The following is a 115,343-nucleotide window of genomic DNA, read 5'->3' on the forward strand; positions in this document are numbered from 1 at the left end:
ATATCCCAACTGTTGAAGCATCTAATTGCATGTACTCATCCCCTAACTATTCATAATCTGGCACAGCCAGTCTTTACCTGTGTTCACCATACAAAGCGCTTCAAAAAAGAAGAGCTTATGTAAACAAAGCTCTGTTTGCATTTTTTAACAAACAGAGCTTCCTTTTTTCTTTTAACTTAATTTACTGCGCACGATTTTATTGATCATGCTGCCATCCGCCCGGCCTTTGACTTTCGGCATGACTGCTTTCATCACTTTGCCGATATCTGCCTTGGAGGCAGCGCCGACTTCCGAAATTGTTTCATCTATAATGGCCGCAACTTTCTCTTCAGAAAGCTGTTCAGGCATATAAGATTGGACAATTGCAATTTCATTGGTGACTTCATCAACTAGATCCTGTCGCCCTGCATTCTTAAACTCTTGGAGGGAGTCTTTCCTCTGCTTAAGTTCTCGGGCCAGAACCGCCAGTGCCTCGTCATCGGACAATGGTTTACCAAGCTTGATCGATTCGTTCTGCAGCGATGTCTTGATCATGCGAATAACCGAGAGACGAGCTTTCTCCCTCGCTTTCATCGCTTGTTTCATATCTGTAGTCAAACGATCAACAAGGCTCATTTGTAGTGCTCCTTTTTCGATAGTGTCCAAATCGCAGGGAAAATCGCAATCATTTATAAGCAAATTCCCTTTGTTGAACAAATCTCTTAATATCTGCGGCGTTTTTTACGCGCAGCCTCAGATTTCTTCTTACGCTTAACACTTGGTTTCTCGTAATTTCTCCGTTTCTTAACTTCTGCTAATGTACCGGATTTAGAGACCGACCGTTTAAAGCGTCGCAGCGCATCTTCAATCGATTCATTCTTCCGAACTCTTGTCTCGACCATCTTTGTTTCCCTCCCTCCAAAAACGAAAACAACTCAACTGACATCTTTTATGTCAATTGCCATTATATACGATAAAAAACAAATTATCAAATTTAGGAAAGCGTTTTTTCCATACTTCTCTAAAATTATACATTGATCTAATCAATAATTGAGGCTGTTCATTTATTTTTGCCAGTCGGTCTAACCAGCGATTCTTTTTTCAGGTCAATTATTTTGCATAGAAATTTTTTTGTCATTCCTGATTACCCTTGTCCATACAATAGGACGAGGTGATCGACCGTGGATCAGCAGGTTATTCTTTTTATTTTATATATTTTACTTTTTTTATTCGGTATGGGTGTCATGACAGGCGGAATGCATGCATTGGTAGGAAACCGAATGCGTCGAACACTTGAGCGTGCCGCAAGTACGCCATTAAAGGGGCTTGTGATCGGCACATTTGCGTCTATGCTGCTGCAGAGCAGCTCTGCCGTGACAATCATTACTGTCGGCTTAATCGGCGCACAGGCGATGCGCTTTTCGCAAAGTGTCGGTATTATTCTTGGCGCCAATATCGGCACAACCTTGACCGGAGAAATTGCTGCTTTGCCTGTTGGTTCCATTCATTATGTTTTTTTAGGAGCAGGATTGCTCACCATGTGTCTGCCGTTTCGCCGCTTTTTTTCGATTGGATCCTTCCTATTCGGCATCGGCTGTCTGTTTGCATCAATGAACGGCTTCAGTTCTTTATCTGAAACTCTTGTTCAATCGCCGTTTATTCGCGATCTACTTGTCGATGCCAACGAGAGTATGATTTACGCAGTCATTGTCGGCACACTATTTTCGGCGATCATACAATCCAGTTCCGCAACCCTGCTTGTTTGCATGGGCTTTTTAGACCACAATATTTTGTCACTTCCTGCTGCAATTGCAATCATGCTCGGCTCGAATGTAGGCACATGTCTCACAACTTATATTGCAAGTCTCGGAACCGGAAGGGAAGGACGATGGACCGCATATACTCATATTCTTTTCAATGTCCTGAGCGTTATCGTCTTCTTTCCGTTCATTCACTTTATGTCCGACTATTCCATGATGATCGGCGGCACCGGACGAGCAGCCCTCGCTCACGCCTCCGTTCTTTTCAACCTAATCACTGGTTTTATTGCTGTGCCTCTGGCAGGTCCGTTCGGTCGCTGGGTGGAGCGCACCCGATTATAAGAAAAACCGGGCACAAAAACGCCCGGTCCTTAAATCATGCCGGATTTTGATTACGCTCCGGTTGCTCGCATCAACTGAGCGCGACCGCGGGCAGTCCGGGAGCCTCCTCAAGCAAACTAATACCTGCGGGGTCTCCCCTGGCCTGCGATCAACAGAGCCGCTCCGCAGGAGTCTCGCACCTGCGCGTTTGGCTCACAACCTTTGGCTTTGGCGAAAATCATATACTTTCTTTCCTTGTAAGAAAAACCGCGCAAAAGCGCCCGGTCCTTACTTTCACAGGACGTGATGGCTTTCGCGTTGCATACAGGACGCATGCGTATTTAGCGAAAGCTCCTTTATTGAAAGCTCCTTTGCAAATATTGTTTTTGATCATTAACCTTGTGCTTGAAAAGACCGTTCTATTTTCATAAATTATTTTGGTCCTTCATTAAGTTAACGAGTAAAATAAGCAGAATTTTTCCGTCTATTTCTCAGATTGGGTGCTTGCTTGCCTGATCGCCCACCCGTATCCTATGACGTTGATCATCGTACCAGCAAGGAAGAACGATATACTTTCTTTTCTTGTAAGAAAAAAACCTGCCGATTGGCAAGTTTTGATTACAGCAGGTAAATAGATGTGCTTAAAAGTCAGCTTAAACCCATTGCTTCTGAGGGTTCATTTTCCGCAATGCGCACATATACACCTTCATTTATTGGATAGCCTGTTTTTATGAGCTTAACACGGACCAATTTTCCAACAATATCCTTAGATGGATATTTAAATTTCACTTTTAGATAGTTATCAGTAAATCCTACAAAATAACCATCAGGTTCGCGGTGATTCAAGGGTTCCTCCGGAATGACTTCCAGCACTTGATTAAGATACTTTTCTGCATAGTCCGCTGAAAGTTTGGTTGACAATTCAATCAAGCGGTTAACACGATCATGCTTGACTTCATCAGGGACTTGATCCGGCATGCCTGCTGCCGGCGTACCCGTTCTCTGCGAATATGGAAAAACATGGAGTTCTGAGAAATGAAGATCCCGAATGAAATCATAGGTTTCCTGAAACTCTTCATCTGTCTCTCCCGGAAAACCGACAATGACATCCGACGTCAGAGCAAAATCAGGCAGTGCTTCACGCAAGCGCGCAATTTTCTCCGCAAAAAAACCTGTTTTGTATTTGCGGTGCATGCGCTCGAGCACACTGTCCGAACCTGCTTGAAGCGGAATATGAAGATGTCTGGCCAGAATCTTTGATTTGCCCACAACATCAATCACTTCATCAGTGATTTGGCTCGCTTCAATTGAAGAGATTCTCAAACGCTTCAACCCGCGCACATTCTTCTCTAAATCGCGCAGCAGCTGCGCGAAATTGTAATTGTCCATGTCTTCGCCATAGCCTGCCGTATGTATTCCGGTCAGAACAATTTCCTTATAGCCGGCGTCGACCAGCTGCTGTGCCTGCTTCAACACATTCTCAGGTTCGCGGGAGCGTAAAAGTCCACGTGCCCAAGGAATCACGCAAAATGTGCAAAAGTTATTGCATCCTTCTTGAATCTTCAGTGATGCCCGTGTTCGATCCGTAAACTCGGGAACATCCAATTCTTCGTAAATTTTCGCTTTCATAATATCACTTACACCGTTAATCGGTTCCCGATCTTTCCGGTACTGATCAACGAACCCAAGCAAGCGATTACGGTCTTGCGTACCGACAACAATATCTACCCCGGGTATAGACATGACTTCAGCAGGTGAGGTCTGAGCATAACAGCCCGTCACGCAAATAACAGCATCCGGATTGTTGCGAATGGCACGACGAATCGTCTGTCGGCTTTTTTGGTCGCCCGTATTTGTTACCGTGCATGTATTAATGACATAAACATCTGCATGTCTTTCAAATTCAGCACGATCATAGCCGCTCTTCTTAAAAAGCTGCCAGATCGCTTCGGTTTCGTAATGATTGACTTTGCATCCTAAAGTGTGAAAAGCAACAGAGGGCATTTTTAATCATCCACCTCACAATTTAGTAATTCAAAATGATAGGAAATTGCTGACAACAGATAGATTGCTGCCGTCTCGGTTCTCAATATTCTTGGACCAAGTCCGCAAAGTAAAAAGCCATGATCTTCAAGTTTCTTTGCCTCATCGACAGTAATACCGCCTTCCGGGCCGATAACTGCCAGCAGTCGGTCACCTTTACTCATCTTTTTCAATAGAGTGGGAAATCCAGCCTGTGCACCGGATTTAGCCGTCTCCTCAAAAGCAACCATTTTAAAGGGGTAGGAGGTCCCAAGGGCGATCAATTGATCAAGGCCCATTGGTTCGCTCAGCTTTGGAATATACAGGCGATGAGATTGTTCTGCGGCTTCCTTGCTGATTTTCTCCAGACGAAGCCGTTTTTTGTCCTTTTTATCTTTTTTCCAAAGCGCTATTGATCGCTGGGCTTGAAAAGGGATAAAAAGGGAGGCGCCGCATTCCGTCCCCTTTTGAATGATTGTATCAAATTTATCGGCCTTGGGTATGCCTTGAGCAACGGTCACCTGAATGGGAAGCTCAGGATTGTTCGTCATTTTTTGCTTAATGATTGCGCAGACCTGTCCTTCATCAGTGCTCTCAATAGAACAAAGATAAGCTTCCCCTTTGTTATTGGCACAAATAAGCGGATCAGAAGGCTTCATGCGCATCACCTTTTGAATATGACGAGCATCATCACCGGTAATGACAACTTTATTTTCAGTAAAATGATCCTCAGGAATAAAGTAACGCTGCATTTCAATTCGCCTTCTCAGCGACGAGGGCAACCCAGTCACCGGAGTCCAATTCTTCGATCACGCGCAATCCGGATTTAATAAGTGCTTCTTCCACTTGATCTTTTTTCGGTCTGATGATGCCTGAAGCAATAAGTTTGCCATCTTTTTGCAATAGATTTGCGACTCCGCCTTCTGCCAACCGGATCACAAGTTCGGCAAGAAGATTGGCAACAACAATGGTATACTTGCCTTCGACATTGTCAGAAAGGTTGTTGCGGCTGACCGAAACAACATCTTGAACTTTATTCAATTTGACATTAATTTTGGCAGATTGAACAGCTACTTGATCCAAATCCACTGCAGTGACCCTCGCTGCCCCCAACTTTGCCGCCGCAATGGACAATACACCGGTGCCGGTTCCGACATCAAGCACCTCAGCATGTTCAGACAAATATTTTTCAAGTGCCTCAATACAGAGCACGGTTGTCGGATGTGTCCCTGTACCGAATGCCATTCCGGGGTCAAGCTCAATCACCTTTCGATTCGGATCATCCGGTTGAAATTCTTCCCATGTAGGAGCGATATAAAAATGTTCACCTACACGCACCGGTTTATAATACTTTTTCCAAGCGGTTGCCCACTCTTCCTCATTATGCTCGCTGAACGTAAGACGCCCATCACCCATGTCGATATCATACAAAAGAAGGTTGTTCAGCGATTGCTTAATTTCTTCAACCGTTTCTCCAAGAAAGCTGTTGACAGGCAAATACGCTTTTACGTTTACGCCTTCAATCGGATAGTCAGCGGGATCAAGTGAATATTCCGCACCGTCATCGGATTGAAATGTTTTTTGCAGATCCTGAGAATCTTCAATAACGACACCGCCTGCGCCGGCTTCATAGAGAACATTAGTCACCGGCTCGATCGCTTCTTCAGTTGTATGAATACAAATTTCCGACCATCTCATCGCGTAAGTGGATTCGCTCCTTGTAGATGTTTCATTTTTTATTCATTGCTTAAAAAGAGTGATCAATCAGCCTTAAATACTTTTTTCATCTTGCCAAGGATGCCTTCATCATCTTCACTTAATTTATTTCCACTAAGTTCAGCAAGTTTCTTGAAAACTGCTTTTTCTTCAGTGGACAGATGCTTCGGTGTGACAACCTTAACGGTGACATGTTCATCGCCTTGACCATAGCCTCTGACATTCTTGATTCCCTTGCCTCTCAGGCGAAATTTGGTGCCGGTCTGAGTTCCTGCAGGAATACGCAGCTTCACGTTTCCATACAGAGTCGGTACTTCGATTTCATCGCCAAGTGCTGCTTGGGCAAAATTCAAAGGAACATCCAATAAGACATCATCACCGGCTCGTTGGTAATATTTATGCGGCTTGACACTGAATACAATGTACAGATCTCCTGACGGTCCTCCGTTCACTCCTGGTTCACCATGACCGGATAAACGAATCTGCTGGCCGTCGTCAATACCCGCAGGAATCTTGACTTCGATCTTTTTGTTCACTTTCATCTTGCCTGTGCCTGCACAAGTTCCGCATGGATTCTTAATAATCTTGCCGGTGCCGTGGCAGTACGGACAAACGCGTCGATTCACAATACGTCCAAACGGTGTATTCTGTTCCTGATTCAATTGCCCGGTACCGTGACAATGAGAACATTGTGCCGGCTTAGTACCCGGCTTCGCACCGGTTCCGTGACAAGTCGTACATGTTTCTTCCTTCGGTATCCGGATATCGGTAGTTTTGCCGAACGCGGCTTCTTCAAAGGTAATTGACATCTCGTATTGCAGATCCGATCCCTGACGCGGAGCATTAGGATCACGGCGTCTCGAACCGCCGCCATTAAAAATTTGATCAAAGATATCGCCGAACCCGCCAAAGTCGGCACCGCTGAACCCTTGAGCTCCGCCAAAGCCTCCTTGATTCGGGTCTGCCTCGCCAAATTGATCATACTGCGCTCTTTTTTGAGGGTCACTTAAAGTCTCGTAGGCCTTTGTGACCTCTTTAAATTTTTCCGGCGCATCCGCATCTTTATTTACATCGGGATGGTATTTTCGTGCCAGTTTTCGAAACGCTTTTTTAATTTCATCCTTCGAGGCGTCTTTATTTACGCCTAGGATTTCGTAATAATCCCGCTTACTCATCAAATCACTCCCGAAATGATTTCACATAGAGTTTATCATATCATTCGCTTGACTGCTTAAGCAAGAAAAAGCCAAAGCCAGAAACCATGTCCGACTTCGACTTTCTCACAAAAAATTGCTTTCAGGCTTAATCATGGAAGCTGCAAAGCGCTCCGTTGAACAGATCAATAACTAGCGTATGACTGATCAGTTCTTTTTGTTCTTGTCTTTGTCCTCATCATCGACTTCTTTGTAGTCAGCATCAACAACATTGTCGTCGTCCTTTTTACCGCTAGCTGAGCCTTGAGCACCTTGAGCTTGTTGTGCTTGCTGTGCCTGTTGGTACAACTTAACAGAGAGCTGTTGAACGATTTCATTCAGTTCATCTTTTGCAGCCTTGATTGCTTCATTATCTTTGCTGTCCAATGCTTTTTTCAGCTTATCCTTAGCTGCCTCTGCTTTTGATTTCTCAGAAGCATCAACCTTATCGCCAAGGTCTTTCAGTGTCTTTTCCGTCGCAAAAATTAATTGGTCTGCTTCATTACGGAGATCAACTTCCTCTTTACGCTGCTTATCTGCATCGGCATTTGCTTCAGCATCCTTAACCATCTTATCAATTTCTTCGTCGCTTAGACCTGAAGACGATTGAATCGTGATGGATTGTTCCTTATTCGTACCTTTGTCTTTTGCTTTAACATTTACAATACCGTTTGCATCAATTTCGAACGTTACTTCAATCTGCGGAATGCCGCGTGGAGCCGGCGGAATATCAGTCAATTGGAAACGTCCAAGCGTTTTATTATCCGCGGCCATCTGGCGTTCACCTTGAAGCACATGGATATCCACGGCCGTCTGGTTGTCCGCTGCCGTTGAGAACACTTGCGATTTGCTTGTCGGGATCGTTGTGTTGCGATCGATCAATTTCGTGAACACACCGCCCATTGTTTCAATACCAAGTGAAAGCGGAGTAACGTCAAGCAGTACGACATCCTTAACATCGCCGGTGAGAACGCCGCCTTGAATTGCCGCTCCGACGGCAACAACCTCGTCAGGGTTTACACCCTTGCTTGGTTCCTTGCCTGTCAGGTTCTTGATTGCTGCTTGAACAGCAGGAATACGAGTTGATCCACCGACGAGAACGATTTTGTGAATATCGTCCATCGTCATATCTGCGTCGGACAATGCCTGACGAACAGGACCCATCGTCGATTCAACGAGGTCTGCAGTCAATTCATCGAATTTCGCACGTGAGAGATTCATTTCCAAGTGTTTCGGACCGGTTGCGTCAGCAGAGATAAATGGCAGTGAGATTTGAGCCTGTGAAACACCGGAAAGCTCTTTCTTTGCTTTTTCAGACGCATCTTTCAAACGTTGCAGCGCCATTTTATCACCGGAGAGGTCAATACCGGTTTCCTTCTTAAATTCACTGACTAAATAATTGATAATGCGTTCGTCGAAATCGTCGCCGCCAAGTCTGTTGTTTCCGGCAGTTGCTTTAACTTCGAAAATGCCGTCGCCTAGTTCAAGAATAGATACGTCAAACGTACCACCGCCAAGGTCGAAAACAAGAATCGTCTGATCTTCGCCTTTGTCAAGACCATAAGCAAGCGATGCTGCCGTTGGTTCGTTGATAATTCTCAGAACTTCGAGTCCGGCAATCTTACCGGCATCTTTAGTTGCCTGACGTTGAGCGTCATTAAAGTAAGCCGGTACCGTGATAACTGCCTTTTCTACTTTTTCGCCAAGATATGCCTCAGCGTCTGATTTCAATTTTTGAAGAATAATTGCTGAGATTTCCTGCGGTGTATATTTTTTACCTTCCGCCTCAACCTTATAGTCCGTACCCATATGACGTTTGATCGAAAGAATCGTATTCGGGTTAGTTACTGCTTGGCGTTTTGCCACTTCACCGACCTGACGTTCGCCATTCTTAAAAGCAACAGCAGAAGGAGTAGTACGCGCACCTTCCGGGTTAGGAATAACGACCGGTTCGCCGCCTTCCATAACTGCCACACAAGAGTTTGTTGTTCCTAAGTCAATACCAATAATTTTACTCATGTTCATTTCCTCCTAATATTTAAAAAACATTAAGTTTGAACCGTCTAAATCAAGAGCTGACCTTCACCATTGCCGGACGTATCACTCGGCCATTAAGTGTGTAGCCTGCTTGAAGCACCTGTATAACTGTGCCTGATTCATGCTCGCCGCTTTCTTCCTGCATCACGGCTTGATGTACGTTGGGATCAAACGGTTGATGCAAAGAAGGAATTTCTTCAACGCCTTCTTTTTTAAGCGCGCTTTCCAATTTCGACAAAACCATTTCCATTCCCTTTTTTAAAGCCTGAGCATCTTCAGACACAGCTTCGACTGCAAGTGCACGTTGAAAATTATCAAGCGTCTCAAGCATATCAGAGACAAGATCCTGAGCCCTGAACTTGCGTGCATCTGCTTTTTCTTTGCTCGTGCGTTTACGAAAATTATCAAAGTCTGCTTGCGTTCTGAGCCGCTGATTCGTCGCTTCGTCTGCTTGCTTTTTCAGCTTGTCAATTTCCGCTGTCTGCTCAGCAATTTTCTTCAAGAGCACATCAGTATCCGGAGTAGCTTTGTCAGTACTCTCGGCGTCAGCGCTTTTCGGATCACCTGCGGAATTGGCCGCCGCAGCTTCGGCGGTTTCACCCTCAGTCTGCTTTTTTTTCATTTCTTCTGTTTCTTCGTTTGTTTTGTTTGTTTCTTTATTTGCCTGCTCTGTCATAGGCTCACCTCCTGAAAGTAATGAAAGAACTAGCGATCATGCCGCTCTTGTTTATTAAGATTCTCGGTCAGCAATTTGGAAACCATGTCAATCAGTGTGATAACACGCGGATATGCCATTCGTTTCGGGCCGATCACCGCGACCGTTCCTAGGTGCTCGCCTCCGACCGAATAGGTAGTCGTAATCAAGCTGCAGTCCTCAATGCCATTCAGTTTATTCTCGCGTCCTATGCGAATATGCAAGCCATTGGACGGCATACTCATTAATTCGCGAATGAGCTCTTTTCCTTCAAGCACGTCTAGAAGCGGTATGATTTTATCAACATCCTGAAATTCCGGCTGAGCCAGCATATTGTTTTTTCCGCTATAAAAAATCTGCTCCGGATCACTAATCGTAAGACTGTTATTCAACAAAGTCATGACGCGCTTGTAATCGCGAACATGCTCGCGAAGCACACCGGAAATCTCAGCATTCAAACGGCTTTGGAGTTGATATAGCGGCACCATGTTCAGCTTGTCATTCAAAATGTTGACTATTTTTTCAATATCATCCGCATTGATTGATTTGGGGATTGCAACGACTCGATTTTCCACATGGCCGGTATCGGTTACGATAATCAGAACAGCTTGATTCTGATTGAGCTTAACCATCTGAATGTGTTTCAGCTTCATTTCCAAAAGTTCGGGACCAAGCATGATCGCCGTGTAATTCGTGAATTCGGAAAGAATCTTAGCCGTCACACGAATCAGTTCCTCGGTCTCGGAAAGTCTCTCATGATAGGCATGACGTATATTTCCAAGCTCGTCATCGGAAAGCAAGACCGGCGACAACAAATGATCAACATAAAAACGATAACCCTTTTCCGACGGCACTCTCCCGGAGGAGAGATGTGTTTTCTCAAGATAACCCATCTCTTCCAGATCTGCCAGTTCGTTTCTGATCGTTGCCGGGCTGAATGTGACATCTTCCCTCTTAGCAATGGATCGCGAACCGACCGGCTCTGCAGAGACAACATAGTCATTAACCAGTAATTGCAGCAAAAACAATTGACGATCAGTTAACATCTCATGGATCACCTCTGTTAGCACTCGTTCTTCCTGAGTGCTAATTCTACATTAAAATTTACCAACTTCGTTCCTGTTTGTCAAATGTTTTAGGACATTCTTAAGAAATTAAAAAGGCTTCAAAAACATTGTTTCCTAAAAAAACACCTTTTTGAGTCAATGCGAGCCGGTCGTCCCGCTCATGAAGCAGGCCCTGTGCCTTTAATTGTTCTATTTCTTTGCCATATATTTGCTCAATCGGTCGACCGAATTTTTCATTGAAGTGTTCGATACTGACGCCTCTCATAAGACGAAGTCCGAGAAACATTTCTTCCTCCATTTTCTCAGTAACTGTTACTTCATGCTCGGAGACTCTCGCGTTCCCTTGTTCACGAACATGCTCAATATACTTTTTCACCGGGCCGGCATTGGCATAGCGAACACCCTTCCAATACCCATGTGCACCCGCTCCAATACCGTAATATTCTTCATTGTGCCAGTACATTGAATTATGAATGCCTTCATAACCCGGCTTTGCAAAATTACTGATCTCATAATGATGAAGTCCATGTTTCTCAAGCTCCAAGATAATTTGACCGTACATGTCGGCTTCAATATCTTCTCCGGGCAGCTTCAGACTTCCGCTTTTCATTCGATTATAAAAAATAGTTTTCGGCTCAAGCTGGAGCGAATAAATCGATATATGCGGTGTTCCAAGGCTTAAAGCGCGTTCCAGTGACTCATGCAGAACGGTTTCAGTCTGTCCCGGCAGTGCAAACATCAAGTCAAGCGTAATATTATCAAATCCATGTTCTTGTGCAAGCCGAATTGCATCCTCCGCATCTTTTGCTTCATGCGCCCTGCCGATTTTCTTCAGCAGGTGATTGTCAAAGGTTTGGACACCGACACTGAGCCGAGTGACACCAAATCGTTTCATAATCTCCAGTTTCGCTTCATTTAAGCTCTCCGGATTCGCTTCAACCGTAAATTCTTTAATCGACGGACTCATTAAATAGTGTTTAATATCAATAAAAAGCCGTTCAAATTGTTTTTCATTAAGTGCGGTCGGTGTGCCGCCGCCAATATAGATGGTCTCAGGCAGCCCGTCCGCTCCATAGCTCCGCATTTCCAAAGCGAGTGCGTCCAAGTAATCGTCAACCGGCTGATTTTTCATAAACACCTTATTAAAATCGCAGTAATAACAAATGTGGTCGCAAAAGGGGATATGGATATATGCCCCGCGTCGCACCTGGCGGTTAATCATCATGACTCATCCGGAACACGGACATGAACGCTTCCTGCGGTACTTCGACACTGCCGACCGCTTTCATCCGTTTCTTGCCTGCTTTTTGTTTCTCAAGCAGCTTGCGCTTACGTGACACATCGCCGCCGTAGCACTTAGCGAGCACATTTTTTCGAAGGGCTTTGATCGTTGATCGAGAAATGATCTTCTGACCAATCGCCGCCTGAATCGGCACTTCAAATTGCTGGCGCGGAATCAATTCTTTCAACTTTTCAACAATCGCTTTGCCGCGGTCATAAGCGAATTCTTGATGCACGACAACCGAGAGTGCGTCCACTTTTTCACCGTTGAGCAAAATATCCATTTTCAACAAATCACTCACGCGATAGCCGTCCATCTCGTAATCGAGAGAGGCGTAGCCTTTCGTGCTTGATTTAAGGATATCAAAAAAGTCGTACATAATCTCAGAAAGCGGCAGATCATAAATCACATTCGTTCGATTGGCATCGAGGTATTCCATTGTTTGGAATTCCCCACGTTTTCTTTGACAAAGCTCCATAATGGCACCAACGTAGTCATTCGGTGTCATTATTGTTGCCTTGACATAAGGTTCTTCAACCTCAGCGATGTATTTGCGCTCCGGCATTTCCGATGGATTACCCACGCGTACACTAGAGCCATCAGTTAATTTAACATTATAAATAACACTTGGTGCTGTCGCGATCAAATCAATGTTGAATTCGCGTTCCAATCGTTCCTGAACAATATCCATATGCAGCAATCCGAGAAATCCGCAACGGAAGCCAAAACCGAGTGCTTCTGATGTTTCCGGTTCGTACTGCAACGCGGAGTCGTTCAATTCAAGTCGACCGAGCGCCTCTCTCAGATCTTCATATCGAGCCGTATCAATCGGATACAGTCCGCAGTACACCATTGGGTTCATCTTACGATAGCCCGGCAACGGCTTGTCCGCGGGATGCTCAGCATGCGTCACCGTATCGCCCACTTGCGTATCATGAACGGATTTTATAGAAGCTGTAAGGAAGCCAACGTCTCCAACGGATAATTCTTCGCGATTTTCAATCTTTGGCGTCGAAACACCGACCTCCAGTACCTCGAATGTTTTTCCGTTCGCCATCATTTTAATTTGATCGCCGACACGAACGGTTCCTTCGACGACACGGATATACACGACAACACCGCGATACGCATCATAGAGCGAGTCAAAGATCAGCGCTTGAAGTGGCGCATCCGGATCACCGGCCGGTGCAGGAATTTTCTCAATAATTTGAGCGAGAATTTCATCTGTTCCAATTCCGGTTTTTGCTGACGCAAGGACCGCATCGGATGCATCGAGACCAATCACATCTTCTATTTCCTGTTTCACTCGGTCTGGGTCGGCATTCGGCAGATCAATTTTATTAATAACCGGGATAATCTCCAGGTTGTTTTCTAAAGCAAGATAGACATTCGCCAAGGTCTGCGCCTCAACGCCTTGCGCTGCATCCACAACAAGCAGCGCACCTTCGCATGCGGCAAGGCTCCGTGAGACTTCATAAGAAAAGTCGACATGCCCTGGCGTGTCGATTAAATGAAAGATGTACGTCTCGCCGTCTGGCGCTGTATAATTTAATTCAACCGCGTTCAGCTTGATTGTAATTCCGCGTTCACGTTCAAGATCCATCGCGTCTAGCGTCTGCGCCTTCATTTCTCTTTGCGTAAGCGCTTGTGTCGCTTCCAATATACGATCGGCCAATGTTGACTTGCCATGATCGATATGAGCGATGATTGAAAAATTACGGATCCGCGATTGACGCGTTCCTTGTTTCTCTGACATAATTGTTCCTCCTGCTTCCAAAAAACATCACTTAATCTCGATTATATCAATCCCGAAGGAACGTTTCAATGAAGAACCCAAAAGCTTACATCAGCTGAGTTTCTCTTGAGGCAAAGCTTCTGATAAAATGAAAAACCGGTCAGGATTCCCGACCGGTTCGGCATGCAGATGATTATCATGAAACAAAGATTTGGATCAAGCCGTCAACAAACGCTGCAAGCGCACTGACTCCCCACAAGAAAAACCGCTGCACTTTATCGGACAACGAATATCCTTTTTGTTCAGAGATACCATTGACCTCTTCACTTTTCGCAGGATTTGGTAAAGAATCCAATTTATTTTGAGGAATCACAATTTGTTGTTCATGGCTAGCCGTACTCGTTGTTTCAGCCGTCTGGGGCTGCTGCGCGTCGCGAACGGTTACCGCACCGTAAAGTCCGCATATGAGAAGCACCAACAATACGACAAAACATTCAATAACAAAGCGTTTCATTTGTTCGCCGCTCCCTTCGCCTTAGGGCTTGTCCTTTGTTCGTTACTTCATCTTATGCCGGATCGCAGCAAATCATGTATTAATGTGTAAAATGTCCGACATTCTTTTGATTCACCTGATGATGCAGGGCTGCGTTCAATCCTTCAGCGATCACATTGCCCATTTTTTCAATAAAAAAGTCAACTTCTTTTGGTGTCACCATCATCTGAGTTCCGCTCGCCCCAAGCGCTTCGCGAATCAATTGTGCTTTTTCTTCTTCGCTCAGCGTGCCGACCATGCCAAGGAATGCCGCACGCTTCTCCTTACTTGGCAAATTTAATTTTTTGTAATCTACTTTTTCTCCAAAAGACATCCAAGAAGGCGCAAGCGACTTAGATGGCTTTGTATCGCTCATTTCCCGTTCAAAGTGGCGAAGAAGCAGATCAAGTGAATCGCTCGTTATCGTTACCGCATCAACGACAGTCGGTACGCCAATTGCGATCACCGGAATTCCTAAAGTCTGCATACTCAATTCTTTACGATTGTTGCCGACTCCCGAACCAGGATGAATTCCGCTGTCAGCAACTTGAATCGTCGTATTTACCCGCTCAATCGCGCGTGCCGCCAACGCATCAACTGCGATCACAAAGTCGGGTTTTGTTTTCTCAATGACGCCAAGAATAATATCGCTTGTCTCGATACCGGTCACGCCCATTACCCCAGGAGTTAAGGCGCTGACAGGACGATAGCCGGGCTGGACATTTTCCGGCTGAAGATCAAACAGATGCTTGGTAACAAGGACATTCTGCACGACACTCGGCCCCAGTGCATCAGGGGTGACCTTCCCATTTCCTAAGCCGACAAGGAGGCAGCTTGCATCGTCCGCGATAGACAACTGCTTCAGAAATTGAGCAAAATACTTAGCGAACACTCGCTCCATCTTACCCTCAATTTCCGTATCCGCCGAGCGAAGCTCCTGGGCCTCAAAGGTCAAGTAAGTTCCCGGTTTTTTATTCATTGCCGCAGCAGCCTGCCGATCAATAGTCATCGAGGTGATTTTTATACCGGATTCCTTATTTTCTTCGCTGTGCAGACCTTGTAATGCCGGTCTCTTCTCGCTTTCTTCAATCGCAAGGTCAGTACGGACCGCAAACTGTTTGACGTCCAAATTACCCATAGGTTAAAGTCTCCTTTACTTTTGCTAAAATCAACGAGCAGATGATGAAGTCGCGTAGATCGACATTTAATATCTTTTAAAAGGATGTTCATTTGTGCTTTTTTCATTCATTCATTGCAAAAGGCTGTAGCCTTTGATACAATACAGTTTGTCAGAATGAATCTCTGCTCATAGGAATAGAGGCTTTATCAGCCTATCGTTTATTTATATAGGAACGTGATTATTTCGGCGGAGTTAGTATGATGACCGGGAATTCATGATTTGGAGGTGAATCGAATGCCAAATATTAAATCAGCAATTAAACGTGTAAAAACGAGCGAAGCGAACCGTCAGCACAATGTGCAGTACAGATCCGCAATGCGCACAGCGATTAAATCATTCAACACTAAGGTTGAAGAAAAAGATGTTGAAGGCGCAAAGGTCGCTTTTGTTGCTGCAACGAAGAAGGTCGACAAAGCAGCAACTAAAGGCTTGATCCATAAAAATAAAGCTGCTCATGAAAAATCAAGACTGTCCAAGAAATTGAACGGTTTAGACGCCTGATTATTAAAACTCTTGCTCAGCAAGACTTTAGTGCAGACAGAAGAATTGGCGCAGGTGCACCTGCGCCAATTCTTCTGTCTCTTTATTTATTAAAACGGCTTGCTTGAAAAAGCAGGCCGTTTTTGTTGTTTATTAAGCTGTTTTCGTAGAGATATCGACGATTAACAGCTCAAGCGCCAGCACTTTATCTGCTTGTCCTGTCTTGATCTTAAAGTCCGTTTCCGAGCATTTTTCGAGCGCATGCTGCAGCACTAGGGCATCAAAAAGCCGTGTCTGCTCCAATGCCAATTTTACTGCGTAGGGATGAACACCAATTTTACCAGCAATATTATTCTGAGTATAACCTGCTTTCTGATAATATCCTGCCTGATAGACAATACGAAACTGCCGCTCCAAAAGGGCAAGAAGCTTCAAGGGTTCCTCTTTCATTCGCACAAGCTCATGAAGCAATTGCAATGCTTCGGCCGTTTTTCTATGCATGACTTGATTTACAAGCAGAAAGACATTTGTTTCAAGAGATTTTGACCCAATCTCCTCAACCACCTGTGCATCAATCGGTCGATCTGCTCCGCAATAAAGCGCGCATTTGCCAACCTCATTAGCAAGCTGGCCAAGGTGCGGACCAATCGCAGCCATTAACTGTTCATGTCCTGCCTTCGTATACCTTGCACCATGTTGAGCGGCAACATTTTCAAGAATGGCGAAGAGCGTCGTATCCGTTAAGTGAGACAGTTCATAAACAACTGCTGTTTTTTCAAGCTTCTTTACAATTTTTTTTCGCCGGTCCAATTTTTCATAAGGGGCGATAACCATCAACACCGTACTTTCAGCGGGATGTTCCATGTATTGTTCCAAACGGTCAATTTTTTGTTCCATCTTCGTTTTTGTTCGTTCACCGGTCAAAAAGTAGGCATTATCCATGATTACGACTTTCTTTTCGCCGAAAAACGGAATCGTTTCCGCATCTTCTACTGCATGTTCAAGCGGGACCTCAGTCATATCATATCTTGAATAGTTGAAATCACGTTCCTCGTCGTTTAGTGCCTCTTTTGTAATGTTGCTCTTCATCAATTGGATGAGAAAATCCTGTGTCCCGAACAACAGATATACCGGTGCAAGGGGCTTGCTGATTGATAAGTTTGCTGATTTAGGCACTGCCATCTATGTAATCATCCTTTGTCTGCGAATTATCCGGAGCTTGAGAAGTGACGCTCGCATATCTTTACTTTACCGTCCGGTTGCCCTATTGACAAGCTTCTTCTTTTACACGGCCTTTGATTGAAAGACCGCGATACGCATTGTTTTCTTTCCGAACGTAAAAAGAAAGCGGCTGAAAGCCGCTTTCTAAATATATATGAACGCCGACAAACGAAACCTAGGACAACGCTTGTCAGGCGATATACATTACTCTCTCTAGGTTATCCTATGAGCGAAAAAAGTATGGGTGACAGCGGACAACTTTCAAATAAAAAAGGTGGTAATCAGGGTAAATTATGGTGAACCGGCATGTTCCCAAATGATCACTTGTTGTTGATTAAACCAGAACCGGATTGCCCCCAATTGATCTGTACGCAGTACACGGACACTGTGTTCACTCAGCTTCTCAATGACCTCTTGGTGAGGATGTCCATAACGATTCCCTTTTCCGCTTGAAATAATTCCGACCGTCGGACTAAGATGAGTGAGCCATTCCTCAGATGTCGACGTTCGGCTGCCATGATGACCGAGCTTGAGCACATCAGCATCTATATGCGGATAACGTTCAAGCAGCTCTTTTTCACCAGTTTGGCTTAGGTCACCGGTAAATATCCACTCCTTGCCTCCTAACGTTACATGAAAAACAACTGAATTATCATTGCTCTCCTTTGATTGTCTACTTGGCGAAAGCACATGAAACGCGGCATTCCCCATTTTCATTGTCATACCCGAATGAAGATCATTAATCGTCGTCCCATCATGTACCATCAATTCGAAAAGGGCACGATCCTTGGCGTTTGGATTATGATACGGACTGATCAGCAATTGATGAATCGCTATTTTCCCAGCGATTCCTTTCAATCCTTCGACATGGTCGGCATCGCGATGTGTTAATACGAGAGCCTCAAGGTGAGTGGCTCTCAAAGCGAGCAGTTCGCGCAAAACGACATCTCTTCCGACTTCGAACGGTCGGTTGCGCTCACGCCATTTTTCTTGTCCAAATTCAATCGTTCCTCCGGTATCAATCAGTACATTGCCTCTGTTATGAGGCAATCGAATCAAAATACTATCCCCTTGCCCGACATCAAGAAAGGTGACGGAACCGCGGGTATCCAGCTGATCGGTAGTCCATACCATTCCATAAATAAGAAAAAATGGAACAAGCAGTGCGAAAACCGATTGAATCGAGCGAAAATACTCCCAGACAATGAGGGATATGAAAATTAAAACCAAGGATATTCCGATTTGCCAGCCGGATAATGCGCCATAGGTTAATTGCATAGGCATATGACGTGACAAATAGAGTAAAAATTGGTGAGGAACAAAAAGAAGAGTATCTACAGTATATGAAAAAAATCCGGAAAGATCGGAGAACAATAATGTGATGAAATAACCAACGGCACAGAGAGGCAAAATAACAAAGGTAATGAATGGAACGAAAAAGATGCTAAGCAGAATGCCCGCAAGAGAAAGTTGATAGAAGTTCGGCACAATAATCGGAAAAGTCGCGAGTTCGCAAATCAACGAGAGAACAATCATGCGCAGCATAGGCGATTGATACGATCGGATAACCATTGGACCGGCAATTAAAACGACAAAGGTAACTGTGAAAGAAAGCTGAAAGCCTAAATCATACACGACCCTTGGATCATAGAAAACCATCAGCAAACATGCAATGGAGATCGAGTCGGAAACGGGCAGTTTCCGCTTCTTCATTAATGTGAAAAGCAGTACACAGCCAGCCGTTATTCCGGAACGCACGATTGACGGCTCAGCGCCTGTGATCACAACATACATGGGAAGCAGTATAAGAATCAGCAATGAAGCATGTTCGCGTACCATGCCTATTCGCCTGAGCAGATAGAATAAAGTGCCGAACACCACGGCGACATGCATACCTGAAACAACAAGCAGATGAACGAGGCCAAACATCCTATAAGCATCCGACAAATCGGCATCCATCTGATCATCTGTTCCCAGCAGCAAGGCATTCATCATCTCTGCAGTTGTTGATGTAAAGTGTGCAGAAATAAATGTGACCTGATTTTGGCGAATGCGTCGAAGCCAATCGAGAATCGACAGATCAGTATCACTGTAGCTGGGAATCTGAGCAGCCTTCATCCGCCAAAAAATGTGATGCCTCTCAAGGTACAAACGCTGATTAAAGGCATGAAAATTACTGGGCTGTTCAGGTCTTTCAAGTTTTCCCGTCACTCGGCACTTCATGCCGGTTTTCAATTCACGTATCAATAAACGCTTTTGTTCCTTCGTCGCAAGCCTTACATCAACCATAATAGACTCGCCTTGATTCGTCTTCATCTTGAAATGAAGGCGATCACCATCAAATTGAGGAAGGTCAGTAATCCTGCCATGCAAAACTTGCTGGCGATCCGACAAAACGGTATCATTCTTTTGAAAAAAGACGAGATCAATTTTTATGATCAAAAAGATGAGCAGAAGAATACCGAAAAGTTGATACTTTCTCAAAGCAATTAGGTAAAGTTCATATGCGATAAACAGAGCTGCTGGAACGATTGGATTCGCACTTAGAAATGTCCATGCTGCCAGACATCCCGACACCGCAAGTAAATGCCATTTACCGGAAACCGGCATCTCGACCCAGCTTTCTCAAGATTACGATATAAAGTTCAACACTGAACAAAGTCAGATCCCTCCGATCATCGGATTTCTTCTTTCTTTGCCACCTTCAGTTCAATAAAATTGTCAAAAGGCACTTTTTTAACCGTTACATGAGCTGCCTCAAACAGTTCCTTCGCATAAGGATGATTTTTGTAATCCTTTGCAAAGTAAACGCTTTTTATTCCTGCTTGAATAATCGCTTTACAGCACTGGACACATGGATAATGCGTCACATAAATTTCCGCATCTTCTGTCCGTTCACCGAATTTCGCGCACTGTAAAATCGCGTTCATTTCCGCGTGAATGGTACGTGCACAATGCCCGTCGATCATATAACATCCCTCATCCGTACAATGCGCGCCGCCGGCAATCGAGCCATTATAACCGCCGGCAATAATTCTCTTGTCGCGTACAATGGTCGCTCCGACAACCAGCCTCGTGCATGTACTCCGCGACGCAAGCAAATGGCTTTGTGCCATAAAATATTGATCCCAAGAAAGTCTCTCCATCCGTTAACATCCTCCTGAATTAATAGCCTGTCCCTATTGTATCAGAATCTGCCCATTCTCCGCTGAGACATTTATCAAATGTTTGTTCATTGAAGCGATATATTCGGTTTCATTTTTTCAAGCGACTTGTCGCCAATACCGGAAACATTGGTCAATTCATCAACACTCTTAAAAGGACCATGTTCCTCGCGATAGTGAATAATTGCTTTAGCTTTTGCTGGTCCCACTCCCGGGAGATTCTGCATCGTCTGTTCATCAGCTGTATTCACATGAACCATTTCCCCGCTTTCCTGCTTTTCCGTCACATTCCCGGTCGATTCCACCAAGACATTCGGCTCTTTTTCTCCTTGCTTCGGAACATAAATGACCATCTCGTCAGTGAGCTTCTGAGCCAGATTAACTTTGTCACGGTCCGCCTGCTTACTGAATCCTCCTGCCTGCTCAATTGCATCGATCACTCGGTCCGTCGTTTGGACATGGTAGATGCCTGGTTCGCGCACTGCCCCTTTTACATCAATAATGAATTCTTCAACCCGTTCAGGCTCTTGCTTGGTTTTTTCGACGGCCTGACTCTTTGAATCCGCCGATCCGGATAATAATTGTTCGCTTTTCTCTAGCTCCGCTTCAGTTTCGTTTTTTGCTTGGTGCTGGTAAAAAAACCAAAGTACAAGCAGTACCGCAACGGCTAAGACGATCAGTCCTATTTTCTTTTTCATCCATCGTATACTCAAACCAATTCCTCCCAGTTATAGTTGGTGTCAGTCATATTCCGTCGGCTCAATACATAGGTTCAATAAGGATACACTGAAGAGATATTGGGGTGGAGAAAAATGAGGATCGGCATGATTGGAACAGGGAATATGGGCGCGCTGCTTGTCGACGCGCTGGTAAAAAGCAAGGCGATAAAGCCTAAATTTATTACCGTGATGAATCGAACAAAAAAGAAAGCCTTAGATCTGGCAGAAAAGCACCACCGATTGTCGGTCAGCGAATCGCCAATTAACGTTCTCCAAAATGCAGATATTGTGTTCCTTTGTGTAAAACCCGGCCAGTTTTACACCTTACTGGAATCATTACGCGGATCTTGGCATCCGGGTCAGATCGCCGTCTCAATCACGAGCCCGATTTCCGTGAATCAGCTCGAACAGATGATTCCCTGCCAAGTAGCACGTGTTATTCCCAGCATTGTCAATCAAAGCCTTTCGGGCAGTTCACTTGTCACGTTCGGATCAAGTATGACCGATCTTTCGAAAAACAAACTTTGGGCTATTCTCTCTCAATTTTCTCATCCGATCGAAATTGATGAAGAGAATATACGAGCTGCTTCAGACCTGTCCAGCTGCGGACCTGCGTTTCTTTCTTTTTTACTGCAAAAAATGATCGACGGAGCCGTAAGTGCGACATCACTCTCCAGAAAGCAGGCGACGCAGCTAACGACAGAAATGATTGAAGGGCTGGGCAAACTTTTTGAGGAGCAAACCTATACGCTTGAAGAATTGCAGAAAAAAGTGACGGTAAAAGGTGGTGTAACGGGTGTTGGCTTAGATATTTTAGAACAAGGGTATCAGGATGTTTTTGAAAAGCTGTTCACAGAAACGCAGAAAAAATTTATTGAAGATAAAGCAGCAGTGAATGAAACATTTGAGGGAGAGAAGAGCTAACTTGAGACCAATAATAATTACTTCTCCACTGCGATCACATTTCCTTCTTTTAAAAAAAATTAAGTTAGGCCAACATGTTCCGTACTTTTGAGCAGCTCTTTGATTCATCAGCAGTCACAGCAAAAAAGATCCAAACCAACGTTCAGCGATGAATGATCGGTTCAGATCTTTTCGTTTATTCATGTGCCTCTGCCGCCTGCATCGGCACATCCGAAGGCCTTGAAAATAGGCTGTGCAGGATCATACCTGCCATAATAACCAGCATACCAAGCCATGAAATAAGCGACGGCAAAGGTGCTGATAAAAGGACAAGTTCACCGAGTACGGTAAACAATACCTCCATTGATTGTGTCGCTTCAACGGCCGCTAATTGCTGCATGTTCCCGCGTACAAGATCAGTTGCTGAAAAGAAAAGGATCGTCGCGATAACTCCTGAACTGATCGCAACAATTAATGATTGAATAACTTGAGTTTGGCTTGGTCTGCCAACTGATACCGCGCCATATACCGCAAGGATCAGCCAAAACGGCATGCTCGCCAGTGTCATACCGAAAACACGCTGATAAGTATCAAGCCGATCGCCGCACACATCCATCATTTTTCGATTGCCAAGAGGATAAGCAAAAGCAGCAATGACAACCGGAACAACAGCCAAAAGCGCAGTACTTGCAGAAAGACCGCTCGTCTGCTCCACTTGAAGAAGCATAATACCAATTAAAATAATCAGAGACAAAAAAAGACCTTTAATCGGAATGCGTCCTCTTACACGGATCACTCCTGCTGTCGTCTGTACCGTCTCATAAAACAAAGGAGCAAGCAAAGAACCGGCAATAATCGTAAACTGCCAGGTTCCGGCGATCAGCCATCCTGGCGCAAAGCTTGCCGAAAAACAAAGCGGTGCATAAAACATACCAAAACCAACAGAGCTCCATACGACCCAGCGCACCCAATCTGATTTCATCTCACGCAGCACTTGCATAAAGTTGCCGCGCAAAAGGACAAGCAGTGCAAGGAATGGAAGCATGAAAAAATAACGCAAGGCGCCGCTCCATATCCAGCTTCCCCCGGACAGCTCCATCGAATGGTTGAAAATAAAGGCGGCTGCGAAGAAAAAAGCAGCAGACACGCCGAGCAGTATCGCTTTCAATGCTCTCCTCCTCATTCCAATTCATGTGGTCATTTTAGCTTTGAACAACATGCTTCTTTAAATAATTATGTAAAAGAAAATGTGGAGACAGTATCTCCACGTTAATTTTAGTTTACGAAGGCTTTTTTTCTAATGTATATAACGGGGCGTCTCCCCATAATTTTTCCAATTGATAGTAATCGCGTTCATCTCTATGGAAGACATGAGCAATGACGTCACCAAGATCAATCAGTACCCATCGAGCCTGATCATAACCCTCCATTCGGTGAACCTCAATGCCGTTTTCCAGTGCAGCTTTTCGAAGCGCCATTGAAATGGCTTGTACTTGTTTGTCAGAATCACCATGACAGATAATAAAGTAATCCGCCATAATTGAGATTCCCTGCATTTTTAAAATGACAAGATCCTGAGCCTTTTTGTCATCCGCTGTTTCCGCGAGATATTTAACCCATTCTTCACTATTCATTCAGTCACCTCATTGATTTTTAGTTTATTTGTTCCTGTACGAGATCATTATATGCTTCAAAGGTCTTCGGATAGACACTTTGCTGTTTACTCAGTAGATGTGTAATGGTCTTCTGTAATTCCAGGAGAACAGCATGATCCAAGTCTTGTTTTGCAGCTTCCCTAACCTCATCAACTCCTGGAAAATCACGATTCGGTTCAATGTAATCGGCCAGAAAGATAATTTTCTCCAAAAGGGTCATCTGCTTGCGCCCCGTCGTATGATAAATCATCGCATTTAAAAGATCGGAATCGTTAACGCCATACTGTTCTTGTACATAAATGGCTCCGGCTGGCGCGTGCCACAATTTGTCCGAATACTTGAGACAATCGCTCCACGTTCCTGGTTTGCGCAAAATCATTGATTTCAATTCATCATCCGAGAAATATTTGACAATGTCGTGCAACATTCCGGCTAAACGCGCTTTCTCCTCATCACCGCCGTATTTTTTTGCAAGTTCTCCTGCTGTTTGCGAAACACCAACGGAATGTATATAGCGTTTTTCGGGAAGAATCTCTTTAATTGTCTTCTTTGCCTCATCAATCTTCATAAAGTCCTCGCTCCTTTATGTAGTTTATGACTGCATCCTTAATAAAGTAGCGGCATGACCGCCCTGACTTCAATCGTTCGCGTAAGAAACTCGAGGATAAGTCCACTTTCGGCATATCAATGTAGTGTACATCGGCAAAATCAGGATGGGCCTCAGGATAGCCTGGCCGCTTAAAAGCAATAAAAGAGGTCAGTCTGCACAATTCATCAACTTGATGCCACGTCGGAAGATCATCCACCATATCTGCACCGAGAATGAAGTAAAAATCATCATCAGGATAAGTTTTCTTCAAACCGCGAAATGTATCCACGGTATAAGACTTTCCCTTTCGCTCAAGTTCTGCTGTGCAAACAGCAAATTGTTCGTTATCCATGATTGACAGCCGCACCATATCTGCCCGCTGCTTAGCACTGGCACGCGCCTTTTTCTCATGAACATGCGGCGGTTGATAGCTTGGTAAAAACCAAACCTGATCCAGTTCGCATGCTTCGAGTGCCTCCTCGGCAATCAATAAGTGCATTAGATGCGGCGGATCGAATGTGCCGCCGAATATACCAATTCTTTTATTCATCTGGGCGGCATCCTACTTGTTCGGAATGTCGATCCGCTTGTGCTCTTTAGACGGCCGATAAAGAACCGCCGTATGGCCGATCACCTGAACAAGTTCTGAATCGGTGCGCTGGCTTATTTCGCTGCCTGCTTCAGCAGGATCTTCAAATGTATTTTGCAAAAATTGTACTTTAATGAGTTCGCGTTTCTCAAGTACATGATCAATTTCATCTATGAATTGATCATGTACACCAGTTTTCCCAACTTGAAAAATCGGTTTAAGCGGGTGGGCAAGCTTTTTTAAAAACTTTCGTTGATTATTGCTCAGCATACTTTTTTTATTCCTCCATTATTCACTCAATTCAAATACTTATGAATGAGATGTTCTTCCATTTTTTTCGTCTCAGGGACGAATCCGTTCCATTTTTCAAAGGCAAGTGCACCTTGATAGACCAGCATTGGCAAGCCGTTCATCACAGAGTAGCCGTGGTGTTCTGCATCTTGAAGAAACGCTGTCCTTCTCGGCTGATAGATGAGATCCGCGAAAAGCGTATCGCTTCGTGCTCCATCTAAGCAAATGAACGGATGATTCTCATGTATATCGAAACCAATCGGTGTTGTATTGATCACCACTTTATAGCGATCCAGTTGCAGCTCAGCCTGTTTAAAGGTCAGCGGCACGGATTGCGCATATACGCTACACGCAGTGCTCAGCTTAACCGCCTTATCGAATGTTCGATTAGCGATATCAACACGCGTGCCGATTGCCCTTGCTAGTGTCAAAGCGACTGACCGTGCAGCTCCTCCAGCACCAATTAAGAGAATGGACGGATGCTGACCGGACAATTCCGGAAAGTGCTGTTTCAATCCCTCAAGAAAACCGGCTCCATCTGTATTATACCCGATTAGCCGATCATCTGAGCAAACAACGGTGTTCACCGCCCCGATCTCCTTGGCAGCCTCATCCACAGTATCAAGCAGAGGCAGAATCGCTGTTTTTAACGGGTATGTGACGTTAAATCCCTTAATTCCTGATTCTTTTAGTCGAGAAACCGCCAGATCCAAGTTTTCCAGTTCAACCAAATGTGTCTGATAATGCGCGGGAATATCATATTGCTTGAACCAATAGTTATGCATGGCCGGTGAAAGGCTGTGCGCAACCGGTGCTCCGATCAGACCATACGTATCATTCATGTTCGCTTACCCCTTTATGACCGACTCACGCAAGGATACGCCAATCCCTTTCGGAGCGTAGGCAGAGACTCTGGCTCCTTTGCCCTTAATCGTGATCCACCCTAGTCCGGAAAAAACGACATCGGAATCAAAGTCGTCGGTACGAAAATCATAACGTGTCATGGCTGGAAGCTCTGTTCCCTCACTAGGCGGAGCCAGCAGATGTCCAAATTGTCTTTCATATAAATCATCTGCTTGCTCTGTCTTTGTCCGATGGATAGGAAGTGAACCGGCGCAATAGACAATCAGAGATCTTCTGCCCGGAGCAATGTAATCAATACGCGCAATGCCGCCTAGGAATAGGGTCTGATTTTCGTTGAGCTGATAGACCTTCGGCTTCACTTCTTTAGCCGGCATCACATTCTTATAATCACGCGCGTCCACAAAATGTGCGACTTGATGTTCGTTAACAACTCCAGGGGTATCGTAGAGACTGCAGCCGTCATCCAGCGGAATCTCTATAAAGTCCAAAGTTGTTCCAGGAAATCTCGATGTCGTAATCGCCGAATCCCCGGAACCAAGATTTTGAATCAAGTGATTAATAAAAGTCGACTTGCCTACATTTGTCGCACCGACAACGTAAACGTCACGCCCGTTGCGATAGTAGTCAATGTTTGAAGCGACTTCGTCCAGTCCATGATTCTTTCCTGCGCTCATTAAAAGTACATCCACCGGCTTTAATCCTTGCTCATGCGCAGAACGCCGCATCCAGCTGGTTAATTTATTCGGATTCGTTGATTTTGGAAATAAATCATGCTTATTTCCGACAAGAAGTACCGGATTATGGCCGACAAAGCGCTGCAGACCAGTGACCCAGCTTCCGGCAATATCGAAGAGATCAACCAAATAAACGACAAGTGCATCCTTCTCAGCAATGCGAGAAAGCATGTTCAAAAAGTCGTCTCCATTCAATGAAACATCTTGAATTTCATTATAATGAGTTAACCGAAAGCAGCGCTGACAGACAACTGGTTCATGCTGAAGTGCACTGCTCGGTGCATAGCCGAGTTCATCTGGCTCTGTTGTTTGAATCTTCACACCGCAGCCTGCACAAAAAAGTTCACTCACGTCTCATTCCTCCCATTTGAGCCAGCCTTTGCGCCTCATTAGCGAAAAAATAAAGCGCTCCAAATGACGATTCATTTTGGTTGCCCAACCATCAGTAGAAGCAATAGGCGTTACTAAAATTGTGTGTGCACCCACTTGATTGCCGCCCCAAACATCCGTCATCAATTGATCCCCGACAACAACCATCTGGTCTCTTGTCACATTCATGATTTTCATCGCGCGTCTGAATGCAAAAGGGAGCGGTTTTCGCGCCCTGTAAATATACGAAACGCCGGCGGAATTTGAGAACAGCTTGACCCGTTTCTCACTATTGTTTGACAGAATCATAACCGAAATTCCCGCTTTTTCCAGTGATGAAAACCAACGTACCAGTTGCGGAGTTACGTCGCTTTCATTCCAGGCAATAAGTGTATTGTCCAGATCCGTGACTAGTGCTTTGATTCCTCTCTGTTTCAGCTTATCCGGCTTGATATCTAAAATTGTTTCTACATGTTCCTCAGGCAAAAATTTTCTCAACACTGAATTAGCCACCTCATATTCTGATCTCATTTTCCCACAAGTTGCCGATTTTACCAAGTCCTAAATCATAAATGTTCCATTCATAAGCAACTTATTCATGTGTTTTCCATTCACTCACCTATCATTTGGAATATTATTCTAATAAAAATAGGATAATTGATCATTCTATGACTAACATCGGCAAATTAGATCCTAAATATTTCGACAAAAGCTGACAACAATTATTTTGTGGATAATTTTGTCCACATTATTCACCGACTAATGCCTACATTTTCATCATGTTACCCACACGAAATGCACAGCTTATCCACTATTGTTGTGGATAAAGATCGAATTGTTACGGAACAAGGAACATGTTAGAGTGAACTTATGAATTTTAATCGACTCATTAAAGCCATCAAATGATCTGGTAACGGTTGACATACAGATTAAGTTTGCGGTGAGCTGTTGATCTCGGTCATTTGATAACCGACAATCAATACCGAAACATAATCCCTTATTTATCAATGATTTGAGTTAAATCTTATGAGACTAATGGTCGAACGGAAAGGAGATGAGAAACCGGTAACGGTTGACAATGGACAAACTTTCTGATGCTTTACTTATTGAATCTTATACAAAGGCAAAGCAATATAAATTAAGCGAGGATTTTATTCAATTAATTGAGGCAGAGATCGATCGCCGCAGCTTGAGCAAACATACGAAGCAGACAAGCTGAGCTCGTGATAGCCATGATCTGCACAATCTTTTAATTTGGCCCCATATTTATTAACGAAATGAAAAATTCCTTTGGCCTTTTTTCCAGTCGGACAGACACAGGACATGGCAACTGCCCATAGACTAAAAGACAGCGAAGAAAAATCACATCTCCCGGAGGAGTGAAAAGTCATGCTGTCAATTGTCGGTGGCGTTGCCTATTTATTTAAGAATGTCTGGTTGCTCGTATCTTATGTAAAAAACAATGCCTTTCCACAACCGCTTTCTGAGGAAGAGGAGGCCAAATGCCTTGAGCTGATGGCCCAAGGTGATGAGGAGGCACGCAATAAGCTGATTGAGCACAATCTACGGCTTGTCGCACATATTGTAAAAAAATTTGATAATACCAAAGAAGACACAGATGACTTGATATCCATTGGTTCGATTGGATTAATAAAAGCCATCAATAGCTATTCAAGCGGTAAAGGAACCAAATTGGCAACATACGCCGCCCGCTGTATCGAAAATCAGATACTCATGCATCTTCGAGGATTAAAGAAGACGAAAAAAGATGTATCGTTAAATGATCCGATTGGGCAAGACAAGGAAGGAAACACAATCAGCTTAATTGATATTTTGAAATCCAGAAATAAAGATGTTGTTGATGAAATATCACTTAATCTTGAAACGAAAAAGATCTATGGGGCTTTGCATATTCTCGATCCTCGTGAACGCGAAGTCATCATTGATCGATTTGGACTTAATAACCAGGATGAACTGACGCAAAGGGAAATTGCAAAAAAATTAGCGATCTCCCGCAGCTATGTATCACGTATAGAAAAACGTGCGTTAATGAAGCTGTTCCACGAAATCTATCGAAACCCGAACCATTGACTCAACACAAAACAAATAAACAAAGAGCATTCACACACACGAATACTCGATTCAATGGTACACTTAAACTAGGATAGTTCAGAATAAGGATCAGAATCGAGGAATTATGATGAACGAATCGCATAAAACAAGAGGCTTGCACCTGATGGGCGAGCCGGAAGAAATCAAAAGCGTACACATGATGGTCAAGGGAAGAGTACAAGCTGTCGGCTTCCGCTATTTCACGTGGCAGACTGCCAATGTTTATCGAATATCCGGTTGGGTGCGCAATCGTGACGATGGCAGTGTCGAAATTGCTGCTGAAGGTGAAAAATCAGATATTCAGCAATTTGTGAAAACGATAAAAAAGGGAAGTCCTTTCTCACGTATTAAAGACGTGGACATATATGAATATGAAACACCGAAAAATTACATCCAATTTGAAATTAAAAATTCCGATTGATAAATCCAATCATCAATCAAATCAGCAGTAAGGAGATCATCCTGCGTCCTCTCCTTGCTGTTTTTTTATCGCCAGCAGGTCATTTAGAATCCTCAGAGTAGAAAGGTCCGCCGCACTGCCGATCCAGAATGATCTCGTGTGCTTTGTCCATACGCAGACAATGTCTTGCTGCCTTCACCGCATGATCAACCTTCAGCGACTTCCATTCCAGAGTTACAGCCAATTTATGAATATGAAAACGGATCATTTCATTGCCCCCCTAAGCATTTCTTATCAATAACCTTATTTTATCTTTTACTTTGATCCGTTTCGCCAGACTGCTGAATGGTATCTGTCTCCTGCCAAGGTCTGAATTTATCTCAGTCTGAACGTAAAACTCCTCCTGACTCCCTATAAGAAAAACCGCTGAGCGATCAAATTAGATCGTTCAGCAGTTCGAATAGTGCACTGCATTATAATTGTTCTTTCAGTTTAGACGATCTCCAGTAGAAAAAGAATGAGAATACCAAGAATAGAAAACTAGAGCCGGCGAGAAGTTCAAGCTTCCATTCAATCTCGCTGTAGCTCGGAATCAATGTTCCGCTATAGAGAAACGTGCTGAGAAACAAGCACAGCATGCCGATCCTCCGGCAATCGATCATTTTGTCTTGAATCATTTTCTGCTGTTCTTCCATGTTCATCCCTCCGTCACTAGATTACTATAACATGAGATGAAAACGAGAAGTTCAGGTAGTTTCTGACAAAAGCAAGACAATGTTCTGCGAAGAATAGAGAGCATTGCTTTGGAGCAAATGTGCTCTCAGTTTAGTGCTTGCTCTAAATCCTCGATCAGATCCTCAATATCCTCGATGCCGACGGAGAGACGGATTAATCCATCGGTAATACCCAGTTCATCACGACGCGGCTTAGGAATCGAAGCGTGCGTCATTTTTGCCGGAACAGAAATTAAGCTTTCGACCGCGCCTAAACTTTCCGCCAATGTAAAGTAATGCGTTTTAGCAAGTATTTGATTTACCGCTGCCTCATCTCCAACATCAAATGAAATCATGCCACCAAACCCTGACGCCTGCTTTGCAGCAAGTGCATGACCCGGATGAGTCTCAAGTCCCGGATAATAAACCTTTTTGACTTTCGGATGTGATTGAAGAAACTTTGCAATCTGATTTGCATTCTTTTCAATCTGCTCCATCCTCAGGCCAAGTGTTTTAATCCCTCTTACGAGCAGCCAGGCATCTTGTGGACCGGGTACAGCACCAACTGAGTTTTGAACAAAATAGAGTCGTTCAGCCAGTTCGTCAGACGCCACTGCAACCAATCCCGCAACAACATCACTATGACCGCCAATGTATTTTGTAGCGCTGTGCAGAACAACATCGGCTCCGAGGTCCAAAGGATGCTGCCAATAGGGTGTTGCAAAGGTATTGTCAACAATTAATAACAGATCATGCTGATGAGCGATTTCCGCTGCTTTGCGAATATCCGTCACCTTCAGCAATGGATTAGTAGGCGTTTCAAGATAAAGGGCTTTTGTCTTATCAGTAATTGCTTTTTCAATGTTTTCCGGGATGCTCGTATCAACGAATGTTGCAGAAATACCTAACCTTTTAAATACCTTATCAATGACGCGGAATGTCCCGCCATATACATCATCCGTAATTATGAGATGGTCACCGCTGTTTAAAAGCATGAGTACTGAAGATATAGCTGCCATACCTGATCCGAACGCAAATCCTGCTTTCCCATGCTCCAACTCTTGAATCAAGACTTCAAGTGCATGCCGTGTCGGGTTTCCGGAACGCGAATAATCATAACCTTTTGTTTTTCCTACTTCTTCTTGTTTATAAGTACTTGTTTGGTAAATCGGGACAGTAACACTGCCCGTAGACTCATCTCCAAAAATGCCTGCGTGAATCACTTGTGTCTTTGGTCTCATACGTAAACCCTCCGGTTTCTTTTCTAAGTATATGATTAATCGTAAATGTGTTCGCTGAAATAACGTTCGCTGGAGTCGGGAAAAATGACGACAATGTTTGTTCCTGATTCTGATTTTTCGGCCTCCAGCAAAGCTGCGTGTAATGCTGATCCTGAGGAACTTCCAATCAGTAAACCTTCCAGTTGTGCCGCTTCCTTAAGTCGTCGAAAAGCATCCTCATCGCTAACTGTATAAATTTCATCAAAATACTTGGTTTTAACGAAAGAAGGAATAAACTCCATTCCAATGCCCTCCGTACGATGCGCTGCAGGCTTGCCTCCGTTCAAAATGGATCCCTCGGGTTCGACGACGATTGTTTTCACATCAGGATTTTTCATTTTCAAATAGTCCGCTGTTCCTGTAAATGTCCCACCGGTTCCTGCTCCGGCAACAAGCACATCCACTTTCCCATTCAGGTCGTTCCAAATCTCAGGTCCAAGCGTTTCGAAGTAAGCACTCGGGTTGTCTGGATTGGCAAACTGATTTGGGCAATAGCCTCCTGCAATTGAGCGCTCAAGCTCACGTGCCTTTGCGACAGCACCGGTCATTCCCTGATCGGTCGGTGTCTGAACAATACGCGCACCGAGCGCTTTCATCAGAATCTGTTTTTCCGCACTGAACTTTTCAGGAACGCAGAAAATGACGTTAATTCCTTTCCCCACAGCAGCAAGCGCCAGACCGATACCTGTATTTCCTGCCGTAGGTTCAATCAAGGTTCCGCCCGGTTTAAGTTTCCCGGTCCGTAACGCTTCTCGGATCAGCTTTTCGCCTAAACGATCCTTCACGCTGCCCCCGGGATTAAAATACTCGCATTTTGCATAGAGCCGCACCCCGTCCGGTAACGGAAATGCATGCAGTCCGACCAGCGGCGTCTTGCCTACCAGTTCATGAACACTTTCGAACACTGCCATAACCTACTCTCCCTATCTTCGGGTCACAAGGTCAGGATCAAGCACAGATTTCTTTCAACCAGCCTTGTAAACCAACATTTTTTTTACCATTTTCTTTGCTTCGACACGGTCGTTCTTTACATCCCAGCCGCACGGACAACAGTTGGCAGCCGGAGCATATGATGTATTTACTTCGGTAGGCCAAGAGTGAATGCTCTGTGCATTTATCTTCTTGCTAACAGTCATATTATGCCAGCTCCTTAATAATTGAAAGCGTGAATTCAGCCGAATGCTTCGCGGCGGTCTTTAAAAATTGGTCAAACGAGAGATTAGAATCCTTGCCGGCAATATCCGAGAGTGATCGAATGATTAGAAACGGTACACCGAACTGATAGCACACTTGAGCAATTGCTGCTGCCTCCATCTCGACAGCTTTTAATTGCGGAAAGGTTGCTTTAACATTGTGAATGCGCTCAGGATCAGCCATAAATGAGTCTCCAGAACCGATCTGCCCCTCAACAATCTGATGCCCTAAACGAACAGCAGCAGAAGCGGCAAGCGCTGCCTTGACTAATTTACTATTCGGTTGAAATTCAGGCGGCATGCCTGGAATTTGTCCCGCCGCATAGCCGAAGGCAGTTGCATCAGCATCATGATGAACGACTGATGAGGAGATCACGACATCGCCAATGTTAAGGTTAATATCCGTTCCGCCCGCCGATCCTGTATTGATGACTGCGGTCGGATGATAGTGATCAATGAGCAGTGTTGTGCCGAGTGCTGCACTCACCTTGCCAATACCGGACTGCAGCAGAACTGCCTCCGTTCCGTTAAGTAGTCCTTTATAAAAACGACAGCCGGCAATTTCATTCTGCTCGACTCCGTCCATGCGTTCTTTAAGTAGTGCGACTTCTTCTTCCATCGCTCCGATGATTCCTAATGTCACAACTGGATCCTCCTGAGACTCATTCTTTTTTTTCGGCGACAATCAGCCATGCGAATCGGTTTAATTGCTTAAAATAGGGCACAAAGTGGTGCTTGCGAAATGCAGTGTAGAGCGTTCCGCGCAGCGGATAATATTCTGTGCGCAAATCCTTAAGCAGGTGGGTATATCCATTCATATTTGCCCAGCGATGCACCTTTTTCTTCTCAAGTTCACTGTCAAAAAGTGTATCTGCAAACACTATTCTACCATTAAACGGGAGCAGACGGCTATAGCTCTCAATGGCCTGATCTTTCTCGTCATCGGTCAAGTGATGAAATGCAAATGAACTTACAATCGTATTAATCGTATGCTTTGGAATTGGAAAATCGAGAAAGTCACCATCTGATACATTAAGCTGTGGAATCTTTTCAATGGCCTTTTGCCGCATCTTCTCAGAAGGTTCAATTCCAGTCACGTCCAATCCTCGTTTTATTAATTTCTGTGTTAAATTACCGGTACCAACGCCAAATTCAAGTACTGAACCACGGGCATGCTCAGCGACCTCTTCAAGAATCCGATCATAATCTTTGAAAACTTCCTGGTACTCTAGATCTCCTCCTGAAACAGAACGATCGTAATCATCTGCCCAATCCTCAAATGTATGAATAAATTCGCGTCCCATGCGCTATTACCTCCCATACTGTTTGAAAACATTATATTCATATAACATTAGTATGGATTATAAAAGTCAATGTCACTAAACTAGCACAAATCGTTAAAATCTTCAACAATAAAACATTATATAACAAGGCAATCTGTTGATTGAATCAACAGGACTTCTATCGCAGGGATCTCAAACCTGCCCGCTTGATTCCCATTTAATGTTTCTAAAAAAAAGGATGTCTCAAAGTCAGAAACGGACTTTTGAGACATCCTCTGTTTTAATGAATTCATGGTTTTTTTACATTATCCGCTTGCCAATGACCGCCCTTATAGATGAGGTGAACAACGTAGATTGCACTCTGATTATTCTTCGGAGCAACCCGGGCAAGGGAACTGTTCGGCGTTCCGCCATTTCCGAGCCAACGAACAGTCATGTTTGCTTCATCAATTCCCGTTGCTTCGGAAATCGCCTGAACCTGTGCGTTCCAATCCGCTGAACCCATTTCATATGATGCTTGATGGTTCTCATCCGACTCAGTCGGTGATTCAGCACTTGAGCTTGATGATTCAGATTCAGTGCTGCTTGATTCATCGTTCGAAGCCTGACTCGATTCGGAAGATGAAGACTGGTCCTCTTTGCTTTCTTGAGATTGAGTGCTGCTGCTTGATTGCGATGATGACGCCGCTGGCTTTGAATCCGGCGATGTGTGAAAAACTGAAATGAGAATGATACAGCCTATTGCTAAAATAAGCAGTGAGACAATTCCGATCGTCCAACTCAGCAGCCGATCCGTCTTGCTTTTGCGCTGTTCAATGCGAGACGACGAATAACCATTCCCTCTCTGACTTCTCATAAGACATCCTCCTTTTGACCGACGACAATAACTTATGAATAAGCGATCTTTACTGGACCGATCATTTGTTTGTTTCATTCATCTCAGATACAAATGAATGGGTATGTCACTAATTCAAGAAACATGGGCCCGAAACCTGTGATTTAAGCTATTTTTCACAAAATCTGTATTAATAAATTCGAATAGGGCATGTCCTTACTGTCTGTCTCAACAAAAAGCTGTATCAAATGATTCACTGATAAACGTATGCACACACCTATAAACTATGTCATTTGGAAGCAAAGCACCAGCAATTTGTTTCATCGATTCAAAAAAAAACGCAAAACTGCCGGAATGCACCGCATCCGAGCAGAATTGCATCTTCATAAAAAGTGAATTTACTCAACCTTTAAAATTTTGACACGAATGTCACCGCCAGGCGTGCTGACGCTGACTTCTTCACCGACAGAAAGACCAATCAGTCCCTTAGCCATTGGAGAATCATTTGAAATTTTGCCTTTAAAAGGATCGGATTCGGCACTGCCGACGATCTGATAGGTTTCTTCATCACCGTCAGGAAGCTCACGGAAGGTTACCGATTTACCGATTTTGACAACATCAGTTGTTTCATCGTCTTCAATGATCACGGAATTACGAATCATGAGTTCCAATTGTTGAATACGTGCCTCGACAAATGCTTGCTCATCTTTCGCTGCGTCATATTCCGAGTTTTCAGAGAGGTCGCCGAAGCCTCGAGCGATCTTAATTCTTTCAACAACTTCTTTTCTTTTTTCTGTCTTCAAGTAGTCCAGTTCATGTTCGAGCTTTTCTTTACCTTCAGCGGTCATATAGTGAAGTTTTTCTGCCATTATTTGCCACACTCCTGAATAGATTTATGATCAACTGTTCATTTTTACCCATTCGGCTGAATTGGGATTGCGTTTACGCGTTCAAGTCACAGTGATTTATTCTTTCCTTCCAGAACGGTACGGATCTTCGTCGCCATCAAATCGATCGCTACCGAATTCTTTCCGCCTTCGGGAATGATAATATCCGCATAGCGCTTCGTTGGTTCGACGAATTGAAGATGCATCGGCCGAACCGCTGTCAAATATTGATTGATCACCGATTCAACACTTCTGCCACGCTCCTCGGTATCTCGAAGCAATCTGCGAATAATACGAAGATCGGAATCTGTATCCACAAAAACTTTAATGTCCATTAAATCGCGAAGACGTTCATCCTCTAGAATCAAAATGCCTTCCAGAATAATTACGTCTTTTGGTTCGACGGGTACAATTTTAGCAGATCTTGTATGTACTGTATAGTCATACACCGGTTTTTTTATCGGGTGGAACTGAAGCAGCTCACTGATTTGAGAAATTAACAAGTCGGTATCGAACGCGAGCGGATGATCATAGTTCGTCAGCAGTCTTTTTTCAAATGGTTTGTCATCCTGAGCCTTATAGTAAGAATCCTGTTGGATGACTGCAATTGATTTGTCCGGAAAGCTGCGATAGATCTCCCGCGTAACCGTGGTTTTCCCCGATCCGGAACCTCCGGCGACACCAATGACAATAGGCTTGTTTCTTTCCATTTCAACGCTCCCCCTCTGCGCGTGATTTTTTTGTACTTACAGCCATGCCGTCTCCTACTGTAAGAAAAATAGTGTCAAAATCATCGCGTTCACTCAGAAAATGATTAAACTCATCAACCTTTTTAACAAGTCGGTGCAGTTGTTTCTTGTGCACTGCGTCAATATCACAAACCAGTCCGTGAAAAAAGACGTTGTCAGTAACGATTACTCCTTGATCGGTCAGCAGTTCGGAGCACTTTTCAAAAAGATGTTCATATTGAGCTTTCGCAGCGTCAATTAATATAAGGTCATATGGAGCCGCGGCTGCAACTTCCGGCAAGTCATCAGTCGCATCACCGTCAACGATATGAATCTTACTTTGAAGATTGAGGGTCTCAATATTTTGCGAGGCTTCTTCAATCATTGCCTCATCCCGCTCGATCGTTACAATCATCGCATCATTCCCGGCTGCCAAGGCCATCCGAATCGACGAGTAACCGATCGCCGTACCGAGTTCAAGAATTTTCCGCGCATTTCTCCAGCGAATTAACTGTTGCAGAAACGCCATTGCTGAAGGCTGCATGATCGGAATGTAAATTTCCGCAGCTTTCTTCTCCATTTGGCGAAGCAGATCATTTTCCGAATGGGTAAAAGCAGCTGCGTAATCCGACAGCACTTTAAAATCAACCAACCTGATCTTCCTTTCTGTAACATGTGAAAACAGTTTACGATTTTTCAGACCACTCATGTCGATACTTCGCTACAATTGCCTGGTGCTCTTGATAGGTTTTCGAATAATAAATTTTACCGTTTGGTCTTGCATAGAAAAACAAGTTCTTCGATGCTGTCGGGTTCAATACCGATTGAATCGCATCCTTTGCAGGAGCCCCTATCGGTCCTATCGGCAAGCCTGTCCGTGTATACGTGTTGTATGGCGTGTCCTTGCGGATATCTTTCAGTGTATAATCGCGATTCCTTTTTTGCCTGCTGTAAATAACCGTAGTGTCCGATTCAAGCCGTTTCTTTTGTTCCAGCCTGTTATAGAATACACCGGCAATCAGCCGACGATCCTTATCCTTTGGGGCTTCCTGTTCAACAAGAGAAGCCATTGCCAGGATTTTATGAAATGAGCCAAGCTTGTTCGCCTTGATCTGCGTTTCATAAGATTTGAATGTATGTTCTGTTTGATCGAGCATTTGATCGATCATTCGGTCAAGTGTCAAAGGATCCTTCTTGGTTACCTTAAAGCGGTAGTTTCCCGGAGCCAGATAACCCTCCAATGGGTATTTGATCCCCTTTGCGAACACTTCATCCGTAAGGAACGTGTATTTTCCGGCATAGTGCGTCTTGACATACGCATGGTCGCTCAGCTTTTTCAAAATGTCCGTTTTATCTAAATTAGCAACAGTAGCCATTTGCTGGGCAATCTCGCTGACCCACATTCCCTGACGAACGTCTACGAGTAAAATCCGCTCGTGGCGTTTGCCATTTTCCAGATCGCTCATTAATTGACCGGTTGACATGGTTTGATTAAACACGTAGGTGCCGGATCGGTAGTTATTCAGATGATTCCATCGTGCGTAAAATTCAAATGCCCATGCCTTTCGAACCAAGCCTTTATTTTCTAAAATATGTCCAATATCCTTAACAGAAGCTCCGGACGGTATATTTACCGAAATTGGTTGATTGTTCTTCTGATTAACCGGTGACAAAAGACTTGCATAATAACGATTGAATCCCCATGCAGCCCCTGCAATCATCGCAATCAGAATAATTGTGATGGCAGTCAGCAGCCGCCAGTGTTTTTTTATCATAAAAATGAGCCGCTCCCTTCAAGAGTACTCACCAATTATACACTAAAAGATACTTTTTTCTTTCAATAAAAGACATGATTCGCCATGATTTTCCATCAGTAGCGATGCATTGAAAAAGCCCCTGTTCGGGGGCTCATTTATTCTTCGCTTTCATCACTGAACGTATTGATCATTTCTTCAACGATGTCCCATTCTTCGTCGGTCTCGATCGGGAACAGCCTGAAATCATCATCGTCGCCTTCATAACGGAAAGCAAATACTTCCTGTTCTTCATCATCCTCTTGATCCTGTTCTGCCGGTACAACAACAACATAAGACTTGTCCGTTTCCGGAACATCAAAATAGAACAGGACGTCAAATAGATTTTCATCACCGTTTTCTTCGGGAATGACAATGCGTTCTTTCTCTTCGGAATCCGGAAGGAAAATCGGATAATGATTGTGTTCGTGTTCACTCATCGTTTTTTTGCTCCAATCGTTTTTTATCAAGGTAGCTCTGCAGAATAAGAACCGCTGCTTCCTTATCAATCACTTGTTTTCGTTTCTTGCGGCTGAGATCGGCAGCAATCAAGATTCGCTCTGCTGCCACGGTCGTCAGCCGTTCATCCCACAGTTCCACCGGGATCTTGAACTTGCGCCGAACACTTTTTGCGAACCCACGGGAAGCTTCAGCACGCTGCGTTTCCGTCCCGATCAAATCCTTCGGGAGACCGACCACAGCCAGTTCAACTTCATATTCTTTAATTAATTCGCCGATGCGGTCAAACAGAAGATTTTTCTTATGTTCGACATAATGCACAGTTTCAATACCTTGAGCAGTCCAGCCGAGCGGATCGCTGATTGCGACGCCGACCGTAACCGAACCGAAATCCAGACCCATAATTCTCATTCTTTGTCCCATTTCTCTTTGAGATATGCAGTAACCAGTGCTTCAATAATTTCATCACGTTCGAGCCTGCGAATAAGTTTTCGTGCATCCTTATGTCTCGGGATATAGGCGGGGTCCCCCGATAATAGATAGCCAACGATCTGATTAATCGGGTTGTACCCCTTCTCATCAAGCGCATCATAGACTTGAAACAAGACTTCACGCGGATTATGATCCCCTTAATCACCGAAACTGAATTTCATTGTCTTATCCATGATACTCATCCCCCAACAGGAATAATCTCGTGCTCGTTACTGATACTCAGCGAACTGCCGCCTTTTCAATTAAATCGGTAACTGCGTTCAATGCGTCACGTACTTTTTCCGGACGTTTGCCACCGGCTTGAGCCATATCCGGACGTCCGCCTCCGCCTCCGCCACAGATGGTCGCCACTTCCTTGACAATTTTCCCGGCATGGAAACCTTTCTGAATCAAATCCTTTGTCACACCGGCAACAAGATGGACCTTTTCACCGTCAACGGACGCGAGCACAACAACAACCGACTTAAGTTTGTTTTTCAGTTCGTCGGCCATTGAACGTAGCTGGTTCATGTCCATCGTATCAACTTTTGCAGCAATATAAGCGACATCGCCGCTCTTTTTCACAGACTGTTCCAGCTCGCCGGACTTTGCGCTTCCCAGTTTATTCATCAAGGCAGTATTTTCTTTTTCCAGCGCCTTAATCTGCTGCTGCAGGGTATCGATGCGTTCGGCGAGCTGTTCCGGCGCAACCTTAAGCGAAGCAGAAATGGTCTTGACCTGAAGCTTGACTTGATTCAATTTTTCAAATGCCTTTTCCCCGGTTAATGCTTCGATTCGGCGCGTTCCGGCACCGATGCCGCCTTCGCTGACAAGTGTGAACAGCCCGAGTTCAGCCGTATTGCTTACATGGCAGCCGCCGCACAGTTCAATGCTGTAGTCTCCGGCGCTGACGACACGCACGATCTTGCCGTATTTTTCGCCGAAAAGCGCGATCGCGCCTAGTTTTTTCGCATCGTCAATCGGCATCTCTTTCGTTGTGACCGGAAGCTGTTGCCAAATCTTTTCATTCACAATCTTTTCAACCTGCTGCAGTTCTTCCTCAGTCACCTGACCAAAATGTGAGAAGTCAAAACGAAGCCGATCGGCAGATACATAGGATCCGGCTTGGTTTACATGCGTACCAAGTACATCCTTGAGTGCTTGATCCAAAAGATGAGTTGCTGTGTGGTTCTTTTGAATAGCAAGTCGCGCCTTCTCGTCGATCGCAGCGTTCAATGCATCGCCAACCGCAATCTTGCCGCTTTTAACAATACATGTATGCAGGTTTTGACCGTTCGGCGCCTTCTGCACATCATTAACCTCGAGCACAGCCGCCGCGTTCGTCAGAGTCCCTTGATCGGCGACTTGACCGCCCATTTCCGCATAGAAAGGCGTGCGGTCCAAGATCAATTGAACAGTGTCCCCTTCAGAAGCACGGTCAACCGCTTCATTATCTTTGACAAGTGCAATCACCTTGACACCGTCAACAGCGAATTGGTCATAGCCGATAAATTCGCTCGGATCGGTAATATTACGGAGCGTGCCGCTCTGAACCTGCATCGACTTTTGATCTTTTCTGGCCGACCGTGCGCGGTCTCTCTGAGCGTCAAGTTCTTCTTCAAAGCCCGCCTGATCAATTGCCAACCCTTCCTGCTGTGCATATTCCTCTGTCAATTCAACAGGAAAACCGAATGTATCATAGAGCTTGAACACATTCTTGCCTGACAGTTCTTTTTTGCCTTGCGCCTTTGCTTCTGCAATCTGTTCTTTAAGAATCGACACACCTTCATGGATAGTTTCCTGAAAGCGTTCTTCCTCACCGCGAATGACTTTTTGAACAAACGGCGCTTTCTCCAAAACTTCTTTGTAGTAGTCCTTCATTATATCGGCAACAACCGGTACTAATTCAAATAGGAACGGCTTGTCAAGCCCGAGATCCATCGCATAGCGTACCGCACGGCGAATCAGTCGGCGAAGCACATAACCGCGGCCTTCATTTGATGGAAGCGCTCCATCAGCTATTGCAAATGTGACCGTTCGTGCATGATCTGCGATTACTTTGAATGCCGTATTCTTCTTGCCAGCTTGATATTTAGCGCCGGAAAGTTCTTCGATTTTATGAATGATCGGTAGGAACAAATCGGTGTCGAAGTTGGTCTCAGCATCTTGAATCACGCTGACCATTCGTTCCAGTCCCATACCGGTATCAATGTTTTTCTTCGGAAGCGGTGTATGCGTGCCGTCCGGGTTATGATTAAATTGCGAGAACACGAGATTCCAGACTTCCAAATAACGTTCATTTTCCCCACCCGGAAAAAGTTCGGGATCGTTCGGATCATTGCCGAATGCTTCGCCGCGATCATAGAATATTTCTGTATTCGGACCGCTTGGGCCTTCGCCGATATCCCAGAAATTGTGTTCCAGTTTAATGATCCGATTTTCAGGAAGCCCAATCTTCTCATGCCATAGTTTATAAGCATCTTGATCATCCGGATAAATGGTCACGGAAAGCTTGTCCGGATCAAAGGCGATCCATTCCGGACTCGTCAGGAATTCCCATGCCCAAGTGATTGCATCTTCCTTGAAGTAATCACCGACGGAAAAGTTGCCCAGCATTTCGAAAAATGTATGGTGGCGTGCGGTGTACCCGACATTTTCAATATCGTTGGTCCGAATCGCCTTCTGTGCGTTGCAGATACGCGGATTTTTCGGCACAACACGTCCGTCAAAATATTTCTTCAGTGTTGCAACACCACTGTTGATCCAAAGCAGAGACGGGTCATCAACCGGAATCAATGACGCACTCGGCTCGACCGTGTGTCCCTTTCCTTTAAAAAAGTCCAAAAACATTTGCCTGACTTCCGATGAACTAAGCTGTTTCATCACAAGAACCTCCACTCAATTTACTGCATCATTCATTATGTAAACCACGAGGGCGCTCAACGAAAAAAGCTCTCATCCCATCACCAGGAAGGACGAAAGCTTTCAAGCTTACTCTGCGCCGCAAAATGAAAAGAAACTCCGCGGCATATGTATCACAGCACTCGGTACAACAATCCGCCGGGCGATTGCCCAAGTGAACTGCCGCAGCCGCGGTTAAACTGCGGAAAAGCCGTTCCCGCAAGATTCGACCGGTCATTTGGCTGCTTGCGCTGTCGCTATTCTTTTCGTCTCGGTTTCACTATTCTGCCGTAATTATAGATGAGTCTGCCCTTATTTGTCAATGATTCGGAACCGTTCGTTCACGTGGCGCAGGCAGGTACGGATAATGATAAAACAAGGAATGGCAAGGAGCATGCCAACAATTCCTGCAAGCTCACCGCCGACCCCGACTGCTAGCATAATGTAGAGTGGATGAATCTCCGCGCTCTTGCCAACAACAAGCGGCTCAATGACACTTCCCTCAAGAAACTGAATCAAAATGATCATCAGTACGACGCCTGCCATCGAATAAAAGGACTTCGTTGCGGCGACAAGAACGGCCGGAGCAGCACCGATAAACGGTCCGAAATAGGGAATCAGATCCGTCGAACCGATAAACAATCCGAACACAATCGGATACGGAACCTTAAGAATCCACAATCCGATTGTCGCCATCACCGCCAAAATCGCACATACGGTCAGCTGTCCTCGTATATACTTGCCGATTGATTGATCCATTTCTCCGCATATTTCCGCGGTTTGCCGTCGCCATTTACGCGGTACAAGCAGCAGTGCATGCTTTTTGATCGATCCCGCGTCTTTTAAAATATAGAAAGAGAGAAACGGAATGATTAAAAGGGTGAAGAAAGACTGAACAACACCTGAACACCAATCCATAATCCGCTCTCCGGTATGCGTCAGACTGCTTCGTATTCGCGACAGAGCCTCATTCACCTGATCATGCACTGCTTCAGGCGTTGATCCATAAACATGATCCAGATTCGTTTGATACAACTTTTCGTAGTTTGAAATGTCATCATCAAGACCTCTGAGTTCATGCAGCAAAACCGGTCCGCCTTTGTAAATTGTTAAGCCAACCACTCCAAAAAAGATCGCATAAATGGCAAGGATTGCGACTGTTCGCGGAAGTCCCATCCGCTGAACACGGCCGACGAGCGGATGAAGCAAATAGGCAATAATTGCTGCAGCAAAGAACGGAACAGCTACATGCAGCAGAAAATGCGCCACCGTACCAATGAGCGGCAGCAGCCTGTAAAATAAATAACCATTCAAAAAAAGCAGCAACGCAATTGATAAGCCCTTCATCCACTGCAAAGCAGTCCATTTCCGCATCATGATCCCTCCAAGCCTAGCATTGCCCAATTAAAGACAAAACATGATGCTTTTTGGGAATCCCTAATGAACGGATCATCAGAATCCGTTTGCTTTCGCCTCAAGATCCGAAGACTGAAACAAGTCATCCAATCCGGTTAAACTACCATCTTCTTCCACCTGGCTCAGCGATAATTTTCCATCTTCAAGGGTCAATTCAATAAAGCAATCCCAGCAATAATATTGGTTGACGCCAATTTTTCCAATGTTCTTACTTGAACAATTCGGACATTTCATTTGTTTTCACCTCAAAATTCAGCGGAGCAACTGCTCTGCCAGTGCTACTCGCATCAATGCCCACTTTTCCAAAAAAGTATACCTAATGTGAAAAATGTGAAGCAGAAACGTTAAAGCTAATTTGAGAAAAGTGACAGCGAACTATGGAAAACTTAAAGCCAATGTATCAAAAATGAAAGTGAACTACGGAGGTTAAAGCTACTTTGAGGAAGTTAAAGCGAACTGTGGAAAACTTAAAGCCAATATACTAAAAGTTAATCATTTGGTCCTTCATTAAGTATCGAGCAAAATAAGCGGAAATTTTCCGCTTATTTGCACCGTGGAGCTAATTTCGCCGGTAAATAAGGGTAATTTCTCCGCTTATGCAAAGCAAAGCCCTCCATTTTCATGTTTTTCGATTCGATAAGGGTAATTTTTCCGTCTATCAAAGCTTTTTTTTCGTTCATTTTCTAAATAAGGGTAATTTCTCCGTCTATTTCTCAGATTAGGCGCTTACCTGATCGCGCCAAACCAAATCTTATGACCTTATCATCGTATTTGGAAAAAACACAGCCGATCAAAAATCCAATCGGCTGTGTTTCATATTTTTACGCACATGCATTTTCTTACTTTTCCACTTTTTCATCTTTAACCGTTTCCGGATCCTCTGCCGGATCCGGAATGAGATGAAGCCGTTCGCGTATTTTCTCCGCCAAGCTGGAATTGCGCCGGTCGACATCATTGCGGCTGACTGCTTGGTTAAACGCCTGTTCATCGCCGCACAAAACGAGTGAGTCCTTGCTTCGCGTCACAGCAGTATAAATCAGATTACGCTTCAACATCCGATGGTAGCCCTTGACGATCGGCAAAATCACGATTGGGAATTCACTGCCTTGCGCTTTATGAATCGAACAGCAATACGCCAGAGTTAGCTGATTCAAATCATGCTTCAGATATTTGACCTCGATTGAATCAAACGTCACGATGACGGTATCTTCCTTGTCCGTTGTTTCTTTTGCTTTAAAAATAGCAGAAATCTCGCCAATGTCACCATTAAAGACCTGTTCATCGGGATTATTCACCAGTTGAAGCACCTTATCATGGACGCGAAACAAGTGATCGCCATAGGTAAGTTCACGTTTCTGTTCATCCGCAGGATTGAAAAGTTCCTGAAGCGCCACGTTGATCCGCTCAATTCCTGCGTTGCCGCGATAAATCGGTGCGAGCACCTGGATGTCCTTCGGGTGATAGCCCTTCTTTTCAGCACCTGCCGAGACCTTGCAAATAAGATCGACAACCTGATTCTGGTGACACTTGAAGAATCGACGATCATTCTTTGGATCCGTGACATCGGAGAGTTTCCCCTCTTTTATCTCATGAGCAAGTTCAATAATTGATGAGCCTTTTGCCTGACGAAAAATATCGGTTAGACGGATCACCGGAATCGCCTCTGACTGGATCAAATCGCTCAGTACTTGACCGGGTCCGACCGACGGCAACTGGTCTTCGTCACCAACAATCACCATTTTCATTTCTTCCGGCAATGATTTCAACAGCTGATTAGCAAGCCAGATATCAACCATCGACATTTCATCTACAATAAGCAGCTTGCCCTCAATCGGATTATCCTCATCATGCGCGTAGCCCGCACCGCCGTTCCATCCAAGAAGGCGGTGAATGGTTACGGCAGGAAGACCGGTCGATTCCTTCATCCGCTTCGCCGCTCGCCCGGTCGGAGCCACCAGCAGAATCGGATACGGATGATCTTCATCATAATCCTTTGGGTCAAGCGAATAGCTGTTCAGCTCTGCGTAAACCTCAACAATACCTCGAATGACCGTCGTCTTTCCGGTACCCGGCCCGCCTGTCAAAATCATGATCGAGGATTTGATTGCTTCACGAATGGCGACCTGCTGACTCTCCGCATACTGCATCGTCAGCTTGTCCTCCACTTTTCCAAGCGCCTCGAGAAACTCGCTCTCCGAGTATTCATCATCAGCCTCTTGTTCAATCAGCTTCTGAATGCCCGTGACAATCCCCTTTTCCGCAAAAAACAACTGTGGTAAATAGAGATGGTCACCGTCACGCACCAATTTTCCATCCTCTTCAAGCGTATCCAGCTCCCGAGTCAAGTCATCCTCGCTGATCTCTTCTGTTGAAGTCAATAATTTATGTACCTCAGCAATCGTTTCTTCCTCAGGCATGAACACATGACCATCGTTCATTGCCCGCTCATTCAACCAATACAAATATGCGGCCTGAATACGATCAGGGTGATTACCCGATATGCCAAGCCCGGCGGCAAGCTCGTCGGCACGCTGAAAACCAATGCCCTCAATATCTTGAATCAGCTGATACGGATTGTCCTGAATTACTTCTAAACTTTCATTACCGTATGCCTGATAGATTTTCATTGCCAGCTGCGACCCGAAACCCAGATCCGACAGACCGATCAATATTTTTTCCAAGCCTTCATTCTTCAATAAAGTATCTGTAATCATCGTACTTTTCTCTTCATCAAGCTTCGGTACACGACTGAGGCAAGAAGGATCATTAAGAATCTCGGAAATGGCATTTTCCCCGAGCTCGCCGACAATCGCTTCCGCAGTCTTCTTGCCAATGCCGGGGAATAGATCACCAGAGAGGTAGCTGATCACACCCGACTTGGATTTAGGCAGCAGTTTGCGGTAATTTTCTACTTCGTACTGCTGCCCGTAGCGAGGATGCGTTTTCAGCTTTCCAGCAAATTGATAGGTTTCATAGAGGTGGACGGCGGGAAAGAAACCAACCATCGTAATCTCTTTTTCATTGATGGGCTCATTCGTTTCATCAATTTTGACAATCATCACTGTGTAGCCGTTCTCACTGTTTTGGAAAACAATCCGAACTGGTTCGCCTTTAACTGAGGTCTCGTGATCTGGAAAGAGATCCATCGTGCTTTGTTCCATCGTTCCCGTCGTCCTTTCTCTCCATTTTTACCGTTTCTTGTCTAGGTTTTTCAACGCGTTTGAAGCAAGAATATGCTGAGGATTCAGCTCCAGCGCCCGTTCGAATGATTGGCGCGCGCTTTCTGTCTGATCTCTGAACGCCGCAATCACACCAAGATTATAATAAGCATCCGCATGTGACGAATTAGCGTCAACGACGGTTAAAAATTGTTTTTCAGCATGATCCAAATCGCCTAGCTTCGCCAACGTAAGCGCGTATTGAAAACGAGCCTCAACATCGGCGCCGTTCAATTCAACAGCACGCTGAAAAGCAGCGAGCGCCTGACCACTATGCCCTAATTCAAGCGCAGAACGTCCGATCATATAGAAAAGATCACTGTCATTAATTCCTGCTTGCTGCGCATCCGAAAAGCAAGTCATCGCTTCCTGATAGTTTCCAAGTTCAAACAAGGCATTTCCACAGCCAAAGGCGGCAGGCCCATTAGATGCGTCCAAAGACAATGCTTTTTTAAAAAAGTTGATTGCGCGTCCGCTGTCACCCATCGCAATCAACAAGTTGCCGAAATTCGTATACCCTGTCGGATCATCCGGATGTGCAGAGATTGCCTCATCAAGTGCCTTTGCTGCTTGTTCATATTTTCTTGCAGCAATTAAGTGCTGCACCTGTTCCATTGTATCTGCCATATCATTCACCACCATAATAAGAGGAAAAAGACTCGGGCTTCAAAGCGAAGCCGAGTCCGTAAAATCAAGTGCTGTATCTGTTCCTTGGTTCAAAATCGTTGCAATCGTTCCTCCACCGAGACATTCGTCAAAGTCATAAAGAACAACGGACTGCCCCGGTGTTACGGCCCACTCAAGCTCGTCAAAAACAACTTCGATCCGACCGTCGTCAAGCACATGTACTGTGACCGGACGATCCTTTTGACGATAACGGAACTTGGCCGTGCAGTGGAATACACGCTCCTCGGGACTGCCTGAGATCCAATTCACATGGTCGGCAATCAAGCCCTGCGAGTAAAGGGCAGGATGATCAGCACCCGGTGCCACATACAGGATATTTTTTTTCAAATCCTTGCCGCACACAAACCACGGTCCGCCCGGCCCGCCAATGCCGAGTCCTTGACGCTGACCGTTGGTATAGTACATTAATCCGTCATGGTAACCTTTTAACTCACCGTCAATTGTTCGAATCTCACCGCGGTTAGCAGGAAGATAATTGCTTAAGAACTGCTTGAAATTCCGTTCACCAATAAAACAGATGCCCGTGCTGTCCTTTTTCTCGGCCGTTGCCAAATGGTGCTCACGCGCAATTTCGCGGACTTCCGGCTTTTCCAGATCGCCAAGTGGGAACATTACCTTTGAAATCTGTTCCTGAGACAGTTGATTCAGAAAATAAGTCTGATCCTTATTCTGATCCTGAGCACGAATCATCGCTGTTTTTCCGTCGCGTTCTTCAACGCGCGCATAGTGCCCGGTCGCCACATAATCCGCTCCGAGTGCCATGGCATGATCAAGGAATGCTTTGAATTTGATCTCTTTATTACACATAACATCCGGATTCGGCGTGCGACCTAATTTATATTCATCCAGGAAGTACGTAAACACGCGATCCCAGTACTGTTTTTCAAAATTCACCGCATAATACGGAATGCCGATTTGATTGGAGACACGAACAACATCCTCGTAATCTTCGGTAGCCGTGCAGACTCCGTTTTCATCGGTATCGTCCCAATTTTTCATAAATATGCCAACCACATCATAGCCCTGCTGCTTCAGCAGCAATGCGGCAACGGTTGAATCCACGCCTCCGGACATACCGACAACCACTCTGGTCTGACTGGGGGATTTCTTCGTCACTTTAATTCACTCGCCTTTCCTAGGCTTACGAGATCGCGGACTGATGCCGCGATAATCTTCCCCGCTTCCCGAAGCCTCTCTTCCTGCATGCCTTCACCGAAACTAATACGGATTGAGCTTCCCGTCTCCGGAGCATCTTTTCCAAACATCGCCGTCAACACATGCGACGGTTCAACAGAGCCTGCCGTACAAGCAGATCCGCTTGACACGGCGACACCGGCTAAATCAAGTTTCGTCAATAACGTCTCCACACGTGTGCCTGGAAAATAGAGGTTTAAGACTTGGGGCAGAAAATGTTCCGAATTGCCGTTGACTTTATAATCGACTTGTTCCGCGTCAAGTGTCTCAAGAATGATCTGACGAGCGCGCAGACTCTCCTGAATTCGCTCATGGAGATGTTCGCCAACTTTTTCAACCGCACGTGCAAGGCCGGCGATTGCCGGCACATTTTCCGTACCTGCCCGGCGCTTGCGCTCCTGATCGCCGCCATGCGTGTAGGCTTGAAGCGAAAGCCCGTCGCGTACATAAATGAAGCCGATTCCTTTGGGGCCGCCGATCTTGTGGCCCGCCATTGAGAGCAGATCAATCGGTGTATCCTTGACATCCATATCAGCGGTGCCGAACGCCTGCACGACATCAGTATGAAAATAAGCCTGATGATTGGCTAAGAGATGGGCGATTTCCCGTATCGGCTGAATCGTTCCCACTTCATTATTGCCGAACATGATGGTCACAAGAATCGTGTCGTCTCTTAACTTACTTTTCAAATCGTCAAAGGAAATCCTTCCCGTTCGGTCGACATCCAAATAGTCGACCTCAAATCCCTGACTTTCCAAATAAGCGCATGTTTTGAGTACGCCGTGATGTTCAATTTTCGTTGTAATGATATGTTTTCCTTTATGACTATTGGCAAGCGCCGTACCGAGAATAGCAATATTATCGCCTTCGGTACCGCCGCTTGTAAACACAATTTCTCGACTGCGCGCGCCAATGTACTTCGCAATCTCATGACGGGAATCGTCAACGATCTTGCGCGCCTGTCTTCCGAACGAGTGGATGCTCGACGGATTGCCCACTACATTTTGGTATGTGTCCACCATGATCTGCAAAACTTCCGGATCAATAGGCGTCGTCGCGGCATGATCAAGATAAATCGGATCCACCCTAAACACTCCTTTTAATATCCTGAAACCAAGTTCAGGTCGGATTAATTCAGTTGTACCCATTAATCCTTTAAATATAGAACATATCCGGGTCTTGGACCTGCGGATCAGAATCATAATGAATCAAATCGTCCAGTGTTGTCCCTTGAAGGACATCGCGGACCGCATCACGGATCTTCACCCAAAGCTCACGCTTTGCTGGATCGTCATCATCCATGACTTCGACCGGCTGAATCGGTCCCTCCAAGACGCGGATCACATCTGCCGCCGTGATTTCACTCGGTGTCTTCGACAGAACATAGCCGCCATACGCGCCGCGAATACTGCTGACCAGTCCGGCATTGCGAAGCGGGGCAATCAGCTGTTCCAAATAGTGTTCCGACAGATCGTGTTCATTAGCGATCGCTTTTAAGGAGAGCGGGCCGCGACCTTTATTTTTCGCAAGCGCCATCATAATCGTTAGACCATAGCGGCCTTTCGTTGAGATTTTCATAACGTTCACACCTCTTCATTCATCCTAAAACAACTGAGTATTCTAGTACATTTATAGTCAATCATTTGTTCCCACGATTTCAAAAAACAAAGTCTGCCTGTCCGTGCCTGCCTCTGCATGCTATATCGCATTTTGGTGAATGGCTCCATACGAACATAGGCACCGATCTATGGTAAACTAAGTTCAGACCTTCAATCATTATAGACGAAAATGATTGACGTTGCACGTAATCGAGAACGATTCATGCAAATACTTATAAACGAGAGGATGATCGGGATGGATCTTTTTGATTTTCCAACCGATGACCAATCCAATTTAAACGGAAGACCGCTTGCCGACCGCATGCGTCCGCAGACATTAGATGAGTTTGTCGGGCAAGAACAGATTGTCGGCAAAGGACGATTGCTCCGTCGTGCCATTCAGGCGGACAAGCTGACACCGATGATTTTCTTTGGCCCTCCGGGAACAGGAAAAACGACGCTTGCTCACATCATTGCCCGTACTACATCGGCGTATTATGAACAACTGAACGCCGTGACTTCCGGTGTCGGCGATTTGCGGAAAATAATCGCTGCCGCCGAAGAGCGACTTAAATTTGATCAGCAAAGAACCATACTTTTTATTGATGAAATCCATCGTTTTAATAAAGGACAACAGGATGCGCTCCTGCCTTCTGTTGAAAAAGGAACCATCATCTTGATCGGCGCAACAACTGAGAGTCCGATGTTTGAGATCAACGCCGCGCTTTTATCACGGTCGCGGCTATTTCGATTCGAACCTTTGTCTGATGATGCGATTCGAACAATTATCAAGAATGCTTTACAAGATAAGCAGCGCGGGTACGGCGAAGTGAACATAAAGCTTGATGCTGACGCACTTGATCATCTCGTCCGCGTTGCAAGTGGTGACAGCCGCACGGCCCTGCATGCTTTGGAGCTCGCCGCACTGACAACCGATCCTGATAAGAGCGGTGTCATTCACATCGACCGCGGCGTCGCTGAGGAATCCATTCAGGAAAAAGTGCTGCAGTATGACAAGAACGGCGACAACCATTATGACACGGTCTCTGCATTCATCAAAAGCATGCGCGGCTCCGATCCGAACGCTACCCTTTACTGGCTGGCGAAAATGATCGCTGCAGGTGAAGATCCGAAATTCATTGCTCGGCGTATTTTCATTCATGCGGCCGAAGACGTCGGCCTCGCTGATCCCAATGCTATTCTTGTCGCCAATGCTGCGGTTACCGCCGTAACTTTCATTGGCTTGCCGGAAGCGCGCATTCCGCTCGCCGAAGCGGCACTCTACGTTGCTACCGCGCCGAAAAGCAACGCTGCGGTCGTCGGTATCGACCAAGCACTCAATACGGTTAAAAACGAGAAAACCGGCGAAGTACCAATTCATCTGCGTGACGCCCATTATAAAGGAGCCGCCAAGCTCGGTCACGGGAAAGACTATCTCTATCCCCATGACTTTGAAGGCGGCTATGTCACGCAGAATTATCTGCCCGAGTCACTGCGCGATAAAGTCTTCTATCATCCGTCACCGCGAGGCTACGAGCGGACCGTACAGAAACGGCTCGACTACTTCGCCGAGCGAGATCAAGAGAAACAGTGAGCAACTTCAGTCAATTGGTATCTTTACCATAAAATGGCGATCGTGTATAAAAGTCTCGCAAGTTGTCAATCCTTTTTACAAATCAACAAGAATGCAAGAAGGAGCATATACCATGACAAAAGTGAGACAAGATGCATGGTCGCACGAAGACGATCTTCTGCTCGCAGAAACCGTCCTGCGCCATATCAGAGAAGGAAGTACACAGCTTGATGCCTTTGAAGAGGTGGGCGACCGGCTGAATCGGACAGGAGCGGCGTGTGGATTCCGCTGGAACGCGATTGTCCGTAGAAAATATGAACAGGCAATTGAAATCGCCAAGAAACAGCGCAAGCAGAAGAAACGTGCCGAGCAGCACGGACGGATCATACGTCCCGTGGCTGCTACCGCATTCCCTGTGATGGAAACTGCTTCACTCCCGGATCCTTCCGAACTCACCTATGCGACGCAGCCTGCACAGCCCGAGCAAAACGTTACAGTAGAAGCTCCCGCCGCAAAGCAGACATTCAGCATGACCGATGTCATCCACTACTTGCAGAGTATGCAAAAAGGCAGTGCAACCAGCGACCGGCTTGACCAAGAGAACACACATCTCAAGGAAGAAAACAGCAAGCTGCAGACACGCGTGAAAGAGCTTGAACAAGAAGTCGTCACACTCACCAAGAGGCAGCAAAGCGTTGAAGATGACTACCAAGCCCTCATCGGCATCATGGACCGCGCGCGCCGCATGGTCGCTTTCCAAGATCAAACCGACAGCTCCGCACCCGCCTTCAAGATGGACGAGAACGGAAACCTGGAGAAGATTGCGAAATAAACATCAAAAAAGTGAAAAGAAAATACATATGCCCCCGAGGAAAGATGGCTCGGGGGTATATTTTACATTCAATATATGAGAGTGGAAGTCCAGATCTACTCATTGATAATTCGTTTTCGTGTCAACGATTGTTATTGGTAATTGTCCGCTATTGCCGCTACTTCCTCCAGAGTTACTACCATTATCTCCGCCTGGTTTCTGAGGGCCTATATTGATAACACCGCTGTTATTTGTCAATAAATTAGCTTTATTGTTAACAACTAGTCCCTGTTTGTAATCAAGTGTATGTGGATCTAAACTTACATTAACAGTGTCTTGTTTAACGTCAGCAGTTCCTTTTACATAAACAGTGTGCCCATATTGTGAAGCGGGCTTGTTGCTTGAGTTAGAAAATGTTAAATCCCCTGCAGCGAAGAAGTATCCAGTAAAATCCGTCCGACCTGCACTGTTAATCGTAACATTACCTTTAGAGTAGGCGTTACCAATTAATGTGAGACTGTCATTCACCATTAATTGACCACCGACATAAAGTTTACCTGCTACGCTAGTTATTGCACCGCTGTTCAAAGTCATTGAATTATTCGAATAAACATTTCCTCCAAATGTTGTATTTTTATTAATCATTAACTCGTTGCCTGTATAAAAGTCCCCACCAATATTTGTTGTTACAGCTCCCGAATTTATTGTCATTTTTCCTGTTGAATAAACATTTCCATGCATATTTGTTTGATAACTAAGTGAAATTTCTCCACCTGAGTAGACATCCGATTGAAAATCTGTGTTTGCACTAGAATTTACAATTATAGATCCAACTGAATAAACCTTTTGATGAACGGTGGTAGTTTTACTTAGGTTTATCGAACCGCCAGTATAAAGAGTTCCGAAAATCTCAGTGGTACCATTTGAATTGACTGTTAACGAACTATTCGTAAATAAAGATCCATGGATCGTTGTTTTTGCGTTAAATGTAACACCATTTTTTGAATAAACATCTCCAGTTATATTTGTTTCTGCATTTGTATCATTCACTGTAAATGATTGGTTAACATTTAAACTCCCACCTATGGTTGCTCTCGCATTCAGATTAAAGTTCTGACCAACATAAACGTCCCCAGTTATATTGGCATTTGCATTAGTACTATTAATTTGAAAATCGTTTTTTACATATACATTACCATTAACAGTTAAAGGCGCATCAAGATTTAGTTTCCCTTGAACATATAAATCACCATTAATTACAGTGTTTTTCTTAATGTTCATATCCCCGTTTACCGACACACTTTGATCAAAAGTCACACCACTCGAGTCGTCAACATCTATATTGTGGTTAAACAAAACACTTACCGTATAATGTGAGCCACTTTTTATCGAGGAAGTTTCATTACTCGTCTGGTAAGCATTACTAGGATTTGCATTATTAACAGCCCAGCTTTGAGGAGAACTAGGTATCCTAGAAGGTACATTGGGCACTTGATTTGGCATCTGTGCTACCGTATCTGTATACCCCGTATTTGAAAGAAATAAGTCTTCTATTTGACTTAACTTGCTATCAAAATCTTTGATTGTCGTCTTATATTTCCATCCAACACATTTTTGATCAGTGTAGGGTGAAATGTAAATATTAAACTTAGACCCGTAATCTGGATTAGTTATTTGCTGATAATCACTGCTTCCCATAATTAGTGCTCCATCCATATACGGCAAAGACAATCCCATATAAGGTTGTGTATGATCAGAGTCCCCTGTATTTCCACTGCTAACTACTTGATATTTAAACGTCTTGGTCTGCGTGATCGTCTGAGTATCTCCACCAGAGCTCCCTTGACTGGTTATGGTGACGGTAATTTTATTATCTGTTGGATCACCGACTTCTCCGTGTGTTACTGTATAGCTTGGGTTTCCTTGCATTGAATTCAATGACGAATCTGAACTTGAATTAAGCGGCTCAGGTAATACATCGTCATTCAATTTTTGTTTGAAATTAGACTCTGTAACTCCAGAAACACTTGCAATCTTCGTGCCAAGTTCTTTATTGTAGGCCTTCAACCCCATCTCAGCGACGTTCAACGCTTGAGTTTGTGTTGTCTCTTTGCTGAATTGCTTCGTATGGTTAAAGGATACCGACATCACAGTTAGACCAAGCACAGAGAAAACAGTGATCACGAGCAGAACGATGATAAGCGCATAGCCTTGTTCCTTTGTTTTCAAAAATGATTTGTTTCGAATCATTGGCTGCTGCTCCCTTCATCCCATGGGTAATTTAATGTTGTGTTAAGATGAAAAGTTGGCCCATCGCTACTCGCTCCTGAAGGTGTCCGTACCGCAATATCATAATCAACCTCGAGGTTTGATCCGTTTTTTACCGGTTCAGAAGTCGTATCTCCGGATCCGTTTTTGCTATAAAACAAATCCGGATCAGAAATCACTTCATGCTGTGAAGTATCGCTATCATAAGTAAGTTCAACTTTTCCATCGCTAAGCGCAATCGAAAAAGGCTTATCTGTTTGATCATAAAACGCGCGTGTGATCCGTGCCTGTACGAGATGTGCGTCCGCCTGGAGATCATTTTGTGTCATTGTATTCTGAGCTGATTTTTCTCCGGAAAGCCAGATGCTGAAAATTAATGTAAAACAAATCGTTGCGATAACGATCACCGCAAGCATCTCAACCAGCGTCACACCTCTCGAATTATGTATCATCTTCCTGTACCTCTCAATTGCCGGATGTCGTATAATAGTTGTAAAGTTCTACATATTTCGTATTGTTGTAGTAGGTTCTGACAACAATTGGCTGGTTTCCACTGTCTTCATTCAGAACATAGATATAAGTTTCATACGTCGCGTTACCGACGGTACTGCTTGAACTATGAATTGTATATTTTGTATTGCTTGGAACAGCTGTCGGCGATGATTGTGAAGATCCCGGATCTGCCGGAAGACTGTTGCCATCCAATACATCTGATAATTTTTTCTGCGCCAATTGCAAGGCGGTCAGCTTGCTTCCGTTGCTGGTGGTCACCTGCTGGCTCTGGATAAAGACATAAGCAAAGGATAGAATGACAATACTCAGTAAAGTGATTGCCGCGATGACTTCAATCAATGTCATGCCGTCTTGTTTTCGGTTCATCAGTCGCAGTCCTTTCGCATCTATCTATGTATCTATTCTAATTGGTTTTCTGATAGAATGAAAGTGTCGTTTTTTGATGAAATTGATCATATCAGGAGGAAGTCATATGCAGCGCACACATCGAAGATTAGGCGACTTGCTCGTTGATTCAGGAATGATTACTCAAGAACAGCTTGCTACAACCCTTGAACAGAAAGAATCATCGCAAAAACTGGGCAATGCTCTGATTGAGCGCGGCTATATTTCCGAGCAGCAATTAATCGATGCCCTTTCCATTCAATTGAGCATCCCACAGGTGCATTTGGCAAATATTGTGATCGATCACCAGACCGTAAATCTCGTTGACCAATCCTTTTCGAGACAAAATGAATTAATTTGCTATAAAAAAGTGGACAACACGCTCTACGTTGCGATGTCAAACCCGCTTAACTTTTACGCGATCGATGATCTGCAGATGATGACCGGCTTTCAGGTAAAAGTTGCGCTCGCACTGCCGAGTGAGATTACGAGTACAATCAACCGCCTCTATAATGAAGAAGATTCCGTCAATGAAATTCTGACATCAATGAACGATCGTCCTATTGATGAAGGTGATCTTTCAACGACGGAAGACACACCTATTTTAAAAATTATTAATAAATGTTTGCTAAGTGCCGTCGAAGAACGTGCCAGCGACATTCATATTGATCCTCATGAATTCAGTGTCGTCGTCCGCTTCCGTATCGATGGAGAACTGCACACATATCGGACTTTTCCAAGAGAGATTCTAAGCGTCCTGGTCACACGTATTAAAGTGATGAGTCAGCTCGATATTACTGAAAAGAGGCTGCCGCAAGATGGTCGTGTAAAGGTGACGATTGGAAAAGATCGGCTTGATCTTCGTGTGTCGACACTACCGACCTTATTTGGTGAACGGATCGTACTTCGGCTCTTAAATACAAAAGATTTGTTGCTGAAGATTCCTAATGTCGGCTTTACCGAATCGCAGCAGAAATCCTTTACAAAAATGATCACCAAACCAACCGGACTTATGCTAATCACCGGGCCAACCGGTTCAGGTAAAACATCGACATTGTATGCGGCCCTAAATTATCTGAATAACGAAACGCAGAACATCATTACCATTGAAGATCCGGTTGAATACCAGATTGAAGGAATCAACCAGATTCAGACCAACGCTCCGGTCGGCCTGACCTTTGCTGCCGGACTGCGCGCAATTTTGCGTCAGGATCCGAACGTAATCATGGTCGGTGAAATTCGCGACTCGGAAACAGCGGAAATTGCGATCCGCGCGTCACTTACAGGGCACCTTGTTTTGAGCACTTTGCACACAAATGACGTGCCGACAACGATTTACCGTTTGATTGATATGGGCGTCGACCCATTTCTTGTTGCCGCATCGCTCACCGGAGTCGTTGCCCAGCGTTTGGTGCGTCGTGTCTGCCGTGACTGTGCACACAGCTTCAAACCAACTGCTATTGAGCAGGCGATGTTTGAAAAGGCCGGACTTAAGTGTCCATCGATGCTGTCTAAGGGGATCGGCTGCAAATCCTGTCACCAAACCGGCTATCTCGGCCGAACGGCGGTTCATGAAATTCTGGAACTGTCGGAAGAAACAGCTGAAATGCTGATTACGCACCACTCGTTCAAAGACATTCAAAACCTTGTCAAAGACTCCGGCGGTGTATCTATGCTTGAAAATGGTCTAGCAAAGGTTTCTGCAGGCATCACCAATGTTGATGAACTGCTTAAGATTATCAGTTAACAATTTCTAGTAGAAGAGGTATTGGATTATGATCGATTTTCTAAAGGAATGTCTTTCCATCGCCTGCACGCGCGGTGCCTCAGATTTGCATATTTCCGTCGGCATTCCACCGACCATTCGCTTGAATGGTGAATTAATGGCACTTGATAAGCCCAATGTCAAACCAGCTGATACGGAAGAAATGGTGCGTGCCATCCTGTCCGAACCGCAAATGGACAAGCTTGAGGAACACGGTGAGCTCGACTTTTCGTTCAGCATTCCGAGATTGTCTCGCTTCAGAGTCAATGCGTTCAGACAGCGTTCTTGCTACAGTCTTGCATTTCGTGTGATCCCGCAGACAGTGCCGAATCTAGCATCTTTGCAGCTTCCTGAAGTGCTGACCTCGCTGTGCCAACGTCCGCATGGTTTGTTCTTGGTCACCGGACCAACCGGAAGTGGAAAATCAACAACGCTTGCCGCACTTGTCGATGATATGAACCGCACCATGCGGCGGCACATCATCACATTGGAAGATCCGATTGAGTATTTACACCGACATGATCGCTGCATCATTCAACAACGGGAAATTGGTAATGACACCCATTCGTTTGCGCTCGGGCTACGCTCCGCATTGCGTGAAGATCCGGACGTTATTCTGGTCGGTGAAATGCGTGATCTCGAAACCATTCGTACAGCATTGACAGCGGCAGAAACCGGTCATCTAGTACTCGCGACCCTGCATACAAATGATGCGGTGTCGACAATCGACCGAATCATTGACGTCTTCCCTGCAGAACAGCAAGGACAGATTCGCATTCAGCTCGCTGCTGAACTTGTTTCAGTCGTTTCGCAACGTCTTTTCCCAACTCCGGATCACTCTGGACGGCGTGTCGCGACCGAAGTGATGATCAACAATAAAGCCATCAGTCACCTGATTCGTGAAAAGAAAATCTATCAGATTCCGAGTGTGATTCAGGTCAATCGTGCCCAGGGTATGCAAACAATGGCATCGTGCGTTCAAGATATGCTGACACGACGAGAAATCGCCAGTGAATCTGTGGAAACATTTCTATTAAGGGGGTGAGCACATGCCGCTGTTTGATTATGTCGGTTCGAATTCGCAAGGCAAACCAAAAAAAGGTCGGATCACCGCATCGACAAGGCAGGAAGCTCTGCTAGAAATTGCCAAACAAGGCCTGGTAATCCGTTCCATTCATGAACACAATGACTCCATTTGGTACAAAGAGCTGTCGGTTGGCCAACGCGTTAAACTGCAGGACAAAGTTGTGTTCCTGAGACAATTTGCGACGATTATCAAAGCCGGTGTCACCGTTTCTGACGCTCTTGATATTCTGACCGATCAGGAAGAGAAGAACAAATACTTCAAACAAGTCATCATGGAAATGGCAACTAACTTGCGTGAAGGCCAGACGCTTTCTCAAGCGTTTGAAAATCAATCGAAAATTTTCAGCCCGATGATCATCCATATGATTCGTGCCGGCGAAGGCAGCGGCCGCCTCGAAGAAAGTTTAGATCACCTCGCCACCTACTATGAACGTCAGCACAAATCACGGCAAAAAATGTCAACGGCAATGGTTTACCCTGCCTTTGTTTTTATCATGTCCATTGGTGTCGTTCTCTTTCTCTTAACATCGATTATACCAATGTTTCGTTCGATGTTCGCCAGTCTGCATACTGAGCTTCCGCTGATCACACGCGTCATATTGACAATAAGCGACTGGCTCCGCTCCTACTGGTATGTGCTGTTCGTTTTAGTCATCGGATTGGTGATATTTGTCATAGCTACATTTAAAAATAAATCTAGTAAATTAAGACTAGATTATGCTATAATCAAACTGCCTTTAATAGGTACTATAGTCTATAAAAATGAGCTTTCGAGGTTGTTGTGGATGCTGGCACTGCTGCTTTCCAGTTCTGTTCCAGTCATCGATGCATTACACTCAATCGAGAAGATCACGTCGAATCTTGCCATTCGGCAGGCGATACATAATGTCGCTCAGGCACTCGATTTTGGTCGGCCCTTGTCGGAAGCCTTTCAACAGGAGAAAATATTTCCATCCATGGTCTTCCATATGACCGCCATCGGCGAAAAAACCGGTATGCTTGATCAAATGCTGAACAGCGTCGCCAAGTATTATGAAGACGATGTGGAACAGATGACCGAACGTATGAAAGTGCTCATCGAACCTCTTGTTATCCTGTTCCTTGCCGTTGTCGTTGGTTTCATTGTCCTTGCGATTATTATTCCTATGTTCCAAATTTATCAAAACGTTTAATCCAGACTGGGGGAAAAGAAATGTTAAAGAAAATCATGCAAAAAGCAAATGCAAAAAAGAAAGACCAGAAAGGCTTCACCTTGATCGAACTCTTGGCCGTTATCGTTATCTTGGCTATTTTGGCTGCAATCGCGATTCCGAGTGTAATTTCGATTATTAATACCCAATCGAATAAAGGTTTAGCTCAGAATGGTGTAAACGTAATTCACGTTGTGAAATTATATGTAGCAGATAATAATATTGACACAACCGACGGCAAATTCACAATATCTACTGACGATTCTGCACTACAACCTTACATTGATAAAGCTGGAAATGTTAATGGAGACTTTACTGTTACCGTTAGCACCGCTGGTGTATACACCGTAGCACCAAAGAGTGGCTCATCAAGTGCAAAATTGCCTGGAGGAAATAGTAGTGCGACCGAAGCCCAATTAATTAATTATGCTAAAAATGGTAAATATCCTTCTGGAAGTTGACCAAAATGGTTTTACTTAGTGTTTTGTATATCTTTGTCCTAGGTCTCGTCCTAGGTTCTTTCTACAACGTCGTCGGTTTGCGTGTTCCTGCAAACCAGTCAATTATTACGCCGCCTTCGCACTGTCCGTCGTGCGGGCGGCGTTTGACTATCCTGGATATGGTTCCTGTGTTTTCCTACATCTTTTTAGGTGGGAAATGTAGGACTTGCCATAGCAAGATTTCGCCGATCTATCCGATCATCGAGGCAGCGACAGGCTTTTTATTCCTGTTCAGCTTTCTGCGGGCGACTTCGATTGAAGAAATGCTTTGCGGCTGGTTGCTTGTCTCTTTGCTGATGATCGTGCTCGTATCTGATCTGGAATACATGCTAATTCCTGATAAAATTTTGATGTTTTTTCTGCCGTTGTTTGCGGCATTTCGCATCCTTTACCACACAGATCCATGGTGGGACGCGCTAGCAGGAATGGCTGCCGGATTCGCCCTGCTCGCGTTGATTACTTTGATCAGTCGTGGCGGAATTGGCGGTGGCGACGTGAAGCTCTTTGCAGTCATGGGGCTGCTCGTCGGAATGAAGCTTGTGATTCTCGGCTTCTTTCTTTCAACCTTTTTTGGTGCGATGATCGGAATCGGCGGCATGCTGCTCGGTTTCATTAAACGTCGCCAGCCTGTGCCCTTTGTCCCCTTTATCGTTTTAGGTATGCTGACAAGTTTCTTCTTTGGTGATCAGTTGATCGCCTTTTATCTGAATCTAATCTTCTAACATTAGGAATGATGTCTGTGTTTGAAAAATGGTTGCAAATTTTCCAATCTCACTCCAGCGTCGGTTTGACGGTCACGGATTACTCCATCCGGATGGTCGTTTTTCACGGCTCAACGGATGACCCCTCTCGTCTCGATTATTGGGAAGAGTGGCTTCAGCCTGGCGTTGTTGAAAACGGCCGTGTGAAAGATGAACAAGCGTTCGCAGACCAACTTAAAGATATAGTTCATGCGTTGAAAGCAAAGGGAAAGAAAACGTATTTCGCGATTCCTTCCTCTCAGCTCATTCTGAGACAACTTGATTTTCCGGGAATTAAGTCGGATTCCGAGTTGCAGAATTACTTTTTTATCGAAATCGGCAACAAGATTCAGCTTCCCTTTGAACAGGCGGTTTTTGACTTTCATGTTATCAGCCGAGCTGCAACCGGAACAAAGGTTCTGCTCATTGCGGCTCCTGAGGCTGTGGTTCTGCAGTATCGCAAACTGCAATCAAGTGCCGGATTGAATCCGGTAAATGCCGAATTCAGCGCACTCGGAACCGATCGCTGGACGCAGCACTACTATCCGCAAATCGCAGAGAAACAACGGATGTATGTACAGCTTGAAAAAGAAGCCCTTTACGTGTCGATCTTCCAAGAGGACATCCCGATGTTTGTCCGCCAAGTAAGCCTGAAAGGTCCGGACAATCAGTCGATCGACGATGCATTCTTTCTTAATGCGGCAACCGAAATCGAGCGGATGCTGAATTTCTATCAATACAGCGTCCGTAAAGGTGAAGACGAGGTCACGTTCATTTATCTTCTTGGTGAAAGCGAGCGTACGAACAAGCTGCAGACCGTATTATCAGGAATGGTGTCTCAAGAGGTGAAGTCCCTTCATTTCGACCGTGAAAAATTCAATTATCCGGAAAACATGGATGCTGCGTGCATCCCTGCGATTGGTCTTGCCATGAAGGAGGGCATGAAATGATCGATATTAACCTTCTTCCTTATGAGCATAAAGCTTCTAAGAAGATGATCTGGTTTGTGATCATTTTTGCAGCGCTCTCTCTCGCCGGACTAATCACATTAGGTGTGTACAGTTGGCAACTCAATAACGAGCTTCAGACTGTACAGAAACAGGAATCCGCATGGAAAGCTCAAGCTGATAAAAAAGTTAATCTTAAAAAAACCGAAGTAAGTACCAAGCCGACTCCTGCAGATGCGGTCAATGAAATTCGCTTGAGCAGACTTGCTGTTTTTCCAACTTGGACCTTAATGAAGAACCAGCTTCCTGAAAACGGCAGCGTCATCACCAATATTGACTATGATTCAACCGGAAAAATGACGGTTACCGGTGAATTCACCCAGTTCGCCAATATTCAGCCGTTTATTGAGAAGCTCAGGAAGCAAAACTACTTCTCAAATGTTGTAACAACCAAAATCAATCAATTGGATCCAACAAGCGGTGCCTATCAGCTCACGTTTACCATGCAGACCGATGCAAGTCTTTCAATTAATCAGAAAAAGGATCAATGACTATGAATAAAACAACTTTCATCAGCATCCTATCGGTTCTCATTGTCCTATCCGGCTTTACCTTCTTTTATTTCTTGAAAATAATGCCTGCTCAGGACAAAATCAGCTACGCGAAAACCAACATCCAGATGTACCAGGTGACGGTTGCAGCCAATCAAAAGAAGCTTGCCGAGCAGAAAAAAGCGTTAGCAGATAAAAAAAAGCAAGTGGAGAAGGAGGAAAAGCTTGGTCAAAAAGTCGATAACTCCATTCTGCCGAAGAATCCGGATGTAGAACCCTTCTTTACGACTGCGCAAAAAATGGCCGCTTCTATGGGGGTTACCTTTATATCTGTTGAGAAAAGCAATGATGGTACCGAGAACAGTTCTTCTGACAGCTCCTCTTCTTCAGATCAATCAAGCAGCTCAGACAGCAGCAGTAGCAGCGCCGCTACGACTAAGGATAGCAAAAGCAGTGTAGCGAAGGAATCCAATAATAAAATTGATCCGGATGAACTATTAAAGTCGAATACATACCAAGTGAGCTTGCAATCTTCAGTGAGCGATGAGCAACTTTACGACTTTGTCAACTATTTGGAGACACAGAAGCGATTAGTAGTTATCAATAAGGTGACCTTCAGCCGTATCAACACTGACAGCAGCTCAAGTGACACTTCGTCTTCAACTGACAGCCAAACAACGGTTCAGGCGAGCACTGATGGTTCAGATGATCAAACAAGCAGTGCTGATGCAAGTAGTCAGACGGATGCTGCATCATCCCAGTCTGACAGCAGCAGTTCAAGTTCTCCAAGCTTTCAGATGGAGCTGACGATCACCATCTACTCTGCAAAGAAATAAGCTCAATACTTACCCAATTTAATTCAGAAAGACGGCTAAATACTCGTATTTAGCCGTCTTATTATTTATTGACATCCAATTACAGCTAAGCAGATTACTGCATCATTAAGACGTACTGCACAACAAAGGAAGATTCGGTTCAACTTTTCGAGCGTTCAGTCTAATTTTTCACAGGTTCGGTCTGACTTTCCATCGGTTCGGCCTAACCTCTACTTTTCGGTCTAATTCTCCCTGGATTCGGTCTAACTTCTTCTCTTCAATTCAGCTTTCTTAATATTATTAGTGTTTTTTCAATTGATACGATGTTGCGCCTCTTTCGTCAACTGCGCTATAAATCATCTCTCATTAGATACGGGTAACCCGTTTTAATTATTTGAAACTGCAAAAAAGCCAAAACCTGGACATTGCTGCCCATGGTTCCAGCTTATTTTTTCGCAAATAAAAAAAATCCCAAACGTGCCGTTGCAAAGCCGCAGTTTTGAAACCCGCACTTATAGGCAGGTGGGTGCCCTGTTCCACAGTTTGCGAGTCCCTAACTAGGGCATGCGCTCCGAGTGAAAACATCGGACTCCCGATCAAAATATGTTCGGTCAAAACATAACGACATAAGACTAACACTTCAGGATCTTTTCTTAACTTGTGTAATCATTATAGCATATCTGTAAGCGCTTATCAAGGCAAATTAGCCTGGATCGTGTTGGCAGCTTATTTAAGAATTGCCGCAACATCAAGATGCAGCTCACTCAATTGCGCCTGGCTGACTTCGCTTGGTGCTTTAGTCAGCACGTCGCTTGCGCTCGCCGTTTTAGGGAACGCGATGGTATCGCGCAGACTTGTACGGCCGGCGAGCAGCATAACAATACGGTCGATGCCGAGCGCCATGCCGCCATGTGGCGGAACGCCGTATTCGAAGGCATCGAGCAAGAAGCCGAATTGCTTTCTCGCGCGTTCCTCAGTGAAGCCGAGCAGCTTAAACATACGTTCCTGCATCTCAGGGTCGCTGATACGCTGCGAACCGCTGCCGAGTTCGAATCCGTTCAAGACCATATCGAAGGACTGGGCACGTACGCTGCCCGGATCACTGTCAATGCGGTCAAGATCCTCAATGACTGGCATTGTAAACGGATGGTGTTCTGCTACATAACGATGCTCTTCTTCGCTGTATGCAAGCAGCGGGAAGTGTGTGACCCACAGGAAGTTGAATGCCGATTCGTCAATCAAGCCGAGCGTCTTGCCGAGATGCAGACGCAATGCTCCAAGGCTGTCGGCAACAATTTTTTTCTTGTCAGCAACGAACAACAGCAAGTCCCCTGGTTCTGCATTCGTGCGTTCGATGATTCGTGCGTTTAATGCTTCGTCAAAGAATTTCGCAATTGGACCTTTCATACCGCCTTCTTCTACCTTCAGCCAAGCAAGGCCTTTGGCGCCATATGGCGAAACGATACCGCGCAGATCCTCATCGACTTGCTTGCGTGAGAACTGGGAAGCTACACCTTTTGCGTTAATTGCTTTGACCAGGCCGCCTTTTTCCTGAACTTCCTTGAATACCTTCAGCGTGCTGTCGGCAGCAATGTCGGTCAGATCGATCAGCTTCATATCGAAGCGTGTATCCGGCTTGTCGCTGCCGTATTGATCGATGGCTTCTGCATAGGTCAGGCGTTTGAATGGCTGCGGAATATCAATGCCTTTAACATCTTTCATCACGCGGACAAGCATTTCTTCGACCATATTTTGGAACGTTTCGACTTCAAAGAACGACATTTCCATGTCAACCTGAGTAAATTCAGGCTGGCGGTCGGCGCGCAAATCCTCATCGCGGAAGCAACGGGCAATTTGGTAGTATTTTTCAATACCTGAAGCCATCAGCAGCTGTTTGAACAGCTGAGGCGATTGCGGAAGCGCGTAGAATTCGCCCGGATGGACACGGCTTGGTACAAGGTAGTCGCGTGCGCCTTCCGGAGTGCTCTTGGTCAGGATTGGTGTTTCCATATCCATAAATTCCTTTTTATCAAGAAAATCACGCAAAGTATGTGTAATTTTATTACGCATTTTAAACGTTTCCAGCATTTCCGGACGTCTGAGATCTAAGTAGCGGTATTTCAGGCGAATATCTTCGGAAGCTTCAATGTTGTCTTCGATTGGAAAAGGCGGCGTCTTTGATTTGTTCAGCAGCGTGATTTCACTGATCATAACTTCGATCGTTCCGGTCTTGATTTTTTCATTGACCGCTTCAGGATCACGCTTAACAACTTCACCTGTGACGGTGACGCAATATTCGCTGCGCAGCTTATCCCCCTTTTTCCAGGCTTCTTGGTCCACTTGAGGATTGAACACAATTTGGACAAAGCCGGATCTGTCACGCAGATCGATAAAAATGACGCCGCCTAAGTCCCTTCGTTTTTGCACCCATCCGGCCAGTGTGACCGTTTTTCCAGCAGATGCTTCGGTTAATTCACCGCAATTTGCGTTGCGATACATGGTATGACCTCCATCACTATGAATCAGATTTTTTCCTTTAGATAATCAGTTAAAGCGGCGAATGCGACTTCATCCTGAGATCCGTCGGCCATATTCTTGACGACGGCCTTTTGCGCATCCAGCTCTTCATCGCCGATAACGACAACAAATTTTGCTTTGTCGCGGTCCGCCTGTTTGAATTGGCCTTTGACCTTGCGCTCCATATAGTCTTTGTCGGCCTGCAAACCTGCCTGACGCAGCTGATTCAGTAGAACCGGCGACTTTTGTTCGGCTTTCTCGCCAATAGCGACGACGAAACAGTCAAGCGACGGATCGGAGTCAAGCGACACACCTTCGACCTCGAGTGCCAGTAATAGTCGTTCGATACTCAGTGCAAAACCGATTCCCGGTGTTTCCGGACCACCAAGCTCACTGACGAGCCCATTATAACGACCGCCGCCCATGAGCGTCGTAATGGCACCCTGACTCGCACCCATGATCTCGAACGTCGTATGGTTGTAATAATCAAGACCACGGACAAGTGTCGGATCCAGTTCATACTCAATACCCATCTCATCAAGAATCGTCTTGACCTTGGAAAAATAATCACGAGAAGCATCATTCAAATAATCAATGATCGATGGTGCAGTCGCCATCAGCGGATGATTGTGATCCGCTTTACAGTCAAGAATACGCAGCGGATTCTTCTCTAAGCGTTTCTGGCAATCCTCGCAAAACTCGCCGATTGACGGCTTAAAGTGAGCAATCAGTGCTTCATGGTGGGCGGCACGGCTTTCCGGATCGCCTAAACTATTCAGAACAAGCTTCAAATTCTTCAATCCGAGCTTCCGGTAAAAAGTCAGAGCAAGTGCAATGATTTCAGCATCAATTGACGGATCCGCTGATCCAAGCGCTTCACAGCCAAACTGAGTAAATTGACGGTTGCGCCCCGCCTGCGGACGTTCGTAGCGGAACATTGGCCCGATATAATACAATTTTTGCGGCTGGCTCGGCATTCCAAACAGTTTGTGTTCGACATAAGCGCGCACAAATGATGCCGTTCCCTCCGGCCTTAACGTTAAATCACGATCACCGCGATCCTTAAAGCTGTACATTTCTTTCTGCACAATGTCGGTTGTATCGCCAACGCCGCGCTGGAAAAGATCTGTAGACTCAAAGATCGGGGTTCTCATTTCCCTATAATTGAATAATGCGCAGACATCTCGTGCAACAGCTTCGATTTTCTGCCACTTAAAAGCGTCTTCCGGCAGAACATCGTATGTTCCGCGGGGAATTTTAATCGTCACAAGAGTTCCTCCTTCAACAGTTATCGCGATCGCTGCAACAATCATCGCAGGATCCGTTTCATCCTTAATTTCTCTCTTCACACATTAACATTAAATGATTGCTGATAAAATAAAAGCCCTTGTCCATCGGTAAGCCGACAGACAAGGGACGAATGAGCTTCGTGGTGCCACCCTCATTTGAAGCATAAACATGCTTCCTCTGAATACCGGTTAACGCCCGGGTTACGGTTCTTCCTACTGATCGCATAAATTACCGACGTTCAGAAAAGCGCCTCAGGAGTGTCTGTTTTCGGAAATATCTGCCGGCATCTTCCAGCCCGTGAATGCCTTCTCTTATTGGCTGATTTATCCCGAAACCTCTCCATCACTGGCTTTGTTCGTTCTTCTATACTACGTATCTTCACAAAAAATGTCAAGGTTTAGCGAAAACTTTTGCAAACCGCTTTGATTAGTGGTTTTTACTTTCGACAATCAGCGTCACCGGACCGTCGTTCACGAGCGAAACCGCCATGTCCGCACCGAAAACGCCTGTTTCAACATGAAGTCCATGTGCTCTCAGCTTATCATTAAACGCTTCATAAAGAGGCTCAGCAATCTCCGGACGGGCCGCTTCGATGAAACTCGGACGTCTGCCTTTCGACACGTCACCGTAGAGCGTGAACTGAGATACAGACAGAACAGCCCCCTCAGCATCCATAATCGACCGATTCATTTTGCCCCCGTCATCCTCAAAGATACGCAAAGCGGACAGTTTATCGGCGACGTACTGAAGATCATCTTCTGTATCACCGGTTTTAATGCCTACTAAGAGGAGCAGACCGGCGTCTATTTGACCTACCGTTTTCCCGTCGATGTCGACCTTAGCGCGTTTGACCCGCTGCAAAACAACTCTCATTTGGAATCCGTCCTTTTCTATTGCATCACACGGCGAACCGAATAGATATCCGGAATCCGCTTGATTTTCTCGACCACTCGATACAAATGATCGATATTTGTGATCGCGATCGTCATATTGATCGTTGCCACCTTGTTTTTATCGGCGCGGCCGGAGATACCGTTAATGGCCGTGTGCGAATCGGAAACGCATTGCAGCACTTCATTGAGCAGGCCGTTCCGGTCAAAGGCTGTTACCTCAATATCGACATTGTATTCCTTCGATCGTGATTCACTGCTCTCCCATTCGACCTTCATCAGGCGCTGTTCCTCTTCATTTTTGATATTCGGGCAGTCCACTCGATGAATGGTAACACCTCGGCCGCGCGTGATATAGCCGACTATGGCGTCACCCGGCACCGGATTGCAACAGCGCGCGAGGCGTACAAGCAAATTATCGACACCTTTAACACGCACGCCAAGCGACGTCTTCCGATGTTGATTCGTGCTCGGCTTGGGTTCGGAGAGTTGTCTCATCCGTTCCTCTGCGTCTGTTGTTTCGGGTGCCTTGTGCTCATCCTCTGTGAGACGGGTAACGACCTGTTTCGCTGTAATCCCGTTGTAGCCGATCGCTGCAAACAGCTCATTTTCATGTGAAAAATTAAACTTTTTCGCCACAGCAGTGATCTTATCCTCAGTTAGGTTATCCTTTATGCTCACATTCTGACTGCGGCATTCTTTTTCAAGCATTTCACGGCCCTTCGCCACATTTTCCTGGCGCTGCTGACGCTTGAACCACTGTCTGATTTTATTCTTTACAGCAGAGCTTTGAGCGATCTTCAGCCAATCGCGGCTTGGTCCGTATGAATGATTTGAAGTCATGACCTCGACAATATCACCGGTTTTTAGTTTGTAATCCAGCGGAACCATCTTGCCATTGACACGCGCGCCAACCGTTTTGTTGCCGATCTCAGTATGAATACGATATGCGAAATCAATCGGTACCGATCCGACCGGAAGCTCGATCACATCACCCTTAGGTGTGAACACAAATACAGTGTCTGAAAATAAGTCCATTTTCAGAGACTCCATAAATTCCTTAGCATCATCGGTTTCATTCTGGTATTCGAGAATTTCACGGAACCAAGTGAGCTTGTCCTCAAACTTGTTATTGATGTTTCGAACCTTGCCCTCTTTGTACGCCCAGTGCGCCGCAATTCCGTATTCCGCAACGTCGTGCATTTCCTCAGTTCGGATCTGAACCTCAAGCGGATCGCCTTTAGGCCCGATTACGGTGGTATGGAGAGACTGATACATATTGGTTTTCGGCATGGCTATATAATCCTTGAAGCGACCGGGCATCGGTTTCCAATGTGTGTGGATAATGCCAAGGATCGCATAGCAGTCTTTAATGCTTTTGACAATGATCCGAACTGCAAACAGATCATAAATTTCATTAAACTGTTTATGTTGATTGACCATTTTGCGATAGATGCTGTAAATATGTTTCGGGCGGCCGGACACCTCAGCATCAATATGTACAGATTTTACATACGATCTCAATCCTTCAACGACCTGAGCGATATAGGCTTCCCGTTCCTCACGTTTTTGTTTCATCAAATTAACAATTTTATAGTATTGCTGCGGTTTCAAATAACGAAGCGAGATATCCTCAAGCTCCCATTTAATTGCGGAAATACCGAGACGATTGGCGAGCGGCGCATAGATCTCCAAGGTTTCATTCGCTTTTTGAATCTGCTTCTCTGCGCTCATATATTTCAATGTACGCATATTGTGCAGCCGGTCGGCAAGCTTCACAATGACGCAGCGCAAATCACGTGCCATAGCAACGAACATTTTGCGGTGGTTCTCCGCCTGCTGATCTTCTTTTGAGGTATATTCAAAATTTCTTAACTTTGTTACTCCGTCTACAAGCTCGGCTACGTTATCTCCGAATGCTTCACGGATGTCCTCCAGCGTGACCGGCGTATCTTCTACGACGTCGTGAAGAAAGCCGCTGATTATGGTTGTGACATCCATATTTAATTGCACAAGAATACCAGCAACCTCGATCGGATGCATAATATAGGGTTCGCCCGACCGGCGGACTTGTCCCTTATGCGCGCGATCTGCAAAATGATAAGCCTCGCGAATTAATTCAATATCTTTTTTATCTAAGTAGGTTGAAGCCTGCTGTATAAGTTCTTCCATCGTCATCATATCATCACCCGTATGCAGGACCATTGCCGGTTCTGCGATCTGAATCTTTCAACCACTAAATTTAGTAATTTCAGACGAATAAGTAAAAAAAGAAGTAAGGCAGCCATTCGCCGGAGACTATGGTCCCGCACAATTGGCACCTATTAGGACTATTATCAAAGATAAAAGGATTAAAGTAAAGAGTTTACATCCATTCTGTCCATCCTGACAGCGGACAAAACACAGTGAGAAAAAGAGAGTGCCTGATTCCAGGCACTCCGGATCATCTATTTAGTATTTAATTAAGGACAGGACATCATAATCTTTAAGCAGCTTGGAGCCATTGAGCTCGGTTAATTCAATTAAGAAGGCAACACCGGCGACGACACCGCCCAATTGTTTAACCAATTTAATTGTTGCTTCAATCGTACCGCCGGTCGCAAGCAAATCATCGGTAACGAGCACACGCTGACCCGGTTTAATCGAATCCTTATGCACGCATAAAGTATCGACACCATACTCCTTTTCATAGGAAACAGTCGCAACCGCGCGCGGCAATTTGCCCGGTTTGCGGACAGGTACAAAGCCGAGTCCTAAAGAATAGGCAAGCGGTCCTCCAATAACGAATCCGCGCGCTTCCGGCCCGACAATGACTTCGGCATTCTTGCTTTTCGCGAAGACTGCTAGTTCATCAATGGCAGATCGATAGACCGGCCCTTCCTCAAGCAACGACGTAATATCTCTGAAATTAATACCTGCGGTTGGAAAATCCATAACCGACTTAATATACTTAGCATAATCCATTCTGTGCGCTCTCTCCATTTCAAAGAATAAGGTCTTTCTATTAATTGACCAATACCTATCTGAAAAAATATCATTGAATCATTTCAAAACTCGCTCATGTTTAAACTGGCCGGTGATCCACTGCTTCAGCTCGCCGATCGGCGAATAGCAGAAGCGAGCCTCCAGTTCACGTTGCATCCTCTCTTTACAATACGTTTCGGAGGACGTCAGCGGTGCTTTAACCGGAGAAGGATTCTCGGTTAGGAAACCCTTCTCTATTTTAACAAAACCAAGTTCAAAAAACACCTGGGTCATCAAAGAAATCGACTGCTCGCTCCAACCTTTATATCCTGCGATCTGTCGCATCATCGCCCGAACATCAAAAGAATGTCTTTTGCGAATCAACGCGTAATACCACACAAAGTGATCGCGTTCCGGAAATACTGAAAAGTAGTGATCTTCCGAATGATAAAAGATGCAATAAAAGCGATTAAGCTGCGGATTTTCTCCGATCACTTCTTCAAGTTGAGCTTCCTCGTTTGGAAGATCAAGAAGTGCAACAGCATCCGTTGAAATGGATATGCCGGGTTCGTATATCTTTGCTACACCTTCAAGCTGAAAATGTGCAGCGGTTTCCGGCTGAAAGGCAAGCAGTGTTACAGAATCATCAGCAAGCTGTGCCATTTTTTCATGAATGTCGCGGACGGAACGCCAATCATACACTTGAATACCCTCTACACGAAGATCACGAATCAGCAGCTGTGCTTTTCTAAAACCGTTCCATTCATTAATCCCTAACTCGCCGACTGCAGCTAAGTGATCGTTCGGTGATAGACGCGGAAGCCAGTTGCCAAATCCGAATCCGATTGCCTCAAGCTCTTTTTCGTTGCCCTTAAGCGTCACTTTCAAATGATTATTATTACGTCCAACAGCGCCCATCTTCGCCAACGGTGCCTGCTCAATTTGAAACAGCGGACGTGGATTGTCCGTGCCGAATGGAGCAAGCTTCGCCAATTCCTCAATCAGCTCTACAGACAGATCGTCGACTGTGGAAATACCGTCTATGGTCAATTGAGGTACAAGGTCTTCGGGCTGAAGCACTTGATCTGCCACAGCGGCAAAAGCCTGCCGAAACGCTCCAATCTCGCTTTTCGCAACCGTCATACCCGCCGCCATCTGATGCCCGCCAAATTGAATCAGGTGACTCGATGTGTCCTTCAATCCCTGATAAAGATTGAAACCATCGATACTGCGCCCTGATCCTTTAGCAATACCGGTTTCTTTATCAATACTGAGGATGATCACAGGGCGGTAATATTTGCCGACAATTTTCGATGCCGCAATGCCGATGACACCTTGATGCCAGTTTGTTCCGGCAAGGACAAGTGCTTTATCGCCACGACTGATATATTCGGCTGCCTGTGCATCAGCCTCTTTGGCTATTCTATCTACGATTGCGCGCCGGTCCTGATTTAATGAATCAAGCTGTTCGGCAAGCGCCACCGCTTCGCTCTTATCATCAGTCAGCAGCAGTTCAAGCGCAACCCGTGCATCATCCATGCGTCCCGCGGCATTCAGCCTTGGCGCCATTTGAAAGCCGATCACATCACTGTCAACCGCGCTCGCTCCGGATGCTTTCATCTTGAGTGCGTCAATTCCCGGCAGCGATCCCTCATTCATCGTTTTTAATCCAAGATAAGCAATCAAACGATTCTCATCAACGAGAGGTACAAGGTCGGCAATGGTTCCGATGGCTGCTAATGCAATCAGTTTCTCATTAAATGCATCCGCCGGACAGATCTCTTGGGCAAGTTTAAGTGCGACTCCTGCACCGGACAACCCTTTAAAGGGATAAGGACAGTCTTTCTGCTTTGGATTGAGAATCGCAAAAGCTTCCGGAAGCTGTTCCGGCGGCTCATGATGATCGGTGATCACATAATCAATCCCCATACGCTTCGCGCATTCGGCTGGATCGCTTGCTGCGATGCCGGAATCAACAGTTATAATGAGTGTTACGCCGTCCTTCTTTGCCTGTTCAACCGCGCCTACATTAGGTCCGTAACCATCTCTGAACCGATTCGGAATATAAAATGAAACCTGTGCACCGATTGCTGTCAGCGCACGAATCAGAATCGCTGTCGATGTGACTCCGTCTGCATCATAGTCGCCAAAGACGCGGATCTGTTCACCATGAGCGACCGCTTCGGTAATACGGGCAGCGGCGTCATTCATGCCTTTCATTTTCATAGAATCATAGAATTTCATGCGCTCACAATGCAAAAAGCGCTTTGCGCGTTCAGCATCGTCAAATCCTCTGGCAACCAGTAAACGAGCTGTAATCACAGAAATATGCAGCGACTCTGAGAGCCGCTGCACCTTTTCTTCATCCACTTTTTTTATTTTCCAATGATTTTTCGATTTCAGCATCCGCCTTCGCGCTCCCTCAACAACCGGTTCCCCGCTTAGGCCGGATTTTATTTTTTCGACCGACGCCTCGCAGTCCGTGATTCACTTGATGACGTTTCACTGCCTATATCTACTTTCAAACGATCGGTATCCTCAGGGTGCAGTTCAATCATTCTTCGCAACTCACGTTCCAGCTTGCCGATTCGATGCCGCTGTTTGTAAATTGTGGAATAAGTGAACAGACCAATGAGAAGCGCCCCGATCAACACCGATCCGATGATCACAAGAATAAGTGGCAGCCGGACAACGCCGAACAGAAAGCTGAACCCCACGGTCTCCACATTAGCAATTGAAAAAAGAACAATGATCAATGTGAAAATGAGTACGAGGAGTATTCTCCACTGTTTTTTCATTTACCGGTACCTCCATTTCTCCACTGAAAATTACGCCTGAGTTTGTACGGTTCTCTTTTTCTTTCGTTGATCAAGATACTTAACCTTCATCACTGCCCATAGTGGACATGCAATACAGATTGACGAATAGACGCCGCAAATCAGTCCGACGAAGAGTGCCATCGTAAAGTTGCGGATCGATTCGCTGCCGAAGATCAGCAACAGAACAACCGGAATTAACACAGTCAGAACCGTATTTAATGATCGCGTCAGCGTTTCGCGAATACTCAAGTTAACAATCGACGAATATTCTTCAATTGTTGTGAGCCTTTTTCTGCTTAACTTGATGTTTTCACGGACACGGTCAAACGTCACAATAGTATCGTTGATCGAATAACCGACAATCGTCAGTATAGCAGGAATGATCAAGATATCGACTTCGAGGTGAAACAGGCTGAATACGGTCACGATGAAAAAGGCATCATGGATCAGCGCGAGCACCGCCGTCAGACCCTGAAGAAATTCAAAGCGGATCCACACATAGATGATGATACCGATAGAAGCCAAAATCAACGCAAACAAACCGTTCTTCGCAAGATCGCGTCCGACCTGTGGAGATACTGAGCTGACGTTCGGCTCAATACCGAATTGCGATTTGATTTTACTTTTTATTTCCGCAATCTGGTGCTGATTCAGTTCTTTATTAATTCGAACGGTCGCGATATTCTTATGCGTTCCTGAAACGACCGGACGTTCCGGATCATAGTTCATCGCGCGAAATGCCTGATCAACTTTTTCAATCGATATCGCCTGTGTACTTTGAACATCGACTCGCGTTCCGCTCGAAAAATCAATACCCAAATTAAGCTTAAAGACAAAGAGTGAAAGGATACCTACTATAATCAACGCAGAAGAAATGATAAAGAATACATTTCTATGCTTCATAAAATCAAAGTGATCGTAAAATTTATTGTAATGCTTGTAATTCATTTTCTCATTTAATTCCACGAATATCACTCCTCTTTACGCCAAACAGCCACGGATGATCATTTAGTGCACGGCTATGAACCAAGAGACCGAGCAGCAGACGGGCACCGTAAACCGACGTCAGGAAGGTAACCACGTTACTGATCAGTAGCATGACGGCAAATCCTTTGACTGCGCTGGTTCCTAAGGCGAACAGCACAGCTGCGGCAATGATCGTCGTCAGGTTGGCATCGACAACAGTCGGCAACGCACGTTGGTTCCCGGCTTTAAATGCGGAGAGTATGGATTTTCCGCCGCGCAGCTCGTCTTTAATTCGTTCAAGCGTGATGATGTTGGCATCGACTGCCATTCCTACGCCGAGGATCATCGCGGCAATGCCCGGCAGCGTGAGCACTGCTTGCAGTCCGACGAACACAGCCATAACAATGACACTGTAGAAAATCAGAGTTAAATCCGCAATCAGTCCGCCTAAACGGTAGAACAAAAGCATGAACAGCATGATGGCCGCAACGGCAAGTGCTCCGGCATAAATTGTTTCTTTCATGGAGTCTTGTCCGAATTGTGCACCGACAGAGGTCGAATATTTCTCAACCATCCGAACCGGAAGTGATCCAGAGTTCAATAGATCCTTCAGATTCGTAGCCTCTTTAGCTGTAAAGCTCCCGGTGATTTCAACATCAGAAGTATTTAGTTCTTGAGACACACTAGGAGCTGAAATGAACTTCGGTTTGCTTTTCTTCGCTTCTTTTGCGTATGAATCACCTTTTTGATAATCCATCCAGATGACCAGTTGATTGTTCGGAGCGTAACCAGCGATTTTCTTCGTCACACTGGCAAATTTCTTCGGATCCTTCAGCTGCAAAGTAACCATCGGCTTGTTCATTTCATCGAAAGCGACCTTCGCCTTGCCCGGTTTCAAATCCGATCCGTCCAACATCAGCCTGTCTTTATAATCGCGGAATTCCAGCTTCGCCGTTGTTGACAGCAGCTGGCGCGCGCGTTGCTCATTTTTCACGCCTGGAAGTTGAACACGAATTCGATGTCCGTTTTCAATCGAAATATTCGGTTCACTGACGCCGAGCACGTTGATTCGTTTATTGATTGCAGCAACCGCGTTGCTCATTGTGTCACTGTCAATTTTTTGACCTGCCTTCAGCGGTTCGACCTGATACAGCACTTCAAACCCGCCTTTAAGGTCAAGTCCCAAATTCACCCTATGTATGATGGGATTTACTGCAAAACCAATGATAATTCCCAGCACAATTAAAAGCGCAAAAAAGGAAAAAATCGGTCCTTTTTTTACCATGTTCTAAGCCTGCTCCCTTCTCTTTATCGACTCTCGTTAACTACGAAAGCTCCCCCCGCTTGCGAATCGCATTTATCTGAACAGTGAGCTGTCCATTTCATTTGAGCTGTTTTTAAATAGATCCAAGCGCAACTTGTTCATGTAATCATTCACAGTCAGCGCCATGACCGCAGCCACCACTTCATGTATTCGTTCGGGTTTGTCCTCTTTCTTTTTTTCCAGAGATTCTTTAACAAATTGCCAGAATTCATCCATTTTCAAGTGATTAAGACCGAGCAATTGAAACTCATTTAATTTACTTTGCAGAAACGGCTCAATGATCGTCCGCCACTTATCCATATCATTCAATTCATCCGGCATTTCGATTCCTCCCATAAAGCCTATAATAGCATATTTGTGATTGAATACGAAACACAAAAAAACAAATGAGGCCATGCCCCTTCTCTAATAGTTCGGTCATGATGCTTATTAAATGAGCATGGCTTGTCATGCTTGGACCCTTTTGATGCATATACTCCACTATGGCCGCGAACTTTCCTTTCCAGCCGTGGTCTCTAGCCACATCATTTACTTATTTATTAATTTGCAAACAAAGGCGGGCCGCTCATGACACGACAATCTTTTTTAAAAGGCTCTTTTATATTAATGACAGCGGGTTTGATTACCCGCATTCTCGGTATGATTAACGGAATGGTTCTTGCTCGTGTAATTGGTGACGAAGGGGTCGGCCTCTTTATGATGGCGTTTCCGGCCATGCTCTTGGTCGTAACGCTTACCGAACTTGGTTTGCCGGTTGCTATATCGAAACTTGTTGCAGAGGCGCAGACATTCGGCAACTTCCGCAAAGTTAAATTGGTACTTGCCTGGTCGCTTGCCATTGTCGGATTCGTCAGCATCGTACTCACCGCAATTATGCTGATCATCATTCCGCTGTCGGCAAACTACTTATTTGCTGATACGCGCGTTATCTACCCTCTGCTTGCCATAACACCGGTGATCCCAATCGTCGCCGTAAGCTCGGTTCTGCGCGGCTATTTCCAAGGAATTCGCAACATGAAGCCGTATGCCTATTCTGGAATAGTTGAGCAAGTGGTTCGTATTTCGCTCGTCGCGACACTAGCCAACCTGTTAATGCCTTACGGAGTCGCCTATGCCGCAGCCGGTGCAATGATTGCCGGATCGGCAGGAGAATGTGCCTCGCTTCTTTATATGCTCTATGTCTTCAAACACGGCGAAGGAATAAAGATGAAAGGGCCGAAGCGAAAATCATTAAAGGGAACTCGTGAAGTTCTGCGCGACTTGCTCCGAATCGGTTTGCCGACGATGGGCAGCCGGCTCATCTCATCGCTCGGTAATTTCTTCGAACCAATGATCGTCTCACATGCGCTCGTCATCGCCGGTTACTCCATTGCCTCGTCCACACAACTTTACGGACAGCTGACCGGATACGCGATGACACTTCTGCTGCTGCCAAGCTTCATCACGCATGCCCTTCATGTCTCGCTTGTCCCCGCGATCAGTGAAGCCTATGCGCGAAAGTCCTTTAATCTGATTCACTATCGTTTGAATCAAGCATTGCGCATTGCTATGCTCACCGGTGGTCTTTCCATTGTTGTCACCTACTCATTCGCCAAACCGCTGATGAGCATTATTTACGACTCACCCGAGTCAGCTCAATTTCTCTACATTATGACGCCGTTTTTCATGATCTTTTATTTTCAAGCACCCATGCATGCCGTTCTTCAGGCACTGGATTTAGCAAAGGCGGCCATGTATAACACCTTAACAGGAGCTGTTGTCAAAACCATTATGTTGTTTGTACTCACCTGCCGGCCGGAATTCGGTATTAAAGGTACTGCACTTGCTATCTGCACTAATGTTGTTCTCGTCACTGTCCTGCACGCCGCAGTCATGTTTAAAGCCATCGGATTTTCGTTGATTATTCGGGACTACATCCGCACCTTTCTCTTAATCGCATTCTCAGGTTTCGTCGCACATCTGCTTATTCAGCGTGCATTTACTGCCTGGTCGCTTTTCCCGAGAACGTTGATGTTGATCTCATTGGTAGCCGCACTCTATTTAGTACTCGCGTCTTTTCTCGGTTTGCTGCAAAAAGAACAACTGAGCCAGCTCCCGATCATCGGAAAGTGGCTCAGTTAATCATTACGCATGTATTTGTTAAGATCCATGTAGAAATTTCCCAGAGGATCCATTCTTAAATAGTTGACTTGGCGAATATTGCGATAGCCGAATTTTCTCAGTTCCTGTCTAAGCCAGAGCTGTGTCTTTCCAATTTGTTCCAGATTATCGCTCCGTACTTTTCCATTCTCAATGAGTGAGAGCCCGGGGCGAGGATGTTCATGATCGGATTGCAACGAATGATCCGGTTTCTTTTTCGGTAAGCGGAAATCAGCAGCCTTCAAATATTGAATGAGATGTTCATGAATCGACCATTTAGCGGCGAACCGATAGAGCCAAAAGCGTGATCGATAAATGAGGATCAAAATCAGAAAGGGCATGAGCAGCGGAAGCAGCGGCTTTTCCGGCATAATTACAGCCGCAACGATTAATTCGACCGCAGAGAATACAAGCGCGATTTCAAAACCCGATTGATCTGAAACTTTTTCATTCAATGACTTTCTGAATCCCATAAACATGAGCAGCGCCAAGCAAAGCATTCGAATCATCGATGTTCCCATTCTGCTCCTCCTCTCTGTATTTAGTATGAGCAAACTGAACGATTTCATGAATGGGACAGGTGTCATGTTTTTGAACCTGTCCGAATAAGATGGACTATCAGGAATCTCGATTTGTCGGGTTTCATGCGGCAATCCCAAATCCTTTATCCATAAATTCACTTATTATGTCGGAGGTGGTAAAATGTCCCGAAATTGGCTTAGTGCTGTCACATACGGAATGATTGCTGCGATCCTCATCGTCCTTGCTTCCGCGTTTCTGCTTGCTTCACTGCTGCGTTTCACAACGTTTGCAGAATCGAATGGCTCCATTCTTCCCATCGTGATCTCAATTGTCGCGCTTTTTATCGGCGGCGTGATTTCCGGATCAAAGACAAAAGAAAAAGGACTTTTGATCGGTGCCATTACCGGACTCGCTTACTGTTTGTTCAGTCTCTTCTTTCAGTATCTTGGTCTTAATCAGAGCCCAAGCCTGAATCAGTACTTATTCTTTGTCGCTAATATTGCCTCTGCTTCGCTTGGAGGCGCAATTGGCGTCAACCTTTTTGCCGGAAAGCATTAATTTGCGGATTTAAAAAAAGCGGCCATAAGCGGCCGCTTTTTTTGATTTATTATTTTTCTGTACTTTCTTCAACAGCAGGTTCCGGTGCATTGGCCTTTTTAAGGACCGCACGGATCGCATTGCGTTCAAAAGTCAGTTTCGTACCGCCGCAGCGAAGCACCGCTGCCTGATCGTCGATCGAATCGATCGTTCCTTGAAGTCCGCCGACCGTAATCACCTTGTCGCCCTTGGACAGAGCAGATTGCATTGCTCTTGTTTCTTTAGATCTCTTTTGTTGCGGGCGAATGAGCAAAAAATAAAAAATCGCTACAAACACCAACAATGGTAACAACTGCATAAGATTCAATGAACTTCTTCCCTTCTATACTCAAAAGTTTTTAGCACCCGGTTTATTAAAACCATACGATTCAAAGAATTCCTCTCTGAATTCAAGCAGCCGGTCTTCTTTGATCGCAGATCGGACACGCTTCATTAATTTTATCAGAAAATAAAGGTTATGGTAAGTAGTTAAGCGAAATCCGAATGTTTCATTTGCTTTTACCAGATGACGGATGTACGCGCGCGAATAATTTCGGCATACCTTGCAGTCGCATGATTCATCGATCGGACCAAAGTCATGGGCAAATTTCGCATTGCGAATAACAAGCCGCCCATGCTCGGTCATGCATGTACCATTGCGCGCAATCCGAGTCGGAAGCACGCAATCGAACATGTCGATGCCACGAATGGCACCGTCAATCAGTGAATCGGGCGAACCGACACCCATTAGATAGCGTGGCTTATCAGCAGGGAGCAGCGGAGTCGTATAGGTAAGCATTTCATTCATTTTATCCTTCGGTTCGCCAACCGACAGCCCGCCGATTGCGTAGCCTGGAAAATCAAGCGAAGTCAGTGCACGCGCCGACAGTTCGCGGAGCTCTTTATAGCCGCCGCCTTGCACGATGCCGAACAGCGCTTGACGATCGGGATTGACGTTAGCTGCCAGACAACGCTCCGCCCAACGGCTCGTACGTTCTACGGATGTCCTCATGTACTCATAGGTTGAATCAAACGGAGGACACTCGTCAAACGCCATGATAATATCCGAACCAAGCGCATTTTGGATCGCTATCGACTTTTCGGGAGACAGAAAAAGTTTCTCACCATTCAGGTGGTTGCGAAAATGCACACCTTCCTCAGAGATATCACGAAGCTTGCTTAGACTGAATACCTGGTAACCACCGGAATCAGTCAATATTCCCTGATCCCAATTCATAAAATGATGGAGACCGCCGGCTTCCTGTACTATATCTTCACCCGGGCGAAGCCAGAGATGATAGGTATTACTCAGGATGACACCTGCACCCATCTCCTTTAGTTCTTCCGGGCTCATCGTCTTGACCGTTGCTTGTGTTCCGACCGGCATGAACATTGGCGTATCAAACGTTCCGTGTGGCGTATGGAGCTTCCCAAGTCGCGCTCCCGTTTTCTTATCTGTCTTAATTAATTCATAGGTAACTGCAGCTTGATTCATTAATGGTTAATTCCTTCCTCAATAAACATAGCATCGCCAAAGCTGAAGAAACGATACCGTTCCTTTACCGCTTCGCGATAGGCTTTCATAATGAACTCACGGCCTGTGAATGCGCTGACCAGCATGATGAGTGTCGACTTAGGTAAATGGAAATTGGTGATCATTCCGTCAATAGCGCGATATTTAAATCCTGGATAAATAAAAATATCAGTCCAGCCGGATGCTTCTTCAAACTTGCCGTCAAATTTCGCTGTTATTGTCTCTAATGTACGGATAACCGTTGTGCCGCACGCAATAATCCGTTTGCCTTCGGCGCGTGTTTTCGTCAGCCGTTCAGCGGCCTGGGCAGACATCTGATAGAATTCCGAATGCATGGTGTGTTCCTCAATCTTGTCCACCTTAACCGGGCGAAATGTGCCTAGTCCGACATGTAAGGTAATAAAAACGATGTGTATCCCTTTTTTTTCAATTTCTGCAAGCAATTCCTTCGTGAAATGCAGTCCCGCAGTCGGTGCTGCCGCAGATCCGCGATGCTTTGCATAGACAGTTTGATACAGATCAGGATCATCGAGCTGCTCTTTTATGTAAGGCGGCAGCGGCATTTTGCCAAGTGCGTCCAAGACTTCATAAAAAATTCCCTGGTAGTGAAAGGTCACAAGTCGGCGTCCCTCATCCAGCTCTTCAGTACACTCTCCGACCAGCATCCCGTCGCCGAATGAAATGCGTGCCCCTTGATGCACGCGCTTTGCCGGCTTGGCTAAGCATTCCCATGTATCTCCTTCTTTTTGTTTCAGAAGCAGCAATTCAATTTTTGCGCCGGTCTCTTCTTTATGGCCGATCAACCGTGCCGGGAGCACCTTCGTGTCATTCAGAACAAGGCAGTCGCCCGGATTTAGATAATCGATAATTTCGCTAAACGTATGGTGTGCAATTCGATCCTTGTTCGGATTCAGCACCATGAGCCGCGATGCCGCGCGATCCTTCAGTGGGGTCTGCGCAATCAATTCTTCAGGTAATTCATAATCAAAATCAGATAATTCCATTTCAGCACTCTCTTTCTTTTTATAGGAACTTCAACTCATTGCAAGGGATCCTGGATGTTACTCACATCCTGTGAGTAACATCCAGGCCACCGCATCCTGCGGAAGTACGTCCTGTGAGCAACGTTGAAATCATCACATCCTGTGAAAGAAGTGATTTATTACATACATTATTAGTGATAAAACTAAGCTTATTATAATACAAGTCACAATAGGGAAGAAAAAAGTGGTATTCCCCTTTTTAAACATTATATCTCCAGGAAGCCGTCCTATCAGAGGCCAGCACAGGCCGACTAAAAACAGAACGGCACCGGCAATCATGAGTGTTCTGCTTATACCGCTCAAGACTTCCGATCTCCTCGTTCAAGATTAAAGTGGCTGTATACCTGATCGGTAACCATCCGTCCGCGCGGCGTGCGCTGAATATAACCGATTTGAAGCAAATACGGCTCATGCACGTCTTCAATTGTATGCCGTTCTTCGCCAATGGCAGCTGCTAGGGTATCTAATCCTACCGGACCACCGTGAAACTGGTCAATGATTCCCATCAGCAGCTGATGATCGACACGATCTAACCCCGCTTCGTCAACATGGAGACGGCTCAGCCCGTTCCTCGCCGTTGCGCGGTCAATAAGGCCATTGCTCTCTACCTGGGCAAAGTCGCGAATGCGCTTGAGCAGGCGGTTCGCGATTCGAGGCGTTCCCCGTGAGCGTCGTGCGATTTCAAAGCAGGCATCCTCTTCAATTTCTGTTTGCAGTACGGATGCCGTTCTTTTTATAATCATTGACAACTCTTCCGGGCTGTAAAACTGAAGACGGCTGATCACGCCGAAACGGTCACGAAGCGGAGGAGACAAATAACCGGCCCTCGTGGTTGCACCGACGAGCGTAAACGGCGGCAGATTGATCCGTACCGAATGTGCGGTTTCGTCCTTTCCGATCACAATATCCATGCAGAAATCTTCCATTGCCGGATAAAGAATTTCTTCAACATGGCGAGGAAGGCGGTGAATCTCGTCAATAAAAAGCACATCGCCAGGTTCAAGTGATGAGAGCACAGCAGCAAGATCGCCCGGCCGCTCAAGTGCCGGTCCGGATGTTGTTCGAATATTTGCGCCCATTTCCGATGCGATAATCATCGATAAAGTTGTTTTGCCTAGTCCGGGTGGGCCGTAAAGAAGCACATGATCGAGCGGTTCATGACGTGCCTTTGCTGCACAAATAAAAATTTTCAGGTTCTGCTTTATTTCTTCTTGACCAATGTAGTGGTCTAAATCAGAAGGGCGAATGGATTGGTCCAGCCCTTGATCCTCAAGTGTCGAGTCACTAGACAGCAAATGATCCTCTTCCAAATCGGGCGCCCTCCTTTTACACTTTGGATAATCGCTTCAAAGCTTCTTTCACATAGTTCTCCGCACTTAAGTCAAGTTTGCTTAACTGCGGCACAACTTTACGGATTTCTCTTTCTGAATAACCAAGCATCGACAGAACATCCGTCGCTTCCGCCAGCGCGTTTTCCAGCCTGCTGTCTGCATTTTCCTCTAATTGCATGTCCGCAGGCCGTACAGCAAATTCTTGCAGCTTGCCCTTCAAATCAAGAACTATTTGTCCCGCTGTTTTTTTGCCGATTCCCGGAAAACGGGTGAGAAACTTATCGTCCTCCGCCTCAATTGCTTGAATAACCTCATCAGGATCCCCCGAAGCAAGAATGGCAAGCGCATTTTTCGGTCCAATCCCGGAAACAGAGAGCAACCGGACAAACAATTCCCGTTCCTCTCTCGTCTGAAATCCATATAAAACGTTCGCTTCCTCGCGCACATACTGGTAAAGATAAATCTTCGTTTCTTTATTCAGCTGCGGTTGATAGCTGAACGGATTCGGACATATGATCTTGTAGCCGAATCCGCCCTGCTCAATGACAATACCGCTGCCGGACAGATAGGTCAAAATTCCTTTAATATAATCAAACACTAAGCTTGCTCCTCGTCCATCGTTTCTAAGCTAAGATCTTTGTCTATCATATCACATGGCAAGCATTTGTCCCAAGAAAAGCTAATAGGTACCATCATGCTGCTCATAGGCGTTTCACATGCAAGTAAGGGACTGAGCACAGTAAAAAATGAGGAGACATTCATGTCGAATGTCCCCTCATTCACACTCATCTGAAATCATGCTTCTTCAAGATTGCTGTAAATATCCTGTACATCGTCGTTGTCTTCCAAAGCCTCGATCAATGCTTCCATTTTTTCGAGGTCTGTTCCGCTCAACGGAGTTTTAGTCGTCGGGATCATAGCGACCTCAGCACGATCAATTTCATAGCCTTTTTCTTCGTCCAACGTTTTTCGGACATCCTCAAAAACGTCAGGTGTCGTCACGATAATAAACCGATCTTCCTCAGTTCTCATATCATCTGCCCCTGCGTCGATGGCATCCATCATAACCGTGTCCTCATCTAGGCCGTCTTTTTTTTCAATTTCAATGATGCCCTGCTTTTCGAACAGGAAGCCGACACTTCCCGATTCGCCTAAATTGCCGCCGCTCTTTGTAAATGCGTGACGGATATCAGAAGCTGATCGGTTACGATTGTCGGTCAGAACATCAACCATGACTGCAACACCGCCTGGACCGTATCCTTCATAAGTAATTTCTTCATAGGTCACGCCGTCCAAATTTCCGGTCGCTTTCTTGATTGCCCGGGAAATATTGTCATTTGGCATATTGGCAGCTTTTGCTTTTTCGATCGCATGCCTTAATCCGGCATTCATACTTGGATCACCGCCACCGTGACGCGCTTCAAGGAAAATATCCTTGGATAGCTTCATAAACATTTTACCACGTACGGCATCCAACGCATTTTTCTTATGCTGTATGTTATTCCATTTTGAATGTCCAGACATAATTCTTCTCCTCCCCAAAAAATGCGGTAAACAAAAGATTAATGCGTCCGTCTGATAAACATAAGGTCAAAAAAAGAACTAGCCAAAGCCGTTCTCTACTTACTAATGTTTTTCTGACCCTAAGTTCTTCACACGCTGCTTTAATGTACTCCGCAAATTTCATTCCGTTCCCATTATACCCATTTTTTATCCCGAAAAAAAGAGCAAAGGCTTAATGCCCTTGCTCTTTCTCTCAGAATAATTCTTTTTATTTGCTGTTGTTTTCAAACGGACGTTTAACAGCATTGGTTAAATCGTCGATAATACCAACAATATCTGAGCGAACTTCTCGAGTCGCCTTGCCAGCATTAAACGTGGCTTCTGTTGCCGTAATTCGTTTCACATAACGGCTGTCGGTTGATACCAGCACTTCACGACCGCCTGCAAGCGGAAGAACTGCAAGCCTGATTTTCTTTCTTAAATTTGCACGATCATTTTGTCCTTTATCTGGAACAGCGCCAATGGCAACGCTATTCCCCGAAACCAGTACATGAGCCTCATCCACTCCATCAACAGAAGCTGCTCGATCTGCAATACGGTTTGCTAATTTCTTCTGATCTCCATAACTCAATTGGTTTACCTGATTATTGGTGTCACCGCTCAGATTGCTGTAATCAGGTGAAGTCGGCGGAACCGCATTTGAGTTTGGATTATTGTAGCCGGTGCGGTAATTTACATCACGCGGCGCATTGGGACGGTTATACGCAGCGTTGTCCGCCTGACAACCTGCCAACAAGGCGCTTAACGTTAATACTGTCCCTAATTTTGCTATTGCTTTTTTCACTTTTACTCCCCCTTTCGCACTTATCATGTGTGAAGAAGGAGCATTTTACGCTTAAGAATTTTTACCGTTAAATTAGCAAAAAATAGAAGACGTATGCAGGGACTGCATCCATGCTGAAGATCAGCATTTACCCATAAAATTTTTTATTTTTTAGGCGTTCCGGATTGTCCTCCTTGGTAAATCGGCGCGGATGCATTGGGCATTGCCCAATACGGCATCGGCTGAGGACGCGGCGGTTGATTTCCGCCGTAATACCCGGCAACTGGTGCATTCCCATATGGCGAATAGGGTGCGGGGCCGCCGCAATTACATGGTTTACCTGTTTGTGATTTATTTGGCACAAACGGATATGGATAGCCTCCCATTGGATCCGTCTGCACTGGAGCCATTTTGCCGCTGCCGGCAGGTACGGTTTGCGGTTGCTGTGGTTTAGCCGCAGTACCCGCTACTTGTGGATTCGTCCACGGCATCGTTTTCTTACTGCCTGCTGTTTGACCGCCTACATAAGCTTTATCAAGCTGCACTTTTCCATGACCAATCGGAAATTGCGGTTGCTGACCGGCCCAAGGCTGCAGTTGCGGATAATATGGACTCTTTGCCCCCATCTGATCGTTTGGATGATAAACCGGCTTCTGAGAAGCAGCACCGCCTACTGCATTTGGATAATAAGGATTGACACCGCTTCCCTGAACGGATGGACTAGTCATTCCTTGATTCGATCCTTGGGTTGCCGGACTTATTGCGCTCCCGGCATTCGGTCCCTGCATCCATGGGCTTACCATACTTCCTTGATTCGATCCTTGGGTTGCTGGACTTATTGCGCTCCCGGCATTCGGTCCCTGCATCCATGGGCTTACCATACTTCCTTGGTTTGAACCTTGCGCTTCCGGACTGACTACACTGCCAGCATTCGGACCTTGTGTCCACGGACTTACCATACTTCCTTGATTCGAACCTTGAGTTGACGGACTGATGGTGCTACCGGCATTCGGGCCCTGTGTCCACGGGCTCGTCACATTTCCTTGATTTGACCCTTGTGTCCATGGACTTACCATACTTCCCTGATTTGGTCCCTGCGTCCATGGACTTGTCACATTCCCTTGGTTTCCCACTGGAAAGTAAGGCATTGTTCCTTGGCTTGCCGGGCTCATTGCGGTTCCCGCATTTCCTTGCGAAGCAGGGCTGACTGCTGTTGGGGCTTGTGGTGTTGAAAAGTTTGGATACGATCCAGAACCTGTCGGTGCCCAGCTCGTCGACTCGGGATTTTTTGGATACATTACTTTTGCGTAATCAGAAGTTGATTGTCCTGCTGTTTGTGTACCGGCCGATGCATTTGGTTTTTGTTCAGCGGCTTCGATCTTTACCTTCGGTTGAGCAGGTGCAGGTGCTGTCTGTTGTACCGGTGCTTGCTGTACGGGCGCTTGCTGTACAGGTGCCGGTTGGGCCGGAGCCTGATGGACAGGTGCCTGCGGTGCTTGGTGATGGACAATTTCAGAACGCTGATTTGTTGAAAGGGCCCTCTTCAATGGCTGCTTGCCGATCGCTACCTTCACCTTCATTCCCTGGGTTAATGAATTTTCGTCTAAATTTGTATTCATCTTCCTGAATTCGTCAATAGTCATTCCGTGTTTACTTGCGATATTTTCCATAGTATCGCCATTTTGGACAACATATAGTTTCACGGTTCTCCATCCCTCCTGTGAAAGTCATTTTATATATATGGCTGCATTGGGCTTTTTGCCACTCTTTGCACAGGAAACTTGCTTTGCTGCTGTCCCAATTTTTTTCGAGCGAAATGGCTAATAATGCACAGGCACCTATTTTTGTTTTATACTTAAAACATCAAAATTTGCGAACCAAGCTGCTGCTCGGAAGATTTAAATGGCCGACGCAAAATAAACAATGGAGTGTTAACGATGAAGCAGAAGAAAGAGAAACGAAGATCCGCTGTTGAACGCAGAACGTCAATTATGGAACGGCTTAAGAAGGCTGCGGATCCAATCAAAGGTAACGATCTTGCTGATGAAATGCAGGTGAGCAGGCAGGTTATTGTTCAGGATATCTCACTGCTCAAAGCTGAAGGTAAGCAGATCATTGCCACATCCCAAGGCTATCTTCTGCTACAAAAGGCTCAGTCTAACACAATAAAAAGAATCGTCGCGTGTAATCACACGATCAGCGAAACCGAAGATGAACTTACACGCATTGTCACATGCGGTGTGACCGTGCTTAATGTAACGGTGGAGCATCCATTGTACGGAGAGATTACGCGCTCTTTAATGATACGGAATCGCTCCGATGTCACTAAATTTGTTGAAAATCTTGAAAAAACAGGTGCTTCTCTGCTTTCTTCATTGACCGACGGTGTTCATTTGCATGAGCTTGAAGCGGATACTTCAGAAAAGATTGAGCATGCTGTTCATGCATTAAAACAGGCAGGTTATCTGCTGTAACCTGCCTGTTTAATCCGTGTATTCAAATTCAAAATCCATGATCCGTACAGTATCGCCTTCGGTCACACCTTTTGCGCGCAATGCGTCATCAACACCCATGCCTCGCAGTTGGCGTGCAAACCGCCGAATCGCTTCATCATGCTGAAAATTAGTCATTTTGAATAATAGTTCCACTTTCGGCCCGGACACATTAAAGATTCCATCTTCATCTTCAGTGATCGTAAATGGAATTTCCTCTTTTTCAAATGTGTACAACGCCTTGCCGTCCTCTTGTTCTGGTTGTTCCATCGGAAATTCAGGTGTCGTCAGTATTAGTTCATAGGCTTCCCCGACTAACTCTTTCAGTCCGGCTTGCGTCAATGAGGAAATTGGGAATATCTTTATACTTGGATCAATTTTTTTCTTAAATGCCTCTAGATTCTTCTCGGCGTCCGGCATATCCATTTTGGAAGCTGCAATGATTTGCGGACGCTCAAGAAGACGCAGTTGATAGCTTTTTAGCTCTTCATTAATCTTGGTATAATCATCAAAGGGATCTCTTCCCTCACTCCCGGACATATCTACGACGTGAATAATGACACGTGTCCGTTCAATATGGCGCAAAAATTGATAACCAAGTCCCGCTCCGCTGCTCGCGCCTTCGATCAATCCGGGAAGATCGGCAAGCACAAAGCTTCGGCCTTCGTCCACAGCCACTACTCCAAGGTTCGGAGCCAGTGTCGTAAAGTGGTACTCGGCAATTTTAGGCTTAGCCGACGTCACAACAGATAGGAGTGTTGACTTTCCTACACTCGGAAATCCGACGAGGCCGGCATCGGCAAGTAGCTTCAACTCAAGTTGAACCTCAAGTTCTTGACCTGGTTCTCCATTTTCGGAAATATAGGGAGCCGGGTTTGCAGGTGTTGAGAAGCGGGTGTTCCCGCGTCCGCCGCGTCCGCCGGCAGCAATCACTGCTCTTTGATTGTTCTCCGTTAGATCAGCAATCACTCGTCCGGTCGCATTATCCTTAACCACCGTTCCCGGCGGAACCTGAACAACGAGCGGTTGCGCGCTTTTCCCATGCTGATTCTTGGTTTTGCCATTTTCGCCTTTTTGGCCCTTAAAATGCCGTTTGTAGCGAAAATCCATCAATGTCCGAAGACCTTCGTTCACTTCAAAAATGACATCTGAACCTTTACCGCCGTCCCCTCCAGCTGGGCCGCCGTCAGGCACATATTTTTCACGTCTGAAGGCAACCATGCCGTTACCGCCATCGCCGCCTTTGACAAATACTTTCACTTGATCAACAAACAAATAGACCACCTCATCTTGTATCACATTCATTATTTATCTTATAGTGTTCAACCCATTGAAAAGAACGATTCACATTCTGCTTGTTTAATTGTTCCGTCGCAGTCCTTTGGTTAACCATTTCACCTTCAAAATAGAGATGAATCCGTAGTACAGGCTCAGTTTCAATAACGACGCGAAGCGTATTATCTACAATCGGAGCAGAATAGCGTTCGATAATCGTGAAATATTCACGGAAAGTCTCCATCAGTTCTGTATCATAAACTGACAGATCCCTCTCAGGTCCGTCCACCTCGAAAATCAGACTGAACGCATGAGACGACCATCTGAACTGCATCAAAAAAGCAGCACACTCCGGAATATGCAGATGAGCAAGCCGCGATTGATTGTTCAGCTTTTCTGTCACTCGGTCAATAATCTGCTCGACTTTTTGCTTTTTATTTAAGAAAAGATATCCTTTGATCAACTGAAGGTCGTTCAAATACTCATGTCGCGCCGAATTCAGTAATTCGATACTTTTTTCCGTATTGAACATCATTGCCATCCTTTCCCAATCATCTACATCTCAAGTATAACAGATACACATGATCGGATTGTGAACAATGACTTACAGTACTACACCTTTATTATCTTTAATTTGGTCTTTGGCTGCCGGAATCCGTTCTTCATAATTTTCGATATTAGAAAACTTGGCTTCGCCAAGCCTCTGCCGAAGGTGAAGCCTTAGTTGCACTTATACTATTTTCCTTAAAATTATAAACTCTCTTATAGTATAAAAAGAAGCGGCAGATGCTATTTTTTGCTTGCGCAAAAAATCATCCGCCGCCTCAGTTCGTTCATCGCAATGAAAGAATCATTAAGCTTCTTTAACTGCATCTACCGGATAGACACTTACTCTTTTGCGGTTGTGACCGAACTTTTCAAACTTAACAACACCATCAGCTTTTGCGAACAGCGTATCATCGCCGCCGCGGCCAACGTTCGTTCCAGGATAAATCTTCGTTCCGCGTTGACGGTACAGAATCGAGCCGCCTGTCACCAATTGTCCGTCTGCTCTTTTAGCACCCAGACGTTTCGAAATGGAATCACGGCCGTTTTTTGTACTACCTACACCTTTTTTCGATGAGAAAAACTGAAGATCTAATTTCAACATGCCGAAGCACCTCCTTAATCGCTAATTCGGATATATTGCCCGTAGGACTTTTCAATCGTTCGCATTGAGACCAGCATCGCTTCCAAAATCAATTGAGCTTTTTCCAGATTGGCATCGGCTGGGCAATCGGAAATTCCGCATTCAAGATAACCGCCGTCATTCTTTTGCCGTACATCCATTTTCAGGTTGGCAAGTGATTCCACGGCATTGACTGATCCAAATGCAACAGCCGAAACCGCCGCACAAACCAAGTCTTGCCCATGAGGACCGCTGTCCGCATGACCGGTTAATTTAAAAGCAAAGATTTTTCCATAATGATCGCGCCGAACAGTTAAAACAACCACCGGAGTTCACCTCAAGCATTGATCTTTTCAATCACAACTTTCGTGAACGGTTGTCTGTGCCCTTGTTTACGACGATAATTCTTTCTCTTCTTAAACTTGAAAACGACAATTTTCTTGTCGCGTCCTTGTTCAACGACCTTCGCAGTAACACTAGCGCCTTCAACAGTCGGAGCACCGACCTTAACGTCTTCACCGCCAACAAAAAGCACCTTGTCGAAAGTAACCGTATCGCCTGCTTCTGCAGCAAGCTTTTCAACAACAATCGACTTTCCTTCTTCTACCTTCAGCTGCTTGCCTCCGGTTTCAATAATTGCATACATTCTGATGCACCTCCTTTAGGATCGTGTTCGGAAAAAGATTGTCCGAACCTGTCATTCTCAGACTCGCCAGAGAAAGGCTGTCCTATCATAGACATTAAGGCCAGTTCTGAGCGGTTGGAGCGAGATGCTCCTAAGTCCTCTAACAACACAATAACAGGAGTATGATAACACAACGCTGGTTTACCTGTCAATAAACCATCCCACTTAATTCTCTTCCTGAATGAATCGATCACGAAGACCGCAGCGCTGTCTTCTGCGAACCAATTCAACTAGTCCCAATCGAGTAAATCCGAATACTTGTACAGCATTCGGATCATTTTTCGTTAAACAGTCAAGTTCATGGAGCAATTGATACCGATTTTCATCCTTTTCCATACGAAGAAAATCGATGACGACCATACCGCCGATTTGTCGCAGCCGCAGTTGCTTAGCAATTTCTTTAGCTGCTGACTGATTAATACGAAAAGCTGTCTCCTCCCAATTGTTATGAATAGCTGTCGAACCTGAGTTCACATCAATTGCTGTGAGTGCCTCTGTATATTCGATCATTAATGATGCTCCGGATTCAAGGGGCACATAGGGCCGCAGTGCAGCCTTATAGGCTGATTCAAGATTAAGGTAACTGAAAAGATCTTGATGTTCTTTATATATGAATTTCGTATTTGGCGGGAGTGCATCTTGATTGATTAAAAAATTAGCGATTACCGTGCTCGTTTGCGGAAAATGATTTTCATTCAAAAGTGCCGTGGCAAATGAAAATTGGCGCAGGACTCTTTTCTCTGAAGAAACATTTTTTGCAGTGCAAATTAAAGTGGACGCGATGCCTTTTAAGGACTTAAATTCCTCTAGAATTGCGGCAAGATCCTGTTCGCCAGCTTGCGTACGAATTATAGCGCCTTCACCCGGAGCGCACCACTCCGACACCTTTTTTTTTAAATGCTCGCGCAGATTTTCCGGTAGACGTCTTGAGACGGCAACATAGGGACTAAAAGGTAGAAAAATCAAGTTTTTTCCTTTGATTTGGACTTGCTCCGTCAGCTCCGGAACCTTTCCATCCCGTTCTTCCTTATCTACTTGTACAATAATCCGCTCATCTGGTTTCACTGTGTGATCCGGACGCTGTTTATGGTTCGGCAGAAAGCCGCTTTGTCCATCGCCAAGGTCAACGAACCAGCCTACTTGGCTAAAACGATTTTTCAGAATCCGTCCGATGAAAAGATCGCCGACCCGGACGTCGTTTGCATCAGATTGATAATAAAAAGAAACAACCGACTCATTCTCAAGAAGAGCAGCACGCACACCTTTGTTTTCTTTTTCCAATACTACAGTCACAGACTCTTTGGACACAACATCACCAGCTTTCCACATTCGTTTCCATTATCGCAAATGCGGACAAACGGTGCAAATCACGCGCCATTCAGCGGCAGTCATTGATTGTATCACCTTCACAGCTACCTTTGAAATAGTCGTTTGCGAGCCTTCTTCCATCGATATCAGAATTCTTTTCTCCAACAATATGAATGCGGTGCTCCGCATTTTTGTAATATAGAGAGAAAACTGCGGAAAGTGGTGCATCCCCCGTTACTTTCAGCCGTTTTAATCGAACAAATCGATACTTAGTATTTGAAAGAGCAAGCAGGAAGCGAATAAATCGAAGCGGCAAGACACGCCGCTCTTTATAGAGTGCAATAAGAATAAAGAGTACGATCACCCAAAGATTAAGCGAAAAAGGATAGCGCCAAAATGTCAGGATACTGAAGAGCAGTAAGGCAGCCGCAGAAAAATACAGCATTTTTTTATATGCAGGTTTAAATGGATAGACAATTTCCAACAGCACATGCAAAAGGCGCCCGCCGTCTAAAGGCCAAATGGGCAACAGGTTAAAAAGAAGCAATGCACTGTTTTGTGCCAAAAACAGATGATGCTGGTCTGTTCCCCAGAACGGCAAGCCAAGCATTGCATAGGAAAGCAGCGGCAGCCAAACATTTTGGAGCGGTCCAGCAAGAAGGACGATAATTTCTTGATAAAAAGGATGTGCTTCATGCTCATCCAGTTTTGCAACACCGCCGAAAGGCAGCAGCTCGATTTCAATGACATTCCAGCCGAATCCTTTTGCCGCAATGGCGTGGCCGAGTTCATGAATAAGGACAATCAGAAATGCGATCGCCGTCTCCCATAAATGGCCGGTCAGCGTTCCAGCGGCGATAACCAACCAAAATACAGGATGTATTCTAATTTTCGGCAGTAAACTAGTCAAAGGACATCACCTGAATGGGGTCGATAAATTTTTCACCCTTTTTCAATGCGAAATAGAAAGTTCCTTTTTTGTTTTTTTCGGAGGTAATGCCGATTTTCTGACCTTTTTTCACCTCCTGGTACACCTTTACATTTGCCTTGTCTAGTTTTCCATACCATGATTCATCACTGTCTTTATGCTGAATGACGACCGTCTCGCCAATGTTTTTCTTTTTTCCGACAAACACAACAAGACCGTCTTTTGCTGCCTTGACTTCAGAATGTGACGTGGTTTCGACGATAACACCCTTGGATTGACTGCTGTAGGGTAATTTCACTTCGCCGACGACCGGGTCAGCAAAAGAAGACGTCTTACTTTTCTCTTTCGTACTCGTGCTTCCTCCATTTGCGGTGTTGACTGAGTCACTTTTGAAACTAGGCAGAAAGCTGATCGGATCACCTAAATTCTTCTCATACCAACTCGAAACGGCAGCAAATTGGAATTCTTGTGTCATCGCCGTATTAATTGAGCTTTTGATGGCCTGAAATTGACTTCCTGCAGCATTATTTACCCAATAAGCAGACCCAACAAGTAATGCAGAAAGAACACATTGAAGCAAGAATCGACGCCCATGATGCACGGGCGGCTGTCTTTGTTCATCAAACGGTTCAAAGTAGGGAGATTGGAAATCACGCCTGCCTCCGCTACCATGCTTATATTCCATAAAAGGCTTAGGCGAGGTCTGCAGCATCATTAATTTTCTTTGTTTTCGTTGCTCATGTCTTCGTTTATAATCCATAAAGTCCCTCATCGTCGGCTTCCTTTCTGCCCTTGTCCGTTTTTCTTTTAATCCATACGTTCGGGTACGGCTATGTGCAGGTCAATAAATTTCAATTCTTTGGACTTGCCTTCTAAAAGGACTGTATGCCGACAAAGCGAAAATTATGAGAGATAAGAAAAACAGGGCACAAAAACGCCCGGTTCTTACTTCCGCGGGATGCGGTGGCTTTCGCGTTGCGTTCAGAACACATGCGCATTAAGCGAAAGTTCTTCCATTTCACTTCTGTTCATAAAGCATTCTGGTCCTAAATATGTAATGAGTAAAATAAGCGGAAATTTTCCGGTTATATGCATCATGGAGATTTTTTCATGGGTATATAAGGGGAATTTCTCCAGTTATGCAAAGCAAAACCTTCTATTTTCCATGTTTTTCGACTCGATAAGCGGAATTTATCCGTCTATTTAAGCTATATTTTTATTCATTTTCTAAATAGGGGGAATTTCTCCGTCTATTTATCAGATTGGGCGATTTCCCTGATCGCTCAACCGATAAGTGCAGATTAAAACTCAGCATCTTATAACCATATCGTCGTACCAGCAAGGAAAAGCGATGTAAATACATGGCACTTTATCACAATGGTGTTTTCATTCAAACGGTGTTCCGCGCCCCTCAAGCGGGTCATGAATGTTTCTTTACCCTGTTAAAAAAAGCGGCTGCCGCGCAGATATACATCCGCGTGCAGCCGCCTTTTTAAACCAATTTATCGCATGCCGAGCAACGACTTAAAACGATGGAAAAATCCGTTTTTCTCATCAAGTACCATCAGCGGTACCGTCTCGCCCAGGATGCGCCTGCCGATGTTTCGGTAAGCTTGGGCAGCCTTTGATGATGGATTGAGTGCAACCGGCTCACCTTTATTTGAAGATGAGATCACACCATCGTCATCGACAACAATTCCGAGCAGATCGATCGCCAGGATATTCATGATCTCATCAATTTCCAGCATTTCTCCGCTTTTCAGCAAATGCTGCCGTATGCGATTGATGATTAATCGAGGCGGCGTAATTTGTTTCTCCTGCTCCAGCAACCCGATAATTCGGTCTGCATCACGCACTGAAGATATTTCCGGTGTTGTCACAACGATTGCGTGATCTGCACCCGCAACTGCGTTTCTGAATCCGCGTTCGATTCCTGCCGGGCAATCAATAATCACATAATCAAAGTCTGATTTCAATTCGTCAACCATTTTCTTCATCTCAGAAGGCTTGACAGCTGTTTTGTCCGTTGTCTGTGCTGCAGGAAGCATGCTGAGACACTCGAAGCGTTTATCTTTAACCAGCGCCTGATTCAGCTTGCACCGACCTTGTGCCACATCCACAAGATCATAAATAATACGGTTCTCCAGCCCCATAACAACGTCTAAATTACGCAAACCGATGTCCGTATCCACCAGACAGACTTTCTTCCCCTGTAAGGCCAGTACCGTGCCGACATTCGCGGACGTCGTCGTTTTTCCGACACCGCCTTTGCCTGAAGTCACAACGATTGCTTCCCCCATCGTTTACACCCCTTTTCCATAAATCTTACAACTTCTCAAGCACTAGTGACAGATTCCGTTTCTTTAATGCTGCATGCACTCGATCGATAACAATCTTTCCGATTTTTTCATCCAAATAGGCACATTCAAGTAAGTGATCTTCTTTCATTTCTTCCACCGAGCCATTCTCATTTCGACTGATGACTTGTCCGATTTTGAGCTGTGTCGGTTTCATTATTGAAGCGACAATCACCGCATCTTTACCGTCGCCGTCTGAACCTGCCGCAGCAACACCTCGAAGCGCTCCAAATATATAGATGTTTCCGGTTGCCGAAACCGTTCCTCCCGGGTTAACGTCACCGACAAGAAGCAAATCACCTTCAACTGAGAGCACCTGTCCGGAACGAATGATTCGAGCGATCGGTACAATCTTCTCCTGTGCCTTTTTCTTTGCAATATCTTCAAGAGTCATCACGTTCGATTGAATATCTTCAACTTTCAAATGATCAAAAGAATGGATAATTTCTTTTAGCTGATCGCGTTGAACCTCGCTTATATAGCGGTTTCCCGCTTGAACTTTAACTGAGATAACGGGACCCTCTTTATATAGGTTAGTATTCGCCGCTAGTTTTTCTTTAAGTTCACGCACCAAATCACGATAAGCACAAGCTTCGTCCATAACGAGTACAAGGCCGTCCTTCCTGCCTTTCATCGTTACAAGTGGCTGAGTGGCTGACATCGGGATTTTCACCTCGATATGTTTGATATTCAATATGAGAAGGGAAAAATCCTTCATAGAAACGAAACAGATTCAAAACATTTGAAACAAAAAGTGTAAAAGCTCCAACGATACATTTATCGGCTTGATCGGATTTATTTTTCAATCCCGTCCGAGAGCCTTTCAAAAAAACGTCTGAACGGATAGTAAATAAGCATAGTAAAAACCGCATTTAAGCATACTGTAGGTAGAAGACGGAATTGAAAGAAAAACCCGAGTTGCTGATCGGTCACGCCGATCATCAGATAAATCACATAAACCTCAAACTGCTGCATACAGACACCAACCGCAACAAGCAGAACGGTCATAGCAGTGTTCATGTTCACCCATTTGGATATCGAATACACTAAATATACAGTAAGTGTCAGAGAAAAAGCATAAACACCTAGAACAGATGCATAAACAATATCAATTAAAAACCCAAACAAAATAGCATACTTCAATCCCCAACTCAGTGATCCGAAGAAAGCAAGCATGAGCAACGCTACTAAAACAAATTCAGAAATGATCTGAACGTTGTTTCCAACAGAATAAAAGGGGATAAGCGGCATCACTGTGCCCTGAATGAGAAAGAGAAAGAAGAGAAGGATGAAGATTTTACTCTGCTTCAATTTCCCTTCCCCCCCACTTGCTTCTTTTTCTCAATAACAAGCACGTAGTTTAAATGATTCAAATCAGCCGCCGGTTTTATCTGAGCCGCTTTTGTGAGTCCGTACTGGTCCGTTGACACACTTTGTACGGTGCCAATCACGAGCCCCTTTGAATATTTACCGCTCAAGCCCGAAGTGGTAACCGTCTGTCCCTTTTTAACTTTTGCCTTAATTGGTATTTTGCCAAAAAGAAGTGTTCCTTTGTTCTGGTTATAACCTTCAATCATGCCATAGATGGTGTCACCATTCTTCGGTTCAATCATGGCGGATATCTGGTTAACATTTTGATCATCGGAAATAAGCGAAACTTTACTTGTAAAGTTGCCAACCTTAGTCACACTTCCAACCAAGCGCTTCCCCGAAGTAATGACCGGCATTCCATTCTTTATTCCATTTACTTTTCCTTTATCAAGCGTAAGAAGCTGGTTCCACTGATCATACGAACGACTGATTAATGTCGCCGAATACTTTGTGTACTCAGAGAGAGAAGGATCATTCTTCATACCCAGCTGTGCCTTCAGTTCCTTATTTTGCGAAGTCAGATCTCTGTTCTCTTGTTCGACACTTGCATAATTTGTTAAATTTTCTTTTAAACGTTTATTTTCTTTATAGGCATTTTCAATATCGCTGACATTCTCAAAGAAACCCGCTACATAGCGAGCGGGCACATTGACAACATATTGAAACCCTCCAACAACGTCCTGAACGAATTGTTCGGTCCATGTTGCGCGCGTACCTTCTTTTAATGAATAGCTGATAAGCGCAATAAGAACAATCAGACTGGTCAAGAGGACAATTAATTTTTTATTTGAAAAGAATGAAGGCATACGGACACCTGCTTAATTATTAACTTTGAACTGAATTATTTTCTTTTGGCAGCGGAAATCGAATTCGCCTTTGAACGAATTAAAGGCAAATTTTCTAATGAACGGCCCGTACCGATTGCGACGCAATCGAGTGGACTTTCCGCTACAATAACCGGCATTTTAGTCTCATCGCTGAGCACATGATCCAAATTATTCAGAAGCGCTCCGCCTCCGGTCAGCACAATTCCCCGATCCATAATATCCGCTGCAAGTTCTGGCGGCGTTTTTTCAAGGGTTACCTTTACTGCTTCAACAATTTGATTGACTGAGTCATGCAGTGCTGAGGCTATTTCCTTACCCGACACTTCGATCGTTTTAGGAAGACCAGACAGAAGATCCCTGCCGCGCACTTCCATCTTTGCATTTTCCATTTCTTCCGATCCTCCGGCAGAACCAATTTCAATTTTTAACGATTCCGCCGAACGTTCGCCAATCATCAGATTGTAGGTTTTCTTTACGTACTGAATGATCGCTTCATCCATATCGTCTCCGGCAATTCGGATGGACTGACTGGTTACAATTCCGCCAAGCGAAATAATAGCAACCTCAGTTGTTCCTCCGCCTATATCGACTACCATGCTTCCTGTCGGTTCCCAGACCGGAAGATCTGCTCCGACAGCAGCTGCAAAAGGTTCCTCAATCGTATATGCTTCGCGTGCACCAGCCTGCTTTGTTGCGTCTTCAACCGCACGTTTTTCAACGGCCGTAATTCCGGATGGAACACAGACCATCACATTAGGTTTGCGTGAAAATATTGAGCGCTGCTTTTGCGCTTGATTTATAAAATATTTCATCATGGTCGCTGTTGTTTCAAAATCCGCAATGACACCATTTTTCATTGGCCGAACGGCTACGATATTGCCAGGCGTACGTCCGATCATATTCTTAGCCGGAGTTCCTACCGCTTCAATCAAGCCGGTATCCGTGTGCAGAGCAACGACAGATGGTTCTCTGACGACAACACCTTTTCCTTTTACGTACACTAAAGTGTTCGCCGTACCAAGGTCTATGCCCATATCTCTAGAAAATCCGCCAAACATCTATGTAATCTCCCTTCAGGTTGCAAAACTCATACACTTGATTATATCTTAATTGATCTTGAATTTATAGGGGCTGAGCGAAATGACCGTAAAATCTCTGCCTAGTCCCACTCATTAAAGTAAGCCTTTCTGCTTCAAACTGATAAAACGCCGATCACCAATCACAATATGGTCCAAAACATCAACACCGAGCATCTTCCCGCATGAAGCAAGACGCTTGGTAACGTCGATATCTTCTCGGCTGGGCGTCGGATCACCGCTTGGGTGATTATGAAAACAAATAATGGACGCAGCAGATTGCCTGACCGCTTCCTTGAATACCTCACGCGGATGAACAATGGACGCATTCAAACTTCCGACAAAGATTGTTTTCTTGTGCAGCACTTGATTCTTTGTATTCAGGAACAACACGACAAAGTGTTCCTGCTTCAAGACACGCAGCTCTTCCATGACATAGTCTGCCCCGTCTTCAGGTGAGCGGATCGCGTAGCGGGAATCATGAACCATTCTCGCCATCCGCTGCCCAATTTCGAATCCCGCCAGAAGCTGAACTGCCTTTGCTGTGCCAATACCCTTGACCTGTTTTAATTCTTCGATGCTCGCTTCCTTGAGGAGATCCAGTCCCTCAAAACGACAGACAAGGCGTTCGGCAAGCTGCATAACAGATTCATTTCTGGTGCCCGAATGTAAAAGAATAGCCAGCAGCTCCTGACTGGAAAGAGCAGATGCACCTTCGCGAATCAAACGTTCTCTCGGGCGATCCTCCTGGGGTACATCCTTCATCATAATATTCTTGACCATTTTCAATTCCTCCATTCTGCATGGCAATACCTGTTAAAATACAGCATATCTTGTTTCAGAAAACTCTGCAGAATGGAAAACAGTGAAAACGTGAAGGTTTTGCAGGCTGTTGCTCATTATTTTCGACATAGATCTCATGTTTATGTCACAAAAATAGAAAATCCGACTAAATTAAATTTTTCTAACATTATGGATGGACGAGATCATTATAATCAGCAAGTGTATTCAAAAGTTCCTGCTGCAGAGCAAGAAATTGAGCACTATAATTCTCATTCGACACTTTTCCGATCGCTTGGCGTGCCATCCTCGCATGATTTAGTAAAGATTTCGCTTTTGTATTTTCAGCACTTTTTGCCGCATTCTGATAAAGTTTGTCCACCGTTTTCAATGAATTGGCATTTGCCGCACGCGTGCCGTTCTTCGATTGTTCCATTAATGAAAGTAATTCCTGAATCAATTTTTTATTGTCCAGTGCTGCATCGGACTGTGCTTGTTTCTTTAAGATCGTCTGACTAGCCTTAATAGGTATTTTCTTTTTGAACACAGTCATTCCTAGGCCTTTAAAATGGGCGAGCAATTGAGTCGCTCCTGCATCCGTCTGGGCAACACCGACAAAAATTGCTGTTCCTCCTGTAACCGGCATCACTGCAGCCGGTCCATGGTTGCGAAGCTCACTTGCGATCTGCTCCGCTTTGTCAGTTGAACCAAAAAGTCCTGCCTGAATGACATAAACGGACAAATTCAGATCGTTTTTCGACACCGCTTCTGAGCTTTCTTTACCCGATTGAGCTGATTCATTGTTACTCGTCCATGTATCATTAGATTTCGGATTCTGCTCATTGAAAATCATAAGCATCGTCAGACCAATCGCGAGGCCGACAACTAAAGCAGCAGCTGCCGGAAGCCAAATGAACCGAATTGTCGCTAACGGACCGAATGATTTGCTCGAAGACGAGTGCCATTTCTTTCTTCGATTTAAAATAAAATGCTTCGGTTTAACAAATGCATCCTCATCGACAATCGTTTGCGTTTGACGGTCCGTTGGTACATGCTCTTCGGAGAACGCGGCATTCCAGTCCAAAGACTTATCCTTATCTGCCGCTGTCTCACGCCTTGTCCATTCTTCCATCGTGTGCTTTTTCCCATTGAATGTAATCGTTACTTGAGGCATTTTTTTGTTTTTTTCGGGCATATCGACCATCGATCCCCCTTACACGAAACGAAACTCTGCTTCCGAATAGCTTAGCATAGCAGAAATAAAAAAGGACGAGACATTTGTCGTCTCGTCCACAATTTTTTTCGCTGTTTTTTTCACAAATTCATGTATTTAAGCGATCAGGCGGAATCAGTACAAGGTCCTTTCAATTAAATATAACGAGCAACGCGGTTTTTCCCTTGCTGCTTGGCTCCTTTATACATAGCGTGATCCGCATTGTAAATCAGTTCAGAAGGATCTGTCGCATCAACCGGCGCAGTCGATGTACCCAAACTTATGGTGACAAGAATCTTGTCATAGCGGTTCTCCGATTCGTTGAAAATCATAAATGCTTCTGCAGCAACTGCCAGTCGAATCGTTTCTGCAATTGCAAAGCACATATTTCGATCCATTCCCGGTAAAAGTACTGTGAACTCTTCGCCTCCATACCGGGCAACCGTGCCCTTATGACCGACTGTTTTTCGCAGACGATTGGCGACACCGATCAAAATAGCATTGCCGTTCTGATGTCCGTACGTATCGTTAATCTGTTTAAAATTGTCAATGTCCATCATAATAATCGAAAAGACCTCTAATGATGGATTATTATACATTTTATTGATTGCTTTCATCATATATCGATAGTTAAACAAGTCGGTGAGCGGACAGCGCTCGCTTTCTTTCTTGCGAATTTCAAAATTCTTCGCGTTTTCAAGGCTGATTGCGAGGAAATCGCCGACAATCTCGATACCAATTCTGCTGGTGTTCGTATAAGATTTCGACATGTGGGATGCCAGCGTCATCACACCGATCACCTGCCCGCGATGCATCATGGGTACAGAAAGATATGATTTTGCTTGTCCATTCGAAAGCGCATCGAGAAAAGGGTACAGATCACCCGCATTCCCTGATCCGATAATCGCCTTTGCTTGCCTGAAAACACTCAGGCTGATATCTGCTTCTTGCTGGAAGGGCACAAAGAATTCACCTTGGTCCTTTCTGTACATCCGGACAAGCTTCGGCCGTTCAGGCTGAGTGTACAAAACCACATAGAGATAATCAACCGGAAGCATGGTCGGCATTTTTTCAAAAAGCAGATCGAAGACATGACTGACAGACAGTTCTTCTGTAAGTTGCTGGCCAAAATGATTGACACTTTGCAAGAAACGAATTAATTCTTGGTTATTGTTGATTTGACGCATGATAATTGAAAGTGTAACCATTGGTATCGCAATCATCAGCATCCCCAGCCAGGCCCAGGACGCATACATTAGGTAAAAAGCAATACCCAGCGGCATCATTAATAGGGTAATTGTGATTTCCCACACAGAATCTCGGTCAAACATCTTAACCTTAATAGGAGTACTTAAAAGCCATTTGCGAATGAACATAAGTGCAACCGTATTTGCCAAATATGCTGAGAAGTAAAAACCAAAAATCGGGAGCAAACTCAGTTCAAGAACATTAACTGTAACCTCCGTCGCTTTTCCACCCAGTGCAAAATAAGTTGATCCAGATGAAATGGAAACAAGTAAAAACATAGTCAAATTAATTGGAATGCGGTAGGCATCCGTTTTTCCAATTCTCTGAGTGAGCAAATAAACAATAATACAAAATTGCGTCATTAACGTTTCAACGAAGAATCCGAAAATCAAGAATGTAGCGAGTCCAATACCTTGGAGAACAATAATATCCGTTCCTTTTACTTTAAAACTAAAGAGTCCGGTAAGTACAAAAACAATCGTCACAGTTAATAAAGAAGCAGGTGTAATGTTCCGCGGCGGATCGATCGTATAAATGATCGGCAGAGAAAAAAAGAATGTCAGGATCCAAATAGCAGTAATTACCCGTTGTTTTATTATGGACAATCGCACTTCCTCCTTTATGCTAGCCTGTGCGATTTTGGAGATTGATCATCTATTATCCTAATACTATTTTACTACTAATAATAATGTTAATTGTAGCAAAACAAAAACAAGTTGAAAATGGTTTTTCAAAACCTTCTCAACTTTTTGTAATAATGTACTATTTAAGAACCGGTTTCGTAAAATTCAACTCCTTAGCGCAACCGTTCGCCTGTGAGTAATTCGTCGCGGACAACCGCAATAAAATAAAGTGAGCCGCAAATCAGTAAAAGTTCGTCTTCACCAGTCTCACCAATCATTCGATGAAGTGCCGCTTTCCAATTCGAATTCTGTCTTTTTTTCGCATGCAGTGAAGCGTTATACAGCAAATCACTGCTTGCAGCACGAGGAAAATCAAATGTAGTGAACGTAATGTCGTCAGCTGCTTTTTCAATCAACTGAACCATTTTCTTATATTCCTTATCCTGAAGTGCAGCATACAGAAGGTGAATGGTTTTACCTCCGTAATACCTTTTCACGGTTCGAACTAGTGCCTCTGTCCCTTGAACGTTATGAGCGCCGTCAATGACAATCTGCGGATGATTCATCATCCGTTCAAACCTCCCCGGCCATGCCGCCCTTTTCAACCCGATGCGGATCGCCTCCACACTCACAGCAATGCCGCAATACGTCGATAGATAGCAAACGGTCATTAAAGCCGCGGAAGCATTTTTCAGCTGATGCTCGCCTTTCATATGTATCGTCAGTTGGCAAAATTGCCTCAAACCTGCATCAAAATTGAAATGTTCTCCTTCGCTGTCATGACCAAGCGGACTGAAAGTAAATGCATCGTTCAGAATAAATAATTTTGATTCTTTTTCCGCTGCTTTCTCACGAATTACTTCAAGGGCTTCCGGATGTTCCGCTGTTGTCACAATACCGGTATTCTGCTTGATAATGCCCGCTTTTTCAAAGGCAATCTGTTTAATTGTATTACCAAGAACCTTCATATGATCCATGGCGACATTCGTAATCACAGATACAAGCGGGTGAATGACATTTGTCGAATCCAAGCGTCCGCCTAGACCGACCTCATAAATGACGAGATCACATGGATTGAGCAAGCCGAAATAAACGAAACTAATCATTGTCACCGCTTCAAATTCAGTTGGGCTGCCAAAATCAGTCTCATGGTCTACGGCAATCGTCAAGGGGTACACCATGTTTGCCGCTTTAATTAGGTCTTCGTCGCTGATCGACTGACCGTTCACCATCATCCGCTCATTAAAAGAAGTGATGTAAGGGGATGTGTAGGTCCCGACTTTCATACCGGCAGCCTCGTAAATGTGCCAAAGGAAACAAACAGTTGAGCCCTTTCCGTTCGTACCGCCTACGTGAACTGCTTGGATTCGGCGTTCCGGATTTCCCAGCTTGTCCAGCATCCATTCCATCCTCTCAATGCCCGGCTTGATTCCAAAAGGAATAAGACTTCGAATCCATTGCAAGGCTTCGTTACATGTTTCAAACATTTTCCAACCCTCCGAATAGCAATTCTGAACCTTAAAAATAATTAAGAAAACGGCGGCGGATCAGTCGAATCCCGCCACCGTCGCATCTCAGTGATAGTAATCTCTATTTTATCCTAATCAGGCGTTCAATTCAGCAATTCTTGCTTGTAATTTATCACGTTTCTGCATATAATCTGCTTGCTTTTCGCGTTCTTTGGCAACAACTTGTTCCGGTGCCTTGTCAACGAATCGTGAATTGCCCAATTTTTTCTCAACACGCTCAACTTCGGCGTTCATCTTGTCCAGTTCTTTATTCAAACGGCTAATCTCATCTTCAATATTAATCAGACCGGACAGCGGCAGATAAATATCAGCGCCGGAAATAACGGCGGAAACCGATTTATCCGGAGCTTGAACATCCGTTCCAATCTGCAGAGTCGCAGGGTTACAGAATCGTTCAATATAGTTCTTATTTGCTTCATAAATTTTCGTTTCTCGCTCTGAAGCCGTTTTGATCAGCATATCGACTGGTTTCTTTGGTGCGACGTTCATTTCCGCACGAATGTTGCGAACAGAACGAATGACCGTTTGCAGAGCACTCATTTCTCTGTCAGCTTCAGCATCATTCCATTCCGATTTCACCGTTGGCCAGTCACTGTGCATAATCGTTTCGCCTTCATGGGGAATATGCTGCCAAATTTCTTCAGTAACAAATGGCATGATTGGATGAAGCATTTTAAGAATCTTATCCAACACATAAGTCAAGATCGACTTTGTAGTTTGCTTTGCAGCTTCGTCCTCGCCATAGAGTGGCAGCTTCGCCATTTCAATGTACCAATCGCAGAAATCATCCCAAATGAACTGGTAGAGGTAGTGTCCAGCTTCACCAAAATCGTAGCTTTCATAAAGCGCTGTGACTTTTTCAATGGTTTCATTCAAACGAGTCAAAATCCAGCGGTCGGCAACAGACTGTTTTCCGGACAAATCGATATCGTTTAGAGAGAATCCTTCAAGGTTCATAATGACGAACCGCGAAGCGTTCCAAATTTTATTTGCAAAGTTCCAATTCGCTTCGACCTTCGACCATTGGAAAGTCAGATCCTGGCCCGGGGTCGTGCCTGTCGCCAAAGTATAGCGAAGTGCATCAGCACCGTATTTTGCAATGACATCCATCGGATCGATGCCGTTGCCGAGCGATTTGCTCATCTTCCGTCCTTGTTCATCACGTACAAGGCCATGTATGAGAACATCTCTAAAAGGACTCTTACCGGTAAATTCTGTTGACTGGAACATCATACGTGCGACCCAGAAAAAGATTATATCATACCCGGTCACAAGTGCGTTTGTTGGAAAATAGCGTTTAAAATCCGCTGCCTTTTCATCCGGCCAGCCCATTGTTGAAAATGGCCAGAGTGCCGAGCTGAACCAAGTATCCAGCACATCTTCATCCTGTTTCCAGTTTTCAATATCCTTTGGCGCTTCCAAGCCGACATAAACTTCTCCCGTTTGTTTGTTATACCACGCCGGAATGCGGTGGCCCCACCACAGCTGTCTGGAGATACACCAGTCACGAATGTTTTCCATCCAGTGCCTATAGGTACCTTCGAAACGTTCAGGAACAAAATTCACTTGATCATCAGTCTCTTGCATCTTCAGCGACGCCTCAGCGAGCGGCTTCATTTTGACAAACCATTGTGTTGACAAAATCGGCTCGACAACAACACCGGTCCGCTCGGAATGTCCGACAGCATGTGTATGCTCTTCAACATAGGCAAGGTCACCGGATGCCTCAAGATCCTTCACAATCTGCTTACGGCATTCGTCACGATCGAGGCCCTGATATTTACCAGCAAATTCATTCATTTTTCCGGTTTCATCGATAACCAGAATTCGTGGCAGATCATGTCTTTTGCCGACTTCGAAGTCATTCGGGTCATGTGCCGGTGTAATTTTTACAGCACCGGTTCCAAATGATTGATCCACATAGCTGTCGGCAACAATCGGAATTTCGCGTCCCACAAGCGGCAGAATCGCCTTTTTGCCGACGATGTCTTTATAGCGTTCATCGTCAGGGTGTACGGCAATGGCCGTATCGCCCAGCATCGTTTCCGGACGAGTCGTCGCAATTTGGATTGACCCTGAACCATCGGCAAGCGGGTAATTTACGTGCCACAGGAAGCCCGGTACTTCTTTATAAATTACCTCAATATCAGACAATGCGGTGCGCGCAGCCGGATCCCAGTTGATAATATACGCGCCGCGGTAAATCAGTCCTTTTTCATAAAGCTGAACAAAGACTTTGCGTACCGCTTTGGACAATCCCTCATCAAGGGTAAAGCGTTCTCTTGAATAATCGAGGGACAAACCAAGCTTTGCCCACTGCTTCCTGATAAACGTCGAATACTCTTTTTTCCATTCCCAAGCGACTTCAAGAAACTTCTCACGTCCTAAATCATAACGCGATTTTCCTTCCTCGCGCAGCTTTGCATCGACCTTAGCCTGAGTTGCAATACCGGCATGATCCATACCCGGTAGATAAAGTGCGTCATAACCCTGCATTCTTTTAAAACGGATCAGCAAATCCTGCATCGTCGTATCCCAAGCGTGGCCAAGGTGCAGCTTGCCCGTTACATTCGGAGGCGGAATAACAATCGAATACGGCTTCTTTTCCGGATCTCCTTCCGCTTTAAAATAATCTTTTTCCAGCCAAGTCTTATACCACTTTTCCTCAGTCAGGCTCGGATCATATTTCGTTGCCAATTCTTTATCCATCATTTACCGCTCCCTTGAATCTCTATTTTCATGCTCACTTCAATGAGCCGGATGAACGCAAAAAAGAGTTTTCTTCGTCACAAGGACGAAGAAAACTCCGTGGTACCACCTATATTCACGCGTACATGTCGCGTCTCATTCATTCGATAACGGATTCCCGGAATTTCCTAATTGACCCATTAGAGTCGTTCAGAAAGACTGCTCAAGGGCTACTTCCACATCTTTGGCTAAAGAAGCTTTTCAGCGCAACAGCTTCTCTCTCTTATAGAGGAAGTTCAAAAACTCTGCATTCCTCTTCTAGCTTAACAATGTGTACTACTCCCTGTCCCAGCATTTTCACTCTGACACAGAACTTGATGTGTTTTGTATTTATTATATATAGTTACTGTTCTGCTCGTCAATGCTCATTGGAAAAAAATTCGATCACATAGGCAAAACAGTTTTCATAAACTATAGCATAGCCAGTCTGGATTCTTTATAAACGAAAGGAGCTATGCATATGTTCAAAAATAATCGATTTCAACCCTTTTTAAAAAAATGTCGTGAAGGACTCAGTGTTGTTGTGCTTCCACTTGCCCTTTTCCAACTCATTCGTACCATTTTTCTGCCGACATCCATGGATGTGATGCTTACCGCTCTTCTTTTTTTTCTTTACGTCGGTTATTTAAAAAAGTGGCTTTGACACATCATTGATGTTCTTTTTCATCCTTTTCATTCGCAGCCTTTTCTTTCGCTTTTCGCTCTTCTTCTCTTTTTTGTTCCTCATCCATTCTCTCTTTTATCGATGTGAACATGTTCATGTGCGTTCGGCAAAGATCGATCCAGCGCTTAACAAACCATTGCTCATCGATTTGTCCTGAATAGAGATATCTGCTGAGTAATTCAGCATGCGCGCTCGGAAATAAAAGAAAATGAGTAAGAAAATTTTTCTCTTCATCGTTCAACGGACAAGCAGCACGATACGATTCATAAAATCCTTGCCAATCCGTTTGTTCCGATCCAAGCATGGCATTTGCCTGTTCAAAAAGCATGGCGGTTTCCACAACAAAAAAGCCGTCTTCGCTATTTTCGAAATTCGTCAGACAGCTTCTTTCATTTTCAATCAGCAAATGAAGCGGACTCAGGCGCCCATGGCAGAGTGCACGCCGCATCGTCTTGTTTTTGCCTTCCTCATCTTTCTCATGCGAAAAGAAATCGCGCGCACGCTGCATATTCTCGAGATAAATAAACGCAGACTTGAGCACAGCTTGCTCAAACGGGGACGGATAGACATGATGCTCCGCTTTGTAAAGAAATTGCTCCCAGATCATTTGCCGCTGGTTCAGCACACGCACCATACCCTGATAGAGACTGGTACTGTCCGCTTTTTTTTCAAGTGTTTTTCGATGTAGCTGACCCGCCTTGATAAAAAGGTGGCGGTATCGTTCCTGAAGATTCGAAGGATCAACGGTTTCAGTGAACCAGGGCAGCAAATAATAACTCGTTTCCGTTCCGCGAATCACCAAGTCGCCATATTTAGACGGAAGCGGACAAACCGCATCGATAACCATGCGGCGTGTCAACGTATAAACAGTTTGAAGACTGCGGATTTGCTGATCGTTCAATACTTTCTGCTTTAACGCAAATGAACCGACCGGAGTGTCGACACGGATCAAACTGCCTCGAACGGCAAGATTGTAAGGCACGAGATCATAATGAAAAAGTATTCGATTAATCCGATTGTTGTCCGTCTGCTCCACGTGCCGCACCCCCACCCGCATCTCCGGATTGCGCAAAAACGGATTTGAATAAATGGATCAGCTTAATTTTCTGATCCCATATTTGCTTAAACTCCTCGATTGAAAATGGATCGCTTTGCATTTGTTCCCTATTGATTCCAGATTCAAGCAGTCGCATCCATTCACCGGGTTCAAGCCACTCTGCCTGCAACAAATCGGCGGTTTCACGATCAAAAAGCTTTTGATCCTTCAATGCCTGAAAGAGGTTGTTCATGGATTGCTTCCTATGATCCATGCTCTCTGCCAAAAAGAAGCGTGCTAATAATCTGCACCCGTCAACGGGCCGTGACTGACCGAGTTCAAGGAATAAGGTATCAAAAATGGCTGTACATGACTGAAGGGAAAAGTCCTCCGGCAGAATGAATGCCGAACGTCGATTTTGATATGGCTCTCTCAATCGATCTGCTTCCTCAGCACGTGCACAGGCCGATGAAAAGCAGGAAGATACCATTTTCCAAGTATCGTGATCTTGAAATCCGATCTGTTTCGCCTGCTCATACAAGCTGCGCACACGGACTGAAGCAGAGTTCGGCACTTCTTCAGCTGGAACATCACGACTATATTGGACAAGTCGAGTCAATGCAGTTGCCAAGAGTGCTTCATTTCCATCCAATTGGACTGGTTCTAAAGGTGCGTCATGACATGTTACTGAAAGGCTGCCCATGCGGACCGATGGCAGTCCTGAACGAGTCACATACATACGGTCAATGAAAAAGTCGTCATTGATCAAGCGCTCACGCCACTTCAGATGCAGCTTCAACAAGGCTTCATTCTGCCAAATTCTTATCTTCTTTCTGCCTCTTTCTGTTTCTACAAGAAGCGGCCGCTCTTGCACGACTCTTAATTGTCCAAAATAATAATTAGCTTGTAAGGCAGACAAAAGGACACCTTGCTCATTTGTCATCCTGTGCCGCCTTAGCAGTCTTTGGAATATAAAGAAGTTCGCCCGCTTCAATGTCTCCTGAAGTCAAATCATTTTTCCGCAGCAGACTAGTCACCGGAACATGGTACCGTTCCGAAATTTTTTCTAACGAATCACCGGACTGGACAATACAGATTTTCACCCGAGTCTTTTGCTCTGCTTCATCACCAGCCAGCATTTTGGTCAAAAAGAGACTGGTCGCGTCAGCCTTCTTCTCTTTACCTGTGCTCTCATCCTGCGCACTTTCTGTCTCAGAAATCTTTTCTTCATTTTGAGCTGCAGGAGTCGGGGCTGGTGAAGCTGGTTGCGCACTTGGAGCGGCTGCTTCTGACCGGCCTGAGGACTGTCCTTTAAAAGCAACAAGCGGTGCACCGCTTTCTTGAGGTTCGTCTTCCGGTTTTCTAAAGGCCTCATATTGAAAATCCGCATCTGCTTCATCATTCAATTGATCTGTCGGCATTTCCTCAAATTCACCGGTCAGATCATCACCCAGTGTTCTTTTACTCTTAGTTGCCGGATTCAAAGGTTTTTTCGCAGCATCTTTCTGAGCAGGCTTTTCCTCGGCTTTAGATGATGGTGTTTTGTCAGCTGCAGATTTTTTCGTCTCAGGCTTTGTTTCTGCTGCTTTCTTTTCTGCTTTAGCAGGTTTTTCTTCTTTTTTTGCAGGAGCCTTTGCTTCGGGCTTTTTCGTCGGTGCTTTCGCTTCAGGCTTTTTCGTTGGCACCGTTTCCTTCGGCGCTTCAGGCTGAGGGGCAACAGGCTGCTCGATCGGTGCTTGTGCCTTTGGTTTCTCAGTACGATCGCCCGGGTTCGTGTTCGTTAAACCGGTGATTGCGATATCCGCTTGGAGCTGAATATGCCGATGCTCGGACAGTTCGTAATCAAACGAATCAATGACGACAAACAAATCCTCCAGGTTCGGCACGCGATCTGCCGGGATGGTAATGTCTATTGGAAAATGGTGTTCCAGCGTATCGGTGCCATTACCCGTATCCATAATTTCGTCAATGGTTCGAAAAGGTGCTGAATTATGATCTGCATCACCGGTCGTATTCGAGACCTCAGCCGGTTTGTATTCCCCCGTAAGACGGAGAAAACCTTTAATGGTAACATCATTCCAATTTTCTTCCACTGTGATGTCCGGCTCTAGAGCCATGGATAATATTTCTTCAGCAGGTGCGTCATTTCTTAGCCACACCGATTCATTTATTGAAAATTGCAAGCGATCATTCGAAGATTGAGACATCCCTTCCACCCTCTCATCCGTTCTTAATACTGTTCTATGCGTGAAGTATGGAAATATGCCCAATCATTTCTGATCATATATAGGACCGATGGGGTTTGTTCAAACAAATGACGGCAGTCGCCTATCGTCTTAAGACATACAAAACCATGAATTTAAAAAAAGAAAGCCGGGCAAAAGTGCCTAAGCTTCCTTGAGGACCATTTTTCGCTTTTATTGTGCTCGTTGAAATGTAACAGGCAAGATTGCATAAAGTAAAGCCAATTCTCATCAACTCAGTAATTTACGGAATAAAAATCATGATCCCCTTTTCAAGCCACAAAAAAAGGCTTCTCACATTTTTTCAATGTATACCCCTTCATCCTTTTTCCATTCACAATAAAAGATTTCTTTGTAGCTGTGAATGTGGTGTGATCGAAGGTTCTTCAATAACCAATCCTCATTAAGGCCCGCTGCCTTCAAATTACCCCAGTCTACTTCGCCGTCATCAATAATGGTCACAGGCAAATAAACCGGTTTTCTCGGCTTTTGCAAATCCTCCATTGTCGGCGTGGCATATTGCGACTTTTTCAATACACTCACCGTTCCGTCGGTCTCCAGAACCGCATATTCCACTTCACGAATGGAGAAGACATCTTTCCTTCTTAAAAGATTCTGAAGCATGTCAATATCCAGTTTTTCTTTCTTCATCATCTCTCGATCCAAATGGCCATTTCGAATGATTATCGATGGCTGTCCTTCAAGAAATCCGCGTGAGCCGCGAAACTTTTGCGTGCACCATTCAACGACATAGATCAGCAGCCCCCACAAAGCAACCGCAAATAAAATGGAGCCTATTCCGATCTGCTTGTCATACAGAGCATTTCCGACTAATTCGCCAAGAACGATTGCGGAAATAAAATCAAAAGCTGTGATCTGGGCAAGCGTTGCCTTCCCCAATATTTTGGTCATGAAAAAAAGAGCTGTGAACCCAACGACCAACTCAATCGCAATACGAACAAAATGCATGACTCGACCACCCTCAAATCGTACGATCTCAAACTCATGCATAGTGTTTCTCAGGTTTTTACTTTTTATTAGCTCTAAATAAGAAAAAAGCCGGAATACATGCATTCCGGCCACTCATCTGTTTAGTTTAATTCTGCAATCTTCTTGAATGCATACTCTGCGGCACGAACGGTTTTATCAATGTCTTCCATGGAATGTTTTGTTGACAAGAAAACGCCTTCGAACTGAGACGGAGGCAGTGAAATTCCCTGTTCGATCATTTCCGCAAAATACGTTTTAAAATGTTCAAGATTCGACGATTTCGAACGTTGATAATTAATGACCTTTTGATCTGTAAAGAAAATCCCCATCATTGCGCCTGCCTGATTAACAGTAAGAGGAATACCGTATTTTGCGGCAGCAGCTTTATAGCCCTCCGCCAGTCGGTCCGCTTTCTTGCGGAATTCCGGATAGTCTTCCGGTGTCAGCTGACTGAGTGTCATATATCCAGCCGCCATCGCAATCGGATTGCCCGACAGAGTCCCCGCCTGATATACCGGTCCTTCCGGAGCAATCTGGCTCATAATATCCATACGGCCGCCATAAGCACCCACAGGCATTCCGCCTCCGATTACTTTCCCAAGCGTCGTCAAATCCGGTGTAATTCCAAAATAGCCTTGTGCGCAGTCATAAGCAACTCGAAAACCGGTCATCACCTCATCAAAAATCAGTAAAGATCCGTATTCCTGTGTTATTTCTCTAAGTGCCTGCAAAAATCCCTCGACCGGCGGAACAACACCCATATTTCCTGCGACCGGTTCGACAATCACACAAGCAATCTCATGACCATATTGTTTAAAGACCTCAGTGACCCGTTCAGCATCGTTATAAGGAACGGTTAAGGTGTCTTTGGCTAATTGTGCCGGAACACCGGGACTGTCGGGGAGCCCAAGTGTTGCAACCCCAGAGCCTGCCTTTATAAGCAACGAGTCGGCACTGCCGTGATAGCTGCCTTCAAATTTTAAGATCTTATCACGGCCCGTGTACCCGCGTGCAAGCCGAATTGCGCTCATCGTCGCCTCTGTTCCTGAGTTGACAAAACGCACTTTTTCTACTGATGGAACGCGATCAACGACAAGCTCGGCAAGCTTGGTTTCGAGCAATGTTGGTGAACCGAAACTCGTCCCTTTTTCAACAGTTTCTTTGATATAATCAATCACTTTCTCATCAGCATGACCGAGAATGAGCGGTCCCCAGCTTAATACATAGTCAATGTATTCATTCCCATCTATATCATAAATCTTCGATCCCTTCCCGTGGTCCATGAAAATCGGACTCAAATCAACAGACGGAAAGGAACGCACCGGACTGTTGACTCCGCCGGGCATAAGCGGTTTCGCCTTTTCATAAGCGGCAATCGATTTACTAAAGTTCATGTTCTTTTCTCCTCCCAATCATTTCACACTTCCGTATCTTCTGATCACATTCCCCTAACAGACAAAAAGCGCTGAATGATGAACTGTTTATTCGAAAAAACGCCTGTATTGATCAACAACTGCTCTTTCAAACTTAATCTGATTAAAAAAGCGTGCATCAAAACCTGGATGCACGCTCGATGTCATTCATATTGACTACAAAAATTCCGATTCATTCATCAAAATGCGCCGCATACAACTTTACCACGTTTATTTTAATTCAAAAAAGGATCAAGTGCACGCCAAGCCTCTTCTTTTCCGGTTCCATTAAATGAAGAGAACAGGATGAGCGGATCATCTGCTTTCAGTCCCAGATCACGCACAATGATTTGTTTATGCTTTTGAAATTTGCTTTTGGGAATCTTGTCCGCCTTTGTTGCAACGGTGATCACCGGATGTCCATAATAAGAGAGAAATTCATGCATTTGAATATCTTCTTTGGATGGCGGATGGCGCAAATCCACCAGGTGGACGACAGCACTCAATGCCTCGCGTTCTGCAAAGTAAGCCTCAAGCATCCGGCCCCATGCCTCTTTGTCCTTTTTCGATACCTTCGCGTATCCATAACCGGGAACGTCGACAAAATAAAATTCATTGTTGATAATAAAATAGTTCAGCTTCTGAGTTTTGCCGGGCTTCTCAGAGGTTCGGACAAGATTCCTTCTGTTCAACATTTTATTAATAAACGATGATTTGCCGACATTCGAACGCCCGGCAAGTGCTATTTCAGGCAAGCCGTTCGTCGGATACTGTGCCGGTCCTACGGCACTTATCAAGTAATCTGCTTGTATAATTTTCAACGTCATCTCTCCTCAGGTCACCATTCAGGTGATCTGCTCATGTATACACATTCTATCTTAATTTTATTGGTGCTGTCCAATATGAGATGATTCGAGTTCGCGAATCAATCATGGATATCATCCATTTTTGAAAACGTTTGGGTCCTGCGTGAAATTCCTGATCTACGCATAGATCCTAGTAATCATGCATGAAAAATTAATTTAATGCATGAGTAAAATTCAACGTGCCATTAGCAAATTGCTTCAGAAAAAAACTGCCGGCTTTTAAAGTCGGCAGTCATTATAATGCGTTTAGTTACCCTTGCTTCTCCACTCCCGCGTCGATTGGTCGCGCAGAGAGTGGATGATTCCCCAGTATGTCAGTAAGCGTGGTGTGCACATCTTTTTTGATTGGCACTTCTTCAGGGTGCAGACAAAGTTCGAGTACTTGGTGCAGCGAATTAACCGGAATGATTTCCGCCTTGTCGTATTGCTTTAAGGTCTCCTGCATATTCTCGACCGGTATGATCACACGCTTTGCCCCTGCCTCTACTGCCGCATCAATCTTGGCCATCACACCGCCAATCGGCTTAACTTGTCCATGAAGACCGAGCTCGCCCGTCATTGCGATGTCCGGGTAGACTTTTCGACGCAGAATTGCTGAACTGATGGCTACCGCCATAGAGATTCCTGCAGACGGTCCATCAACCAGTGCACCTCCGGGGAAGTTCACATGAATATGATAGCGGTACGCCGCCAAACCCATTCGGTTGAGCACCGTAAGCACATTCTCCACTGATGCCCGTGCCATGCTTTTTCTCGTAATTGTTCGTGATGAAGAGCCGAGTGACTCCTCTTCTGCAATTCCGGTAATTGTCAGACTGCCTTCATGCCGGCTTTTCACCGCAGACGCTTCAACCTC

General features: G+C 45.0%; 113 protein-coding genes, 1 other RNA gene, 3 pseudogenes and 1 other annotated feature (2 of these 118 running past the window's edge). Of the genes and pseudogenes, 20 read left to right on the forward strand and 97 right to left on the reverse strand.

Annotated elements, in window-relative coordinates:
- From floA to rpsU, 3 genes are all read right to left on the reverse strand, one after another.
- Positions 1 to 31, reverse strand: the 5' portion of a protein-coding gene (gene floA, locus AC1MBV_RS11760) for a flotillin-like protein FloA (protein WP_255745419.1). It extends 974 nt beyond the left edge of the window; 31 of the gene's 1,005 nt are visible here — the first part of the coding sequence; the start codon lies at positions 29 to 31; the stop codon falls past the left edge of the window.
- A 140-nt stretch (positions 32 to 171) separates the two neighbouring features.
- The gene (locus AC1MBV_RS11765) at positions 172 to 615 is read right to left on the reverse strand and encodes a GatB/YqeY domain-containing protein (RefSeq protein ID WP_255745420.1); all 444 of its coding nucleotides are present in this window, start codon (positions 613 to 615) and stop codon (positions 172 to 174) included.
- An 86-nt stretch (positions 616 to 701) separates the two neighbouring features.
- On the reverse strand, positions 702 to 881 hold the full coding sequence (gene rpsU / locus AC1MBV_RS11770) for a 30S ribosomal protein S21 (RefSeq protein ID WP_010025726.1): 180 nt from the start codon (positions 879 to 881) through the stop codon (positions 702 to 704).
- 279 nt (positions 882 to 1,160) lie between these two features.
- Here rpsU and AC1MBV_RS11775 point away from each other — a divergent pair, with 279 nt between their 5' ends.
- Positions 1,161 to 2,081 (forward strand): Na/Pi symporter, encoded by a 921-nt coding sequence (locus AC1MBV_RS11775; protein ID WP_255745422.1) that lies wholly within the window; start codon positions 1,161 to 1,163, stop codon positions 2,079 to 2,081.
- Between the two features lie 627 nt (positions 2,082 to 2,708).
- On the opposite strand, the gene mtaB is transcribed toward AC1MBV_RS11775, so the two are convergent.
- The 11 genes from mtaB to gpr all read right to left on the reverse strand — a co-directional run bounded on the left by mtaB (position 2,709) and on the right by gpr (position 15,476).
- A complete protein-coding gene (mtaB, locus tag AC1MBV_RS11780) occupies positions 2,709 to 4,064 on the reverse strand; it encodes a tRNA (N(6)-L-threonylcarbamoyladenosine(37)-C(2))-methylthiotransferase MtaB (RefSeq protein ID WP_255745424.1) in 1,356 nt (451 codons plus the stop codon).
- Positions 4,065 to 4,066: 2 nt separating this feature from the next.
- A complete protein-coding gene (locus AC1MBV_RS11785) occupies positions 4,067 to 4,834 on the reverse strand; it encodes a 16S rRNA (uracil(1498)-N(3))-methyltransferase (RefSeq protein ID WP_255745426.1) in 768 nt (255 codons plus the stop codon).
- 1 nt (position 4,835) lies between these two features.
- Positions 4,836 to 5,780: a 50S ribosomal protein L11 methyltransferase gene (gene prmA / locus AC1MBV_RS11790; RefSeq protein WP_480948354.1), complete on the reverse strand. Its 945-nt coding sequence runs from the start codon at positions 5,778 to 5,780 to the stop codon at positions 4,836 to 4,838.
- 62 nt (positions 5,781 to 5,842) lie between these two features.
- A complete protein-coding gene (dnaJ, locus tag AC1MBV_RS11795; protein WP_255745428.1) occupies positions 5,843 to 6,973 on the reverse strand; it encodes a molecular chaperone DnaJ in 1,131 nt (376 codons plus the stop codon).
- 186 nt (positions 6,974 to 7,159) lie between these two features.
- The gene (gene dnaK, locus AC1MBV_RS11800) at positions 7,160 to 9,010 is read right to left on the reverse strand and encodes a molecular chaperone DnaK (protein WP_480948355.1); all 1,851 of its coding nucleotides are present in this window, start codon (positions 9,008 to 9,010) and stop codon (positions 7,160 to 7,162) included.
- Between the two features lie 49 nt (positions 9,011 to 9,059).
- Positions 9,060 to 9,704: a nucleotide exchange factor GrpE gene (gene grpE, locus AC1MBV_RS11805; protein WP_480948356.1), complete on the reverse strand. Its 645-nt coding sequence runs from the start codon at positions 9,702 to 9,704 to the stop codon at positions 9,060 to 9,062.
- A gap of 29 nt (positions 9,705 to 9,733) precedes the next feature.
- Positions 9,734 to 10,768, reverse strand: a complete 1,035-nt coding sequence (gene hrcA / locus AC1MBV_RS11810) for a heat-inducible transcriptional repressor HrcA (RefSeq protein WP_480948357.1) — start codon at positions 10,766 to 10,768, stop codon at positions 9,734 to 9,736.
- Between the two features lie 100 nt (positions 10,769 to 10,868).
- Positions 10,869 to 12,011 carry a radical SAM family heme chaperone HemW gene (gene hemW, locus AC1MBV_RS11815; protein ID WP_480948358.1) on the reverse strand — a complete coding sequence of 381 codons (1,143 nt, stop codon included), beginning with the start codon at positions 12,009 to 12,011 and terminating at the stop codon, positions 10,869 to 10,871.
- Positions 12,004 to 13,827 (reverse strand): translation elongation factor 4, encoded by a 1,824-nt coding sequence (gene lepA, locus AC1MBV_RS11820; protein WP_255745438.1) that lies wholly within the window; start codon positions 13,825 to 13,827, stop codon positions 12,004 to 12,006. The genes hemW and lepA overlap by 8 nt, the downstream gene beginning before the upstream one ends.
- A 175-nt stretch (positions 13,828 to 14,002) precedes the next feature.
- Complete coding sequence (locus tag AC1MBV_RS11825) at positions 14,003 to 14,320, reverse strand: hypothetical protein (RefSeq protein ID WP_255745440.1); 318 nt, start codon at positions 14,318 to 14,320, stop codon at positions 14,003 to 14,005.
- Between the two features lie 79 nt (positions 14,321 to 14,399).
- Positions 14,400 to 15,476, reverse strand: coding sequence for a GPR endopeptidase (gene gpr / locus AC1MBV_RS11830; protein ID WP_480948359.1), 1,077 nt, complete (start codon positions 15,474 to 15,476; stop codon positions 14,400 to 14,402).
- Between the two features lie 276 nt (positions 15,477 to 15,752).
- Here gpr and rpsT point away from each other — a divergent pair, with 276 nt between their 5' ends.
- The gene (rpsT, locus tag AC1MBV_RS11835) at positions 15,753 to 16,019 is read left to right on the forward strand and encodes a 30S ribosomal protein S20 (protein WP_480948360.1); all 267 of its coding nucleotides are present in this window, start codon (positions 15,753 to 15,755) and stop codon (positions 16,017 to 16,019) included.
- A 132-nt stretch (positions 16,020 to 16,151) separates the two neighbouring features.
- On the opposite strand, the gene holA is transcribed toward rpsT, so the two are convergent.
- The 4 genes and pseudogenes from holA to AC1MBV_RS11855 all read right to left on the reverse strand — a co-directional run bounded on the left by holA (position 16,152) and on the right by AC1MBV_RS11855 (position 21,096).
- Positions 16,152 to 17,180: a DNA polymerase III subunit delta gene (holA, locus tag AC1MBV_RS11840; RefSeq protein WP_255745444.1), complete on the reverse strand. Its 1,029-nt coding sequence runs from the start codon at positions 17,178 to 17,180 to the stop codon at positions 16,152 to 16,154.
- A gap of 330 nt (positions 17,181 to 17,510) precedes the next feature.
- On the reverse strand, positions 17,511 to 19,829 hold the full coding sequence (locus tag AC1MBV_RS11845; protein ID WP_480948361.1) for a DNA internalization-related competence protein ComEC/Rec2: 2,319 nt from the start codon (positions 19,827 to 19,829) through the stop codon (positions 17,511 to 17,513).
- A 74-nt stretch (positions 19,830 to 19,903) separates the two neighbouring features.
- Positions 19,904 to 20,365 (reverse strand): annotated as a pseudogene (locus AC1MBV_RS11850) (ComE operon protein 2); the annotation flags it as partial.
- Between the two features lie 86 nt (positions 20,366 to 20,451).
- A complete protein-coding gene (locus AC1MBV_RS11855) occupies positions 20,452 to 21,096 on the reverse strand; it encodes a helix-hairpin-helix domain-containing protein (protein ID WP_255745447.1) in 645 nt (214 codons plus the stop codon).
- A gap of 99 nt (positions 21,097 to 21,195) precedes the next feature.
- Between AC1MBV_RS11855 and comER the strand changes: the two genes are divergently transcribed.
- The gene (gene comER / locus AC1MBV_RS11860) at positions 21,196 to 22,026 is read left to right on the forward strand and encodes a late competence protein ComER (protein WP_255745448.1); all 831 of its coding nucleotides are present in this window, start codon (positions 21,196 to 21,198) and stop codon (positions 22,024 to 22,026) included.
- Between the two features lie 175 nt (positions 22,027 to 22,201).
- Here the strand turns inward: comER and AC1MBV_RS11865 are convergent, their stop codons facing one another.
- From AC1MBV_RS11865 to AC1MBV_RS11900, 8 genes are all read right to left on the reverse strand, one after another.
- Positions 22,202 to 23,173 carry a DMT family transporter gene (locus tag AC1MBV_RS11865; protein ID WP_255745449.1) on the reverse strand — a complete coding sequence of 324 codons (972 nt, stop codon included), beginning with the start codon at positions 23,171 to 23,173 and terminating at the stop codon, positions 22,202 to 22,204.
- A 112-nt stretch (positions 23,174 to 23,285) separates the two neighbouring features.
- Positions 23,286 to 23,639: a ribosome silencing factor gene (rsfS, locus tag AC1MBV_RS11870; RefSeq protein ID WP_255745451.1), complete on the reverse strand. Its 354-nt coding sequence runs from the start codon at positions 23,637 to 23,639 to the stop codon at positions 23,286 to 23,288.
- 19 nt (positions 23,640 to 23,658) lie between these two features.
- The gene (gene yqeK, locus AC1MBV_RS11875; protein WP_255745452.1) at positions 23,659 to 24,228 is read right to left on the reverse strand and encodes a bis(5'-nucleosyl)-tetraphosphatase (symmetrical) YqeK; all 570 of its coding nucleotides are present in this window, start codon (positions 24,226 to 24,228) and stop codon (positions 23,659 to 23,661) included.
- Positions 24,218 to 24,799 carry a nicotinate-nucleotide adenylyltransferase gene (locus AC1MBV_RS11880; protein ID WP_255745454.1) on the reverse strand — a complete coding sequence of 194 codons (582 nt, stop codon included), beginning with the start codon at positions 24,797 to 24,799 and terminating at the stop codon, positions 24,218 to 24,220. The genes yqeK and AC1MBV_RS11880 overlap by 11 nt, the downstream gene beginning before the upstream one ends.
- A 12-nt stretch (positions 24,800 to 24,811) precedes the next feature.
- Complete coding sequence (yhbY, locus tag AC1MBV_RS11885; protein ID WP_480948362.1) at positions 24,812 to 25,108, reverse strand: ribosome assembly RNA-binding protein YhbY; 297 nt, start codon at positions 25,106 to 25,108, stop codon at positions 24,812 to 24,814.
- 26 nt (positions 25,109 to 25,134) lie between these two features.
- Entirely contained in the window at positions 25,135 to 25,971 is an 837-nt protein-coding gene (gene aroE / locus AC1MBV_RS11890) for a shikimate dehydrogenase (RefSeq protein ID WP_480948363.1), read from the reverse strand.
- A 6-nt stretch (positions 25,972 to 25,977) separates the two neighbouring features.
- The gene (gene yqeH / locus AC1MBV_RS11895) at positions 25,978 to 27,078 is read right to left on the reverse strand and encodes a ribosome biogenesis GTPase YqeH (protein WP_480948364.1); all 1,101 of its coding nucleotides are present in this window, start codon (positions 27,076 to 27,078) and stop codon (positions 25,978 to 25,980) included.
- Positions 27,079 to 27,081: 3 nt separating this feature from the next.
- Positions 27,082 to 27,627 carry a YqeG family HAD IIIA-type phosphatase gene (locus tag AC1MBV_RS11900; RefSeq protein WP_255745461.1) on the reverse strand — a complete coding sequence of 182 codons (546 nt, stop codon included), beginning with the start codon at positions 27,625 to 27,627 and terminating at the stop codon, positions 27,082 to 27,084.
- 547 nt (positions 27,628 to 28,174) lie between these two features.
- Here AC1MBV_RS11900 and sda point away from each other — a divergent pair.
- The 3 genes from sda (at position 28,175) to AC1MBV_RS11915 (ending at position 29,629) form a co-directional block, all read left to right on the forward strand.
- The gene (gene sda, locus AC1MBV_RS11905; protein ID WP_255745992.1) at positions 28,175 to 28,315 is read left to right on the forward strand and encodes a sporulation histidine kinase inhibitor Sda; all 141 of its coding nucleotides are present in this window, start codon (positions 28,175 to 28,177) and stop codon (positions 28,313 to 28,315) included.
- A 170-nt stretch (positions 28,316 to 28,485) separates the two neighbouring features.
- On the forward strand, positions 28,486 to 29,187 hold the full coding sequence (sigK, locus tag AC1MBV_RS11910) for an RNA polymerase sporulation sigma factor SigK (RefSeq protein ID WP_255745463.1): 702 nt from the start codon (positions 28,486 to 28,488) through the stop codon (positions 29,185 to 29,187).
- Positions 29,188 to 29,332: 145 nt separating this feature from the next.
- A complete protein-coding gene (locus AC1MBV_RS11915) occupies positions 29,333 to 29,629 on the forward strand; it encodes an acylphosphatase (RefSeq protein WP_480948782.1) in 297 nt (98 codons plus the stop codon).
- 79 nt (positions 29,630 to 29,708) lie between these two features.
- Here AC1MBV_RS11915 and AC1MBV_RS11920 read toward each other — a convergent pair whose 3' ends face one another.
- The 23 genes and pseudogenes from AC1MBV_RS11920 to cymR form a co-directional block, all read right to left on the reverse strand.
- Entirely contained in the window at positions 29,709 to 29,876 is a 168-nt protein-coding gene (locus AC1MBV_RS11920; RefSeq protein ID WP_480948365.1) for a hypothetical protein, read from the reverse strand.
- Positions 29,877 to 30,081: 205 nt separating this feature from the next.
- A complete protein-coding gene (locus tag AC1MBV_RS11925) occupies positions 30,082 to 30,303 on the reverse strand; it encodes a YrhC family protein (RefSeq protein WP_255745469.1) in 222 nt (73 codons plus the stop codon).
- Positions 30,304 to 30,428: 125 nt separating this feature from the next.
- Positions 30,429 to 31,562: a bifunctional cystathionine gamma-lyase/homocysteine desulfhydrase gene (locus tag AC1MBV_RS11930; RefSeq protein ID WP_255745471.1), complete on the reverse strand. Its 1,134-nt coding sequence runs from the start codon at positions 31,560 to 31,562 to the stop codon at positions 30,429 to 30,431.
- Positions 31,563 to 31,597: 35 nt separating this feature from the next.
- Complete coding sequence (locus AC1MBV_RS11935) at positions 31,598 to 32,512, reverse strand: PLP-dependent cysteine synthase family protein (protein ID WP_255745473.1); 915 nt, start codon at positions 32,510 to 32,512, stop codon at positions 31,598 to 31,600.
- A gap of 54 nt (positions 32,513 to 32,566) precedes the next feature.
- Positions 32,567 to 32,737: a hypothetical protein gene (locus AC1MBV_RS11940; RefSeq protein WP_255745475.1), complete on the reverse strand. Its 171-nt coding sequence runs from the start codon at positions 32,735 to 32,737 to the stop codon at positions 32,567 to 32,569.
- A gap of 1 nt (position 32,738) precedes the next feature.
- On the reverse strand, positions 32,739 to 33,437 hold the full coding sequence (gene mtnN, locus AC1MBV_RS11945; RefSeq protein ID WP_255745476.1) for a 5'-methylthioadenosine/S-adenosylhomocysteine nucleosidase: 699 nt from the start codon (positions 33,435 to 33,437) through the stop codon (positions 32,739 to 32,741).
- A gap of 19 nt (positions 33,438 to 33,456) precedes the next feature.
- Positions 33,457 to 34,098 (reverse strand): class I SAM-dependent DNA methyltransferase, encoded by a 642-nt coding sequence (locus AC1MBV_RS11950; RefSeq protein ID WP_255745477.1) that lies wholly within the window; start codon positions 34,096 to 34,098, stop codon positions 33,457 to 33,459.
- Positions 34,099 to 34,366: 268 nt separating this feature from the next.
- Positions 34,367 to 34,933, reverse strand: a complete 567-nt coding sequence (locus tag AC1MBV_RS11955) for a YrrS family protein (protein ID WP_255745479.1) — start codon at positions 34,931 to 34,933, stop codon at positions 34,367 to 34,369.
- Between the two features lie 377 nt (positions 34,934 to 35,310).
- Positions 35,311 to 35,781 (reverse strand): transcription elongation factor GreA, encoded by a 471-nt coding sequence (gene greA / locus AC1MBV_RS11960; protein WP_304654708.1) that lies wholly within the window; start codon positions 35,779 to 35,781, stop codon positions 35,311 to 35,313.
- Between the two features lie 86 nt (positions 35,782 to 35,867).
- Complete coding sequence (gene udk / locus AC1MBV_RS11965) at positions 35,868 to 36,509, reverse strand: uridine kinase (protein ID WP_255745481.1); 642 nt, start codon at positions 36,507 to 36,509, stop codon at positions 35,868 to 35,870.
- 1 nt (position 36,510) lies between these two features.
- Complete coding sequence (locus tag AC1MBV_RS11970; protein WP_255745483.1) at positions 36,511 to 37,179, reverse strand: O-methyltransferase; 669 nt, start codon at positions 37,177 to 37,179, stop codon at positions 36,511 to 36,513.
- Positions 37,180 to 37,213: 34 nt separating this feature from the next.
- Positions 37,214 to 38,302 carry an endolytic transglycosylase MltG gene (mltG, locus tag AC1MBV_RS11975; protein ID WP_255745485.1) on the reverse strand — a complete coding sequence of 363 codons (1,089 nt, stop codon included), beginning with the start codon at positions 38,300 to 38,302 and terminating at the stop codon, positions 37,214 to 37,216.
- Positions 38,303 to 38,439: 137 nt separating this feature from the next.
- Positions 38,440 to 38,760 carry a DUF1292 domain-containing protein gene (locus AC1MBV_RS11980; RefSeq protein WP_255745487.1) on the reverse strand — a complete coding sequence of 107 codons (321 nt, stop codon included), beginning with the start codon at positions 38,758 to 38,760 and terminating at the stop codon, positions 38,440 to 38,442.
- Positions 38,753 to 39,190: a Holliday junction resolvase RuvX gene (gene ruvX, locus AC1MBV_RS11985; RefSeq protein WP_255745490.1), complete on the reverse strand. Its 438-nt coding sequence runs from the start codon at positions 39,188 to 39,190 to the stop codon at positions 38,753 to 38,755. The genes AC1MBV_RS11980 and ruvX overlap by 8 nt, the downstream gene beginning before the upstream one ends.
- A pseudogene (locus AC1MBV_RS11990) lies at positions 39,187 to 39,453 on the reverse strand (IreB family regulatory phosphoprotein). Before AC1MBV_RS11990 ends, ruvX begins: the two are co-directional and overlap by 4 nt.
- Positions 39,454 to 39,490: 37 nt before the next feature.
- The gene (gene alaS, locus AC1MBV_RS11995) at positions 39,491 to 42,133 is read right to left on the reverse strand and encodes an alanine--tRNA ligase (RefSeq protein WP_255745493.1); all 2,643 of its coding nucleotides are present in this window, start codon (positions 42,131 to 42,133) and stop codon (positions 39,491 to 39,493) included.
- A 330-nt stretch (positions 42,134 to 42,463) separates the two neighbouring features.
- On the reverse strand, positions 42,464 to 43,525 hold the full coding sequence (locus AC1MBV_RS12000; protein ID WP_255745495.1) for an AI-2E family transporter: 1,062 nt from the start codon (positions 43,523 to 43,525) through the stop codon (positions 42,464 to 42,466).
- A 78-nt stretch (positions 43,526 to 43,603) separates the two neighbouring features.
- Positions 43,604 to 43,801 (reverse strand): hypothetical protein, encoded by a 198-nt coding sequence (locus AC1MBV_RS12005; RefSeq protein WP_255745496.1) that lies wholly within the window; start codon positions 43,799 to 43,801, stop codon positions 43,604 to 43,606.
- A gap of 605 nt (positions 43,802 to 44,406) precedes the next feature.
- Positions 44,407 to 46,728, reverse strand: coding sequence for an SF1B family DNA helicase RecD2 (recD2, locus tag AC1MBV_RS12010; protein WP_255745499.1), 2,322 nt, complete (start codon positions 46,726 to 46,728; stop codon positions 44,407 to 44,409).
- Between the two features lie 27 nt (positions 46,729 to 46,755).
- On the reverse strand, positions 46,756 to 47,412 hold the full coding sequence (locus tag AC1MBV_RS12015; protein WP_480948366.1) for a tetratricopeptide repeat protein: 657 nt from the start codon (positions 47,410 to 47,412) through the stop codon (positions 46,756 to 46,758).
- A 39-nt stretch (positions 47,413 to 47,451) separates the two neighbouring features.
- On the reverse strand, positions 47,452 to 48,588 hold the full coding sequence (gene mnmA / locus AC1MBV_RS12020; protein ID WP_255745502.1) for a tRNA 2-thiouridine(34) synthase MnmA: 1,137 nt from the start codon (positions 48,586 to 48,588) through the stop codon (positions 47,452 to 47,454).
- Positions 48,585 to 49,751: a cysteine desulfurase family protein gene (locus tag AC1MBV_RS12025; protein WP_480948367.1), complete on the reverse strand. Its 1,167-nt coding sequence runs from the start codon at positions 49,749 to 49,751 to the stop codon at positions 48,585 to 48,587. The genes mnmA and AC1MBV_RS12025 overlap by 4 nt, the downstream gene beginning before the upstream one ends.
- Before the next feature lie 70 nt (positions 49,752 to 49,821).
- On the reverse strand, positions 49,822 to 50,244 hold the full coding sequence (gene cymR / locus AC1MBV_RS12030) for a cysteine metabolism transcriptional regulator CymR (RefSeq protein WP_255745505.1): 423 nt from the start codon (positions 50,242 to 50,244) through the stop codon (positions 49,822 to 49,824).
- Positions 50,245 to 50,520: 276 nt separating this feature from the next.
- On the opposite strand from cymR, the gene AC1MBV_RS12035 reads away from it, so the two are divergent.
- A complete protein-coding gene (locus AC1MBV_RS12035) occupies positions 50,521 to 51,858 on the forward strand; it encodes a replication-associated recombination protein A (RefSeq protein WP_480948368.1) in 1,338 nt (445 codons plus the stop codon).
- Positions 51,859 to 51,970: 112 nt separating this feature from the next.
- Positions 51,971 to 52,669, forward strand: a complete 699-nt coding sequence (locus AC1MBV_RS12040; protein WP_480948369.1) for an RsfA family transcriptional regulator — start codon at positions 51,971 to 51,973, stop codon at positions 52,667 to 52,669.
- Between the two features lie 99 nt (positions 52,670 to 52,768).
- Here AC1MBV_RS12040 and AC1MBV_RS12045 read toward each other — a convergent pair whose 3' ends face one another.
- The 3 genes from AC1MBV_RS12045 to AC1MBV_RS12055 are packed head-to-tail and all read right to left on the reverse strand — an operon-like array spanning position 52,769 to position 55,795.
- Complete coding sequence (locus AC1MBV_RS12045; protein ID WP_480948370.1) at positions 52,769 to 54,898, reverse strand: hypothetical protein; 2,130 nt, start codon at positions 54,896 to 54,898, stop codon at positions 52,769 to 52,771.
- Positions 54,895 to 55,368 (reverse strand): type II secretion system protein, encoded by a 474-nt coding sequence (locus AC1MBV_RS12050; RefSeq protein ID WP_480948371.1) that lies wholly within the window; start codon positions 55,366 to 55,368, stop codon positions 54,895 to 54,897. Before AC1MBV_RS12050 ends, AC1MBV_RS12045 begins: the two co-directional genes overlap by 4 nt.
- Before the next feature lie 13 nt (positions 55,369 to 55,381).
- Complete coding sequence (locus AC1MBV_RS12055; RefSeq protein ID WP_480948372.1) at positions 55,382 to 55,795, reverse strand: type IV pilus modification PilV family protein; 414 nt, start codon at positions 55,793 to 55,795, stop codon at positions 55,382 to 55,384.
- Between the two features lie 106 nt (positions 55,796 to 55,901).
- Between AC1MBV_RS12055 and AC1MBV_RS12060 the strand changes: the two genes are divergently transcribed.
- From AC1MBV_RS12060 to AC1MBV_RS12095, 8 genes are read left to right on the forward strand one after another with little or no spacing between them, the layout of a single operon-like run.
- Complete coding sequence (locus tag AC1MBV_RS12060; RefSeq protein ID WP_480948373.1) at positions 55,902 to 57,560, forward strand: GspE/PulE family protein; 1,659 nt, start codon at positions 55,902 to 55,904, stop codon at positions 57,558 to 57,560.
- A gap of 28 nt (positions 57,561 to 57,588) precedes the next feature.
- Positions 57,589 to 58,623 carry a type IV pilus twitching motility protein PilT gene (locus AC1MBV_RS12065; protein ID WP_480948374.1) on the forward strand — a complete coding sequence of 345 codons (1,035 nt, stop codon included), beginning with the start codon at positions 57,589 to 57,591 and terminating at the stop codon, positions 58,621 to 58,623.
- 4 nt (positions 58,624 to 58,627) lie between these two features.
- Positions 58,628 to 59,836 carry a type II secretion system F family protein gene (locus AC1MBV_RS12070; protein ID WP_480948375.1) on the forward strand — a complete coding sequence of 403 codons (1,209 nt, stop codon included), beginning with the start codon at positions 58,628 to 58,630 and terminating at the stop codon, positions 59,834 to 59,836.
- A 20-nt stretch (positions 59,837 to 59,856) separates the two neighbouring features.
- Positions 59,857 to 60,315 (forward strand): prepilin-type N-terminal cleavage/methylation domain-containing protein, encoded by a 459-nt coding sequence (locus tag AC1MBV_RS12075; RefSeq protein WP_480948376.1) that lies wholly within the window; start codon positions 59,857 to 59,859, stop codon positions 60,313 to 60,315.
- Positions 60,316 to 60,320: 5 nt separating this feature from the next.
- Positions 60,321 to 61,076 (forward strand): prepilin peptidase, encoded by a 756-nt coding sequence (locus AC1MBV_RS12080; protein WP_480948377.1) that lies wholly within the window; start codon positions 60,321 to 60,323, stop codon positions 61,074 to 61,076.
- Between the two features lie 17 nt (positions 61,077 to 61,093).
- On the forward strand, positions 61,094 to 62,044 hold the full coding sequence (gene pilM, locus AC1MBV_RS12085) for a type IV pilus biogenesis protein PilM (protein ID WP_480948378.1): 951 nt from the start codon (positions 61,094 to 61,096) through the stop codon (positions 62,042 to 62,044).
- Entirely contained in the window at positions 62,041 to 62,592 is a 552-nt protein-coding gene (locus tag AC1MBV_RS12090; protein ID WP_480948379.1) for a PilN domain-containing protein, read from the forward strand. Before pilM ends, AC1MBV_RS12090 begins: the two co-directional genes overlap by 4 nt.
- 2 nt (positions 62,593 to 62,594) lie before the next feature.
- The gene (locus tag AC1MBV_RS12095) at positions 62,595 to 63,428 is read left to right on the forward strand and encodes a hypothetical protein (protein WP_480948380.1); all 834 of its coding nucleotides are present in this window, start codon (positions 62,595 to 62,597) and stop codon (positions 63,426 to 63,428) included.
- A gap of 443 nt (positions 63,429 to 63,871) precedes the next feature.
- Here AC1MBV_RS12095 and ssrS read toward each other — a convergent pair.
- The 10 genes and pseudogenes from ssrS to AC1MBV_RS12145 all read right to left on the reverse strand — a co-directional run bounded on the left by ssrS (position 63,872) and on the right by AC1MBV_RS12145 (position 76,498).
- Positions 63,872 to 64,057: non-coding RNA, 6S RNA (ssrS, locus tag AC1MBV_RS12100), on the reverse strand.
- Between the two features lie 76 nt (positions 64,058 to 64,133).
- On the reverse strand, positions 64,134 to 65,906 hold the full coding sequence (gene aspS / locus AC1MBV_RS12105; RefSeq protein WP_480948381.1) for an aspartate--tRNA ligase: 1,773 nt from the start codon (positions 65,904 to 65,906) through the stop codon (positions 64,134 to 64,136).
- A gap of 23 nt (positions 65,907 to 65,929) precedes the next feature.
- Positions 65,930 to 67,192 carry a histidine--tRNA ligase gene (hisS, locus tag AC1MBV_RS12110; protein ID WP_480948382.1) on the reverse strand — a complete coding sequence of 421 codons (1,263 nt, stop codon included), beginning with the start codon at positions 67,190 to 67,192 and terminating at the stop codon, positions 65,930 to 65,932.
- 448 nt (positions 67,193 to 67,640) lie between these two features.
- Complete coding sequence (dtd, locus tag AC1MBV_RS12115) at positions 67,641 to 68,087, reverse strand: D-aminoacyl-tRNA deacylase (RefSeq protein WP_480948383.1); 447 nt, start codon at positions 68,085 to 68,087, stop codon at positions 67,641 to 67,643.
- A gap of 17 nt (positions 68,088 to 68,104) precedes the next feature.
- Positions 68,105 to 70,282 (reverse strand): RelA/SpoT family protein, encoded by a 2,178-nt coding sequence (locus AC1MBV_RS12120; RefSeq protein WP_480948384.1) that lies wholly within the window; start codon positions 70,280 to 70,282, stop codon positions 68,105 to 68,107.
- A 273-nt stretch (positions 70,283 to 70,555) separates the two neighbouring features.
- Positions 70,556 to 71,068: an adenine phosphoribosyltransferase gene (locus AC1MBV_RS12125; protein WP_480948385.1), complete on the reverse strand. Its 513-nt coding sequence runs from the start codon at positions 71,066 to 71,068 to the stop codon at positions 70,556 to 70,558.
- 78 nt (positions 71,069 to 71,146) lie between these two features.
- Positions 71,147 to 73,474, reverse strand: a complete 2,328-nt coding sequence (recJ, locus tag AC1MBV_RS12130) for a single-stranded-DNA-specific exonuclease RecJ (RefSeq protein WP_480948386.1) — start codon at positions 73,472 to 73,474, stop codon at positions 71,147 to 71,149.
- Positions 73,475 to 73,521: 47 nt separating this feature from the next.
- The gene (locus AC1MBV_RS12135; RefSeq protein ID WP_255745540.1) at positions 73,522 to 73,866 is read right to left on the reverse strand and encodes a LapA family protein; all 345 of its coding nucleotides are present in this window, start codon (positions 73,864 to 73,866) and stop codon (positions 73,522 to 73,524) included.
- Positions 73,867 to 73,896: 30 nt separating this feature from the next.
- Positions 73,897 to 76,138 (reverse strand): annotated as a pseudogene (gene secD, locus AC1MBV_RS12140) (protein translocase subunit SecD).
- Between the two features lie 72 nt (positions 76,139 to 76,210).
- Positions 76,211 to 76,498, reverse strand: a complete 288-nt coding sequence (locus AC1MBV_RS12145) for a post-transcriptional regulator (RefSeq protein WP_255745541.1) — start codon at positions 76,496 to 76,498, stop codon at positions 76,211 to 76,213.
- Positions 76,499 to 76,744: 246 nt separating this feature from the next.
- On the opposite strand from AC1MBV_RS12145, the gene spoVB reads away from it, so the two are divergent.
- Complete coding sequence (gene spoVB / locus AC1MBV_RS12150) at positions 76,745 to 78,298, forward strand: stage V sporulation protein B (RefSeq protein ID WP_480948387.1); 1,554 nt, start codon at positions 76,745 to 76,747, stop codon at positions 78,296 to 78,298.
- On the opposite strand, the gene AC1MBV_RS12155 is transcribed toward spoVB, so the two are convergent.
- On the reverse strand, positions 78,295 to 78,837 hold the full coding sequence (locus tag AC1MBV_RS12155) for a YetF domain-containing protein (RefSeq protein WP_480948388.1): 543 nt from the start codon (positions 78,835 to 78,837) through the stop codon (positions 78,295 to 78,297). The genes spoVB and AC1MBV_RS12155 overlap by 4 nt on opposite strands.
- Before the next feature lie 181 nt (positions 78,838 to 79,018).
- On the opposite strand from AC1MBV_RS12155, the gene AC1MBV_RS12160 reads away from it, so the two are divergent.
- On the forward strand, positions 79,019 to 79,396 hold the full coding sequence (locus AC1MBV_RS12160; RefSeq protein ID WP_255745547.1) for a TIGR04086 family membrane protein: 378 nt from the start codon (positions 79,019 to 79,021) through the stop codon (positions 79,394 to 79,396).
- A 49-nt stretch (positions 79,397 to 79,445) separates the two neighbouring features.
- On the opposite strand, the gene yajC is transcribed toward AC1MBV_RS12160, so the two are convergent.
- From yajC to AC1MBV_RS12205, 9 genes are all read right to left on the reverse strand, one after another.
- On the reverse strand, positions 79,446 to 79,733 hold the full coding sequence (yajC, locus tag AC1MBV_RS12165) for a preprotein translocase subunit YajC (RefSeq protein ID WP_255745994.1): 288 nt from the start codon (positions 79,731 to 79,733) through the stop codon (positions 79,446 to 79,448).
- Positions 79,734 to 79,763: 30 nt separating this feature from the next.
- Positions 79,764 to 80,909 carry a tRNA guanosine(34) transglycosylase Tgt gene (gene tgt, locus AC1MBV_RS12170; protein ID WP_255745549.1) on the reverse strand — a complete coding sequence of 382 codons (1,146 nt, stop codon included), beginning with the start codon at positions 80,907 to 80,909 and terminating at the stop codon, positions 79,764 to 79,766.
- On the reverse strand, positions 80,909 to 81,952 hold the full coding sequence (queA, locus tag AC1MBV_RS12175) for a tRNA preQ1(34) S-adenosylmethionine ribosyltransferase-isomerase QueA (protein ID WP_255745551.1): 1,044 nt from the start codon (positions 81,950 to 81,952) through the stop codon (positions 80,909 to 80,911). The genes tgt and queA overlap by 1 nt, the downstream gene beginning before the upstream one ends.
- Positions 81,953 to 82,084: 132 nt before the next feature.
- The gene (locus tag AC1MBV_RS12180) at positions 82,085 to 82,270 is read right to left on the reverse strand and encodes a DUF2905 domain-containing protein (protein ID WP_480948783.1); all 186 of its coding nucleotides are present in this window, start codon (positions 82,268 to 82,270) and stop codon (positions 82,085 to 82,087) included.
- A 20-nt stretch (positions 82,271 to 82,290) separates the two neighbouring features.
- Complete coding sequence (gene ruvB / locus AC1MBV_RS12185; RefSeq protein ID WP_255745556.1) at positions 82,291 to 83,301, reverse strand: Holliday junction branch migration DNA helicase RuvB; 1,011 nt, start codon at positions 83,299 to 83,301, stop codon at positions 82,291 to 82,293.
- Between the two features lie 16 nt (positions 83,302 to 83,317).
- Positions 83,318 to 83,920, reverse strand: a complete 603-nt coding sequence (gene ruvA / locus AC1MBV_RS12190; protein WP_255745557.1) for a Holliday junction branch migration protein RuvA — start codon at positions 83,918 to 83,920, stop codon at positions 83,318 to 83,320.
- 197 nt (positions 83,921 to 84,117) lie between these two features.
- A complete protein-coding gene (locus AC1MBV_RS12195; protein ID WP_255745558.1) occupies positions 84,118 to 84,846 on the reverse strand; it encodes a YebC/PmpR family DNA-binding transcriptional regulator in 729 nt (242 codons plus the stop codon).
- Positions 84,847 to 85,093: 247 nt separating this feature from the next.
- On the reverse strand, positions 85,094 to 85,669 hold the full coding sequence (locus AC1MBV_RS12200) for a YhcN/YlaJ family sporulation lipoprotein (RefSeq protein ID WP_255745560.1): 576 nt from the start codon (positions 85,667 to 85,669) through the stop codon (positions 85,094 to 85,096).
- A 143-nt stretch (positions 85,670 to 85,812) separates the two neighbouring features.
- Positions 85,813 to 87,351, reverse strand: coding sequence for a LysM peptidoglycan-binding domain-containing protein (locus AC1MBV_RS12205; RefSeq protein WP_480948389.1), 1,539 nt, complete (start codon positions 87,349 to 87,351; stop codon positions 85,813 to 85,815).
- A 234-nt stretch (positions 87,352 to 87,585) separates the two neighbouring features.
- Here AC1MBV_RS12205 and AC1MBV_RS12210 point away from each other — a divergent pair, with 234 nt between their 5' ends.
- Positions 87,586 to 88,122 carry a transcription repressor NadR gene (locus AC1MBV_RS12210; RefSeq protein ID WP_255745564.1) on the forward strand — a complete coding sequence of 179 codons (537 nt, stop codon included), beginning with the start codon at positions 87,586 to 87,588 and terminating at the stop codon, positions 88,120 to 88,122.
- A 9-nt stretch (positions 88,123 to 88,131) separates the two neighbouring features.
- Here AC1MBV_RS12210 and obgE read toward each other — a convergent pair whose 3' ends face one another.
- The 18 genes from obgE to AC1MBV_RS12300 form a co-directional block, all read right to left on the reverse strand.
- On the reverse strand, positions 88,132 to 89,415 hold the full coding sequence (gene obgE / locus AC1MBV_RS12215; protein ID WP_480948784.1) for a GTPase ObgE: 1,284 nt from the start codon (positions 89,413 to 89,415) through the stop codon (positions 88,132 to 88,134).
- A gap of 10 nt (positions 89,416 to 89,425) precedes the next feature.
- On the reverse strand, positions 89,426 to 89,947 hold the full coding sequence (locus AC1MBV_RS12220) for a Spo0B domain-containing protein (RefSeq protein ID WP_480948390.1): 522 nt from the start codon (positions 89,945 to 89,947) through the stop codon (positions 89,426 to 89,428).
- 321 nt (positions 89,948 to 90,268) lie between these two features.
- On the reverse strand, positions 90,269 to 90,565 hold the full coding sequence (gene rpmA / locus AC1MBV_RS12225; RefSeq protein ID WP_255745568.1) for a 50S ribosomal protein L27: 297 nt from the start codon (positions 90,563 to 90,565) through the stop codon (positions 90,269 to 90,271).
- Between the two features lie 14 nt (positions 90,566 to 90,579).
- Entirely contained in the window at positions 90,580 to 90,909 is a 330-nt protein-coding gene (locus tag AC1MBV_RS12230; RefSeq protein ID WP_255745570.1) for a ribosomal-processing cysteine protease Prp, read from the reverse strand.
- Positions 90,910 to 90,920: 11 nt separating this feature from the next.
- The gene (rplU, locus tag AC1MBV_RS12235) at positions 90,921 to 91,229 is read right to left on the reverse strand and encodes a 50S ribosomal protein L21 (protein ID WP_255745572.1); all 309 of its coding nucleotides are present in this window, start codon (positions 91,227 to 91,229) and stop codon (positions 90,921 to 90,923) included.
- 49 nt (positions 91,230 to 91,278) lie between these two features.
- Positions 91,279 to 91,355, reverse strand: a sequence feature (ribosomal protein L21 leader region).
- Positions 91,356 to 91,433: 78 nt separating this feature from the next.
- Positions 91,434 to 92,561, reverse strand: a complete 1,128-nt coding sequence (locus AC1MBV_RS12240) for a ribonuclease E/G (RefSeq protein ID WP_480948391.1) — start codon at positions 92,559 to 92,561, stop codon at positions 91,434 to 91,436.
- Between the two features lie 85 nt (positions 92,562 to 92,646).
- The gene (locus AC1MBV_RS12245) at positions 92,647 to 93,486 is read right to left on the reverse strand and encodes a M50 family metallopeptidase (protein WP_480948392.1); all 840 of its coding nucleotides are present in this window, start codon (positions 93,484 to 93,486) and stop codon (positions 92,647 to 92,649) included.
- A complete protein-coding gene (locus tag AC1MBV_RS12250) occupies positions 93,479 to 94,264 on the reverse strand; it encodes a peptidoglycan DD-metalloendopeptidase family protein (protein ID WP_480948393.1) in 786 nt (261 codons plus the stop codon). The genes AC1MBV_RS12245 and AC1MBV_RS12250 overlap by 8 nt, the downstream gene beginning before the upstream one ends.
- Before the next feature lie 742 nt (positions 94,265 to 95,006).
- Positions 95,007 to 95,804 carry a septum site-determining protein MinD gene (gene minD / locus AC1MBV_RS12255; RefSeq protein WP_255745577.1) on the reverse strand — a complete coding sequence of 266 codons (798 nt, stop codon included), beginning with the start codon at positions 95,802 to 95,804 and terminating at the stop codon, positions 95,007 to 95,009.
- Between the two features lie 25 nt (positions 95,805 to 95,829).
- Complete coding sequence (minC, locus tag AC1MBV_RS12260) at positions 95,830 to 96,522, reverse strand: septum site-determining protein MinC (protein ID WP_255745578.1); 693 nt, start codon at positions 96,520 to 96,522, stop codon at positions 95,830 to 95,832.
- 134 nt (positions 96,523 to 96,656) lie between these two features.
- The gene (gene mreD / locus AC1MBV_RS12265; protein ID WP_480948394.1) at positions 96,657 to 97,172 is read right to left on the reverse strand and encodes a rod shape-determining protein MreD; all 516 of its coding nucleotides are present in this window, start codon (positions 97,170 to 97,172) and stop codon (positions 96,657 to 96,659) included.
- Positions 97,169 to 98,038, reverse strand: a complete 870-nt coding sequence (gene mreC / locus AC1MBV_RS12270) for a rod shape-determining protein MreC (protein WP_480948395.1) — start codon at positions 98,036 to 98,038, stop codon at positions 97,169 to 97,171. The genes mreD and mreC overlap by 4 nt, the downstream gene beginning before the upstream one ends.
- Before the next feature lie 35 nt (positions 98,039 to 98,073).
- Positions 98,074 to 99,117: a rod shape-determining protein gene (locus AC1MBV_RS12275; RefSeq protein WP_255745582.1), complete on the reverse strand. Its 1,044-nt coding sequence runs from the start codon at positions 99,115 to 99,117 to the stop codon at positions 98,074 to 98,076.
- A 114-nt stretch (positions 99,118 to 99,231) separates the two neighbouring features.
- A complete protein-coding gene (radC, locus tag AC1MBV_RS12280) occupies positions 99,232 to 99,918 on the reverse strand; it encodes a RadC family protein (RefSeq protein WP_304654712.1) in 687 nt (228 codons plus the stop codon).
- Between the two features lie 187 nt (positions 99,919 to 100,105).
- Positions 100,106 to 101,110, reverse strand: a complete 1,005-nt coding sequence (locus tag AC1MBV_RS12285; RefSeq protein ID WP_480948396.1) for an SPOR domain-containing protein — start codon at positions 101,108 to 101,110, stop codon at positions 100,106 to 100,108.
- Between the two features lie 173 nt (positions 101,111 to 101,283).
- The gene (locus AC1MBV_RS12290; protein ID WP_480948397.1) at positions 101,284 to 102,981 is read right to left on the reverse strand and encodes a sensor domain-containing diguanylate cyclase; all 1,698 of its coding nucleotides are present in this window, start codon (positions 102,979 to 102,981) and stop codon (positions 101,284 to 101,286) included.
- 191 nt (positions 102,982 to 103,172) lie between these two features.
- Positions 103,173 to 104,486 (reverse strand): bifunctional folylpolyglutamate synthase/dihydrofolate synthase, encoded by a 1,314-nt coding sequence (locus tag AC1MBV_RS12295; protein ID WP_255745588.1) that lies wholly within the window; start codon positions 104,484 to 104,486, stop codon positions 103,173 to 103,175.
- A 117-nt stretch (positions 104,487 to 104,603) separates the two neighbouring features.
- The gene (locus AC1MBV_RS12300; protein WP_255745590.1) at positions 104,604 to 107,237 is read right to left on the reverse strand and encodes a valine--tRNA ligase; all 2,634 of its coding nucleotides are present in this window, start codon (positions 107,235 to 107,237) and stop codon (positions 104,604 to 104,606) included.
- Positions 107,238 to 107,736: 499 nt separating this feature from the next.
- Between AC1MBV_RS12300 and AC1MBV_RS12305 the strand changes: the two genes are divergently transcribed.
- Complete coding sequence (locus tag AC1MBV_RS12305) at positions 107,737 to 107,919, forward strand: hypothetical protein (RefSeq protein ID WP_255745592.1); 183 nt, start codon at positions 107,737 to 107,739, stop codon at positions 107,917 to 107,919.
- Positions 107,920 to 107,923: 4 nt separating this feature from the next.
- Here the strand turns inward: AC1MBV_RS12305 and AC1MBV_RS12310 are convergent, their stop codons facing one another.
- From AC1MBV_RS12310 to lonB, 7 genes are all read right to left on the reverse strand, one after another.
- Entirely contained in the window at positions 107,924 to 108,976 is a 1,053-nt protein-coding gene (locus tag AC1MBV_RS12310) for a protein kinase family protein (protein WP_255745594.1), read from the reverse strand.
- A complete protein-coding gene (locus AC1MBV_RS12315; protein WP_255745596.1) occupies positions 108,948 to 109,919 on the reverse strand; it encodes a hypothetical protein in 972 nt (323 codons plus the stop codon). The genes AC1MBV_RS12310 and AC1MBV_RS12315 overlap by 29 nt, the downstream gene beginning before the upstream one ends.
- Entirely contained in the window at positions 109,909 to 111,183 is a 1,275-nt protein-coding gene (locus AC1MBV_RS12320; RefSeq protein WP_255745598.1) for a LysM peptidoglycan-binding domain-containing protein, read from the reverse strand. The genes AC1MBV_RS12315 and AC1MBV_RS12320 overlap by 11 nt, the downstream gene beginning before the upstream one ends.
- A 330-nt stretch (positions 111,184 to 111,513) precedes the next feature.
- Entirely contained in the window at positions 111,514 to 112,188 is a 675-nt protein-coding gene (locus AC1MBV_RS12325) for a DUF421 domain-containing protein (RefSeq protein ID WP_255745599.1), read from the reverse strand.
- A gap of 122 nt (positions 112,189 to 112,310) precedes the next feature.
- Entirely contained in the window at positions 112,311 to 113,603 is a 1,293-nt protein-coding gene (gene hemL, locus AC1MBV_RS12330; protein ID WP_255745601.1) for a glutamate-1-semialdehyde 2,1-aminomutase, read from the reverse strand.
- A gap of 254 nt (positions 113,604 to 113,857) precedes the next feature.
- Positions 113,858 to 114,448, reverse strand: a complete 591-nt coding sequence (yihA, locus tag AC1MBV_RS12335) for a ribosome biogenesis GTP-binding protein YihA/YsxC (RefSeq protein WP_370645888.1) — start codon at positions 114,446 to 114,448, stop codon at positions 113,858 to 113,860.
- A gap of 289 nt (positions 114,449 to 114,737) precedes the next feature.
- Positions 114,738 to 115,343, reverse strand: partial view of an ATP-dependent protease LonB gene (gene lonB / locus AC1MBV_RS12340; RefSeq protein ID WP_480948398.1) — the 3' portion only. The gene runs 1,113 nt beyond the window's last position; only the last 606 of its 1,719 coding nucleotides appear in the window; its start codon lies off the right edge, out of view; it ends in the stop codon at positions 114,738 to 114,740.

The organism is Sporolactobacillus sp. PKPK-6, assembly GCF_056678885.1.

What these genes read in the sequence shown, in the direction of transcription:
- AC1MBV_RS11765 (WP_255745420.1), bottom strand. Translation starts at nt 615, where the DNA reads ATGAGCCTTGTTGATCGTTTGACTACAGATATGAAACAAGCGATGAAA.
- rpsU (WP_010025726.1), bottom strand. Translation starts at nt 881, where the DNA reads ATGGTCGAGACAAGAGTTCGGAAGAATGAATCGATTGAAGATGCGCTG.
- mtaB (WP_255745424.1), bottom strand. Translation starts at nt 4,064, where the DNA reads ATGCCCTCTGTTGCTTTTCACACTTTAGGATGCAAAGTCAATCATTAC.
- AC1MBV_RS11785 (WP_255745426.1), bottom strand. Translation starts at nt 4,834, where the DNA reads ATGCAGCGTTACTTTATTCCTGAGGATCATTTTACTGAAAATAAAGTT.
- prmA (WP_480948354.1), bottom strand. Translation starts at nt 5,780, where the DNA reads ATGAGATGGTCGGAAATTTGTATTCATACAACTGAAGAAGCGATCGAG.
- dnaJ (WP_255745428.1), bottom strand. Translation starts at nt 6,973, where the DNA reads ATGAGTAAGCGGGATTATTACGAAATCCTAGGCGTAAATAAAGACGCC.
- dnaK (WP_480948355.1), bottom strand. Translation starts at nt 9,010, where the DNA reads ATGAGTAAAATTATTGGTATTGACTTAGGAACAACAAACTCTTGTGTG.
- grpE (WP_480948356.1), bottom strand. Translation starts at nt 9,704, where the DNA reads ATGACAGAGCAGGCAAATAAAGAAACAAACAAAACAAACGAAGAAACA.
- hrcA (WP_480948357.1), bottom strand. Translation starts at nt 10,768, where the DNA reads ATGTTAACTGATCGTCAATTGTTTTTGCTGCAATTACTGGTTAATGAC.
- hemW (WP_480948358.1), bottom strand. Translation starts at nt 12,011, where the DNA reads ATGATTAACCGCCAGGTGCGACGCGGGGCATATATCCATATCCCCTTT.
- lepA (WP_255745438.1), bottom strand. Translation starts at nt 13,827, where the DNA reads ATGTCAGAGAAACAAGGAACGCGTCAATCGCGGATCCGTAATTTTTCA.
- AC1MBV_RS11825 (WP_255745440.1), bottom strand. Translation starts at nt 14,320, where the DNA reads ATGAAACGCTTTGTTATTGAATGTTTTGTCGTATTGTTGGTGCTTCTC.
- gpr (WP_480948359.1), bottom strand. Translation starts at nt 15,476, where the DNA reads ATGGGTAATTTGGACGTCAAACAGTTTGCGGTCCGTACTGACCTTGCG.
- rpsT (WP_480948360.1), top strand. Translation starts at nt 15,753, where the DNA reads ATGCCAAATATTAAATCAGCAATTAAACGTGTAAAAACGAGCGAAGCG.
- holA (WP_255745444.1), bottom strand. Translation starts at nt 17,180, where the DNA reads ATGGCAGTGCCTAAATCAGCAAACTTATCAATCAGCAAGCCCCTTGCA.
- AC1MBV_RS11845 (WP_480948361.1), bottom strand. Translation starts at nt 19,829, where the DNA reads ATGCCGGTTTCCGGTAAATGGCATTTACTTGCGGTGTCGGGATGTCTG.
- comER (WP_255745448.1), top strand. Translation starts at nt 21,196, where the DNA reads ATGAGGATCGGCATGATTGGAACAGGGAATATGGGCGCGCTGCTTGTC.
- rsfS (WP_255745451.1), bottom strand. Translation starts at nt 23,639, where the DNA reads ATGAATAGTGAAGAATGGGTTAAATATCTCGCGGAAACAGCGGATGAC.
- yqeK (WP_255745452.1), bottom strand. Translation starts at nt 24,228, where the DNA reads ATGAAGATTGATGAGGCAAAGAAGACAATTAAAGAGATTCTTCCCGAA.
- AC1MBV_RS11880 (WP_255745454.1), bottom strand. Translation starts at nt 24,799, where the DNA reads ATGAATAAAAGAATTGGTATATTCGGCGGCACATTCGATCCGCCGCAT.
- yhbY (WP_480948362.1), bottom strand. Translation starts at nt 25,108, where the DNA reads ATGCTGAGCAATAATCAACGAAAGTTTTTAAAAAAGCTTGCCCACCCG.
- aroE (WP_480948363.1), bottom strand. Translation starts at nt 25,971, where the DNA reads ATGAATGATACGTATGGTCTGATCGGAGCACCGGTTGCGCACAGCCTT.
- AC1MBV_RS11900 (WP_255745461.1), bottom strand. Translation starts at nt 27,627, where the DNA reads ATGAGATCAGAATATGAGGTGGCTAATTCAGTGTTGAGAAAATTTTTG.
- sda (WP_255745992.1), top strand. Translation starts at nt 28,175, where the DNA reads ATGGACAAACTTTCTGATGCTTTACTTATTGAATCTTATACAAAGGCA.
- sigK (WP_255745463.1), top strand. Translation starts at nt 28,486, where the DNA reads ATGCTGTCAATTGTCGGTGGCGTTGCCTATTTATTTAAGAATGTCTGG.
- AC1MBV_RS11915 (WP_480948782.1), top strand. Translation starts at nt 29,333, where the DNA reads ATGGGCGAGCCGGAAGAAATCAAAAGCGTACACATGATGGTCAAGGGA.
- AC1MBV_RS11920 (WP_480948365.1), bottom strand. Translation starts at nt 29,876, where the DNA reads ATGATCCGTTTTCATATTCATAAATTGGCTGTAACTCTGGAATGGAAG.
- AC1MBV_RS11925 (WP_255745469.1), bottom strand. Translation starts at nt 30,303, where the DNA reads ATGGAAGAACAGCAGAAAATGATTCAAGACAAAATGATCGATTGCCGG.
- AC1MBV_RS11930 (WP_255745471.1), bottom strand. Translation starts at nt 31,562, where the DNA reads ATGAGACCAAAGACACAAGTGATTCACGCAGGCATTTTTGGAGATGAG.
- AC1MBV_RS11935 (WP_255745473.1), bottom strand. Translation starts at nt 32,512, where the DNA reads ATGGCAGTGTTCGAAAGTGTTCATGAACTGGTAGGCAAGACGCCGCTG.
- AC1MBV_RS11940 (WP_255745475.1), bottom strand. Translation starts at nt 32,737, where the DNA reads ATGACTGTTAGCAAGAAGATAAATGCACAGAGCATTCACTCTTGGCCT.
- AC1MBV_RS11950 (WP_255745477.1), bottom strand. Translation starts at nt 34,098, where the DNA reads ATGGGACGCGAATTTATTCATACATTTGAGGATTGGGCAGATGATTAC.
- AC1MBV_RS11955 (WP_255745479.1), bottom strand. Translation starts at nt 34,933, where the DNA reads ATGAGAAGTCAGAGAGGGAATGGTTATTCGTCGTCTCGCATTGAACAG.
- greA (WP_304654708.1), bottom strand. Translation starts at nt 35,781, where the DNA reads ATGGCAGAAAAACTTCACTATATGACCGCTGAAGGTAAAGAAAAGCTC.
- udk (WP_255745481.1), bottom strand. Translation starts at nt 36,509, where the DNA reads ATGGAAAGAAACAAGCCTATTGTCATTGGTGTCGCCGGAGGTTCCGGA.
- mltG (WP_255745485.1), bottom strand. Translation starts at nt 38,302, where the DNA reads ATGATAAAAAAACACTGGCGGCTGCTGACTGCCATCACAATTATTCTG.
- AC1MBV_RS11980 (WP_255745487.1), bottom strand. Translation starts at nt 38,760, where the DNA reads ATGAGTGAACACGAACACAATCATTATCCGATTTTCCTTCCGGATTCC.
- ruvX (WP_255745490.1), bottom strand. Translation starts at nt 39,190, where the DNA reads ATGAGAATTATGGGTCTGGATTTCGGTTCGGTTACGGTCGGCGTCGCA.
- alaS (WP_255745493.1), bottom strand. Translation starts at nt 42,133, where the DNA reads ATGAAACAGCTTAGTTCATCGGAAGTCAGGCAAATGTTTTTGGACTTT.
- AC1MBV_RS12000 (WP_255745495.1), bottom strand. Translation starts at nt 43,525, where the DNA reads ATGCGGAAATGGACTGCTTTGCAGTGGATGAAGGGCTTATCAATTGCG.
- AC1MBV_RS12005 (WP_255745496.1), bottom strand. Translation starts at nt 43,801, where the DNA reads ATGAAATGTCCGAATTGTTCAAGTAAGAACATTGGAAAAATTGGCGTC.
- recD2 (WP_255745499.1), bottom strand. Translation starts at nt 46,728, where the DNA reads ATGGAACAAAGCACGATGGATCTCTTTCCAGATCACGAGACCTCAGTT.
- AC1MBV_RS12015 (WP_480948366.1), bottom strand. Translation starts at nt 47,412, where the DNA reads ATGGCAGATACAATGGAACAGGTGCAGCACTTAATTGCTGCAAGAAAA.
- cymR (WP_255745505.1), bottom strand. Translation starts at nt 50,244, where the DNA reads ATGAAAATCTCAACGAAAGGCCGCTATGGTCTAACGATTATGATGGCG.
- AC1MBV_RS12035 (WP_480948368.1), top strand. Translation starts at nt 50,521, where the DNA reads ATGGATCTTTTTGATTTTCCAACCGATGACCAATCCAATTTAAACGGA.
- AC1MBV_RS12040 (WP_480948369.1), top strand. Translation starts at nt 51,971, where the DNA reads ATGACAAAAGTGAGACAAGATGCATGGTCGCACGAAGACGATCTTCTG.
- AC1MBV_RS12045 (WP_480948370.1), bottom strand. Translation starts at nt 54,898, where the DNA reads ATGATTCGAAACAAATCATTTTTGAAAACAAAGGAACAAGGCTATGCG.
- AC1MBV_RS12050 (WP_480948371.1), bottom strand. Translation starts at nt 55,368, where the DNA reads ATGATACATAATTCGAGAGGTGTGACGCTGGTTGAGATGCTTGCGGTG.
- AC1MBV_RS12055 (WP_480948372.1), bottom strand. Translation starts at nt 55,795, where the DNA reads ATGAACCGAAAACAAGACGGCATGACATTGATTGAAGTCATCGCGGCA.
- AC1MBV_RS12060 (WP_480948373.1), top strand. Translation starts at nt 55,902, where the DNA reads ATGCAGCGCACACATCGAAGATTAGGCGACTTGCTCGTTGATTCAGGA.
- AC1MBV_RS12065 (WP_480948374.1), top strand. Translation starts at nt 57,589, where the DNA reads ATGATCGATTTTCTAAAGGAATGTCTTTCCATCGCCTGCACGCGCGGT.
- AC1MBV_RS12070 (WP_480948375.1), top strand. Translation starts at nt 58,628, where the DNA reads ATGCCGCTGTTTGATTATGTCGGTTCGAATTCGCAAGGCAAACCAAAA.
- AC1MBV_RS12075 (WP_480948376.1), top strand. Translation starts at nt 59,857, where the DNA reads ATGTTAAAGAAAATCATGCAAAAAGCAAATGCAAAAAAGAAAGACCAG.
- AC1MBV_RS12080 (WP_480948377.1), top strand. Translation starts at nt 60,321, where the DNA reads ATGGTTTTACTTAGTGTTTTGTATATCTTTGTCCTAGGTCTCGTCCTA.
- AC1MBV_RS12090 (WP_480948379.1), top strand. Translation starts at nt 62,041, where the DNA reads ATGATCGATATTAACCTTCTTCCTTATGAGCATAAAGCTTCTAAGAAG.
- AC1MBV_RS12095 (WP_480948380.1), top strand. Translation starts at nt 62,595, where the DNA reads ATGAATAAAACAACTTTCATCAGCATCCTATCGGTTCTCATTGTCCTA.
- aspS (WP_480948381.1), bottom strand. Translation starts at nt 65,906, where the DNA reads ATGTATCGCAACGCAAATTGCGGTGAATTAACCGAAGCATCTGCTGGA.
- dtd (WP_480948383.1), bottom strand. Translation starts at nt 68,087, where the DNA reads ATGAGAGTTGTTTTGCAGCGGGTCAAACGCGCTAAGGTCGACATCGAC.
- AC1MBV_RS12120 (WP_480948384.1), bottom strand. Translation starts at nt 70,282, where the DNA reads ATGACGATGGAAGAACTTATACAGCAGGCTTCAACCTACTTAGATAAA.
- AC1MBV_RS12125 (WP_480948385.1), bottom strand. Translation starts at nt 71,068, where the DNA reads ATGGATTATGCTAAGTATATTAAGTCGGTTATGGATTTTCCAACCGCA.
- recJ (WP_480948386.1), bottom strand. Translation starts at nt 73,474, where the DNA reads ATGCTGAAATCGAAAAATCATTGGAAAATAAAAAAAGTGGATGAAGAA.
- AC1MBV_RS12135 (WP_255745540.1), bottom strand. Translation starts at nt 73,866, where the DNA reads ATGAAAAAACAGTGGAGAATACTCCTCGTACTCATTTTCACATTGATC.
- AC1MBV_RS12145 (WP_255745541.1), bottom strand. Translation starts at nt 76,498, where the DNA reads ATGCCGGATGAATTGAATGATATGGATAAGTGGCGGACGATCATTGAG.
- spoVB (WP_480948387.1), top strand. Translation starts at nt 76,745, where the DNA reads ATGACACGACAATCTTTTTTAAAAGGCTCTTTTATATTAATGACAGCG.
- AC1MBV_RS12155 (WP_480948388.1), bottom strand. Translation starts at nt 78,837, where the DNA reads ATGGGAACATCGATGATTCGAATGCTTTGCTTGGCGCTGCTCATGTTT.
- AC1MBV_RS12160 (WP_255745547.1), top strand. Translation starts at nt 79,019, where the DNA reads ATGTCCCGAAATTGGCTTAGTGCTGTCACATACGGAATGATTGCTGCG.
- yajC (WP_255745994.1), bottom strand. Translation starts at nt 79,733, where the DNA reads ATGCAGTTGTTACCATTGTTGGTGTTTGTAGCGATTTTTTATTTTTTG.
- tgt (WP_255745549.1), bottom strand. Translation starts at nt 80,909, where the DNA reads ATGAATCAAGCTGCAGTTACCTATGAATTAATTAAGACAGATAAGAAA.
- queA (WP_255745551.1), bottom strand. Translation starts at nt 81,952, where the DNA reads ATGGAATTATCTGATTTTGATTATGAATTACCTGAAGAATTGATTGCG.
- AC1MBV_RS12180 (WP_480948783.1), bottom strand. Translation starts at nt 82,270, where the DNA reads ATGATTGCCGGTGCCGTTCTGTTTTTAGTCGGCCTGTGCTGGCCTCTG.
- AC1MBV_RS12195 (WP_255745558.1), bottom strand. Translation starts at nt 84,846, where the DNA reads ATGTCTGGACATTCAAAATGGAATAACATACAGCATAAGAAAAATGCG.
- AC1MBV_RS12210 (WP_255745564.1), top strand. Translation starts at nt 87,586, where the DNA reads ATGAAGCAGAAGAAAGAGAAACGAAGATCCGCTGTTGAACGCAGAACG.
- AC1MBV_RS12220 (WP_480948390.1), bottom strand. Translation starts at nt 89,947, where the DNA reads ATGTTCAATACGGAAAAAAGTATCGAATTACTGAATTCGGCGCGACAT.
- rpmA (WP_255745568.1), bottom strand. Translation starts at nt 90,565, where the DNA reads ATGTTGAAATTAGATCTTCAGTTTTTCTCATCGAAAAAAGGTGTAGGT.
- rplU (WP_255745572.1), bottom strand. Translation starts at nt 91,229, where the DNA reads ATGTATGCAATTATTGAAACCGGAGGCAAGCAGCTGAAGGTAGAAGAA.
- AC1MBV_RS12250 (WP_480948393.1), bottom strand. Translation starts at nt 94,264, where the DNA reads ATGGATTATAAACGAAGACATGAGCAACGAAAACAAAGAAAATTAATG.
- minD (WP_255745577.1), bottom strand. Translation starts at nt 95,804, where the DNA reads ATGGGGGAAGCAATCGTTGTGACTTCAGGCAAAGGCGGTGTCGGAAAA.
- minC (WP_255745578.1), bottom strand. Translation starts at nt 96,522, where the DNA reads ATGTCAGCCACTCAGCCACTTGTAACGATGAAAGGCAGGAAGGACGGC.
- mreC (WP_480948395.1), bottom strand. Translation starts at nt 98,038, where the DNA reads ATGCCTTCATTCTTTTCAAATAAAAAATTAATTGTCCTCTTGACCAGT.
- AC1MBV_RS12275 (WP_255745582.1), bottom strand. Translation starts at nt 99,117, where the DNA reads ATGTTTGGCGGATTTTCTAGAGATATGGGCATAGACCTTGGTACGGCG.
- radC (WP_304654712.1), bottom strand. Translation starts at nt 99,918, where the DNA reads ATGGTCAAGAATATTATGATGAAGGATGTACCCCAGGAGGATCGCCCG.
- AC1MBV_RS12285 (WP_480948396.1), bottom strand. Translation starts at nt 101,110, where the DNA reads ATGCCCGAAAAAAACAAAAAAATGCCTCAAGTAACGATTACATTCAAT.
- AC1MBV_RS12295 (WP_255745588.1), bottom strand. Translation starts at nt 104,486, where the DNA reads ATGTTTGAAACATGTAACGAAGCCTTGCAATGGATTCGAAGTCTTATT.
- AC1MBV_RS12300 (WP_255745590.1), bottom strand. Translation starts at nt 107,237, where the DNA reads ATGGATAAAGAATTGGCAACGAAATATGATCCGAGCCTGACTGAGGAA.
- AC1MBV_RS12305 (WP_255745592.1), top strand. Translation starts at nt 107,737, where the DNA reads ATGTTCAAAAATAATCGATTTCAACCCTTTTTAAAAAAATGTCGTGAA.
- AC1MBV_RS12315 (WP_255745596.1), bottom strand. Translation starts at nt 109,919, where the DNA reads ATGACAAATGAGCAAGGTGTCCTTTTGTCTGCCTTACAAGCTAATTAT.
- AC1MBV_RS12320 (WP_255745598.1), bottom strand. Translation starts at nt 111,183, where the DNA reads ATGTCTCAATCTTCGAATGATCGCTTGCAATTTTCAATAAATGAATCG.
- AC1MBV_RS12325 (WP_255745599.1), bottom strand. Translation starts at nt 112,188, where the DNA reads ATGCATTTTGTTCGTATTGCGATTGAGTTGGTCGTTGGGTTCACAGCT.
- hemL (WP_255745601.1), bottom strand. Translation starts at nt 113,603, where the DNA reads ATGAACTTTAGTAAATCGATTGCCGCTTATGAAAAGGCGAAACCGCTT.
- yihA (WP_370645888.1), bottom strand. Translation starts at nt 114,448, where the DNA reads ATGACGTTGAAAATTATACAAGCAGATTACTTGATAAGTGCCGTAGGA.